The 115,343-nt window shown below is 74.4% G+C and carries 109 protein-coding genes and 2 tRNA genes (1 of these 111 running past the window's edge); 77 read left to right on the top strand and 34 right to left on the bottom strand.

Annotation, left to right across the window (positions count from 1 at the left end):
- Positions 1-1,008 carry the 3' portion of a sulfate adenylyltransferase subunit 1 gene (locus CUD01_RS01315; RefSeq protein ID WP_141318043.1) on the top strand. Its footprint begins 252 nt before the window's first position, so 1,008 of the gene's 1,260 nt are visible here — the last part of the coding sequence; the start codon falls outside the window, past its left edge; it ends in the stop codon at positions 1,006-1,008.
- Positions 1,009-1,033: 25 nt separating this feature from the next.
- On the opposite strand, the gene CUD01_RS01310 is transcribed toward CUD01_RS01315, so the two are convergent.
- Positions 1,034-2,455: an LCP family protein gene (locus CUD01_RS01310; RefSeq protein WP_141318041.1), complete on the bottom strand. Its 1,422-nt coding sequence runs from the start codon at positions 2,453-2,455 to the stop codon at positions 1,034-1,036.
- 2 nt (positions 2,456-2,457) lie between these two features.
- Complete coding sequence (locus tag CUD01_RS01305) at positions 2,458-3,717, bottom strand: LCP family protein (protein ID WP_244937605.1); 1,260 nt, start codon at positions 3,715-3,717, stop codon at positions 2,458-2,460.
- A gap of 225 nt (positions 3,718-3,942) precedes the next feature.
- On the opposite strand from CUD01_RS01305, the gene CUD01_RS01300 reads away from it, so the two are divergent.
- The 4 genes from CUD01_RS01300 to CUD01_RS01280 are packed head-to-tail and all read left to right on the top strand — an operon-like array spanning position 3,943 to position 8,140.
- Positions 3,943-5,109: a glycosyltransferase family 2 protein gene (locus tag CUD01_RS01300; protein WP_141318039.1), complete on the top strand. Its 1,167-nt coding sequence runs from the start codon at positions 3,943-3,945 to the stop codon at positions 5,107-5,109.
- Positions 5,110-5,116: 7 nt separating this feature from the next.
- Entirely contained in the window at positions 5,117-5,986 is an 870-nt protein-coding gene (locus tag CUD01_RS01295) for an ABC transporter permease (RefSeq protein WP_141318037.1), read from the top strand.
- Positions 5,964-7,019 (top strand): ABC transporter ATP-binding protein, encoded by a 1,056-nt coding sequence (locus tag CUD01_RS01285; RefSeq protein WP_244937604.1) that lies wholly within the window; start codon positions 5,964-5,966, stop codon positions 7,017-7,019. Before CUD01_RS01295 ends, CUD01_RS01285 begins: the two co-directional genes overlap by 23 nt.
- 26 nt (positions 7,020-7,045) lie before the next feature.
- Complete coding sequence (locus tag CUD01_RS01280) at positions 7,046-8,140, top strand: glycosyltransferase (protein WP_244937603.1); 1,095 nt, start codon at positions 7,046-7,048, stop codon at positions 8,138-8,140.
- A 3-nt stretch (positions 8,141-8,143) separates the two neighbouring features.
- On the opposite strand, the gene CUD01_RS01275 is transcribed toward CUD01_RS01280, so the two are convergent.
- Both CUD01_RS01275 and CUD01_RS01270 read right to left on the bottom strand, forming a co-directional pair.
- Positions 8,144-8,503, bottom strand: a complete 360-nt coding sequence (locus CUD01_RS01275; RefSeq protein WP_141318033.1) for an NADPH-dependent FMN reductase family protein — start codon at positions 8,501-8,503, stop codon at positions 8,144-8,146.
- Positions 8,500-9,819 carry a glycosyltransferase gene (locus tag CUD01_RS01270; RefSeq protein WP_141318031.1) on the bottom strand — a complete coding sequence of 440 codons (1,320 nt, stop codon included), beginning with the start codon at positions 9,817-9,819 and terminating at the stop codon, positions 8,500-8,502. The genes CUD01_RS01275 and CUD01_RS01270 overlap by 4 nt, the downstream gene beginning before the upstream one ends.
- A gap of 164 nt (positions 9,820-9,983) precedes the next feature.
- On the opposite strand from CUD01_RS01270, the gene CUD01_RS01265 reads away from it, so the two are divergent.
- Complete coding sequence (locus tag CUD01_RS01265) at positions 9,984-11,210, top strand: hypothetical protein (protein ID WP_141318029.1); 1,227 nt, start codon at positions 9,984-9,986, stop codon at positions 11,208-11,210.
- 24 nt (positions 11,211-11,234) lie between these two features.
- Here the strand turns inward: CUD01_RS01265 and CUD01_RS01260 are convergent, their stop codons facing one another.
- The gene (locus CUD01_RS01260; protein ID WP_141318027.1) at positions 11,235-12,995 is read right to left on the bottom strand and encodes a glycosyltransferase; all 1,761 of its coding nucleotides are present in this window, start codon (positions 12,993-12,995) and stop codon (positions 11,235-11,237) included.
- Positions 12,992-14,293, bottom strand: a complete 1,302-nt coding sequence (locus tag CUD01_RS01255) for a nucleotide sugar dehydrogenase (RefSeq protein WP_141318025.1) — start codon at positions 14,291-14,293, stop codon at positions 12,992-12,994. The genes CUD01_RS01260 and CUD01_RS01255 overlap by 4 nt, the downstream gene beginning before the upstream one ends.
- Positions 14,294-14,461: 168 nt before the next feature.
- Between CUD01_RS01255 and CUD01_RS01250 the strand changes: the two genes are divergently transcribed.
- From CUD01_RS01250 to CUD01_RS01225, 6 genes are all read left to right on the top strand, one after another.
- Positions 14,462-15,781, top strand: coding sequence for a glycosyltransferase (locus CUD01_RS01250; protein ID WP_094180507.1), 1,320 nt, complete (start codon positions 14,462-14,464; stop codon positions 15,779-15,781).
- Positions 15,774-17,540, top strand: a complete 1,767-nt coding sequence (locus CUD01_RS01245) for a glycosyltransferase family 4 protein (RefSeq protein WP_141318023.1) — start codon at positions 15,774-15,776, stop codon at positions 17,538-17,540. The genes CUD01_RS01250 and CUD01_RS01245 overlap by 8 nt, the downstream gene beginning before the upstream one ends.
- A gap of 129 nt (positions 17,541-17,669) precedes the next feature.
- Positions 17,670-20,180: a cell wall-binding repeat-containing protein gene (locus tag CUD01_RS01240; protein ID WP_141318021.1), complete on the top strand. Its 2,511-nt coding sequence runs from the start codon at positions 17,670-17,672 to the stop codon at positions 20,178-20,180.
- Positions 20,180-22,405 (top strand): SpoIID/LytB domain-containing protein, encoded by a 2,226-nt coding sequence (locus CUD01_RS01235; RefSeq protein WP_141318019.1) that lies wholly within the window; start codon positions 20,180-20,182, stop codon positions 22,403-22,405. The genes CUD01_RS01240 and CUD01_RS01235 overlap by 1 nt, the downstream gene beginning before the upstream one ends.
- Positions 22,402-23,478 carry a non-hydrolyzing UDP-N-acetylglucosamine 2-epimerase gene (wecB, locus tag CUD01_RS01230; protein ID WP_141318017.1) on the top strand — a complete coding sequence of 359 codons (1,077 nt, stop codon included), beginning with the start codon at positions 22,402-22,404 and terminating at the stop codon, positions 23,476-23,478. Before CUD01_RS01235 ends, wecB begins: the two co-directional genes overlap by 4 nt.
- Positions 23,475-24,833 carry a SpoIID/LytB domain-containing protein gene (locus CUD01_RS01225; RefSeq protein ID WP_141318015.1) on the top strand — a complete coding sequence of 453 codons (1,359 nt, stop codon included), beginning with the start codon at positions 23,475-23,477 and terminating at the stop codon, positions 24,831-24,833. Before wecB ends, CUD01_RS01225 begins: the two co-directional genes overlap by 4 nt.
- 64 nt (positions 24,834-24,897) lie before the next feature.
- Here the strand turns inward: CUD01_RS01225 and CUD01_RS01220 are convergent, their stop codons facing one another.
- The 4 genes from CUD01_RS01220 to CUD01_RS01205 form a co-directional block, all read right to left on the bottom strand.
- Positions 24,898-25,887, bottom strand: coding sequence for a Gfo/Idh/MocA family protein (locus CUD01_RS01220; RefSeq protein ID WP_141318013.1), 990 nt, complete (start codon positions 25,885-25,887; stop codon positions 24,898-24,900).
- Positions 25,887-26,987, bottom strand: coding sequence for a DegT/DnrJ/EryC1/StrS family aminotransferase (locus CUD01_RS01215; RefSeq protein ID WP_094180501.1), 1,101 nt, complete (start codon positions 26,985-26,987; stop codon positions 25,887-25,889). Before CUD01_RS01215 ends, CUD01_RS01220 begins: the two co-directional genes overlap by 1 nt.
- On the bottom strand, positions 26,984-27,601 hold the full coding sequence (locus tag CUD01_RS01210) for an acyltransferase (protein ID WP_232514711.1): 618 nt from the start codon (positions 27,599-27,601) through the stop codon (positions 26,984-26,986). The genes CUD01_RS01215 and CUD01_RS01210 overlap by 4 nt, the downstream gene beginning before the upstream one ends.
- Before the next feature lie 178 nt (positions 27,602-27,779).
- Positions 27,780-28,550, bottom strand: coding sequence for a TIGR03089 family protein (locus CUD01_RS01205; protein ID WP_141318011.1), 771 nt, complete (start codon positions 28,548-28,550; stop codon positions 27,780-27,782).
- A 261-nt stretch (positions 28,551-28,811) separates the two neighbouring features.
- On the opposite strand from CUD01_RS01205, the gene CUD01_RS17215 reads away from it, so the two are divergent.
- The 3 genes from CUD01_RS17215 to CUD01_RS01190 all read left to right on the top strand — a co-directional run bounded on the left by CUD01_RS17215 (position 28,812) and on the right by CUD01_RS01190 (position 34,639).
- Entirely contained in the window at positions 28,812-29,150 is a 339-nt protein-coding gene (locus CUD01_RS17215) for a WhiB family transcriptional regulator (protein WP_094180498.1), read from the top strand.
- 129 nt (positions 29,151-29,279) lie between these two features.
- A complete protein-coding gene (locus tag CUD01_RS01195; protein WP_141318009.1) occupies positions 29,280-33,068 on the top strand; it encodes a glycosyltransferase in 3,789 nt (1,262 codons plus the stop codon).
- Complete coding sequence (locus CUD01_RS01190) at positions 33,068-34,639, top strand: DUF5719 family protein (RefSeq protein ID WP_141318007.1); 1,572 nt, start codon at positions 33,068-33,070, stop codon at positions 34,637-34,639. Before CUD01_RS01195 ends, CUD01_RS01190 begins: the two co-directional genes overlap by 1 nt.
- 4 nt (positions 34,640-34,643) lie before the next feature.
- Here CUD01_RS01190 and CUD01_RS01185 read toward each other — a convergent pair whose 3' ends face one another.
- Positions 34,644-35,129, bottom strand: a complete 486-nt coding sequence (locus CUD01_RS01185; protein WP_232514710.1) for a metallopeptidase family protein — start codon at positions 35,127-35,129, stop codon at positions 34,644-34,646.
- A gap of 165 nt (positions 35,130-35,294) precedes the next feature.
- On the opposite strand from CUD01_RS01185, the gene CUD01_RS01180 reads away from it, so the two are divergent.
- The 5 genes from CUD01_RS01180 (at position 35,295) to CUD01_RS01155 (ending at position 40,604) form a co-directional block, all read left to right on the top strand.
- Positions 35,295-35,687 (top strand): DUF3499 domain-containing protein, encoded by a 393-nt coding sequence (locus CUD01_RS01180; protein ID WP_094180495.1) that lies wholly within the window; start codon positions 35,295-35,297, stop codon positions 35,685-35,687.
- Between the two features lie 354 nt (positions 35,688-36,041).
- The gene (locus CUD01_RS01170; protein ID WP_141318005.1) at positions 36,042-37,520 is read left to right on the top strand and encodes a phosphomannomutase/phosphoglucomutase; all 1,479 of its coding nucleotides are present in this window, start codon (positions 36,042-36,044) and stop codon (positions 37,518-37,520) included.
- Positions 37,517-37,735, top strand: coding sequence for a Trm112 family protein (locus tag CUD01_RS01165; RefSeq protein WP_244937602.1), 219 nt, complete (start codon positions 37,517-37,519; stop codon positions 37,733-37,735). Before CUD01_RS01170 ends, CUD01_RS01165 begins: the two co-directional genes overlap by 4 nt.
- A gap of 77 nt (positions 37,736-37,812) precedes the next feature.
- A complete protein-coding gene (locus tag CUD01_RS01160) occupies positions 37,813-39,252 on the top strand; it encodes an SGNH hydrolase domain-containing protein (protein WP_141318003.1) in 1,440 nt (479 codons plus the stop codon).
- 53 nt (positions 39,253-39,305) lie between these two features.
- Complete coding sequence (locus tag CUD01_RS01155; RefSeq protein ID WP_141318001.1) at positions 39,306-40,604, top strand: SGNH hydrolase domain-containing protein; 1,299 nt, start codon at positions 39,306-39,308, stop codon at positions 40,602-40,604.
- Between the two features lie 32 nt (positions 40,605-40,636).
- On the opposite strand, the gene CUD01_RS01150 is transcribed toward CUD01_RS01155, so the two are convergent.
- On the bottom strand, positions 40,637-41,476 hold the full coding sequence (locus CUD01_RS01150) for an RDD family protein (protein WP_232514708.1): 840 nt from the start codon (positions 41,474-41,476) through the stop codon (positions 40,637-40,639).
- A 79-nt stretch (positions 41,477-41,555) separates the two neighbouring features.
- On the opposite strand from CUD01_RS01150, the gene CUD01_RS01145 reads away from it, so the two are divergent.
- Positions 41,556-42,545, top strand: coding sequence for a stage II sporulation protein M (locus tag CUD01_RS01145; RefSeq protein WP_141317999.1), 990 nt, complete (start codon positions 41,556-41,558; stop codon positions 42,543-42,545).
- Between the two features lie 21 nt (positions 42,546-42,566).
- On the opposite strand, the gene CUD01_RS01140 is transcribed toward CUD01_RS01145, so the two are convergent.
- The 5 genes from CUD01_RS01140 to CUD01_RS01120 are packed head-to-tail and all read right to left on the bottom strand — an operon-like array spanning position 42,567 to position 48,000.
- Positions 42,567-43,907 (bottom strand): DUF58 domain-containing protein, encoded by a 1,341-nt coding sequence (locus CUD01_RS01140; protein ID WP_094180489.1) that lies wholly within the window; start codon positions 43,905-43,907, stop codon positions 42,567-42,569.
- Positions 43,908-43,911: 4 nt separating this feature from the next.
- Positions 43,912-44,973 carry an AAA family ATPase gene (locus CUD01_RS01135; protein ID WP_244937601.1) on the bottom strand — a complete coding sequence of 354 codons (1,062 nt, stop codon included), beginning with the start codon at positions 44,971-44,973 and terminating at the stop codon, positions 43,912-43,914.
- Positions 44,970-46,160, bottom strand: a complete 1,191-nt coding sequence (locus tag CUD01_RS01130; protein ID WP_141317997.1) for a DUF4350 domain-containing protein — start codon at positions 46,158-46,160, stop codon at positions 44,970-44,972. Before CUD01_RS01130 ends, CUD01_RS01135 begins: the two co-directional genes overlap by 4 nt.
- Positions 46,157-46,840: a DUF4129 domain-containing protein gene (locus CUD01_RS01125; protein WP_170209603.1), complete on the bottom strand. Its 684-nt coding sequence runs from the start codon at positions 46,838-46,840 to the stop codon at positions 46,157-46,159. Before CUD01_RS01125 ends, CUD01_RS01130 begins: the two co-directional genes overlap by 4 nt.
- Positions 46,837-48,000, bottom strand: coding sequence for a DUF7847 domain-containing protein (locus CUD01_RS01120; protein WP_166771942.1), 1,164 nt, complete (start codon positions 47,998-48,000; stop codon positions 46,837-46,839). Before CUD01_RS01120 ends, CUD01_RS01125 begins: the two co-directional genes overlap by 4 nt.
- A 272-nt stretch (positions 48,001-48,272) precedes the next feature.
- Between CUD01_RS01120 and mtrA the strand changes: the two genes are divergently transcribed.
- The 3 genes from mtrA to CUD01_RS01105 are packed head-to-tail and all read left to right on the top strand — an operon-like array spanning position 48,273 to position 52,385.
- Positions 48,273-48,956, top strand: coding sequence for an MtrAB system response regulator MtrA (gene mtrA, locus CUD01_RS01115; protein WP_094180486.1), 684 nt, complete (start codon positions 48,273-48,275; stop codon positions 48,954-48,956).
- 28 nt (positions 48,957-48,984) lie between these two features.
- Positions 48,985-50,688, top strand: a complete 1,704-nt coding sequence (gene mtrB, locus CUD01_RS01110; RefSeq protein ID WP_141317995.1) for an MtrAB system histidine kinase MtrB — start codon at positions 48,985-48,987, stop codon at positions 50,686-50,688.
- Positions 50,685-52,385: an LpqB family beta-propeller domain-containing protein gene (locus CUD01_RS01105; RefSeq protein ID WP_141317993.1), complete on the top strand. Its 1,701-nt coding sequence runs from the start codon at positions 50,685-50,687 to the stop codon at positions 52,383-52,385. The genes mtrB and CUD01_RS01105 overlap by 4 nt, the downstream gene beginning before the upstream one ends.
- Positions 52,386-52,433: 48 nt before the next feature.
- Here the strand turns inward: CUD01_RS01105 and CUD01_RS01100 are convergent, their stop codons facing one another.
- Positions 52,434-53,345: a PH domain-containing protein gene (locus CUD01_RS01100; RefSeq protein ID WP_141317991.1), complete on the bottom strand. Its 912-nt coding sequence runs from the start codon at positions 53,343-53,345 to the stop codon at positions 52,434-52,436.
- A gap of 43 nt (positions 53,346-53,388) precedes the next feature.
- Positions 53,389-53,556, bottom strand: a complete 168-nt coding sequence (locus CUD01_RS16360) for a hypothetical protein (RefSeq protein ID WP_166771971.1) — start codon at positions 53,554-53,556, stop codon at positions 53,389-53,391.
- 276 nt (positions 53,557-53,832) lie between these two features.
- Here CUD01_RS16360 and CUD01_RS01095 point away from each other — a divergent pair, with 276 nt between their 5' ends.
- The 5 genes from CUD01_RS01095 to secA all read left to right on the top strand — a co-directional run bounded on the left by CUD01_RS01095 (position 53,833) and on the right by secA (position 60,790).
- Entirely contained in the window at positions 53,833-54,672 is an 840-nt protein-coding gene (locus CUD01_RS01095; protein ID WP_141317989.1) for a ComF family protein, read from the top strand.
- Positions 54,673-54,897: 225 nt separating this feature from the next.
- On the top strand, positions 54,898-55,530 hold the full coding sequence (hpf, locus tag CUD01_RS01090) for a ribosome hibernation-promoting factor, HPF/YfiA family (RefSeq protein ID WP_141317987.1): 633 nt from the start codon (positions 54,898-54,900) through the stop codon (positions 55,528-55,530).
- A 118-nt stretch (positions 55,531-55,648) separates the two neighbouring features.
- Complete coding sequence (locus tag CUD01_RS01085; protein ID WP_307722656.1) at positions 55,649-56,986, top strand: winged helix-turn-helix domain-containing protein; 1,338 nt, start codon at positions 55,649-55,651, stop codon at positions 56,984-56,986.
- A gap of 71 nt (positions 56,987-57,057) precedes the next feature.
- Positions 57,058-58,062, top strand: a complete 1,005-nt coding sequence (locus CUD01_RS01080; RefSeq protein WP_141317985.1) for a DMT family transporter — start codon at positions 57,058-57,060, stop codon at positions 58,060-58,062.
- A complete protein-coding gene (secA, locus tag CUD01_RS01075) occupies positions 58,025-60,790 on the top strand; it encodes a preprotein translocase subunit SecA (RefSeq protein WP_141317983.1) in 2,766 nt (921 codons plus the stop codon). The genes CUD01_RS01080 and secA overlap by 38 nt, the downstream gene beginning before the upstream one ends.
- Before the next feature lie 107 nt (positions 60,791-60,897).
- On the opposite strand, the gene CUD01_RS01070 is transcribed toward secA, so the two are convergent.
- Both CUD01_RS01070 and CUD01_RS16920 read right to left on the bottom strand, forming a co-directional pair.
- On the bottom strand, positions 60,898-61,506 hold the full coding sequence (locus CUD01_RS01070; RefSeq protein WP_141317981.1) for an Rv3235 family protein: 609 nt from the start codon (positions 61,504-61,506) through the stop codon (positions 60,898-60,900).
- Positions 61,503-62,582, bottom strand: coding sequence for a LysM peptidoglycan-binding domain-containing protein (locus CUD01_RS16920; protein WP_166771972.1), 1,080 nt, complete (start codon positions 62,580-62,582; stop codon positions 61,503-61,505). The genes CUD01_RS01070 and CUD01_RS16920 overlap by 4 nt, the downstream gene beginning before the upstream one ends.
- A 171-nt stretch (positions 62,583-62,753) precedes the next feature.
- Here CUD01_RS16920 and CUD01_RS01060 point away from each other — a divergent pair, with 171 nt between their 5' ends.
- Positions 62,754-63,281 (top strand): hypothetical protein, encoded by a 528-nt coding sequence (locus CUD01_RS01060; RefSeq protein WP_141318063.1) that lies wholly within the window; start codon positions 62,754-62,756, stop codon positions 63,279-63,281.
- Between the two features lie 51 nt (positions 63,282-63,332).
- Here the strand turns inward: CUD01_RS01060 and CUD01_RS01055 are convergent, their stop codons facing one another.
- Positions 63,333-63,569, bottom strand: coding sequence for a helix-turn-helix domain-containing protein (locus CUD01_RS01055; RefSeq protein ID WP_094182244.1), 237 nt, complete (start codon positions 63,567-63,569; stop codon positions 63,333-63,335).
- A gap of 119 nt (positions 63,570-63,688) precedes the next feature.
- On the opposite strand from CUD01_RS01055, the gene CUD01_RS01050 reads away from it, so the two are divergent.
- From CUD01_RS01050 to CUD01_RS01030, 5 genes are all read left to right on the top strand, one after another.
- Positions 63,689-64,375, top strand: coding sequence for a hypothetical protein (locus CUD01_RS01050; RefSeq protein WP_141317977.1), 687 nt, complete (start codon positions 63,689-63,691; stop codon positions 64,373-64,375).
- A complete protein-coding gene (locus CUD01_RS01045) occupies positions 64,372-65,679 on the top strand; it encodes a CpaE/TadZ family protein (RefSeq protein WP_141317975.1) in 1,308 nt (435 codons plus the stop codon). The genes CUD01_RS01050 and CUD01_RS01045 overlap by 4 nt, the downstream gene beginning before the upstream one ends.
- Before the next feature lie 62 nt (positions 65,680-65,741).
- On the top strand, positions 65,742-66,209 hold the full coding sequence (locus CUD01_RS01040) for a DUF6912 family protein (protein ID WP_141317973.1): 468 nt from the start codon (positions 65,742-65,744) through the stop codon (positions 66,207-66,209).
- 151 nt (positions 66,210-66,360) lie between these two features.
- A tRNA-Gln gene (locus CUD01_RS01035) sits at positions 66,361-66,432 on the top strand.
- A gap of 94 nt (positions 66,433-66,526) precedes the next feature.
- Positions 66,527-66,599 (top strand) — tRNA-Glu (locus tag CUD01_RS01030).
- Positions 66,600-66,779: 180 nt separating this feature from the next.
- Here the strand turns inward: CUD01_RS01030 and CUD01_RS01025 are convergent.
- Positions 66,780-67,499, bottom strand: coding sequence for an IclR family transcriptional regulator (locus CUD01_RS01025; RefSeq protein WP_094180472.1), 720 nt, complete (start codon positions 67,497-67,499; stop codon positions 66,780-66,782).
- 128 nt (positions 67,500-67,627) lie between these two features.
- Between CUD01_RS01025 and leuC the strand changes: the two genes are divergently transcribed.
- From leuC to CUD01_RS00975, 10 genes are all read left to right on the top strand, one after another.
- Positions 67,628-69,094 (top strand): 3-isopropylmalate dehydratase large subunit, encoded by a 1,467-nt coding sequence (gene leuC / locus CUD01_RS01020; protein ID WP_094180471.1) that lies wholly within the window; start codon positions 67,628-67,630, stop codon positions 69,092-69,094.
- 31 nt (positions 69,095-69,125) lie between these two features.
- A complete protein-coding gene (leuD, locus tag CUD01_RS01015) occupies positions 69,126-69,788 on the top strand; it encodes a 3-isopropylmalate dehydratase small subunit (RefSeq protein ID WP_094180470.1) in 663 nt (220 codons plus the stop codon).
- Positions 69,789-70,172: 384 nt separating this feature from the next.
- Entirely contained in the window at positions 70,173-71,489 is a 1,317-nt protein-coding gene (gene murA / locus CUD01_RS01010) for a UDP-N-acetylglucosamine 1-carboxyvinyltransferase (protein ID WP_094180469.1), read from the top strand.
- Positions 71,490-71,565: 76 nt separating this feature from the next.
- A complete protein-coding gene (locus CUD01_RS01005) occupies positions 71,566-72,321 on the top strand; it encodes a lysophospholipid acyltransferase family protein (protein WP_094180468.1) in 756 nt (251 codons plus the stop codon).
- Positions 72,318-73,352, top strand: coding sequence for an NAD(P)H-dependent glycerol-3-phosphate dehydrogenase (locus CUD01_RS01000; protein WP_141317971.1), 1,035 nt, complete (start codon positions 72,318-72,320; stop codon positions 73,350-73,352). The genes CUD01_RS01005 and CUD01_RS01000 overlap by 4 nt, the downstream gene beginning before the upstream one ends.
- Positions 73,353-73,491: 139 nt before the next feature.
- Positions 73,492-73,905 (top strand): hypothetical protein, encoded by a 414-nt coding sequence (locus CUD01_RS00995; protein WP_166771973.1) that lies wholly within the window; start codon positions 73,492-73,494, stop codon positions 73,903-73,905.
- Between the two features lie 271 nt (positions 73,906-74,176).
- Entirely contained in the window at positions 74,177-74,884 is a 708-nt protein-coding gene (locus CUD01_RS00990; RefSeq protein ID WP_141317967.1) for a hypothetical protein, read from the top strand.
- Positions 74,885-74,931: 47 nt separating this feature from the next.
- A complete protein-coding gene (locus CUD01_RS00985) occupies positions 74,932-75,600 on the top strand; it encodes an ABC transporter ATP-binding protein (protein ID WP_141317965.1) in 669 nt (222 codons plus the stop codon).
- Entirely contained in the window at positions 75,590-77,872 is a 2,283-nt protein-coding gene (locus tag CUD01_RS00980; protein ID WP_141317963.1) for an FtsX-like permease family protein, read from the top strand. Before CUD01_RS00985 ends, CUD01_RS00980 begins: the two co-directional genes overlap by 11 nt.
- 47 nt (positions 77,873-77,919) lie before the next feature.
- Positions 77,920-78,351: a hypothetical protein gene (locus CUD01_RS00975; RefSeq protein ID WP_141317961.1), complete on the top strand. Its 432-nt coding sequence runs from the start codon at positions 77,920-77,922 to the stop codon at positions 78,349-78,351.
- Positions 78,352-78,359: 8 nt separating this feature from the next.
- Here the strand turns inward: CUD01_RS00975 and CUD01_RS00970 are convergent, their stop codons facing one another.
- A complete protein-coding gene (locus tag CUD01_RS00970; RefSeq protein ID WP_141317959.1) occupies positions 78,360-79,517 on the bottom strand; it encodes a trans-sulfuration enzyme family protein in 1,158 nt (385 codons plus the stop codon).
- Positions 79,518-79,574: 57 nt separating this feature from the next.
- Between CUD01_RS00970 and CUD01_RS00965 the strand changes: the two genes are divergently transcribed.
- On the top strand, positions 79,575-80,729 hold the full coding sequence (locus CUD01_RS00965) for a D-alanine--D-alanine ligase family protein (RefSeq protein ID WP_141317957.1): 1,155 nt from the start codon (positions 79,575-79,577) through the stop codon (positions 80,727-80,729).
- A 33-nt stretch (positions 80,730-80,762) separates the two neighbouring features.
- Here CUD01_RS00965 and CUD01_RS00960 read toward each other — a convergent pair whose 3' ends face one another.
- A complete protein-coding gene (locus tag CUD01_RS00960) occupies positions 80,763-81,248 on the bottom strand; it encodes a DUF3515 family protein (protein ID WP_141317955.1) in 486 nt (161 codons plus the stop codon).
- An 87-nt stretch (positions 81,249-81,335) separates the two neighbouring features.
- On the opposite strand from CUD01_RS00960, the gene CUD01_RS00955 reads away from it, so the two are divergent.
- Positions 81,336-82,352, top strand: a complete 1,017-nt coding sequence (locus CUD01_RS00955; protein WP_141317953.1) for a thiamine-phosphate kinase — start codon at positions 81,336-81,338, stop codon at positions 82,350-82,352.
- 12 nt (positions 82,353-82,364) lie between these two features.
- Here CUD01_RS00955 and CUD01_RS00950 read toward each other — a convergent pair whose 3' ends face one another.
- Positions 82,365-82,889 carry a GNAT family N-acetyltransferase gene (locus CUD01_RS00950; protein ID WP_094180462.1) on the bottom strand — a complete coding sequence of 175 codons (525 nt, stop codon included), beginning with the start codon at positions 82,887-82,889 and terminating at the stop codon, positions 82,365-82,367.
- 87 nt (positions 82,890-82,976) lie between these two features.
- Positions 82,977-83,168: a 50S ribosomal protein L28 gene (gene rpmB / locus CUD01_RS00945; RefSeq protein ID WP_019136706.1), complete on the bottom strand. Its 192-nt coding sequence runs from the start codon at positions 83,166-83,168 to the stop codon at positions 82,977-82,979.
- A gap of 347 nt (positions 83,169-83,515) precedes the next feature.
- Between rpmB and CUD01_RS00940 the strand changes: the two genes are divergently transcribed.
- The 10 genes from CUD01_RS00940 (at position 83,516) to mutM (ending at position 92,588) form a co-directional block, all read left to right on the top strand.
- Positions 83,516-85,096 carry a DAK2 domain-containing protein gene (locus CUD01_RS00940; protein ID WP_166771974.1) on the top strand — a complete coding sequence of 527 codons (1,581 nt, stop codon included), beginning with the start codon at positions 83,516-83,518 and terminating at the stop codon, positions 85,094-85,096.
- A gap of 44 nt (positions 85,097-85,140) precedes the next feature.
- Positions 85,141-87,375, top strand: coding sequence for an ATP-dependent DNA helicase RecG (locus CUD01_RS00935; RefSeq protein ID WP_141317949.1), 2,235 nt, complete (start codon positions 85,141-85,143; stop codon positions 87,373-87,375).
- A gap of 153 nt (positions 87,376-87,528) precedes the next feature.
- Complete coding sequence (rsmD, locus tag CUD01_RS00930) at positions 87,529-88,134, top strand: 16S rRNA (guanine(966)-N(2))-methyltransferase RsmD (RefSeq protein ID WP_141317947.1); 606 nt, start codon at positions 87,529-87,531, stop codon at positions 88,132-88,134.
- On the top strand, positions 88,131-88,760 hold the full coding sequence (locus CUD01_RS00925; protein WP_141317945.1) for a GNAT family N-acetyltransferase: 630 nt from the start codon (positions 88,131-88,133) through the stop codon (positions 88,758-88,760). Before rsmD ends, CUD01_RS00925 begins: the two co-directional genes overlap by 4 nt.
- 5 nt (positions 88,761-88,765) lie before the next feature.
- Positions 88,766-89,245 (top strand): pantetheine-phosphate adenylyltransferase, encoded by a 480-nt coding sequence (gene coaD, locus CUD01_RS00920; protein ID WP_141317943.1) that lies wholly within the window; start codon positions 88,766-88,768, stop codon positions 89,243-89,245.
- Positions 89,246-89,340: 95 nt separating this feature from the next.
- Positions 89,341-89,823, top strand: coding sequence for a hypothetical protein (locus tag CUD01_RS00915; RefSeq protein ID WP_094180456.1), 483 nt, complete (start codon positions 89,341-89,343; stop codon positions 89,821-89,823).
- Between the two features lie 251 nt (positions 89,824-90,074).
- A complete protein-coding gene (locus tag CUD01_RS00910) occupies positions 90,075-90,653 on the top strand; it encodes a YceD family protein (protein WP_094180455.1) in 579 nt (192 codons plus the stop codon).
- 2 nt (positions 90,654-90,655) lie between these two features.
- Positions 90,656-90,853 (top strand): 50S ribosomal protein L32, encoded by a 198-nt coding sequence (gene rpmF / locus CUD01_RS00905; RefSeq protein ID WP_094180454.1) that lies wholly within the window; start codon positions 90,656-90,658, stop codon positions 90,851-90,853.
- Positions 90,854-90,911: 58 nt separating this feature from the next.
- Positions 90,912-91,631, top strand: a complete 720-nt coding sequence (gene rnc / locus CUD01_RS00900; protein ID WP_243860736.1) for a ribonuclease III — start codon at positions 90,912-90,914, stop codon at positions 91,629-91,631.
- 3 nt (positions 91,632-91,634) lie between these two features.
- Positions 91,635-92,588: a bifunctional DNA-formamidopyrimidine glycosylase/DNA-(apurinic or apyrimidinic site) lyase gene (gene mutM, locus CUD01_RS00895; protein WP_141317939.1), complete on the top strand. Its 954-nt coding sequence runs from the start codon at positions 91,635-91,637 to the stop codon at positions 92,586-92,588.
- 18 nt (positions 92,589-92,606) lie between these two features.
- On the opposite strand, the gene CUD01_RS00890 is transcribed toward mutM, so the two are convergent.
- The gene (locus CUD01_RS00890; protein WP_141317937.1) at positions 92,607-93,548 is read right to left on the bottom strand and encodes an NAD(P)-dependent oxidoreductase; all 942 of its coding nucleotides are present in this window, start codon (positions 93,546-93,548) and stop codon (positions 92,607-92,609) included.
- A 67-nt stretch (positions 93,549-93,615) separates the two neighbouring features.
- On the opposite strand from CUD01_RS00890, the gene CUD01_RS00885 reads away from it, so the two are divergent.
- Positions 93,616-94,242, top strand: a complete 627-nt coding sequence (locus tag CUD01_RS00885; protein WP_094180452.1) for a response regulator — start codon at positions 93,616-93,618, stop codon at positions 94,240-94,242.
- A gap of 221 nt (positions 94,243-94,463) precedes the next feature.
- Here CUD01_RS00885 and CUD01_RS16710 read toward each other — a convergent pair whose 3' ends face one another.
- Both CUD01_RS16710 and CUD01_RS00875 read right to left on the bottom strand, forming a co-directional pair.
- Complete coding sequence (locus CUD01_RS16710) at positions 94,464-95,201, bottom strand: integrase core domain-containing protein (protein WP_341765922.1); 738 nt, start codon at positions 95,199-95,201, stop codon at positions 94,464-94,466.
- A 206-nt stretch (positions 95,202-95,407) separates the two neighbouring features.
- The gene (locus tag CUD01_RS00875) at positions 95,408-95,725 is read right to left on the bottom strand and encodes a transposase (RefSeq protein WP_141317933.1); all 318 of its coding nucleotides are present in this window, start codon (positions 95,723-95,725) and stop codon (positions 95,408-95,410) included.
- A gap of 289 nt (positions 95,726-96,014) precedes the next feature.
- Here CUD01_RS00875 and CUD01_RS00870 point away from each other — a divergent pair, with 289 nt between their 5' ends.
- Both CUD01_RS00870 and CUD01_RS00865 read left to right on the top strand, forming a co-directional pair.
- The gene (locus tag CUD01_RS00870; protein WP_232514705.1) at positions 96,015-96,239 is read left to right on the top strand and encodes a hypothetical protein; all 225 of its coding nucleotides are present in this window, start codon (positions 96,015-96,017) and stop codon (positions 96,237-96,239) included.
- Positions 96,236-96,481, top strand: a complete 246-nt coding sequence (locus CUD01_RS00865) for a hypothetical protein (protein ID WP_094180449.1) — start codon at positions 96,236-96,238, stop codon at positions 96,479-96,481. The genes CUD01_RS00870 and CUD01_RS00865 overlap by 4 nt, the downstream gene beginning before the upstream one ends.
- A gap of 2 nt (positions 96,482-96,483) precedes the next feature.
- Here CUD01_RS00865 and CUD01_RS00860 read toward each other — a convergent pair whose 3' ends face one another.
- On the bottom strand, positions 96,484-97,593 hold the full coding sequence (locus CUD01_RS00860) for a sensor histidine kinase (RefSeq protein ID WP_094182241.1): 1,110 nt from the start codon (positions 97,591-97,593) through the stop codon (positions 96,484-96,486).
- Positions 97,594-97,598: 5 nt separating this feature from the next.
- Positions 97,599-98,330: a response regulator gene (locus CUD01_RS00855; RefSeq protein WP_244937600.1), complete on the bottom strand. Its 732-nt coding sequence runs from the start codon at positions 98,328-98,330 to the stop codon at positions 97,599-97,601.
- Positions 98,331-98,463: 133 nt separating this feature from the next.
- On the opposite strand from CUD01_RS00855, the gene CUD01_RS00850 reads away from it, so the two are divergent.
- From CUD01_RS00850 to CUD01_RS00800, 10 genes are all read left to right on the top strand, one after another.
- Complete coding sequence (locus CUD01_RS00850) at positions 98,464-98,760, top strand: hypothetical protein (RefSeq protein WP_013115605.1); 297 nt, start codon at positions 98,464-98,466, stop codon at positions 98,758-98,760.
- A gap of 1 nt (position 98,761) precedes the next feature.
- The gene (locus CUD01_RS00845; RefSeq protein ID WP_094180447.1) at positions 98,762-99,745 is read left to right on the top strand and encodes a cytochrome c biogenesis CcdA family protein; all 984 of its coding nucleotides are present in this window, start codon (positions 98,762-98,764) and stop codon (positions 99,743-99,745) included.
- Positions 99,742-100,368 carry a peroxiredoxin family protein gene (locus CUD01_RS00840; RefSeq protein ID WP_013115607.1) on the top strand — a complete coding sequence of 209 codons (627 nt, stop codon included), beginning with the start codon at positions 99,742-99,744 and terminating at the stop codon, positions 100,366-100,368. The genes CUD01_RS00845 and CUD01_RS00840 overlap by 4 nt, the downstream gene beginning before the upstream one ends.
- Before the next feature lie 217 nt (positions 100,369-100,585).
- On the top strand, positions 100,586-101,212 hold the full coding sequence (locus CUD01_RS00835; RefSeq protein ID WP_141317929.1) for a DUF305 domain-containing protein: 627 nt from the start codon (positions 100,586-100,588) through the stop codon (positions 101,210-101,212).
- A 699-nt stretch (positions 101,213-101,911) separates the two neighbouring features.
- Complete coding sequence (locus tag CUD01_RS00825) at positions 101,912-102,313, top strand: four-helix bundle copper-binding protein (RefSeq protein ID WP_094180445.1); 402 nt, start codon at positions 101,912-101,914, stop codon at positions 102,311-102,313.
- A gap of 129 nt (positions 102,314-102,442) precedes the next feature.
- Entirely contained in the window at positions 102,443-103,051 is a 609-nt protein-coding gene (locus CUD01_RS00820; protein ID WP_243860738.1) for a DUF305 domain-containing protein, read from the top strand.
- A gap of 131 nt (positions 103,052-103,182) precedes the next feature.
- Positions 103,183-105,465 carry a heavy metal translocating P-type ATPase gene (locus CUD01_RS00815; protein WP_141317927.1) on the top strand — a complete coding sequence of 761 codons (2,283 nt, stop codon included), beginning with the start codon at positions 103,183-103,185 and terminating at the stop codon, positions 105,463-105,465.
- 84 nt (positions 105,466-105,549) lie between these two features.
- Positions 105,550-106,098 (top strand): CueP family metal-binding protein, encoded by a 549-nt coding sequence (locus CUD01_RS00810; protein ID WP_013115612.1) that lies wholly within the window; start codon positions 105,550-105,552, stop codon positions 106,096-106,098.
- Positions 106,099-106,440: 342 nt separating this feature from the next.
- Positions 106,441-106,800: a Cd(II)/Pb(II)-sensing metalloregulatory transcriptional regulator CmtR gene (cmtR, locus tag CUD01_RS00805; RefSeq protein WP_090034559.1), complete on the top strand. Its 360-nt coding sequence runs from the start codon at positions 106,441-106,443 to the stop codon at positions 106,798-106,800.
- Entirely contained in the window at positions 106,797-107,396 is a 600-nt protein-coding gene (locus CUD01_RS00800) for a cadmium resistance transporter (protein ID WP_013115601.1), read from the top strand. Before cmtR ends, CUD01_RS00800 begins: the two co-directional genes overlap by 4 nt.
- Positions 107,397-107,708: 312 nt before the next feature.
- Here CUD01_RS00800 and merA read toward each other — a convergent pair whose 3' ends face one another.
- On the bottom strand, positions 107,709-109,088 hold the full coding sequence (gene merA / locus CUD01_RS00795) for a mercury(II) reductase (protein ID WP_094180443.1): 1,380 nt from the start codon (positions 109,086-109,088) through the stop codon (positions 107,709-107,711).
- Between the two features lie 55 nt (positions 109,089-109,143).
- On the opposite strand from merA, the gene CUD01_RS00790 reads away from it, so the two are divergent.
- The 5 genes from CUD01_RS00790 to CUD01_RS00770 all read left to right on the top strand — a co-directional run bounded on the left by CUD01_RS00790 (position 109,144) and on the right by CUD01_RS00770 (position 112,441).
- Complete coding sequence (locus CUD01_RS00790; protein ID WP_166771975.1) at positions 109,144-109,542, top strand: heavy metal-responsive transcriptional regulator; 399 nt, start codon at positions 109,144-109,146, stop codon at positions 109,540-109,542.
- A gap of 155 nt (positions 109,543-109,697) precedes the next feature.
- Entirely contained in the window at positions 109,698-110,723 is a 1,026-nt protein-coding gene (locus tag CUD01_RS00785) for an ankyrin repeat domain-containing protein (RefSeq protein ID WP_094180442.1), read from the top strand.
- A gap of 111 nt (positions 110,724-110,834) precedes the next feature.
- Complete coding sequence (locus CUD01_RS00780) at positions 110,835-111,038, top strand: antitoxin VbhA family protein (RefSeq protein WP_243860739.1); 204 nt, start codon at positions 110,835-110,837, stop codon at positions 111,036-111,038.
- Entirely contained in the window at positions 111,039-111,866 is an 828-nt protein-coding gene (locus tag CUD01_RS00775; RefSeq protein WP_244937599.1) for a Fic/DOC family protein, read from the top strand.
- Positions 111,863-112,441, top strand: coding sequence for a recombinase family protein (locus CUD01_RS00770; protein WP_141317925.1), 579 nt, complete (start codon positions 111,863-111,865; stop codon positions 112,439-112,441). Before CUD01_RS00775 ends, CUD01_RS00770 begins: the two co-directional genes overlap by 4 nt.
- A gap of 41 nt (positions 112,442-112,482) precedes the next feature.
- Here the strand turns inward: CUD01_RS00770 and CUD01_RS00765 are convergent, their stop codons facing one another.
- Entirely contained in the window at positions 112,483-112,701 is a 219-nt protein-coding gene (locus CUD01_RS00765) for a hypothetical protein (RefSeq protein ID WP_094180439.1), read from the bottom strand.
- A 496-nt stretch (positions 112,702-113,197) separates the two neighbouring features.
- On the opposite strand from CUD01_RS00765, the gene istA reads away from it, so the two are divergent.
- Together istA and istB are read left to right on the top strand one after the other, a co-directional pair.
- The gene (gene istA, locus CUD01_RS00755; protein WP_141317923.1) at positions 113,198-114,466 is read left to right on the top strand and encodes an IS21 family transposase; all 1,269 of its coding nucleotides are present in this window, start codon (positions 113,198-113,200) and stop codon (positions 114,464-114,466) included.
- Between the two features lie 10 nt (positions 114,467-114,476).
- Positions 114,477-115,271, top strand: coding sequence for an IS21-like element helper ATPase IstB (gene istB, locus CUD01_RS00750; protein WP_141317921.1), 795 nt, complete (start codon positions 114,477-114,479; stop codon positions 115,269-115,271).
- The last annotated feature ends 72 nt before the right edge of the window (positions 115,272-115,343 follow it).

Below are 115,343 nucleotides of genomic sequence, written 5' to 3'. Positions count from 1 at the left end.
ATCATCGCGGACACCCCGGGGCACATCCAGTACACGCGGAACATGGTCACTGGGGCCTCGACCGCGGACGCGGCGCTGATCCTCGTCGACGCGCGCAAGGGCATGACGGAGCAGAGCCGCCGCCACGCGTTCCTCGCGACGCTCCTGGGCGTGCCGCACCTCGTCGTGTGCGTGAACAAGATGGACCTCGTCGACTGGTCGCAGGACGTGTTCGACGAGATCCGCGCCGACTTCGCCGACTTCGCGGCGCGGCTGCGCACGCACGACCTGACGTTCATCCCGGTGTCCGCGCTGCTCGGGGACAACGTCGTGGACCGCAGCGCGCGCACGCCCTGGTACGACGGCGCGACGCTGCTCGGGCATCTCGAGCACCTGCACGTCGCGAGCGACCGCAACCTCATCGACGTGCGCTTCCCGGTGCAGTACGTGATCCGCCCGCAGTCGAGCTCCGCGCGCGACTACCGGGGGTACGCGGGCCGGGTCGCCAGCGGCGTCATGCGGCCGGGCGACCCCGTGGTCGTGCTGCCCAGCGGGTTCACCTCGACGATCGCCTCGATCGACCAGGCCGGCGAGCCCGTCGACGTCGCGTTCCCGCCGATGTCGGTCGTCGTGCGGCTCGCCGACGAGCTCGACATCAGCCGGGGCGACATGCTGTGCCGCCCGGCGAACACGCCGCACGCGACGCAGGACCTCGACGTGCAGGTGTGCTGGATGGACGAGACCGCGCCGCTGCGGCCCGGCGTCGTCTACGGGCTCAAGCACACGACGCGCTCGACGCGCGCGAAGGTCACGGCGGTGGACTACCGGATCGACATCAACACGCTGCACCGCGACCCGGGTGCCGACACCCTCGAGCTCAACGACATCGGCCGCGTGCGGCTGCGCACCGCGACCCCCGTGCTCGTCGACCAGTACGAGCTGAACCGCGAGACCGGGTCGTTCATCCTCGTCGACGAGTCGACGTTGCGGACCGTCGGCGCGGGGATCGTCACGGCGGCGCGCGACTGACCGGTGCGGCCGGGACGCCGGGGAGTCAGTCGCCCCCGACGGTGCCCGGCTCGAGCGTGCCCTCGCGGATCGCCTTCCAGAACGGGGGTGTCCGCTCCGGGTCGAGCTGGACGGTCGAGCCGACGCCGCCGGGACGGTAGTCCATGCTCGCGATGGGCGGTGTCCCCGTGATGCCGCCCTTGCCGTTGGCGGCCTTGAACGCGAGCGCGAGCCGGGCGAGGTCGACGACGTCGCTCGACTCGTCGACCGTGAGCGCGTCCGTCGCGGCGGACACGAGCGAGACCTGCTGCGACGGGTGCAGCGCGAGGGACTTCGGGTCGACCTTGTCGAGCACCGCGCCGACGAGCTGACGCTGACGCTGACCGCGGCCGATGTCGCCCAGCGGGTCGGCCTTGCGCATGCGGGCGAACTGCAGCGCCTTCTGGCCGCCCACGGAGTGGCAGCCCGCCGACCACTTCATGTGCGAGTCACGGTCGTCGACGTCGTGGTCGTAGCACAGGCGCACACCGCCGACCGCGTCGACCACGTCCTTGACACCCGCCATGCCGATCTCGGCGTAGTGGTCGACCGTCAGCCCCGTGAGCTCCTCGACCGTCTCCACGAGCAGCGGTGCCCCGCCGAACGCGAACGCCGCGTTGATCTTGTTCGGGTCGTGCCCCGGGATCTGGACGTACGTGTCGCGCGGCAGGGAGATGAGGGCGGTGGGGCCGCTGTCCGGCACGTGCAGCACCAGGATCGTGTCGGAGCGCTGGCCCTGCGTGCCGTCGTCCTTGACCCCGCCGTCGGCGCGCGAGTCGGACCCGGTGATCAGGTAGGTGGTGCCGGGCGTGCCGTCCGCGCCGGAGAGCGCCTCCGTGCGCTGGATCTTGCCGTTGGCCCACACGAGCAGCCCGATGGGCCACGCGAGCAGCAGGACCAGGACGAGCGCGACGACCGCGAGGGCGATCCGGCCGCGGCGGCGACGCGGGGGAGCCTGGTCCGGGCCCGCGACGGCGGCGCCGCCGGGACCCGTGGGACCGCCGGGACCGCGGCCCGCCGGAGCGCGCCCGGCGGGCGGGACGGGTCGGCCGGCCGTGGCGCCGCCGGTCGTCGGCCTGCCCGGCGCGCGACCCGACGGTGCCGCGGTGCGACCCGACGAGGCCGCGGTGCGACCCGACGGGGCGGCCGTGCGACGCGGCGCGGTCCGCGCGGTCTCGTCGCCCGGCGTGAACGACGGGGGAGTGCCGCCGGTGCCGCGGGGCGCCGTGGGGCGCCGGCTCGTGGCGGCCCGGGGCGCGGCGGTGCGAGGAGGTGCGGCGGTGCGAGGAGGCGCGGGCGGCGGGGGCGGCGTCCCGGCACCACCGGGTGACCTCGACGAGCCGACGACGACCGCGTCCTGCCCCGTGGGCCGGCTCCCGCCGGACCCCGGGGCGAAGCTCGGCGGCGTGCCCCGCTCGTCGCGCGCCATGCTCAGCAGCTGCCCGTGTTGTCGTCGAGCGTGAACGCCTCGCGGCCGGCCTTGCGCGTGGCCTTCGGCGTGGGCGCCTTGGTCGGCTCGGCGGTCTGGCCCTGCGTGGGCGTCGCGGTCGCGGACGGCTTGTCCGTGGCCTTCGCGCCCGGGTCCTGGGACGTGCCGGTGAGCAGCGGCGTGTCCGCAGCGATGTTCGACCAGATGATGTCGGCCTCGTCGGTCCACACCACACGGTTCTTGTCGTCGGGCGCCGCGCCCCACGGGATCGTCATGAACGTGATGTTGCCAGTGCGGATGCTCCGGGCGCTGTAGGCGAGGCCGGCCATGTCGGGCGTGTGCATCGACGTCGTGAGCGACTTGGTCGCGGCGTTGAGCAGGCCCAGCAGGTCCGTCCAGTCCGTCAGGACGTTCTTCGACAGCGTCTGCGAGGCCATCGCGGCGAGCAGCCGCTGCTGGTTGCCGATGCGGCCGATGTCCGAGCCGTCGCTCACCTGGCTGTGCCGCGAGCGCGCGAACGCCAGCGCGGTCTTGCCGTCCAACGTCTTGTTGCCGGCCTCGACGTGCAGCTTCGCCTTCTTGTCGTCCATGTCCTGCGGGATGCAGATGTCCACGCCGCCGATCGCGTCGACCATCGTCTGGAACCCGGCGAAGTCGACCAGCATGAAGTCGTGGATGGTGATGCCCGTGTTCGCCTCGACCGTGCGCCACGTGCACGCGGCCGCCGACTGCAGGTCCAGCCCCAGGTCCCAGCCGCGCGCGAACGCCTCGTTGAACATCGCGTAGCTGCTCGCGCCGGTCGCCCCGTTCGTCGTCTGGCACGAGGGGATCTCGACCATCGAGTCACGCGGGATGGAGACCATCTCGACGCGGTCCCGGTCCGCCGAGATGTGCATGACGATCGTCGTGTCGGAACGCATGCCGCCCGCGACGCGACCGCCGATCTCCCCGTTGGCACCCTCGCGCGAGTCCGAGCCGATCAGGAGGATGTTGACGTCCTTGCCGGCGTTCGGGTCCTCGCCGACCTGCGCGCCGCCCGTCGGCCGCGGGCCGATGAGGCCCGAGACGTCGACGTGGTTGATGTTGCCGTTGAGCCTGGCGTAGACCGCGTACGCCGCGGTGCCGCCGAACGCGAGCAGCGCGACCGTCGCCAGCGCGGTCCCGCGCAGGATGTGGCCGGTGCGGTGGTGACGGGCGTGGCGCACCGTTGACGGACGCGCGGCGGAGGCGTGGCGGGCCGAGGAGGCAGGGGTGCTGGTCACGCGGTCGATCCTAGGGAGCCCCCTCGGCGTGAGAGGGGGAGTGCTCGCAGGTGCCCGGTGGAGAGATTGTGGAGATGCGCGCACACCCGGCGAACGGGTGACGTCGCAGGTCACAGCGGCGGGTCGCGCAGTCGCGCCGGGCGCCGAGGCAACCGTCCCGGATCGCCCTGACGGGCGTCGCGCGCGAGCCTGCGCACGTCGTCGCCTGGGCTAGCCTTGTCGGCGATGTCCCCCGCGAAGAGCCCGTCGGAGCCCGACGGCACCAGCCACCTGCCTCCGGTCTCCGTGTTCCTCACGGTGCGCGACGAGGAGCGGCACCTGACGGCCGCGATCGAGCGGGTCCTGGGCCAGGACTACGCCGGCGAGCTCGAGGTCGTGCTGGCCGTCGGACCGAGCCACGACCGGACGCTGGAGATCGCGCAGGAGCTGGCCGGGCGCGACGCCCGCGTGCGGGTCATCGACAACCCGACCGGACGCACGCCCGACGGGCTCAACCTCGCGGTCGCCGCCGCGCGGCACGACGTGCTCGTGCGCGTCGACGGCCACAGCGAGCTCGAGCCGGACTACGTGCGGCGCGCCGTCGATGCCCTGCTCGAGACCGGCGCCGCCAACGTCGGCGGACGCATGGTGCCCGTGGGGACCACGTCGTTCGAGGACGCCGTCGCGCGGGCGATGAGCAGCCCGCTCGGCATCGGCTCCGCCGCGTTCCACACCGGGGGCGAGCCCGGGCCCGCACCGACCGTGTACCTGGGGGTCTTCCGGCGCGACGCGCTCGAGCGGGTCGGCGGGTACGACGAGCACTTCGTGCGCGCGCAGGACTGGGAGCTCAACCACCGGCTGCGGGAGGCCGGCGAGGTCGTCTGGTTCGTGCCCGACCTCGGCGTGACGTACCGGCCGCGCGGCGACGTGCGCGCGCTCGCCCGGCAGTTCTTCCGCACGGGGCAGTGGCGGCGCCAGGTCATCAAGCACCACCCGCAGACCGCCGGGCTGCGCTACCTCGCGCCCCCCGCCGCGGTCGCCGGGATCGCCCTGGGGACCGCGGTCGCGGCCGTCGGTGCGACCGCCGGCCCGCGCTGGCTCCTCGTCGGGCTCGCCGCGCCCGTGGGGTACGCCGCGGCCGTCGTCGCGGGCTGCGCCGTCGTCGGCCGCGACCTGCCCCCCGCGGCACGCCGCCGCCTGCCCGGCGTCGTCGCCACGATGCACCTCGCGTGGGGCTCCGGCTTCCTGCGCGGACTTCCGCGTGCGGGAGCACCGGCGGTCGCTCCCGGGACGACCGCCGCTGCCTCCCCGGCGGGGGCGACGACGGGCGTCGTCTATCCTGTTGCGGCGAATGCGCCCCGTCCGGCCCCGACCGAAGGCCCGGGGCCTGACCGTCACGTGACGGAGGACTGACCACCACATGTCGACCAAGGACGTCGTGCGCGATGCCGACGCGGACCTGCAGGTCTACTCGCCCCACCGGGCGGGCCTGCCGAGGTTCGGACCGTACTTCCGCGACCTGCGCGCGCGACTGCCGTTCGCGGCGGAGTCGTCGAAGGCCAGCATCCGTGCCGCTCACTCGCAGACGGTGTTCGGCCAGCTCTGGCTGATCCTGAACCCGCTGCTCATGGCGCTCGTGTACTACATCCTCGTCGTGATCCTGCGCGGATCGGGGGGCGCGGACACCCTGGCCCACATCGTCAGCGGCCTCTTCGTCTTCCACCTCGTGTCAGGGTCGATGTCAGCGGGCGCCAGCTCCGTGACGGGCGGCGGGCGGCTCATCATGAACATGGCGTTCCCGCGGCTCCTCATGCCGATGTCCGCGGTCCGCACGGCGTTCTTCCGGTTCCTGCCGACCCTTCCCGTCGTGCTGATCCTCAAGGCGTTCACGGATGAGCCGTGGGGCCCCCAGATGCTGCTTGCGCTGGTGTTCCTCGGTTTCATGACGCTCTTCTCGATCGGTATCGCCGCGGTGTTGGCGACCCTGCAGGTGTACTTCCGCGACACGTCGAGCTTCTTGCCGTTCTTCACGCGCATCTGGCTCTACATGTCTCCGATCCTCTGGTCGATCGACTCGCTCGACACGAGCCCGGTCGCGAAGTACGTCGACCTCATGGTTGTCGTGAACCCCCTGTTCTCGATGGTCGGTGGCTGGACGGAGCTGGTGCTGAACGCACAGATCCCGTCGCCGTCGATGTGGCTCGCCGCGGCCTCGTGGGCAGTCGGCATGACCGTCGTCGGGAGCCTGTTCTTCATGTCGAGGGAGCGTGAGTTCGCTGTCCGCCTCTGAGGTGAGCACGTCGGGCGACTCCCGACGACCGTCCGGCACCGCGACGGGCGCGAACGCGCCCGCGCAGCCCGCCGACCCGCAGCAGCCCGACGCGCCCGCGGCGCCGTCCGCGCCCGACGCGCCCGCCGACCAGACGGCACCCGCGGGCGAGGAGGCGGCCCCGAAGCCGAAGGCCAAGAAGCCGGCGGGCAAGAAGCCCGCGGCCAAGAAGCCCGCCGCCACGGTCGAGCCGCGCATCGAGCGCAAGTACCAGGTCGACACGAGCGTCCCGCCCGCGGTCAGCGTCCAGGACGTGTCGATCACGTACCGCACGACGTTCGAGAAGGTGCCGACCCTGAAGAGCGCGATCGTGCGCTTCGGGCGCGGCGAGCGCGCGGTGCGCGAGGTCGAGGCGATCCAGAACATGTCGTTCGACGTCCCGGTGGGGACGGCGCTGGGCATCCTCGGCGCGAACGGCGCGGGCAAGTCGACGCTCATGCGAGCGCTCGCGGGCGTGCTCCCGCCCACGTCGGGCCGCATCGAGGTGCGCGGGAAGATCAGCTCGCTGCTGTCGCTCGGCGTCGGGTTCAACTCGGCCCTCACGGGGCGGGAGAACGTGGTGCTCGGCGGGCTCGCGCAGGGCCTGACGCGCGAGCAGGTCGCGGAGCGCGCCGACGAGATCGCGGACTTCGCCGAGATCGGCGAGTTCATGGACATGCCGATGCGCACGTACTCGTCGGGCATGTCGCAGCGGCTCGCGTTCGCGGTGTCGGTCCACATGGAACCGGACATCCTGCTGATCGACGAGGCACTGTCCGCGGGTGACGCGAAGTTCAAGAACAAGGCCGCCGCGAAGATGGACGAGCTGATGTCCTCGGCGCGCGCGATGTTCCTCGTCTCGCACTCGCTCGGGTCGATCCGTCAGCTGTGCAACGACGCGATCTGGATCCACAAGGGCAAGCTCATGATGCGCGGCACCCCGGAGGAGTGCGGCGCGGCGTACACCAAGTTCCTCGAGGTCGGCGAGACCGCGTTCACGCTCGAAGACTTCTGAGCGGGGTGCGCGCGATGAGGCCGCAGGTGAGCATCGTGACGTCGGGCCACGACGTCGCGGACGCCCGCCTGCACCGCGAGGTCGCGGCGCTGAGCCGGCGCGGGCTCGAGGTCGAGGTGCTCGGGCTGGGCCAGGCCGCCGCCGGCCCGCCCGAGGCGTCGACCCGCTCGTGGCGACGGGGCGGGGGAGTGCGCCGCTCGTGGCACGCGCTCACGCTGCCCCTGCGTGCCCGCGGTGACGTGCTCGTCGCGCTCGACCCCGACTCGGCGGCGGGCGTGTGGCTCGCGCGCGGCCTGCGCCGGCTCACCGGCCGCCGGATCGCGGTGGTGACCGACGTGCACGAGGACTACGAGCTGCTGCTGCAGGACCGCCCGTGGGCGTCGGGGGTGCGCGGTGCGCTCGCGTCGGTGTGGGCGCGCCTCGGCATCCGTGCCGCGCAGCGTGCGGACCTGCTCGTCGTCGCCGACCAGCACCTCATGACGGACGTCGAGCGACGCCTCGTGGTGCGCAACCTCGCCGACACCTCGATGCTCCCGGGGCCGACCGCGCCGGGGCCGACCCCGCGCGCGCTGTACATCGGTGACCTGCGGCGCAGCCGCGGTCTGTTCGCCATGCTCGACGCGGTCGAGGCGGCTCCCGGGTGGGAGCTCGACCTCGTCGGGCCCATCGCCCCCGCGGACCGCGAGGAGTTCCTCGAGCGCCTCGCGTCGCCCGTGCTCGCGGAGTGCGTGCGGTGGCACGGCCGCCAGCCCCCGCGCGAGGCGTGGACGCTCGCGCGCGGCGCATGGGTCGGGCTGCTGCTGCTCGACCAGACTCCCGCGTTCCGCGACGCGATCCCCAGCAAGCTCTACGAGTACCTCGCGTGCGGCCTCGCGGTGGTGGCCACCGACCTGCCGCGCAGCGCGCGCGTCGTGCGCGAGAGCGCGGCGGGCGTCGTGGTCGACGACGCCGCGGGCGCCGCCGAGGCCCTGCGGGAGTGGCAGCGTGACGAGGTCCGGTTCGCGCGCGTGCGTGACGCGGCCGTCGCCGCGGGCGGCGCGTACGTGGCCGAGGACGACCTGTCGGCGTTCGCCGACGCGGTGGCCGCCCTCGTCAAGACGCCGGTGGCCGCCGGGGTCTGAGCGTCACCGCCGCCCGGCGAGCACGCGCTGCCCCGCGGGGACGCCGTTGACCAGTGCCGCGCTCGGGTTGGTACGCCGCGTGCGCCACACGGCGGGGACGGCCGTGCGGTCGGCGGCGACGACGAGCTCGGCGTCCCGGAGCTGTGCGCGCTGCGCCGCGGTGACGCGGCGGGCCGCGGACCACGAGGCGGTGGTCCCGGACAGGGCTGCGGCGAGCCGGCCGGTCGCGGTGCGGGTGCCGGGCGCGCGCAGGTCGACGACCGTGACGTCGCCGCCCGCGGCGCGCAGCGGGGCGGCCAGGGACTCGACGGCCTGGTCCGAGGTGTCGGGCGAGGCGACCACGAGGACGGTGCGGGTGCTCATGCGTGCTTTCCGTCGAGGGCGGCGCCGAGCGCGGCGACGCGCGGGGCGAGCTGGGCGTCGCGCCGGTACGCGAGGCCCAGGCGGGCGAGGGTGTCGGCGTGCTCGGGTGCGGCCGCGACGAGCGCGGGGACCTCGCCGAGGGCGCGCGCGACCTCGGCGGGCGTCACCTGCTCCACGCGCGCGACGAGCGGGTGCCCCGCGAGGACGTCGGTGGTCGCGTTGCGCGGGTCGTGCACCGCGACGACGGGGCGGCCCGCGGCGACGTACTCGTAGACCTTGCCGCTGCTCACGTAGCGGCCGGACCCGAGCGCGAGGACGAGCGCGTCGGCGTCGGCGTAGAACCGTGAGACGTCGGCCTTCGCGACGGGACCGACGTACCGCACGCCGTCGGCCGCGGCGTCGGCGACGGCCTGCGCCAGCGTCCCCTGGGGGACGGCGAAGTAGCCCAGGTGGCCGCCGAGCGTGAGCGTGGACCCGGCGGGCAGGCGTCCGTCGGCCAGCGCGAGGCGCCAGCCCGCGATCAGCTCGGCCAGCGGGACCTTGGGCGTGACCGTCCCGAGGTACGCGAGCCGCAGGCCCGGGCCGGGGCGCGGCGTGTGCACCAGCGGGACCTCGAGCAGGGACGGGTCCCAGCCGTTCGCGACGACGTGCATCCGGTCCGCGGCGTGCGGGTACTGCTCCCGGTGCCACGCGCGGATCGGCTCGTTGACGAACCACACCTCGTGGGCGTCGGCGACGAGCCGACGCTCCCAGCGACCCACGCGGGAGTGCGCGGAGGCCGTCGTCGCACCCGAGAACACGTCGAGCCGCCACGCGTCGCGGTAGTCCATGACGTACGGGACGCCCGCGGCGCGCCGCAGGTCGTGCGCCGCGGCGAACGTCACGTGCGGGTTCGCGGTCGCGAGGGTCAGGTCGACCGGGTGCTCGGCGTGTACGGCGCGCGCGGCCGCGGCGAGCCGGGCGCGCCACGGGCCGTAGGACGCCTCGGGAAAGGGGACCTCGTCGGCGAGGCGGCGCAGGCGCGCCCACACGGGCGGGAGCGCGACGCGCAGCGCCGAGTAGCCGCGGATGTCGGTGTCCTGCGCGGGCCAGTCGAACGGCACGCGCCGGACCGTGACGCGGGGGTCGACGAGCGCCTCGAGCGACGTGTCCGCACCCGTGTACCGCTCGAACGTCTCGCGGCTCGCGGTGACGACGGTGACGTCCCAGCCCGCAGCGGCGAAGGCGTTGACGGTCGCGAGCGCGCGGTACACGCCACCCGCGCGCGACGGCGGGAAGCCCCACGCGAGGTGGAGCAGGTGCTTCGGTGTGGTCATCGTCCCTCGGGAGAGCGGGTGCGGGCCGCCCCCGAGGGTACGCGGTGCCTGCCCGACGGGGCCGCGCGTGCGTGCTCGGCGAGGCGCGCGGGCCGTCACAATGGGTCGGCGCGACGCGACGCGCACGGCACCGGCGGAGCACCGCCGAGACACGAGGAGGACCCGTGGTTCGACGAGCCCGCGCGCTCGCCGCCGGTGCGGCGTCCGTCCTCACGACACGCCGGCACGCGCTCCCCCCGGCCGTGGACCGCGCGCTGGACGCGGTGAAGTGGGCGCGCGCGCCGTGGACGGCCGACCCGGGCGCGGTGCCGACGCTGGTCTCGCCCCGGTCGGGTCGCCCGGCGCGCGTGCTGCTCGGACCGGCGAACTTCGCGGGCCAGGGGCTCGCGTGGGCGGCCGCGCTCGACCGCTCGGGCGTGCCCGCCGTGGCGTGGGCGTTCACGGCGGACCCGAGGTTCCGGCACGGCGCCGACCACACCGCGCCGCTGGCCGTGGTGCACCGCGCGTCGCGCGCGTACCAGCAGCGCGTGTTCGACGCGGTCGTCGCCGGCGTCGAGGCGGTCGTGATCGAGGCGGGCCGGCCGTTGTTCGGGCGGCTGCACGGCTTCGACCCGGTCGCCGAGGCGCGTGCGCTGCAGGCCCGGGGTGTGCGCGTCGCGCTGCTGTGGCACGGCACGGACGTGCGCGTGCCGAGCCGGCACGCCGCGACCCACCAGGCTTCGCCGTTCCGCGCGGGGCCCGGTGGTGACCCGCGCACGCGCGCGCTCGAGTCGGTCGCGCTGCGCAACCGGCGCCGCGCCTCGGGGTTCGACGGCCCCGTGCTCATCTCCACGCCCGACCTGCTGCCGGGTTGGCCGGGCGCACGGTGGTGCCCGGTGGTCGTCGACGCGGACGCGTGGGCGAGCGACGCGCCCGTGCTGGAGCGCGCGGTGCCGCGGGTGGTGTTCGCGCCGAGCAACGGTGTGCTCAAGGGCGCGGACCTCGTCGGGCGCGCGCTCGCGCCGCTCGTCGCCGAGGGGCTCGTGGAGCGGCGCGTCGTCGCCGGGGTGCCCGCCGAGGAGGTGCGCGCGCTGTACCGGGACGCGGACGTCGTGCTCGACCAGTTCCGGCTCGGCATCTACGGCGTCGCGGCGTGCGAGGCGATGGCCGCGGGACGGCTCGTCGTGAGCCACGTCGACGCGCAGGTCCGGGCCGAGGTCCGCGCCGCGACCGGGCGGGACCTGCCCGTGCTCGAGTCCGCCGGCGACGCGCTGGGCGGCACGCTGCGCACGGTGCTCGCGGACCGCGACACGGCGCGCGCGACGGCCGCCGCGGGTCCCGCGCTCGTGGCGGAGCTGCACGACGGGCGTCGCAGCGCCGCGGTCCTGCGCGAGGTCCTGCTCGACGGCTGACCGGGGCGCCCGGACAGCGGGCGGTCAGACCCCCAGGAGCCGGCGCAGCGTCGCGTCGCTCGGCGGTCGCACGACGCGGGCGTCGGGGTGCCGCTCGCGCAGCACGGCGGCGAGCGCGTTGGCGCTGCGGTCGCCGAGCACGACGAGGTCGGCGCGCTCGTCGGCCCACCCCGGTGCGAGCCGGTCGGCGGCGTCCGGCAGCACGCGGCCCTCGACCCGTGCGAACAGCGCCCGGTCCGCACCGCGGCGCGCGCGGGCCGCGGCGCGGCGCCAGCGGGCGAGCACCGCGCTCGTGGCGCGCTCGCCGCGCGACGCGAGGGCCGAGGTGGGGCCGGGCACGCGCGCGACGAGCGCGCACGCGCGCCGCACCGCCCGCAGCACGAGGTCGGGCGCGAGCTCGAGCCCGCGCCACGCGACACGCCACGGCAGCCGAGCGACCCCGGACGACAGGTCGACGACCTCGACGACCGGCTCGGCCGCGACGGCCTCGGTCGCGAGCTGCGTCACGAGCCGGACATGCGCGCCGGCGCGGACGGCCTCGGCCTGCACGGGCACGAGCGCACCCGCGCCCGCCTCGCTCGTCGCGAGCAGCACGACGCGGGCCGCGGACGCGGCGGTCGGGAGCTGGGCGTCGAACAGGTGGTGGCGCAGCGCGTCGCGGTAGGCGGCGGTGCCGTAGCGCGCGACGAGCACGTCCCGCACCGCCGCACGGTCGCACGTCTCAGCGCGTGCGGCGAGCGCGGTGACCGCCGCGACGACCTCGCGGGGCGCAGGACGCACGGGCACGAACGCGACGAGCCCCTGCTCGGCGGCGTCGGACAGCGTCTCGGGCGGGCCCGCGCTGCGGGTCACGACGACGGGCAGCCCCGCCATCGCCGCCTCGACGACCGTGAGCCCGAACGTCTCGTAGTCGGACAGGTGGACGAGCACGTCGGCCGCGGCGAGCAGCCCGGGCAGCTCGTCGGGGTGTGCGGGGCCGTGCCACGTGACGCGGTCGGCCACGCCGAGGCGGTCGGCCAGCACCGCCAGCTCGTCGCGCTGCGGACCGTCCCCGACGAGTGTGAGCCGCGTGGCGGGGTCCGCGACGGCGAGCGCCTCGAGCACCGTGCGCACGTTCTTGCGCTCGACGAGGTTGCCGACGTAGACCCAGCGCAGCAGCGGCCCGTGCGGCGCGGGGACGGGCACGAACCGCGCGTCGTCGACCGGGTTGCCGATCACGTCGACGCGCGTGCGCAGGTCCGGCACCCGGCGGCGCAGGTCGCGCGCCTGCGCGCGGGACACGGTCAGGTGCACGTGCCCGCGCTCGAGCATCGAGCGGTACGCGGCGAGCCCGTCCGGCGTGCGCAGGACGGTCTCGAGGTAGGTCGCGTGCTCGGTCGTCACGAGCCGCTGCCCCGCGCGCAGCAGCGGCGCGACCGCGAACCCCGACGGCATGCCGACGTGCGCGTGCACGACGTCGGCCGCCGCGAGCTCGGGCAGGTCGCCCGCGGCCTGGGCGGCGACGATCGCCTCGCGGTGCGCGAGCGCGGTCGCGACGCGCGGCGTCATCGGGTCGAGCGGCACACGCAGACGCACGACGGTCCCGTGCGGCGAGTCCTCGCGCGTGAGCGAGGCGGTCTCGTCGGGCGCCACGGAGGTGACCTGCACGATCGTCGTCGCGCTCGCGGGGTGCGCGAGCGCGGCGACCGACTGCTCGACGAACGAGCCGTGGTACGGCGCGTCGGCCGTGGGGTACCACGGCGTCAGCACGACGAGCCGCCGCTCGCCGCCCTCGGGCCGCGTCACGCCGTGGCCGCGCCGAGCACGATGCGCGTGACGCCGTCCCAGCCGGGCTCGCCGGTGACGCGGCGGCCGTCGACCAGCACGCGCACGCCGGGCAGCTGCTGTGCGGACAGCGTGCGGTACTCGTCGTGGTCGGCCTGCACGACGGCGACGTCGACCGGCTCGCCGAGGTGGTAGGCGTCCCAGCCGAGCGAGCCGAGCTCCTCGTCGGAGTACAGCGGGTCGTGCACGAGCACCTGCGCGCCCGCGGCGCGCGCGGCGTCGACGGTCGCGAACACGCCCGAGAACGCGGTCTCCTTGACGCCGCCGCGGTACGCCGCGCCGAGCACGACCACGCGCAGCCCCGACAGCGAGCCGCCCGCGGCGGCGCGCGCCAGGTCGACCGCGTGCGACGGCATCGCGGCGTTGGCCTCGCGGGCCGCGCGCACGATCGTCGCGTCCGGGTCGTTGAACAGGTAGAGCCGCGGGTAGACGGGGATGCAGTGCCCGCCGACCGCGATGCCGGGCCGGTGGATGTGCGAGTACGGCTGCGAGTTCGAGGCCTCGATCACGGCGTGCACGTCGATGCCGTTCTTCTCGGCGAACCGGCCGAACTGGTTGGCCAGGCCGATGTTGACGTCGCGGTACGTCGTCTCCGCGAGCTTGGCGAGCTCGGACGCCTCGGCCGAGCCGAGGTCCCACACGCCGTTCGGGCGGGCCAGGTCGGGCCGCTCGTCGAAGTCGAGCACCTGCTCGTAGAACTCCACCGCGCGCTGCGCGCCGCGCGGCGACAGTCCGCCGACCAGCTTGGGGTAGCGCCGCAGGTCCGCGAACACGCGGCCCGTCAGGACCCGCTCGGGGGAGAACACCAGGTCGAAGTCCACGCCCTCGGTCAGGCCGGAGACCTCCTCGAGCAGCGGCTTCCAACGGGTGCGCGTGGTGCCCACCGGCAGCGTCGTCTCGTAGGACACGAGCGTGCCCGGGGTCAGGTGCGCACCGAGCGAGCGCGTCGCGGCGTCCATCCAGCCGAAGTCCGGCTGCCACGTCTCGTCGTCGACGAACAGCGGCACGACGAGCACGACGGCGTCCGCCCCGGGGATCGCGTCGGCGTAGTCCGTGGTCGCGCGCAGCCGGCCCGCGGGTACCAGCTCGGTGAGCTTGTCCTGCAGGTGCGCCTCGCCGGGGAAGGGCTCCGTCGCCGCGTTCACCAGCTCCACGACCTGCGGGTTCACGTCGACACCGACGACGTCGTGCCCCTTCGACGCGAACTGGACGGCCAGCGGGAGGCCGATCTTGCCAAGGGCGACGACAGCGATCTTCACAGGATCCTCGAGGGTGCGGGGGCGGGGCTGACGGACGTCGACAGGAACCGCGCGAAACGGCCTCCCTATACTAACGACGGCCTTCGCGCTGTCCCCGGGACCCACCGGGACCCACGCGGAGGTCTTCCCTTGTCGACGCGGCGCGCCCGGCGCGCCCGAGGAGGTCGAGTGGTCCACGACGGGCGACGCCCGCACGTCCTGCTGGTCGCGCTGTACTACCCGCCGTCCCGCGCGAGCGGGGTGTTCCGACCGCTGGCGATGGCGAACCACTTCGCCGCGTCGGGCTGGGACGTGACGGTCGTGACGGTGACGGAGGACTTCTTCGACCGGGTCGTCGGCTCGCGCGACGACTCGTTGCTCGCGACCGTCGACCCGCGCGTGCACGTCGTGCGCGTGCCGCTGCCGATGTCGCACCTCGACCCCGACCTGCGCCACCGCGGGCGTCTCGCGACGACGCTGCCGTTCGTGCACCGCGCGCTGACGATCGCGGGACAGAAGTACGTGTTCCCCGAGCAGTACGGCTCGTGGGTCCTGCCCGTCGCGAACGCGATCGGCCGCGTGCACCGGCACCACCCGGTCGACGTCGTCGTCGCGACGGGGAACCCGTGGTCGGACTTCGCCGCGGCGTACGCGGCGCACGTGCGCCACCGCATCCCGTACGTCATGGACTACCGCGACTCGTGGACCCTCGACCTGTTCGAGGAGACCGACGCGTTCCCGCCCGGGCACCTCGCGAGGCGCTGGGAGAGCCGGTTGATCGGCTCGGCCGCGCGCGTGACGTTCGTCAACGAGGCGCTGCGGCACTGGCACGCCGAGCGCTACCCCGCGGCCGCGGACCGGATGCGTGTGCTGCCCAACGGGTACGACGCGGACCTGCTCGGCGAGCCGGGGTTCCGCTCGCCGGAGCCCGGCGCACCGCTGCGCTTCGGGTTCATCGGCACGGTCACCGACCGGCACCCGCACGACGCGATGTGGGAGGGATGGAAGCTCGCCCGCCGCGACCCCGCGATGGCGGGCGCGACCGCGCACGTCTACGGGCACCTCGGGTTCTTCGCCGGCCAGGCGGACCGCATCCGCGCGCTGCTGCCGCTCGACGAGAACGTCGGGGTCACGTACGAGGGCCCGGTCTCGAAGGCCACCATCGGGAAGGTGTACGACGACCTCGACGCGATCCTGCTGATGGCGGCGGACTCGCGCTACGTCACCTCGGGCAAGGTGTTCGAGTGCATGGCGTCGGGCAAGCCGATCACGGGCGTGTTCTCCCCGACGACCGCGATCGCCGAGCCGCTCGCCGGCTACCCGCTCGCGTGGTCGGCGGCCGAGCTCACGCCGCAGGGCGTCGCCGACGCGCTCGTCGCGACCGCCCGCGGCGCGCGCGAGCAGACCGCCGGCCAGCACGTCGACGCGCTGGTGCACGCCCGCACCTACCGGCGCGACGCGTTGCTCGAGCCGTTCGTCGCCGAGGTCGCGGAGGTGGCCGGTGCCTGAGCCCACGCAGGATCGGACCGCGGCCGGCCGGCCGGGCCGGCTCGTCGTCGTCACCCCCTGGTACCCGACGCCGGAGAACCCGTACTGGGGCGCGTTCGTGCGGGCCACGACGCTCGCGCTGGACGAGCAGTTCCCGGACCCGCTCGTCGTGCACGTCGAGGCGCGCGTCCCGGACGCCCCGGCGCTCGCGACGACGCGCGAGGTGGTCGACGGGATCGAGGTGCTGCGCGTGCCGTTCGTCGTGGCGCCCGCCACGTCCCGCGCCCGCGTCGCTGAGCTCACGCGTGACGCGCTCGCGCCGTACGCCGACGAGCTCGCGGCCGCGCAGGTCGTGCACGCGCACGTCGGCATGCCGACCGGCTGGGCGGTCGTCGACCTCGTCGGGGAGCGCACGCGCGTCGTCGTGAGCGAGCACGCCTCCTACCTCAACCGGTTGTGGGCCGACGAGCGCACGTCCGCGATGTACGCCGAGACGGTGCGCGGGGCCGCACGGTTCACGAGCGTCGGCGAGGACACCTCGCGCGCCCTGCGCCGTCGGTACCCGGACGTCGCCGAGTCGGTCCACACCGTGCACAACCCGGTCGACGTCACGCGGTTCGAGCTGCGCGAGGACGTGCCGGGCCGGCTCGACCGGTGGCTGTACGTCGGCAACGTGCTCGAGGCCAAGGGCGTGCTGCGGCTCGTGCGCGCGTTCGCGGCGTGGCGCGCGCGCCGCCCCGACGCGACGCTCACGGTCGCGGGCGGCGGCGCCGACACCGACCGCGCGCTCGCGCTCGCCGACGAGCTCGGCGTGGCGGACGCGGTGCGGTTCCTCGGCCGCGTCGACCCCACCGGGATCGCCGCGGTCTACCGCGACGCGGACGTGCTCGTGCACCTGTCGGTCTCGGAGACGTTCGGGCTGTCCGCCGTGGAGGCGCTCGCGACCGGGCTGCCCGTCGTGGCGACCGCGACGCGCGGCGCGCAGCGCAACCTCGACGTCGCCCAGGACCTGTGGATGGCGTGGCTCGTCGAGGTCGGCGACGAGGTGGACGACGTGCTGGCCGCCGTCGAGGGCCTCGAGGCGCGGCACCGCTCGGCCCGGCCGGGGCTCGTGCGCGAGGACCTCGCGCTGCGGTTCGGCCCGCAGACGGTCGCGGCGACGCTCGGACGCACGCTGCGCGGCGAGCCGGAGCCCGAGCTGCCGGCCGACGCGCCGGTCGTCGTGGCGATCGCGCTGCACCGCGCGGTCGTCGCCGCCGCGACGCGCGTCGTGCGGGACGCGGCGCGGCGCGGGGCGCGGGCGTACCTCGTGACGGACGGCTCGCACGCCGTCGACGTCGACGACCGCGTGACCGTCCTGGACGTCTCGCCCGCGCGTTACCGGGTGATCACGCACCGTCTCGAGCGGTGGACGGTCGACGGCGTGCCGCGTGTCCTGCTCGGCGCGGCGCGCCCGCTGGCGCGCGGCCTGGGCCGCGCGGACGCCCTGGACGCGCTCGCCGCCCGGCAGCAGGAGCTGAGCACGCGGCTCAAGCGCACCGTGGGGGAGAAGGGCGTGCACGCGCACGTCGACCCGCTCGTGCTCGCGCGCTACGTCGAGCGGACGTGGGGTGACCTGCTCGTCGACCTCGTGCTGGTGACGTGGGGCGACCCGCGCGGCATCCCGCTGGCGACGCGGCTCGCACGCGCGAACCCCGACGCGCACGTCGTGCGGACCGCGCACCACGACCTGCTCGTCGACGTGCTGGCGGGCGCGTCGGGCACGCGCGACACCGACTGACGGCCGACCGCGGGCTCCGGCGGGACGTGGCGCGCCACGCCTCGCCGGTCCCCGCGGCATGCGTGCATGTGTGACAGGTGTGAACTACTGTGACCGCGGCTTGGACCGCGAGCAGCGAGGGGCACCACCATGCGACGACGCCGACACCTCGCCCTGGTGTGCGCTCTCGTCGGCGCGCTGACCGTGACGGCGGCCCCCGCGGCCGTGGCGGCCCCGGCGCGCGACGCCCTCCCGGCGGCGGGCGCGGACCCCGGCGGCGTGACGGGCGCGACCAGCGTCCCCGTCGCGCCGGACGCACCGGTCCGCACCGCCACCGTGCCGCTCGCCGGCGGCGTCGACGGCCCGAGCCGGCGCACGCTCGACCTGCCGGTGGACGCGTACCACGACCACGAGGTTCCGGCGACCTCCCGGCTCGCCGTGCTCACCGCGGCGCGCGGCACCGCCGACTTCGACCTCGTCGGCGTGACGTGGGCCGCGGGGGCGCAGGTCACGCGCGTGCTCGTGCGCACGCGGCACGCCGGCGCGTGGTCGACGTGGCAGGAGCTCGAGGTCGACCCCGCGACGCCCGAGGCCGGGACCGCCGAGGCCGAGGGTGCGCGCGGCGGCACCGCGCCGTTCGTCCGCACGGGCTCCGACGGGCTGCAGGTGCGGCTCGAGACCGCGACCGGAGCCGCGCCCGCGCGGCTCTCCGCGACCCTCGTCGACGCGGGCGTCGAGGACCTCGCCGACGCCCAGGTCACGCAGGTCACCGACGCGACGGCGGGCGCCACGCCCGGCACCACCGCGCTCGACACCGCGACCGCCGTGGCCGGCGTGAGCCCCGCCGCGCTGCGGCCCGCGATCGTCACGCGCGCGCAGTGGCGCGCGAACGAGCGGCTGCGCAAGCCCATCGACTGGAGCTCGACCATCCAGGCGGCCGTCGTCCACCACACGGTCAACGCGAACGACTACACGCGCGCGCAGGCACCGGCGCTCGTGCGGGGCATCTACGAGTACCACATCAAGGGACGCGGCTGGAGCGACGTCGGCTACCACTTCCTCGTCGACCGGTTCGGGACGGTGTACGAGGGGCGCAAGGGGTCGCTCGACAAGGTGCCGCTCGGCGTCCACTCGGGCGGCTTCAACACCAACACCATCGGCATCGCGATCATCGGCGAGTTCACGAGCAAGGTCCCGTCGACGACCGTGCTGCGCGCCGTCGCGCAGGTCGCGTCGTGGAAGCTCGCGTCGTACGGGCGTGACCCGCTCGGCACCACCGTCCTGACCGCCCGCAGCGGGAGCACGCACCCCAAGCGCAAGCCGGGCTGGCGCGGTGAGCTGCCCGTCATCATGGGTCACCGCGACGTCGGGTCCACCGCGTGCCCGGGCCAGATGGTCTACAACCGGCTCTCGACGATCCGCTCCTACGCGGCCGACCAGGTGAACCGGGTGACGTCGCGCGTCGCGACGGCCGCGAGCACGCCCGGCCGCAACGTCGTGGCCGAGGCGTACGCGAAGAGGTGGTCGACGTGGTCGGCGTCGGTGCGCTCGGTGTGCACCGGCACGGTCGTCGCGAGCCTGTCGGGCAAGAGCCGCGGGTGGATGCCGGTGCGGTGGGGCCAGAAGCTCGCGGACGGCTCGACGGCACCGCCAGGGCTGTACTCGATCACGACCACGCGGCACGGGCTCGTCGACACGGTGTACGTCGAGGCGCTGCCGAAGGGCGGGTACGGCGACGAGTCGTGCGGCATCTCGCGCTGGGGTGGCGCCGACCGGTACGCGACGGCGGTCGCGCTCGGCCGCGCCGCGACCGGTGGCTCGCAGCAGGTCGACGACATCGTGCTGGTCGCCGGCACGCAGTCCTCGGTCGTCGACGGGCTCGTCGCCGGCCCGTTCGCGGCGTCGCTCGACGCGCCCGTGCTGCTCGGCGCGGTCGACGGGCTGCCGGAGGCCACCCGGACGGAGATCCGGCACCGCGCCCCCGAGCGGGTGTGGCTCGTCGGCGGGACGGGCGTGCTGGGCCGGGCCGTCGAGTCGCAGCTCGAGGCGCTCGGCGTCCGGGACGTGCGCCGGCTGGCGGGGGCGGACCGGTACGGCACGGCGGCGGCGGTCGCGGCGCGGATGCCGGCCGGCCGCTCGGTCGTGCTCGCGTCCGGTGCGCAGGCGAACCTCGTGGACGCCGCGGCGGCCGGCGGGGCGGCGGCCGCGACCGAGCAGCCCGTGCTGCTCACGGCGCCGGGCACGCTGCCCACGGCGACGAAGAACGCCATGCAGGCGCGAGGGGTGCGCACGACGACGGTGGTGGGCGGCACCGGCGCGGTGTCGCTCGCCGTCACGTCGTCCGTGCGCTCCGTGACGAAGGGACAGGTCGTGCGGTTCGGAGGTGACGACCGCTACGCCACCGCGCTCGCGGTCGCGAAGGGGTTCGCGTCGGCGGTCGGGACGTCGCGCGTCGTCGTCGCGGCGGGCTCCGACGACCACCTGATCGACTCGGTCACGGCCGGTGCCCTCGCGCGCCTCGTCGTGCTGGTGCCGGGGAACGCGAGCCACGGCGGCGTGCAGAAGTGGCTCAAGGCCGCCGGCACGGACCGGCTGGACGTCGCGGGCGGCGCCGGTGCGGTGACGCCCGGCACGCTGCGGAGCCTGGTGGCGGCGATCTGATGCGCCGAGCCCTCACGCCGCTGCTCGCGGCGCTCGTCACCAGCACGCTCGTCGTGACCCCGGCGGCCGCGACGGACCCGCCCGTGAGCCCGACGCAGAGCGGTCGCACCGAGCGTGCGGCCGCGTCCGTCGACCTCCCGGCGGCCGCGCCCGCGTCCTTCACGGTGCACGGCAGCGGCTGGGGCCACGGCCTGGGGATGTCGCAGTTCGGCGCGTACGGCATGGCGCTCGACGGTCGCTCGGCGACGAACATCCTCGAGCACTACTACGCGCCCGCGAAGGTCACGACGCGCACCGACGACCCGACGATCCGCGTGCAGGTCCGTGCGGGCGTCACCTCGGTCACCGTCAGCCGGGACTCGGGCGTGACGTGGACGCTCGGCACCGCGCCGGGCACCACCGTGTCGGTCGCCGCGTCCTCGCTCACGTTCACGTACTCCACCGCGAGCGGGACCGCCCGCGTCTCGACGACCGTCGACGGCACCCAGTACCGCACCAACCCGTCGACGTGGCCGGAGCTCACGCTCACCTGGAAGGGCGGTGTGGTCAGCGTGCCCGGCGCCAACGGTGGGTCGGGCACCGTGCGCTACAAGCGCGGGAGCCTCGCGTTCGGCCCGCTGAGCGGCGCGGTGAACACCGTCAGCGTCGTGCGGCTCAACAGCGAGTACCTCTACGGCATCGCGGAGATGCCGTCGTCGTGGCCGGCGTCCGCGCTGCAGGCGCAGGCGATCGCGGCGCGCACGTACGCCTACCGCAAGTACCAGGCGGGCGTGCGCTCGTCGATCAACGCGCACCTCACCGACGAGACGACCGACCAGAAGTACACGGCGTACAACAAGGAGGCCGAGGCGGGGTACGGCAAGTACTGGGTCGCGGCCGTGGACGCGACCCGCGCGTCGGGCAACGCGCGCGTGATCCAGGCGCCGGACGGCCGGCTCGCCGAGACGTACTACTCGTCGTCGACCGGCGGTCGGACGACCAACTCCGAGGACGTGTGGGGGAGCGCGACGATCCCCTACCTGCGCAGCCGCGACGACCACTGGTCCGTCGACCCGCGCGTGCGCAACCCGTACGCGACCTGGACCACGACGATCACGCAGGCGCAGATCCGCGCGAAGTTCCCGCGGCTGTCGGACGTGGCGCGCCTCGAGGTCTCGCAGCGCGCGAGCTCGGGCGCGGCCATGCAGCTCAAGGCGACGTCCACCGCCGGCTCGGTGCAGTACCTCCTGGCCAAGCCGACGACCGACGGTGTGCGCACCGCGCTGGGGTCGCGGCTCGGGATCATGTCCGCCTACCTCAGCCTCGAGGCGCCCCCGGCGCCCGACCCGAGGTCGGACGTCCAGCGGCTCTCGGGCGACGACCGGTTCGCCACGGCGGCGGCCATCGGTCGCGCCGCGTTCCCCACGGGCCGCACGGTCGTGGTCGTCTCCGGCCAGCAGGCCTCGCTCGTCGACGGGCTCGTCGCCGCGCCGTACGCGCGCTCGATCAAGGCGCCGGTGCTCCTCTCGACACGCAGCTCCGTGCCCGAGGCGTCGATGGCCGAGATCACGCGTCGCGGCGCCACGAGCGCCGTGCTCGTCGGCGGCACGGGTGTGCTCACCACGGACGTGTCCGCGCAGCTGCGCGCCGCGGGGCTGTCCGTCACGCGCCTGTCGGGGGCGGACCGGTACGCGACCGCCGCCGCGGTCGCGCGGGCGTTCGGCTCCGCGGGCTCCGTCGTCGTCGCGTCGGGCGTCACGGCCAACCTCGTCGACGCGGCCGCCGCGGGCGGACCCGCTGCGGCGTCCGGCCAGCCCGTGCTGCTGGTGCCGCGCTCGAGCGTCCCGGCCGCGACCCGCGCGACGATCACGGCGCTCGGTGCGCGCAGCGCGACCATCGTCGGCGGCACGGGCGTCGTGACGAGCGGCGTGGCGGACGCCCTGCGCGCGGACGGCCTGCGGCTCACGCGCCTGTCGGGCACCGACCGGTACGCGACCGCCGCGGCGGTCGCCGACGCCTACGAGCCCTCGCTCAAGGCCGGTACGGTGGTCCTCGCGTCCGGTCTGGACGCGAACCTCGTCGACTCCCTCACGGGCGGCGTGCTGGGTCGGCTGACCCTGCTCACCGCGGGTGCGGGGGTCCCCGCCGCGACCGACCGGTGGTTCGCCGCGCGGGAGGTGTCGCTGCTGCAGGTGCTCGGCGGCACGGGCGCGGTCCCGGACTCCGCGGTGGAGGCAGTGCGTTGAAGGTCCTGAGCGTCGTCGGCGCTCGTCCGCAGTTCGTCAAGCTCGCCCCGATCGCCGAGGCCCTGGGCCGCGCGGGCGCCGAGCACGTGATCGTCCACACGGGTCAGCACTACGACCCGGGGATGTCCGACGTGTTCTTCGCCGACCTGCGCATCCCCGCACCGGACGTGCACCTCGCGGTCGGGTCCGGTTCGCACGGTGCGCAGACCGGCGCCATGCTCGGCCCGCTCGAGGCGGTCATGGACGAGCACCGGCCGGACTGGGTGCTGGTCTACGGCGACACCAACTCGACGCTCGCGGCCGCGGTCGCCGCGGTGAAGATCCACCTGCCGCTCGCGCACCTCGAGGCGGGACTGCGCTCGTTCAACCGGCGCATGCCCGAGGAGCACAACCGCGTGCTCACCGACCACGCCGCGGACCTGCTGCTCGCGCCCACGCAGGTCGCGATGGACCACCTCGCGCACGAGGGGCTGGCCGAGCGGTCGGTGCTCGTGGGCGACGTGATGACGGACGTGTGCTTCCGGGTGCGTGACGCGGTCGCCGCGTCGGGGACCCGCCCGGCCGGCGTCCCCGACGGCGAGTACCTCGTCGCGACGATCCACCGCGCGGAGAACACCGACGACCCGGCGCGCCTGCGCGCGATCGTCGCCGCGCTCGCCGCCCTGCCCGTGCCGCTCGTGCTGCTCGCGCACCCGCGCCTGCGCGCCCGCTGCGCCGAGCACGGGATCGACCTCGCGCAGGGGTCGGTCGTGGTCGCCGACCCGCTGCCGTACCCGGAGATGGTCGCGGCCGTGATGGGCTCGGTCGGCGTGGTCACCGACTCCGGCGGCCTGCAGAAGGAGGCCTTCCTCCTGGGGCGCGCGTGCGCCACACTGCGAACCGAGACGGAATGGGTCGAGACGCTCGAGGGGGGATGGAACGTGCTGCTTCCGGACGAGGCCGACCTCGCGCGGCTCGCGCAGGTGGCGCTGCGAGGACCGGGTGCGCTGCCGCAGGCGACGCCGTACGGGTCGGGTGACGCCGCCGACCGGGTGGTGCGAGTGCTGCAGGACGCGCTCGAGGGTCGGCCGTGAGCGCGCGCGTGCGTCGCGGCGCGCTCGCGGCGCTGGTCGCCGCGGTCGTCGTCGGCACGGCCGCTCCCGGGGCCTGGGCGGACGACTCGAGCCTCGAACGGCCGGGTGCGCTGGGCGGGACCGCGGACAGCGCGGTCGCCGCCGCCACCGCGCGGCCGCTCGTGGACGCCCGGCCGGCGGCTGCCGGCGACCTGACGATCGACGGGCGCGGGTTCGGCCACGGCATCGGGTTGTCGCAGTACGGCGCGCAGGGCCAGGCGAAGGCGGGCCGCACCGCGAGCACGATCCTCGCGTTCTACTACCCGGGCACCGGGTCGACCACGCGGTCGGACTCGCGCGCTCTCAAGGTCTGGCTGCGTGACGACACCGACCACCTGCTCACGTTCGTCGCGGAGCCGGGCCTGACGGTCGCGGGCAGCAACCCCGTCGCGGGCACGTCGAACGCCGCGACGCCGCTGCCGGAGACGGTCGTGCAGGGCGGCAAGCGCCTCACGGTGACGTTCTGGCAGGTCCGCCGCTCGGGTTCGTCGTGGGCGCTGCAGGCCAAGGCGAACGGCACCTGGTACCCGTACACCAGCAGCCGCGTGCGCACCGCCCTCGCCGGGTCGACCAAGGTGACCGTGCGCGCCAAGGACAGCACGCTGCGCAACGTCAACGGCTCCAAGGCGCGCGAGTACCGCGGCACCCTCGCCGCGAACCTCACGGGGACGTCCGCGAGCTCGGTGACCGTCACGGCCGGCACGACGTACACCTCGTACCTCGTGTCCGTCGTGCCCTCGGAGATGCCGTCCTACTGGCACCAGCAGGCGCTGCGCGCGCAGGCCGTCGCGGCCCGCACGTACGCCGCGTTCGACGCCGGGTACTCGAGCCGCCCGTGGTGGTACGACACGTGCGACACCGCCGCGTGCCAGGTGTTCAAGGGCCTCGCCGAGTACGACCTCAAGGGCACCCGGCTGCAGACGTTCACGGCCGCGAGCACCACCGAGGCCGTCAAGGCGACTGCGGGACTGGTCCGGACGTACGGCGGCAAGCTCGCGTTCACGCAGTTCAGCGCGTCCAACGGGGGATACACCGTCGCGCGCAGCGGTTATCCGTACCTCAAGGCGCGGGCCGACACGTACGACGCGTACCCCGCGTGGCAGGTGACGGTCAGCCGCGCGACGGCCGAGAGCGTCTTCGGCGTCGGCCGGGTCACCAAGGTCGCCGTGACGCGCGACGGCAAGGGTGCGTACGGCGGCCGTGCCACGTCCGTGACGGTCACGGGGACGGCGGGCTCCAAGACCCTCACGGGCGACGCGTTCCGCATCGCGCTCGGCCTGCGCTCGACGCTGTTCACGGTGTCGGTCGGGTCCTGACGCCCGACGACGACGCGCGCGGCCCCCGTGGTGGGGACCGCGCGCGTCGTCGTCCGGTGCGGGATCAGTCGAGGAGCTGCGTGGTGCCCGTCGCGGCCGAGCGCAGCACCGCCTCGGCGACGCGGACCGTTGCCAGGCCGTCCTGCATCGTGACGATGTCGACCTCCTTGCCGAGCACCGCGTCGCGGAACGCCTCGTGCTCGGTGCGCAGCGGCTCGGGCTTCGGGATCGCGAACCGCACGACGTCGCCCTCGCTCACGCCGCGGAACTTCGCGATCGACTCCCACGTCGTCGGGACCGTGCCGTTGGCGTAGAACGTCAGGTCGGCGGTGAGCGTGTCGGCGACGAACGCCCCCCGCTCGCCGGTCACGACGGTGACGCGCTCCTTGAACGGCGACAGCCAGTTCACGAGGTGGCTGGTGACGGTCCCGTCGGCGAGCTTGCCGACGACCGCGACGAGGTCCTCGTGCTCGCGGCCGCTCTGCAGCGAGGTCTGCGCCGCGACGGACACGAACGACGACTGCGTGACCCACGCGGTGAGGTCGATGTCGTGCGTCGCCAGGTCCTTGACCACGCCGACGTCGGCGATCCGGGCCGGGAACGGGCCCTGCCGACGCGTGACCACCTGGTACACCTCGCCGAGCTCGCCCCCGGCGAGCCGCTCGCGCAGGTGCTGGAGCGCGGGGTTGTAGCGCTCGATGTGCCCGACGGCGCCGACGAGCCCGCGTGAGGCGAACGCGTCAGCGACGCGCTGCGCGGCCGCGGTGTCGGGGGCGAGCGGCTTCTCGACGAGGCAGTGCACGCCCGCCTCGGCGAGCGTGATGGCGACCTGCTCGTGCAGCGTCGTCGGGACCGCGGCGGTGACGTAGTCGACGCCCGCGGCGATGAGGTCCTCGACGGAGCGGCCCACGGGCAGCCCGCCCGCGACGCCGTGCCGGTCGCCGCTCGGGTCCGCGACCGCCACGAGGTCGACGCCGTCCAGCGAGCGCAGGACCCGCGCGTGGTGGCGCCCCATCATCCCCAGGCCGATGAGCCCGGCGCGCAGGTTCGCCATCACGCACCCGCCTTCGCGACCGCGTTGACGCCCGCGACGACGCGCTCGAGGTCCTCGGCGCTCAGCGCCGGGTGCACCGGCAGGGACAGCACCTGCTCGCACGCCTCGCGGGTGACCGGCAGGTCGAACTCGAGGCCGAACGAGGGGAGCTGGTGGTTCGGGATCGGGTAGTACACGCCCGAGCCGACGCCGTGCTCGGCGAGCAGGGCCTTCGCGAACCCGTCGCGGTCGTGCGGGACACGGATCGTGTACTGGTGCCAGACGTGCGTCGCGCCCGGCGCGACGTACGGGACGCCGACACCCTCGAGGTGCTCGGACAGGAACGCGGCGTTCGCCTGGCGCTGCGCGGTCCAGCCGGGCAGCTTGCCGAGCTGCACGCGGCCGATCGCGGCGTGCACGTCGGTCATGCGCGCGTTGAACCCGACGACCTCGTTCTCGTAGCGGCGCTCCATGCCCTGGTTGCGCAGGAGCTGGACCTGGCGCACGACCTCGGGCGTCGCGCACGAGACCATGCCGCCCTCGCCGGACGTCATGTTCTTCGTCGGGTAGAGCGAGAACATCGCGAACGTGCCGAACGAGCCGACCGGCGCGCCCTGCCACGTCGCGCCGTGCGCCTGCGCGGCGTCCTCGAACAGCTGCAGGCCGTGCGCCTGCGCGAGCGCGCCGAGGGCCGTGACGTCCGCGGGATGGCCGTACAGGTGCACCGGCATGATCGCGGCGGTGCGCTCGGTGATCGCGGCCTCGACCGACGCCGGGTCCAGGCAGTAGGTCCGCGGGTCGATGTCGGCGAACACCGGGGTCGCGCCCGTGAGCGCGACCGAGTTCGCGGTCGCGGCGAACGTGAACGACGGGACGATCACCTCGTCGCCCGGGCCGATGCCCGCGGCCAGCAGGCCGAGGTGCAGGCCGGTGGTGCCGGAGCTGACCGCGACGCACGCGCGGCCGCCGACGAGCGCCTCGCCGAACTCCTTCTCGAACGCGGCGACCTCGGGTCCCTGCGCGATCATCCCGGAGCGCAGCACGCGGTCGACCGCGGCGCGCTCCTCGTCACCGATGAGCGGCTTGGCCGCCGGGATCGTGGTGGGCGTCGTTGCGCTCATGCGTCCTGCTCCTCGTCCGCCGACGCACGTCGCGTCAGCACGCCGTCGTGCTCGTCGTAGACCTCGCCCGTGGTGGGGCAGCGGAACACGCCGCCGCCGGCGTCCTCGAGCGGGACCCCCGCGCGTCCCACCCACTTGAGCCGGCGCGCCGGGACACCCGCGACGAGCGCGTAGTCCGGCACGTCCCTCGTCACGACCGCACCGGCGGCGACCGTGGCCCAGCGTCCGACCGTCACGGGCGCGACGCACACGGCGCGCGCGCCGACCGACGCGCCCTCGCGCAGCGTGACGCCCACCGCCGTCCAGTCGTGCGCGCTCTTGGCCGTGCCGTCGGGGTTCACCGCACGCGGGAACTCGTCGTTGGTCAGCACCGCTGCGGGCCCGACGAACACGCCGTCCTCGAGCACCGCGGGCTCGTACACGAGCGCGTAGTTCTGCACCTTGCAGTTCTCGCCGATCCGCACGCCGGAGCCGATGTAGGCGCCGCGTCCGACGACGCAGCCCGCACCGAGCGTCGCCCCGTCACGGACCTGCGCGAGGTGCCAGACGGACGTCCCGTCGCCGATCGTCGCGGTGGGATCGACGTCAGCGGACGCCACGATGCGCACGTTCACCAGGCAGTTCTCCGGTCGGGGCAGCGGGTCGGGACGGTCCCGGCGGGGCGCCGAGACCTCGCACAGCGTACCGACGCGGGGCCGCCCGCCGGGGACGGGAGGTCCCAGGCACGCGGGTGCGGTCATGGTTCCGTGCGGTCACGGTTCCGTGGGGTCACGGTCACGGTCACGGTCACGGTCACGCTTGCGTGCGGGTGACCCGCTCGGTGGCGACGAGCCGCTCGAACGCGGCGGCGTCCTGCGCGAGGCCCGCGGCGCGCGCGGGGGAGAGCAGGACCACGGAGCCGTCGGCCGCGAGCACCCGCAGCACGTCGCGCAGCCAGCCGGCGACGTCCGGGCGCGGCGCGAGCAGCACGCGGGGGCGGTCCGCGTCCTCGCCGGACCACCAGGCCGCGAGCTCGGCGTGCCGCACCGTGGCGGCCGGGTCCTGCGGGTCCGTGGCGAGTGCCGCGCGCGCCGGGTCCGCGGGGGGCACCCAGCCGAGCTGGTCGGCGTACGTCATGACGGCGGCCGCGGCGTCCACGGCGCCGGCGGGCAGCGGTCCGTCGGCGCGCCGCGCGAGCGCGGCGAGGGTCACGACGACGAGCGCGGCGCGCGGGGCGGGCTCCGGCGGGCTCGTCGTGAGCAGGACGTCGACGTCGTCGCCCACGCGCGCGGTCGCGTCGCCGGGGACGACGAGCGTGGCACCCGCACGCCAGGTCGCGAGCGCCCACAGCACGGTGCGCCAGTGCGGTGGCAGGTCGCTGCCGACGCCGGTCCCCGGGCCCGCGTCGAGCTCCTCGACGAGCAGGTTGGTGGTCTTGGCGACCCAGTTCGCGAGCACCGCCCCGGACAGCTCGACGCGCTCGCCGTCGTCGCCGTACCACGTGAGCCGAGGCCGTCCCGGGTCGGCCGTCAGGAGCTGCAGGAGTGCGGCCGGGTCACGCGGCGCGGGGGTGTGCGAGGGCATGCTCGTCACCCTAGAGGGGGCTCGCCGGAGCCGCGGCGCGCCGACCGCGTGGCCAGAATGTGAAAGTTCACCCGACAAACCGGGACAACTACCACGCCCCCGGTTGACGCCTAGGAACGACACGCGTGTAATTCGGATTGTCCGAGAACCAACTGGCGCAGCACCGGTGGACACGGCCGTCGACGGCGGCCCGCCGCAGGGGCCGCACAGGTCGAGCCTCGACCAGTCGATCATCAGATCCAAGCACCACCGGAGGCACGCATGTGGAACCTGCTCGACGATGACGGGGCCACGTCCGAGTTCCCCTCCGACGCGCACCGCCAGGCGCCCGTCGCGGCGTCGAACGTCCTGTCGCTGTTCGGCACGCCGGACGACGACGGCCCGATGGGCTGGCAGGAGCGCGCACTGTGCGCCCAGACCGACCCGGAGGCGTTCTTCCCCGAGAAGGGCGGTTCGACGCGCGAGGCCAAGAAGGTGTGCTCGGGCTGCGACGTGCGAGCGGAGTGCCTCGAGTACGCCCTCGAGAACGACGAGCGCTTCGGCATCTGGGGCGGCCTGTCCGAGCGCGAGCGCCGCAAGCTCAAGCGTCGCGTCGTCTGACCGCCCGAGCGCCTCGGTGCGGGTGCGGGTCCTGTCCCGCGCCGCGCCCCGAGCGTGCGGCGGCCGGTCGGGGGAGCGTGGCGAGTCGGTCCCGGCACCCACGGCCCCGGCGTGCATCATGGCCCGAGCATGAACTCCACCCGCCCGCCGCACGACCCCGCGGCGCACCCCGCGACGACGCCTGACCCGACGACCGGCCCGGGCGCACCCGCCGTCGACCTCGGCGCAGCGGCAAGCGCTGCGACCCCGACGAGCTCGACCCCGACGACGAGCTCGACGACGACGAGCTCGATCCCGACGACGACGTCGGTGACCGCGGTCCTCGTCACCCGCGGGCGCACGCCGTACCTGGCAGCGACGCTCGACGCGCTCGCGGGTCAGTCCCGTCGGCCGTCCCGCGTGCTCGTCGTCGACGTCGCACCGCGCACCGACGACCCGCAGGGCCCGCTGCCCCTCACGGTCGAGCGCGCGTTCGCGGTCGCGGCGTCCGCGCACACCGGCCCGCTCCCGCAGGTGCGGGTCCTGCAGGCCCCGCACGCCCGCACGTTCGGGCAGGCGGTCCGCGACGCGCTCGCGTCCGACGACGGGGCACGCACCACGTGGCTGTGGCTCCTGCACGACGACAGCGCGCCCGAGCCGACCGCGCTCGCCGAGCTCGCGCGCGCGGTCGCCCGCGCGCCGTCGGTCGTGATCGCGGGGGCCAAGCAGCACACGTGGACCGACCCCGTCCGGCTGCTCGAGCTGGGGGTGCGCACCGACCGGTCCGGGCGGCGCATGACGGACGTCGAGCCGGGGGAGCTCGACCAGGGCCAGCACGACGCGCGCGACGACGTCCTCGGCGTCGGCACCGCGGGTGCGCTCGTGCGCCGCGACGCGTGGGACGAGCTCGGTGGACCCGACCCCGCGCTCGGGCCGTTCGGCGACGGGTTCGACCTGTCCCGCCGGGCGCGGCTCGCGGGGCACCGCGTCGTCGTCGTGCCGAGCGCCGTGGTGCGGCACGCGCAGGCGTCCTACCTGGGCCTGCGCGGGACGGGCCCGTCCGGGCGCGACGCGGACGGCGACGGCGAGGACGACAGCGCGGACCCGCGCCGCTCGTTCGCGGCCCGCCGCCGGGCGCTGACCCACCAGAGACTGGTCACCGCGCCGCTGGTGTTCGTCCCGGTCGTCGTCGTGCTCGCGCTCGTCAGTGCGGTGGTGCGATCGCTCGTGCAGGTCGCCGCGAAGCAGCCCGGGCTGGCGGTCGACGAGCTGCGCGGCCCGCTCGAGGCGCTCGCGCGTCCGGCGGCGGTCGCCGCCGCGCGCCGGCGTGCCCGCCGCACGCGCCGGCTGCCGCGTCGCGCGCTGCGGCCCCTGCAGGCGACGTGGCGCGACGTCTGGCGCCAGGCGCGCGACCGCCGGCTCGCCCGGCGCGAGGCGCGGCGCGTGGTGCAGGCGCCCTCGGAGCTCGAGCTGCGCGAGCTCGCGGCGCTCGCGACGCGCCGCCGTGCGGGCCTCGCGACCGTCGCGGTCGCGCTCGTCGCGGTGTCCGCCGTCGCGTTCGGCCCGCTGGTCGCGGCGGTCGGCCGTGGGGCGCGGCTGGTCGGCGGCGGGCTGCTGCCGCTCGCCGACGGTCTGGGTGGCCTGTGGGCCGCCGCGACGTCGAGCTGGGTGTCCGGCGGGCTGGGTGAGCCGGGGCCCGTGGACCCGCTGCTGGGCGCGCTCGTCGTGCCGACGACCCTCGCGGGCGGACGCCCGTCGGTGGGCGTGGCGCTCGTCGTGCTCGGTTCGGTGCTGCTCGCGGGTCTGGGCGCGTGGGCTGCCGCGGGTGCCGCGACGCGCGCGGTGACGTCGCGCGCGTGGGCCGCGGTCGTGTGGGCGGGAGCGCCTGCGCTGCTGCTCGCGGTCGGTGACGGCCGGCTCGGGCCGGTCCTGGCGCACGTGCTGCTGCCGTGGGTCGCGCTCGGGATCGCGCGCGCGGTCGGCGTGCAGCGCGTGGACCTGGTGCTGTCCGGTCTGGCGACCGCGCGCCGCCGGGACGACGAGCGCGCGGGCGGACGGGCAGCGGACGAGGGGTCCGACGGGGAGCAGCGACCCGACGAGCGGTCCGACGAGCGAGCCGACGAGCGAGCCGACGAGCGGTCCGACGACGAGCGGTCCGACGACGAGCGGTCCGATGACACGGCCGAGGACGGGACGGCCGCCGTCCGAGCGCCGGTCACCAACGCGACCCGTCGCTCGCGCCGCGACGAGCGTGCCGAGGCGCGCGCCGACCGCTCGCGGGGGACCCGCCCGCGACCCGTGACGTCCGCCGACCCCGCCGACTGGGTGGGTGCCGCCGCCCGCCCGACGGGATCGGTGACCGCCGCGGCCGCGGCCGCGCTCGCGTTCGCCGGCGTGGTCGCGGGTGCCCCGGCGCTGCTGGTCCCCGGTGTGCTCGCGGTCCTCGTCGCGGCGGCGTGCGCACCGCGGCACCGGCGCCGGGTCGCGTTCGTCGTCGTGCCCGCGCTGGTCGTGTCGGGACCCGTGCTCGTCGAGGCGTTCACGCGCGGCGCCGCCGGCCTGCGGCTGCTCGTCGCGGACCCCGGCCTGAGCGTCGCGACCCGCCCCGAGGGGTCGTTCGAGCGCCTGCTGGGGTTGCCGAGCGCCGCGGGTGCGCTGGTGCCGCAGAGCGTGCCGGACGGAGCGGTCACGCGTGCCTGGCCGCTCGCGCTCGGCGCGGTCGTGCTCGGCCTCGCGGTCCTAGCGCTGCTGCGCGGTCGGGTCGCGCGCGGCGTGCGGCTCGGCTGGGCGGTCGCGGCGGTCGCGCTCGCGGCCGCGACCGCCGTCGCGCTGCTGCCCGTGGGCGTGCAGGACGGCGTGGTCGCCTACGGCTGGACGGGCCCGGCGCTGTCGCTCGCGCTGCTGGGCCTGGTGCTCGCGGCGCTGCTGGGCGCCGACGGGATGCTCGCGCGGCTCTCGCGGTACGCGTTCGGCTGGCGGCAGGCCGGGGTCGGGCTGGTCGCGGTCGTCGCGCTCGCCGTCCCGGTGGTGTGGCTCGCGGGGTGGGGTGTGCAGGCGCGCGACGGCTCGGCGCTCGCCGTGACGGCCACCGAGCGCACGGTCGTGCCCGCGGTCGGGCGGCAGGCGCAGGGCTCGGCGAACGCGTCCCGCGTGCTGGCGATCGCGCGGGCGGCCGACGGCGCGGTCACGTGGCAGCTCCTGCGCGCGGACGGCCCGCAGCTCGTGGACGTCGCGGCCGCGGTCGAGACGCGCGCGGTCGCGGGCCCGGCGGACGCGCCGCACGGCGCCGGGACGGACGCGGCGACCGACGAGGTCGACGCGCTCGTCGCGCGCCTCGCGGCGGGTGCGAGCGGCGACGTCGCCGGGCCCCTCGCGGCGCTCGCGGTCGGCGACGTGCTCGTGCCGGTGCTGCCCGACGGCCTGTCCGAGGAGGGCGAGGCCGCCGCGGAGCGCGAGCGGGACGCGCTCGTCGCGGAGCTCGACTCGACCGCCGGTCTCGAGCGCGTCACCCAGAACGCCTCCGGGATCCTGTGGCGCGTGCAGCCGGCGGCACCCGCCGGTGGCGGCGAGGCCGTCGACGTGGTCACCGCGTGGGCGCGCACCGTCCCGGGAGGCGACGTGCGGGACCCGGCGACGGACGCGGTCGCGGTGCCCGCGCGCGGACGCTCGGTCGACACGCGCGTCGCCGACGGTGACCCCGGCCGCCTCCTCGTCCTGGCCGAGCGTGCCGACCCCCACTGGCACGCGACCCTCGACGGCGTCCCGCTGCGCTCGGTCGACAACGGCTGGCGCCAGACGTTCGAGCTCGGTCCGCAGGGTGGTCACCTCGAGGTCGGGCACGACGCCCCGCAGCGCACCACGTGGCTCGTCGTCCAGGTGGTCGTCCTGGCCCTGACGGTGCTGCTCGCGATGCCGGTACGACGACGGAGGGCGGGCTGATGGGCGCGCGGGTGACGGCGGTGACCGCGGTGCGGCTCGTGTCCGGGGCGGCGGTGGCGGCGCTGGTCGCCGGGGTCGCCGTCCTCGGCTCCGGGCTGCCGTCCCCGGCGACCGACGAGGTGACGGTCCCGGGCGCGCTCGTCGACGTGCCGTTCTCCCCGACGCGCCTGGTGTGCGCGGGACCGCTCGTGCTGCCGCAGGAGCGGGACGCGGGAGACGCGTTCGACCCGGTCCCGGTGACACCGCTGACCTCGCTCGTCGCGGTCGCGACGTCGAGCGGCGGCGGTGCGGTGACCGACCTCGGGGGCGGCGTCGTGGCCGAGCGGTTCGGCGCGGGCGCGAGCTCGACGACGTCGCGCTGGGTGACCGAGCCCCTCGTCGTGCAGGCGGAGCCGACCGACGACCCCGCGTCCGTCGCCGCCGCGACGTCGGCCTACGTGACCGCGGGCGACCTGCGCGGCCTCGCCGCCGCGTCGTGCCAGGCGCCGACGACCGACGCGTGGCTCCTCGGCGGCTCGACCGAGCTGGGCGCGACGGCGCTGCTCGTCCTGCAGAACGCCGGGTCGACCGCGGCGGTCGTGCACATCGACGTGTACGGCGCCACGGGTCCGGTCGACCTCGACACCGAGCAGTACCTGGTCGCGCCCGGGGCCGAGCGCGTCGTCGTGCTCGGCGGTCTCGCGCCGCAGGAGCGGCGGGTCGCGGTCCACGTCACCGCGACGGGCGGGCGGGTCACGGCGCACGTGCAGGACTCCACGCTCGACGGCTTCACCCCGACGGGCACGGACCTCGTGGTCGCGAGCGCGCCGCCGTCGCGGCGCCAGGTCGTGCCCGGCGTGGCGGTCCTGGCCACCGAGGTCGACGACCCCGACGCGGGGGCGGTGCGGCTGCTCGCGCCGGGCGGTGGGACGACGACGGCGCGCGTGCGACTGCTGGGCCCCGACGGGGTCGAGGACCTGCCGGGCGCGGGCGAGCTCGTGCTCGAGCCGGGCGTGGTGACCGACGTGCCGCTCGGCGGACTGCCCGCCGGCGCGTACACGCTCGTCGTCGAGGCGGACCGTGCGGTCGTCGCGAGCGCGATGCTTGCTCGGCCGGGTGCCCCGACGCAGCAGGACCCGGACGTCGCGACGCGCGAGCGGGCGTGGGTCCCCTCGGTGCCGGCGCCCGACGCCGCGGCGGCCACCGACGCGCAGGTGGTGGCCGTGCCGGACCGCGCCACGGGCACGCTCGTGCTGGGCGCGGTGGCACGCTCGGGTGCGCTCGACGCCGACGGCACCGCGACCGCCGAGGTGCGCGTGCTCGGCCCGGACGGGGAGCCCGTCGTGCGCGAGCGGGTCGAGCTGGCGCTCGGCCGGACCGCCGCGTGGGACCTGACGCAGCTCGTCCCCGCAGGCACGCGCGTGCGCGGTGTGCAGGTCGTGCCGGACGGCGGTGCGTGGCTCGCCGGTGGGCTCGTCGCCCAGGTCGACCGGCCGGACGGCACGCTGCTCTCGGTGCTCGTCCCGGTCCCGGCGGACCTCGTGTCCGGCGCGACCGAGGTGCGCGAGGACCCGCGCCTCGGGACCCGCTGACGCGTCAGCGCGCGTCGTCGCCGTACGTCGGGTCCACGTCCTCGGGCGCGCGGCCCAGCATGTGCGCGACCTGCTCGACGACGACGTCGCGCACCAGGTCCGCGAGGTCGAGCGGGTCGTGCGCCCGCCCCTCGACCGGCCGGCGGTACACGACGACCCGCGCGGGCAGCCCCGCGTCGGCGGGGAAGTAGCGACCGAGCGGGACACCGCCGTGCTCCCATGGCGCCGGGTTGGACGGCGGGACGTCCTCGACCGCGAACTCGGTGCCCTCGAGCTGGCGTGCCCAGCGCCGCTCGAGGTGCTCGACGGCGTCGAGCACGAGGTCGTCGAACCGCTGCGCACGCGTGCGGTACGCGGGCATCGTGGTCGGCATCAGGGGTCCGCGCAGCCCGCGGCCGCGCCGGTCACGGCGCCGTACGGGCTGGACCGCCGGCGCCTCGCGCGGGCCGAGCGCGCGGCGTCCGGCACGGTCGGGCGAAGACGTGCTCACGCTCCGCACGATAGTCGCTGGACGAGCACGGGACCGCCGCGGCGGGCGGGGGAGGCGGGCCAGGCGCGACAGGACGGCGGCCGGTCGTGGTCGTGGCGGGGCGCTGCGCGGCGACGAGCGGCGTGGACGCGCGACGCCCCGCGCGCGGCGGGGTAGGTTCAGCCCGTGAGATCCGTCCGGCAGTGCTCGCGCACCGCGTGCGGCCGCCCGGCCGTCGCGACGCTGACCTACGTGTACGCGGACTCGACAGCCGTGCTCGGCCCGCTCGCCCAGCACGCCGAGCCGCACTCCTACGACCTGTGCGTCCCGCACGCCGAGCGCCTCACCGCGCCCCGCGGGTGGGAGGTCGTCCGGCTGCTCCCGGAGTTCGAGCCGCTCGCGCCGAGCCGCGACGACCTGCTCGCGCTCGCGGACGCCGTGCGCGAGGCAGGGCGCGCGCCCGAGCCGGTGGTGGCACCGGGCGTGCCCGAGCCGGCGGCGCTCGCCGACGCCCCGCGCCGTGGGCACCTGCGGGTGCTGCGAGGGGCAGGCGCGGACGTGGGCGAGGGGACGGTCTAGCAGTGGCACGTCGCAGGGGGACGCCGCACGCGCGCGCGGCCGCGGCACCGGAGCCGCTGGGCTCCATCAGCCAGCCGCGGGGCGCGCTACCGCCCGGGACGCAGGAGTGCCTCGGGTGCGGCGAGACCCGCTTGACCCGCATCCGCATGGCGCTGCCGGACACGCGTCAGGCGACGTTCGTCTCCTGCCCGTCGTGCGAGGTGACCAACTGGTTCGCCCTGGAGGGTGACGGGACGCCGCTGTCCCGCGACGAGGTGACGGGCGGCGCGCGACGTCCCGCCCCGTGTGCGCGGGGCGTGCGCCGCAGCGCGTCCGACGTCCGGCGGTTCGACCGTTCCCCGATACGATGCCCCGGTGAGTGCCGAACGAGTCGACCTGTCCGCGTTCATCAAGGCGTACGACGTGCGAGGGGTCGTCCCCGACGAGCTCGACGCGCGCGTCACGCGAGCGATCGGCGCGGCGTTCGCCGACGTCGTCGTGATCCCCGAGACGCCGGCGGGATCCCGGCCGACCGTGGTCGTGGGCAACGACATGCGCCCCTCGGGCCCCGAGCTCGTGGCCGGTTTCGCCGACGGCCTCGCAGGTCGCGGCGTCGACGTCGTGACGATCGGGCTGTGCTCGACCGACGGCCTGTACTTCGCGTCGGGCAGCCTCGGCGTCCCGGGGGCGATGTTCACCGCGAGCCACAACCCGGCCCGGTACAACGGCATCAAGCTGTGCCGCGCGGGTGCGCGCCCGGTGGGCCAGGACACGGGACTCGCCGCGGTCCGGGACCTCGCGGGCGACTACCTCGGGGGCGAGGTGCCGCAGGTCGCCGACGACGAGCGCGGCACGGTCACCGGGCGGGAGATGCTCGCGGACTACGCGGCGTTCCTGCGGTCGCTCGTCGACCTGTCGGGCATCCGGCCCCTGAAGGTCGTGGTTGACGCGGGCAACGGCATGGGCGGGTACACGGCCCCCGCGGTCCTGGGCACGGCCGCGGGCCTGCCCGAGCTGCCGCTCGACGTCGTCCCGCTGTACTTCGAGCTCGACGGCACGTTCCCGAACCACGAGGCGAACCCCCTCGAGCCCGCGAACCTCGTGGACCTGCAGAAGGCCGTCGTCGAGCACGGGGCGGACATCGGCCTCGCGTTCGACGGCGACGCCGACCGCTGCTTCGTCGTCGACGAGCAGGGCGAACCGGTCTCCCCGTCGGCGATCACCGCGCTCGTCGGGCTGCGCGAGGTCGCGCGGGAGCAGGCGGCGGGCCGCGAGTCGACCGTGATCCACAACCTCATCACGTCGCAGGTCGTCCCCGACCTGCTGCAGGCCGCGGGAGCGCGCACCGTGCGCACCCGCGTCGGCCACTCGTTCATCAAGGCGCAGATGGCCGAGCACGAGGCGGTGTTCGGCGGCGAGCACAGCGCGCACTACTACTTCCGCGACTTCTTCTTCGCCGACACCGGCATGCTCGCCGCGCTGCACGTGCTCGCGGCGCTCGGTGGCCAGCCGCACCCGCTGTCCGCGCTCGCGGACTCCTACCAGCCGTACGTCGCGTCGGGCGAGATCAACTCGCGCGTCGTGTCCGTGCCCGACGCGCGTGCGCGCGTCGTCGACGCGTACGTGACGCGTCAGGGCGCCGGCCCGGTGACGGTCGACGAGCTCGACGGCCTGACGGTCTCGCACTGGGACTCCCACCCGCGCTGGTGGTTCAACCTGCGCGCGTCCAACACCGAGCCGCTCCTGCGGCTCAACGTCGAGGCCGCGGACGCCGACATCATGGAGAAGGTGCGCGACGACGTGCTCGCGCTCGTGCGGCAGGGCGAGCCCGCGTACGCCGGTGGTGCGGCGTGAGCCCCGACCTGACCGCCGCGAGCGGCGGGATCGAGGCGTGGGCTCGCGACCTGCTGCGCTGCCCCGTGACGGGCGCGACTCTGGTGGACGCGACGGACGAGGAGGGCGCACCGTGCCTGGACTCCACGGACCCGCAGCGTCCGCTGCGGTACCCCGTGCGCGACGGCATCCCCGTCCTGCTGGAGTCCGCCGCGACGCCGCTGCCGGCGCGCTGACGACGACGCCCGGCGCCCGGACGCCGACGCTCACGCAGCTCGCCGCGGTCCTGCTCGCGGCGGTCGTGATCGGTGCGGTGCTGATCGGTGCTGTGCTGATCGGTGCGATGCCGGTCGGTGCGATGCCGGTCGGTGCGGTGCCGGTCGGTGCGGTGCCGGCGGTGGCCGGCGCGACGGGCTCGCGCGCGGGCGGCGACCGCACGGACGCCCGCGACCAGGCCGCCGCGCACGCACCGTCCCTGCCCGTCGCCGCACGCGCCCTCGCGCCCGCGGCCGGCGCCCCGGTCGTGGCGACCGGGGCCGCGCGGACGGTGACGGGGCCGTGGGCGGTCGGTCAGCCGTTCGTGCCGCTCGCCGCGGGCGCCGGTCGGGCGGTCGCGGACGTCGTCGTGACGGGCACGGGCGGGCCGGGGAGCGCGCGTGACGTCGCCGGGCACGTGCGGCCCGCCGCCGCCGGGGCGCCCGTCGCGCTGCAGCGGTGGACCCCCGCCGGGTGGCGCACGGTCGACCGCGGACGGGCAGGCGTCGACGGTGCGTTCACGCTGCGGCTCGTGACGGGCGGGCTCGGCAACGCGCAGTACCGGGTCGTCGCGCCGCACTGGCTCGGGCAGCCCCGGGTCGCGAGCGACGCGATCGACGTGGGCGCCTACGGCGACCTGCGTGCGGTCCTGCCGCCCGACGAGCCGTGCCAGGGCGCGGTCGCGTTCGCCGAGCCCGGGTGCGAGAACCCCGACCTCGCGGGCCGGCTGATGCCCGACCCGCGCCGCGGCGTGGGCTGGCACCGGGACACCAACGGCGCGTTCACGTGCTTCCACGGCGAGACCGACGTCCCCGTGGAGCGGTGCGACTACGGGTCCACGCGTCCCGACGCGCTGCGGGTCGCTCTCGTCGGCGACTCGCACGCGGCGATGGTGCTGCCCGGGCTGCGGGACCAGGCCGAGCGGCTCAACTGGCGGCTGCACAGCTACGCGGCGGCGCGCTGCCTGCTCGCCGACCCCGGGCCGGTCGACGACGAGTGCCACTTCCGCCGCGGCGACCTGCTGCGCCGGTTGCTGGGCGGGCGGTACGACGTCGTCATCCTCACCGGATACCGGCAGACCGCGGCGGCGCCGGACGCGATCGCGCTGGCGCTGCGGCGGCTGCTCGGCACCGGCGCGGTGGTCACGGTGATCGGTGACGGCCCGAAGCTCGACGACGCCACGCTCGCGTGCGCCACGAACCCGGCCGCCACGGTCGCGCAGGTGGTCGCGTGCGCGATGCCGCGCGCGGCGGCGCTCCAGCCGCCCGACCCGCTGCTCGCCGCGCACGCGCAGGCGCCCGGCACGGTGCTCGTCGACACCGTCGACCTCATGTGCGGCGCCGCCGACTGCCGGCCCGTCGTCGGGCACGTCATGGCGTACCGGGACCTGCACCACCTGTCGGCGACGTTCGGCCGCTCGATCCTCGCGTACCGTCTGGGGCCGGTGGTGGCGGCGCTCGACGCGCGCGCCGCGGGGGAGCGCGGCATCGTCGGATGAGGCCTCCCCAGCCGCCGGACCCGACGCGACCCCGTACCGCCCAGGAGGACCTCATGAGCGCCCTGCGCCGCACGCGCCTGCCCGGTGCCCTCGCCGCGCTCGTCGCGCTCGTCGCGCTGCTCGCGGTCGGGGTGCCGGCTCCGGCGGCCCGAGCGGACGGCCCTGCCGGAGGCTCGTCCACGCGTGCGACGACGGGCGGTGCCGCGCGAGCAGGCACCGAGGCGGCCGCCACGACGTCGCGGCGCGTCACCGGCTTCGCGGCCCGCGGGACCGGCGGGCCGGGGACGCTGCGCGTGTTCTCGGGCCGCGTGCTGCCCGCGGCCGACCAGGCACCGGTCGTGCTGCAGCGCTGGACCGCGGGCTCGTGGGTCACCGTGGCGCGCGCCCGCACGGGCTCGGGCGGCGGGTTCGACCTGCGCGTCCGGCCCGACGCGCTCGGGAACCGCCAGTACCGGGTGGTCGCCCCGGCCTGGTACGGGCGGCCGTGGGTCGCGAGCGGCGCGCTGGACGTGGGCGCGTACGGGGACCTCACGCGCGTCCTGGGCACGGGGGTCCCGTGCCTCGGCGCGGCCGCGATGGACCCCCGCGACCGTCCGTGCACCAACCCCGACCTGTCGGGCAGCATCCGCCCCGACCCGCGCCGCGACGGGTGGCAGGACGACACCGGGGGCGCGTTCTCCTGCTACGTCGCCGCCGTGACGGAGCGCGTGCGCTCGTGCACGTACGGGTCCCGGTCGCGGGATGCGCTGCGCGTCGCGGTCACGGGCGACTCGCACGGGGCCATGACGCTCCCCGGGCTGCGGGACTCCGCGGCGCGGCTGAACTGGCGGCTCGACACGTACGTCGCGCAGGGCTGCCTGCTCGCCGACCCGGGGCCGGCCGAGCACGCGTGCCACCTGCGCCGCGCCGACCTGCTGCGCCGGCTCGTCGCCGGGCGGTACGACGTCGTCGTCGTGACGGGCTACCGCGAGACGGGCGCGACGCCCGACGCGATGGCCGTCGCGTGGCGCCGCCTGCAGGAGGCGGGCACGCTCGTCGTCGCGATCGTCGACAACCCCATCATGAGCCGGTCGGCCCTCACGTGCGCCACGGGCGCCACGACCGTGCGCGTCGCGCTCGCCTGCCGCACGCCGCGCGACGTCGCGCTCGCGACGCCCGACCCGCTGCGCAAGGCCCACGCGCTGGTGCCCGGAAGCGTGCTCGTCGACACCACGTCGCTCCTGTGCACGTCGTCGGTGTGCCGGCCCGTGGTCGGGCACGTGATGGCGTACCGGGATCGGCACCACCTGTCGGCGACGATGAGCCGCACGCTCGCGCCGTACCGGCTCGACCGCATCGCCGCGGCGCTCTGAGCGCCGCGCCGCACCCCGCACCCGGCGGGGCGTCAGGACCGCGGGTCCGGGACGCCGTGCGGCAGACGGTGCAGGAGCGCCGCCTCACGGTCGCGACGCTCGGCGGCCCGGTGCTCCGCGACCAGCTCGCGGTCCCGTCGCTCGGCCAGGACCGCGGCGAGGAAGGCCTCAGGATGCGTCCCGGCAGGCGGCAGCGGGTGCACGTAGCGCTGCACCTCCTGCGTGAGCCGCGTGCCGAGCTCGACGCGCGAGCCCAGGTGCAGACGCGGCGCGCGCCCGAGGAACTGCCGCGTCGACAGCGCGAGACCGTCGGGCAGGCGCGCGACGTCCGCGGAGCGCGCCCACGCGGCCAGGTGCGGGGGCATGACGAGCGGCGCCCGCGAGGGTGAGCCACCCCGCACCCGCACCGCGTACGTCCCGGCCAGCACGTCACCGACCCGCTTGCCGCGCGGGTGGACCATCGACGTGATCAGCGCGACCGACCCGAACGTGAGCCACAGCTCGACGACACCGGTGAGCGCGCGCACGAGCGCCTGACGGAACACGATCGGACCACCGTCGTCGCGCACGATGCGGATGCCGACCGCGAGCTTGCCGAGCGAGCGCCCGCGCGTGAGCGTGTCGACGAGCGTCGGCAGCCCGATCAGCAGGAACGCGACCATCACCGTCCCGCCGACGCTCGCGACGGCCTCGGACGCCGTGATCCGCACGACGTTCGCGAGCAGCATCGCGGCGGCGATCAGCACGACGACCAGCACGGCCAGGTCGATGAGCGCGCCGAGCAGGCGCGAGAGCACCGACGCCGACCGCGCGTCGAGCTCGACGGCCTCACCGATGACGATCGTGTCCGCCCCGACGTCCAGCCCGCTCACCTCCGGCCCCCTCGTCTCCCGACCCGCTCACCCCGCGTCCGCACCCTAGCGGGTCGGGCGGGATGGCAGGCTGTGCCGCATGGACCTCGACGCCTACCAGGCGGTGCACGCCGCGTCCTGGCAGCGGCTGGACGACCTCACGCGCATCCGGCGGCGTACAGGAGCGGAGGCCGACGAGCTCGTGCGGCTCTACCAGGCCGCCGCGACCGACCTGTCGACGATCCGCTCGGCCGCGCCCGACCCGGAGACCGTCGCCCAGCTCTCGCAGCTCGTCGCCCGGGCCCGGGCGGCGGTCGCGGGCACGCACGAGCCGTCCTGGCGCGAGGTCGTGCGGTTCGTCGTCGTGACCGTGCCCGCGGCGTTCTACCGCCTGCGCTGGTGGACCGTGGCCGTGATGGTCGCGTTCGTCGCGGTCGCGCTGGTCGCGGGCGTGTGGGTCGCGACGGACCCGGGCGCGCTCGCGGCGATGGGCACGCCCGCGGCGCGGCAGGAGTACGTCGACGACGCGTTCGCCTCCTACTACGACCCGGGCGTGGGCTTCGCGGCCACGGTGTGGACCCACAACGCGCTGCTCGCGGCGATCTGCGTGGGCACGGGCGTCACCGGCGTCGGGCCGGTGTACTTCCTGTGGTCCAACGCGGTCGCGATCGGCAACATCGGCGGCATGATGTCCGCGCACGGCGCGCTGGACGTGTTCCTGACGCTCATCGCCCCCCACGGGCTGCTCGAGCTCACGGCCGTGTTCGTCGCCGGCGCCGCGGGGCTCAAGGTCTTCTGGGCGTGGGTCGCGCCCGGGCCACGCACGCGCGGGCGCGCCCTGTCGCAGGAGGCCCGTGCGCTGTTCACCGCGGCGATCGGGCTGGTCGGTGTCCTCGGGCTGTCGGGGCTCGTCGAGGGCTTCGTGACCGGCTCGGGCCTGTGGTGGTGGCTGAAGATCGTCATCGGCGCGCTCGCGCTCGCGGCGTTCTGGACGTACACGATCGTCCTGGGTGGACGCGCCGTGCGGGCGGGGGAGACGGGCGACCTCACCGACGACCGCGCCGGGTACGCCCTGGCGACCGCGGGCTGAGACGGGCCGCCGGGCCGCGGCTCAGAGCCGGCCGGCGGCCTTGAGCGCCAGGTACGTGTCCGCGAGCCGCGGCGCGAGGTCGTCGGGCAGCCCCTCGACCACCTCGGCGCCGCGCTGACGCAGGCGCACCGCGACCGCCGCACGCTCGAGGCCGGCGCGCTCGGCGGCGGCCGCGTCGAACACGGCCGTCGCGTCCGCGCGTCCGCGCGCCAGCTCCGCGACCTCCGGGTCGGCGACCGACGCGACGACCACCTGGTGCCGGTCGGCCAGCCCGGCGACGACGTCGAGCAGCCCGTGCTCGACGACCACGGGCTCCAGCGTCGTCAGGAGCACGACGAGTGCGCGCTGCGACATCCGGGCACGCACCTGCGCCACGACCCCGGGCCAGTCCGTCTCCACGAGCGCGGGCGTCACGCCCGCGAGCTGGTCCGCCAGGGCGGGCATGAGCCGCGGCCCGGACGTCCCGGCGACCCGGGCGCGCACGCGCCGGTCGTAGGCCAGCAGCTCGACGCGGTCGCCCGCGTGCTGCGCGAGCGCGGACAGCAGCAGCGCGGCCTCGATGCCCGCGTCGAGCCGCGGCTCGTCCTGCACGCGCACGGCCGACGTCCGGCCGGTGTCCAGCACGATCATCACGCGCCGGTCCCGCTCGGGCCGCCACGTGCGCACGACGACGTCGGCACGACGCGCCGACGCGCGCCAGTCGATCGAGCGCACGTCGTCGCCCATGACGTACTCGCGGAGCGAGTCGAACTCGGTCCCCGCACCGCGGATCTGCACCGCGGCGCGCCCGTCGAGCTCGCGCAGCCGGGCGAGGCGCGAGGCGAGATGGCGCCGGGAGCGGAACGCGGGCAGCACGCGCAGCCGCGTGGGCACGTCCACGGACGCCTGGCGCGCGGCGAGTCCCAGCGGCCCCCACGCGCGGATCGTCACGCGGTCGCCCCGCAGGTCGCCGCGGCGCGTCGGGACGAGCAGCGTGCGGACGCGGCGCGCGTCGCCCGGGGCCAGGTCCACCGCGTGCCGGTCGGGGTGCGTCTGCGCGCCACGCCCCCCGGTGCCGGGGTCGCCGCCCGGGGTCGCACCGGCCGACGGCGGCCAGGCGTCCCGCACGTGCGCACGCAGCCGCCGACGGCCGCCGACGTGCGTGAGCGTGACCGTCGAGCGGACCGGCTCGCCGAGCCGCACGGACGCCGGCACCTCGCGACGCACCGCGACCTCGCGCGGTGACGCCGCGAGCCACGCGTCCACGCCGCACGCGAGCACGACGAGCACGGCCCACACGATCACCGTCCCGGACATCGGGACGAGCAGGACCACGGGGATCCCGAGCGCGGCGAGCAGCACGGCCCGCCAGGTCACCGCCACGTCGTCAGCGCGGGACGGGGACCGAGGCGAGGACCGTGTCGAGCACGGTCTCCGCCGTCACGCCCTCGAGCTCGGCCTCCGCCCGCAGCTGCACGCGGTGCCGCAGCGTCGGGTGCGCGAGCGCCTTGACGTCGTCCGGCGTCACGTACGCCCGCCCCGAGAGCCACGCCCACGCGCGGGCCGTCGCGAGCAGCGCCGTGGCGCCACGCGGCGAGACGCCGAGCGACAGCGAGGGGGACCGCCGCGTCCCGCGGCACACGTCGACGGCGTACCCGAGCACCTCGCGCGCCACCTGCACGCGCGCCACCTCGGCCCGCGCGCGGTCGAGCACCGCCTGGTCCGCGACGGGCCGCACGCCCGCGGCCGCCAGGTCGCGCGGGTCGAAGCCCGCGGCGTGCCGCGCGAGCACCTCGACCTCGTCCTCGCGCTCCGGGAGCGGCAGCGTGAGCTTGAGCAGGAAGCGGTCGAGCTGGGCCTCCGGCAGCGGGTACGTGCCCTCGTACTCCACGGGGTTCTGCGTCGCGATCACGAGGAACGGGTCGGGCAGGCGGCGCGGCTCGCCGTCGACCGAGACCTGCCGCTCCTCCATCGCCTCGAGCAGCGAGGACTGCGTCTTGGGGGGCGTGCGGTTGATCTCGTCCGCGAGCAGGAGGTTGGTGAACACCGGCCCGGCCCGGAACGAGAACTGCGCGGTCCGGGCGTCGTACACGAGCGACCCGGTGACGTCGCCCGGCATGAGGTCCGGCGTGAACTGCACGCGCTTGGTCTCGAGCTGGAGGCTCGCCGCGAGCGTGCGCACCAGCAGCGTCTTGGCGACGCCGGGGACGCCCTCGAGCAGCACGTGCCCGCGGCACAGCAGTGCGATCACCAGACCGGACACCGCGGCGTCCTGGCCCACGACGGCCTTCGCGACCTGGGCGCGCACGTCGGCGAGCGCCTGGCGCAGCTCGACGCTGGGCGCGAACCCCGCGGGTGCGGCGGGCTGCCCTCCGGCCGGGGGGCTCGGGGGGCTGCTCGGGGGGCTGCTCGGGGGGCTGCTCGGGGGGACGGTCACGTCGTCGGTCACGATCGGTGAACCTCGCTCTCCAGGGTGTCGAGCCGGCCGGCCAGCTGGGCCAGCGCGGAGTCGGTGGTCGGTGGCGGGCCGTACAGCAGTTCCTCGACGCCGGCCGCGTCGCGTCCCGTGGCGCGCGCGACCGCGTCGATCACGTCGGGTGCGGCGGCCGAGCGCGGCAGGCCGAGCCGCGCGGCGCACCGGCTCGCGGTCGCGGCGCGCAGGGCGGCCGCCGCGTGACCGTGCGCGCGGCCCCGGCGGTACAGCCGTCCGCGGCCACGCGTCGTCTCGCCGGCCCGCACGACGACGGGCAGCGGCTCGACGACGAGCCGCCCGAACCGTCGTCCGCGCCACACGCCCGCGACCACGACGACGAGCGCGAGCATCCACAGCAGCGGTCCGGTCCACGGGGGCATCGTGCTCGCGAGCGTCTCGTCGGACGCGGTGCCGTCCCACGGGTCGTCCCAGGATGGCAGGTACCAGACGAGGCGTTCGCCGCGACCCAGCACCCGCAGCGCGAGCGCGGCGTTGCCGGCGGTCTGAAGGTGGTCGTTCGTCAGGAGGTCCGCGCTGCCGAGCGCCGCGACACGGCGGCCGTCGACCTGCGCCACGACGTACGCGACCGACGCCCCGGCCGAGGGGAAGCAACCGACCTGGCCGGGTGCGGCGACCAGCGCACCGGTCGAGACGACCGTGCCCGCGGCGCGCGCGTCGGGGTCGTCGCAGCGGGCCGGCCGCGGGGCGTCGCTCGTGGCGCCGAAGCCGCCGCGGATCCCGGCGACTTGCTCGGCCGTCCACGGTGTGCCGACGAGCACGAGGTCCGCCCCGAGGCCGCGCAGCGCGTCGACCTGCGCGTCACCGAGCGCGGACTCGCCGAGCACCGCGACGGTCACGCCCGGCGCGTCGGCCGCGACGACGTCGGCGAACCGGCGCGTGTACTGCACGTCCACGCCGTGCCGCCCGAGGATCTGCGCGACGGCCCGCGCACCCGTCGGTCCCGGGTTGTCCGGTGCGAGCGGCGTGGTCGAGGTGCGCGGCTCGGGCAGCGCGGCGAGCAGACCGATCACCAGGAGCGCCGCGACGAGCGCGAGCGGGACCCGCAGGCGCCGCCAGCGGCCGGCGGCGCGCGAGCGCGTCGTCGTCCCGTCGCCGACCACACCGGCCGGGTGGCTGCCGGCGTGCACGTCCGTGGTGCTCATCGCGGCACCGCCACCGAGCCGTGGTGCGCGGTGCCCGCGGGCGCGGTCGGCCGCGCGGCGCCGACCGCGACGACGAGCGCGCGGAGCCGGTCGTCGTCGACGCGTGTCGCGGTCCGGCCGCCGTACGCCACGTCGTCGAACAGCGTGCCACCCGCGACGAGCTCCGCGGCGACGTCGGGCAGCCGGGCGCCCGCGTCGAGCGTGGCCTCGTGCGCGGTGCGCCCGGGACGCTCGTCGAGCACCGCGCGCTCCTCGAGGTCGCGCACGACGGCGCGGAACCGCTCGAGCACCGCGGTGGTCCAGTCACCCGCACGCGCGGCCGCGTCCGCCGCGGCGCGCAGCTGCGCGGCGGTGCGCGTGTCGTCGTGGTCGAGCACCGTGCGGGTCGCGGACGCGCGCCCGCTGCGCACCGGACCGGCGACCCACCACGCCACCAGCAGCGCCAGCGCCACCGCGCCCACCAGCACGAGCGCGACCACGGGCCCGTCGAGCGAGACGCCCTGCATGTCCGAGAACTGCCGCTGCAGCCACTCCAGCAGCCGCTCGAGGACCGAGCGCCGGTCCTGGTACTCCGGGCTCGCGAGCTCCTCGACGGCCCAGCGGCGTGCGGTCTCGGCGTCGGGCGTCACGGGCGGCTCCACCGCGCCGAGGACCCGCGCGAGCAGCGCGCCTGGCGTCACGCGGCCTGCTCCGCCGCGCGCGCGAGCTCGATGTCGAGGCCCTCGCGGCGCATGCGCGTGTCGATGTACAGCAGTGCGACGACGGTCGCCGTGAAGACGGTCGTGAGCGTCAGCGCGAGCACGTTGCCGACCGACGTCACCGCGATCGCCCCGCCGCTCAGCGCGTCGGTCGAGCCGACGACGAACGTGAGCACGAGCGTGACGGGGAACTGCACCACCCACGCGACGACGCTCGCGATGAGGTAGGTGAGGATCTGGATGCCGAGCAGGCGCCAGAAGCTGCCGCGCGTGAGGCGCCAGGCGCGCGCCACGGTCGGCCAGAACTTGCGCTGCTCGAGCATGAGCGCCGCCGGCACGAGCAACGTGCGCACGCCGAACCACAGCGCCGCGACGACGAACGCGAGCCCCGCGAGGAGCGCGTACGCGAGCACCCAGCCCCACGAGGTCTGCGTCGCGATCAGCACGCCGATCCCGATGGCGACCGCGGCGACCAGGGTGACCGCGACGCCCTGCAGCAGCGAGAAGCCGACGACGTGCCACACGCGTCCCGAGCGCAGCACCTGCGACATGGTCGCCTTGCGTGCGATGACCGAGCGGCTGACGCTCACGATGAGCAGGCCGACGAGGATCGTGGTGGCGAGCGCGGTGACCGGCTGCGTCAGCAGCATCGCGCTGGAGGCGCCGAGCGAGCTCGCGCCGTCGTCGGCCAGGCCCGAGTCGACGAGGACCGGGTCGTCGAGGACCGAGGACCACTCCTGCGCGAGCAGGCCGCCGACGTACCACGTGAGGACGCCCTGCAGCAGCACGGCGACCGCGACGACCGCGAACGACAGCCCGAACATGACCGCCGGGTTGGCGCGCACCGCCCGGAACGCGCCGTCGAGGATCTCGCCGAGGTTCAGCGGGCGCAGCGGGATGATCCCCGGGCGCGCGGCGGGCGGCTGCCAGCCCGCGGGGCCGTAGCCGGGAGCGGTGGTGCCGTACCCGGGCGGAGGCCCGTACCCGGGCGGGGGACCGTAGCCCGGCGGGGGACCGTAGCCCGGCGGCGTGCCGTAGCCGGGCGCCGGCTGGCCGGCGGGAGGGTAGGGCGCGGGCGGCTGCGCACCGGGCGCCGGTCCCCAGCCGTCCGCCGCGGGGGCCGCAGGGGGCACGGCTGGCACGGAGGGCACGGTCGGCGCGGGGGGCGTCGGCGGTGTCGACGGCGCCGATCCGGGCGCGGCCCACGTGGGCGTCTGGTCGGCGTCCTGCGGGCCCGTCATCGAGCGTCGCTCCCTCGCGTCGGTGGCCGGGTCGGTCGCCCGGTCGTGGCAGCGCGCGGTCGGGGCCGAGCGCGCCCTCATCGTGCCACGTCGGGCGTCCCGCGAGGCAGATCCACCCGGTCGGCGGCACGGCATCACCCGGAGCTGCCGGGTCGCGGTGCGACAATGCCGCCATGAAGGGACGCGTGCTGGTGGTCGACGACGACACCGCCCTGGCCGAGATGATCGGGATCGTGCTGCGGTCGGAGGGTTTCGACCCGGTGTTCTGCGAGGACGGCGACGAGGCGCTGGGCGTGTTCCGCCAGACCCAGCCGGACCTCGTCCTGCTCGACCTCATGCTGCCCGGCAAGGACGGCAACGAGGTGTGCCGGCAGATCCGCGCCGAGTCGGGCGTGCCCATCGTCATGCTCACCGCCAAGAGCGACACGGTCGACGTCGTCCTGGGCCTCGAGTCGGGCGCGGACGACTACATCTCCAAGCCGTTCAAGCCCAAGGAGCTCGTCGCGCGCGTGCGCGCCCGCCTGCGCCGGTCCGACGAGCCCGCGCCCGAGCACCTGACCATCGGCGACGTGACGATCGACGTGCCCGGCCACCGGGTCGAGCGCGGCGGCCGCCCGGTGTCGCTCACGCCGCTCGAGTTCGACCTCCTCGTCGCGCTCGCGCGCAAGCCGTGGCAGGTGTTCACCCGCGAGGTGCTGCTCGAGAAGGTCTGGGGGTACCGGCACGCCGCGGACACGCGTCTCGTCAACGTCCACGTCCAGCGCCTGCGCAGCAAGATCGAGAACGACCCCGAGCAGCCGGAGATCGTCGTGACCGTCCGGGGCGTCGGGTACAAGGCAGGTGTGACGCCCACGTGACGGCCGGGACCGCCGGGGGGCACGCGCGATGCCGCGGCTGAGGGGGACCGGGCGGCTGCTGCGGGCGCGCGCGGGCCGTCGGCTGCGGCGCTGGGGGCACGCGTGGCGCTCGTCGCTGCAGGTCCGCGTCATCACGACGACGCTCGCGCTCGGCCTCGCGGCGCTCGGCGCGATCGGGCTGTACGTCGGCGAGCGCATGAAGGACGGGCTGTACACGGGCCGCGTCGAGCAGCTCCTCACCGAGAGCGCGCGCAGCACCGCGCAGGCGCAGACGACGTTCGACTCGTCGAACGCGCAGACGGCGGTCGACGTGCAGCGGCTCCTGCGCGAGGTGGCCGCCGCGCAGGCGTCCGGCGGCACGGGCGAGCGTGAGGTGTTCCTCCTGCGCGCGCCGGGGGAGGAGTCTGCGCTGTCGGTCTGCGTCGCGGGCTCCAAGCTGGCGCTCGCGGACCTGGTGAGCGAACGGCTGCAGGACGCGACGGCCGAGGGCGGCCAGCACTGGCAGTCGGTCGCCTGGGAGGTCGGCGGACGCGTCGAGCCGGCGGTCGTCGTCGGGCAGGACGTCACCGTGCCGCAGGCCGGCGAGTACGGCCTGTTCTTCCTCTACAGCCTGCAGGCCGAGCAGGAGCGGCTGGACTTCCTGCTGCGGACCCTGGCGGCCGCCGCGGCCGCGCTCGTCGTCCTCCTGGGCGGCATGACGTGGCTCGTGACCCGGCAGGCGGTGCGTCCCGTGCGCCGCGCGGCCGAGGTCGCCGAGCGGCTCGCGGACGGCCACCTCGCGGAGCGCATGCCGGTGCGCGGCGAGGACGAGATGGCGACGCTGGCGTCCTCGTTCAACGAGATGGCCGCGAGCCTGCAGGACCAGATCCGCCGCATGGAGGAGCTGTCGGCCGTGCAGCGCCGGTTCGTGTCCGACGTGTCGCACGAGCTGCGCACCCCGCTCACGACGATCCGGATGGCGGGCGAGGTCATCCACGCCTCGCGCGACGACTTCGACCCCGCGGTCAAGCGGTCCGCCGAGCTGCTGCAGACCCAGCTCGACCGCTTCGAGGACCTGCTCGCGGACCTGCTCGAGATCAGCCGCTTCGACGCCGGCGCCGCCGTGCTCGACGCGGACTCGCGCGACGTGCGGGACGTGGTCCTCGCGGCGGTCGAGCACACGTTCCCGCTCGCGGGACGACGCGGCTCGTGGCTGCGCGTCGACCTGTCCGCGTCGGAGTGCGTCGCGGACATCGACCCGCGCCGGGTCGAGCGCGTCCTGCGCAACCTGCTCGTCAACGCGGTCGAGCACGCCGAGGCCAGCACGGTCGAGGTCGTCGTCGCCGCGGACCGCAACGCGGTCGCCGTGACCGTGCGGGACCACGGCGTCGGGATGACCGCCGACGAGGCCCAGCACGTGTTCGACCGCTTCTGGCGCGCCGACCCCGCTCGCGCGCGCACCACGGGCGGCACGGGCCTCGGGCTCGCGATCTCGCTCGAGGACGCGCACCTGCACGGCGGCTGGCTCGAGGCGTGGGGGCGCCCCGGCCGCGGGGCGAGCTTCCGGCTCACGCTGCCGCGTCGTGCCGGCATCCGGCTGACCGACTCGCCGCTGCCGCTCGTCCCGGAGGACACGGTGCCGCCCGACCCCGTGACGCGGACCGTCAGCCGCCCGCGGACCGACCCGGCGGCGCTGCCGGACCTCGGGGACGAGCCGTCGACCGACCCGCGCGAACGTCAGGAGGTGCGATGAGCACGGCCCGTCGCCGGTCCGCCGGCGCTCCCGCCGGCCGCGGGGGAGCACGCGTGGTGCGCCTGCTCGGTGCGCTCGTCGCGACGGCCGCGCTGGGCGCGTGCGCGGCGATCCCGACGTCGGGCGCGGTGCGCGAGGGCGACGGCGTCGTCTCGGAGAGCCGGGACGTCGACGTGCTCGCCGAGGGGCCCCGCGCCGGCGCCACGCCGCAGCAGATCGTCGAGGGTTTCCAGCTCGCGGGCGCCGCGGGCTTCGTCGGCGAGTTCTCCACGGCGCGCGAGTACCTCACGGGGGCGGCGCTCCAGTCGTGGGAGCCGCTCGCCGAGGTCCTCGTGTACGACGACCCCGTGATCCCCGCCTCGACACAGGCCGGGACCGTGATCGCCACGATCCCGCTCACCGCTCGCGTCGACGCGGACGGGCGGTTCACCGAGGCGCCCCGGGACGCGCAGCGGGCGCTGACGTACGAGCTCGTGCGCAACCGCTCGGGGGAGTGGCGGATCGCGGACGCGCCCGACGGCCTGGTGCTGTCGGAGTCGGTCTTCGACAAGCAGTTCCGCGCGACCTCGCTGTACTTCCTGTCCGCCGACGGCACGTTCCTCGTGCCCGAGACGCGCTGGTTCCCCTCGCAGTCCCACAACCTGCAGACCTGGGTCGCGCGCGCGCTGCTCGCCGGCCCGTCCCCGTGGCTGCGGGACGCCGTGACCACGGCCGTCCCCGAGGGCGTGCAGCTGCAGGCCGACACCGTCGTCGTCGACGACTCGGGCATCGCGACCGTGCCGCTCGACATGGGCACGACCGTGCTCAAGGGCGACACCGCGAGCCTGTACGCCCAGCTCGACGCGACGCTGCGGCAGGTGCCCGGGGTGCGCGAGGTGAAGGTCACCGCGGGCTCCGTGCCGATCGTCGACACGCGGTCGGTGCAGCGCGGCGGCCTGCCGGACGGACCGGTCGAGATGATCCAGGACGACCGGCTCGTGACGCTCGGCGAGGACGGGCTGGGCCCGGTCGAGGGCGTCGCGCCGCTGCCGGTGGGCGCCCGCTCGCCCGCGCGCGACGAGGACGGCACCGTCCGCGTGATGCTCGACCCGGCCGGCACGCTCGTGACGGTGCCGCTCGAGGACAGCCCCTCGCAGGTGCTGCTCGACGGGCCGCGGCTCGTCGCACCGTCGGTCGACCGGCTCGGCTGGGTGTGGACCGCACGGCCCGGCGAGGGTGTCATCGCGGTCAAGCAGGGGCTCGACCCGGTCGTGGTCCCCGCCGAGTGGCTCGACGGGCGCACGGTGGTCGCGTTGCGCATGGCGCGCGACGCGACCCGCCTCGCGGTGGTCTCGCGCGGCTCGGACGGGGTGTCCGTCGACGTCGCGGCGGTGGTGCGCGACGCGCAGGGCACGCCGCAGAACATCGGCGAGCCCGTGCGCGCGGGTGCGGTGCTCCAGGACGCGAGCGACGTCGTGTGGCTCGACGAGTCCGTGCTCGGCGTCGTGGGGTCGAGCGACTCGTCGGTGCTCGTGCACAAGGTGCCCGTCGCGGGGCGCACGACCACCGAGGCCGAGGTCCCCGACCTCGCGGGCCTCGCGGGCGGGCGCGTCGTGTACGTCGCGACGACCGACGGCACGCTGCACCGGCTGGTCGGCTCGACGTGGGCGGCCGTCACGCACGTCGAGGGGGTGCGGGACCCGGCGTACCCGGGCTGACGGTAGGCACGCCCGCCGGGTGGCCGCGGATCCGACGCGCCCTGACGGTTACCGGCCGCGGCCCTCGTCGCGGCCCGGACGCGGTGGCCACGGCGGGGCGTCGGGCTCGTCGTCCTCGTGGCGCCGCCCGCGGCCGGTCAGGTCGACGAAGCGTGTGGTCGGCTCGGAGACGTCCCACGACCGCTCGACGACGGTCTCGACGACGGGCTGGGGGCCGACGCGCGGTCGCACGCGCAGCGGCTGCGTGTCGTGCGGCTCGTAGCGCCCGTCGTCCTCGTCGGGCTCGTCGTCGGGGAAGTCGGCGTACGCGTCGTCGAGCTCGTCGTCGGACGTCTCGTCGGGGTCCTGCGCCGCCGCCGAGTGCCGGCCGTGGCCGGTCGGGCGCGCGGGCAGGACTGCGGGTGGCAGGGGACCCGCGTCGTCCTTGCCGTCCGGGGGCGGCGCCTCGCCCGGCGTGAAGATCAGCGCACACAGGTCCCGGTACGTCGCGTCGGGGCGGGCGACCCAGTTGATCTGCCGCAGCGCCTGGTCCTGGCCGGCGGACTCGAGCAGGAACTGCCCGTAGCCGAGCAGCTGGCCGAGCACGGACCGCGAGTACCGCATGTCCGTGACCTTCATGAGCGGCATCATCCCGATCTGGTGGGTGACGAGCCCGGTCAGCAGGAGCATCCGCTTGTCGGTCGCGACGAACCACTCGACCCGCCACACGAGCGCCAGCCAGGCGAACCGAGCCACGGCCGCGGCCCACAGCCACCAGACCCACAGCGCACCGTCCCCCAGCGTCGGGGTCAGCGCGACCGTGAGCCAGCCGCACAGGACGAACACGCCCGTCGCCGTGAGCGCCGGCTCGACGAGCTGCGCCCAGTGCCGCCGCGCCGCGAGCACCACGCGCTCGCCCGGCAGGATGTAACGGCGCAGCAGCCGGTGGGACATGACGATCCGGGTCGCGTCGTCGTCCACACCCGTCACCTCCTCACCGGCGCAGCGGCCCCCGGCGAGCCCGTCAGGCCGCCAGGTTGCTGAAGAACTGCGCGAACCCCGCGAACGCGCCGTAGATGAAGTCCCACACGGACCGCACGACGTCGGCGGCCTTGTCCGGGTTGCGCACCACGGCGTAGATGACGAAGACCACGACGATCCAGATCAGGATGCTCTTCGCTCTCGGCGGCATGGTCGGACCCTCCGGCTCGTTCGTCGTCGCGTGGTCAGGGCTGCTGGGCACCGCAGACGTCGTCGTCCGGCCGGTCATCCGCGACCACGGCGTGCGGTCCCGGACGGCGCACACAGTACAGAACGGGAGCAACTGTGCGAAAAGGGCGCGCGGTGCGTCGGTGGGACCGGCGCGATCCGCCCCGCCACCCGACCCCAGCCCCGCGGCCCGGCGCTCCCGTCCCCAGCCGGACGCCGTGCCGGTCCCGCGCGGCGCCTTCGGCGTCACCCTGGGGGAGTGCGGGACGACGGGACGCGGCGCGGCGCGGCGGTGGCCGCGCTCGTCCGCGCCTGGTGGGCGCAGGTCGTGCACCTGGTCCTGCCCGTGCGGTGCGCGGGGTGCGACCTCGCCGACGTCGCGTGGTGCGCGTCCTGCCGCTCGGCGTTCGACGAGGACCCGTGGCGCTGCGAGGACCGTGCCGGTCGCCTCGACCCCGTGGGGGCGCGGGGTCTGCCCGTGCTCACGCTGGCGGACTGTGCCGGCCCGGTGCGCGCGGCCGTGATCGCGTGGAAGGACCGCGGGCGGCGGGACCTGACGCGTCCGCTCGTCGGGCACGCCCGACGGCTCGGGGTCGCCTGCGTGGCGGTGCTCGACGAGTCCCTCGCGGCGGAGCCCTGCCCCCGCTCGCGGCCGACCGCGCCCGTGCTCGTCGTCCCCGCGCCGTCGACACCCGTGGCGCGGCGGCGCCGTGGCTTCGCGCACGTCGACGAGCTCGCACGCGGCGTGGTCGAGGGCCTGCGCGCCGCCGGACGCCCGGCTCGTGTGGCGCGGGTCCTGCGCCGCCGGCGCGGTGACCGTGCCGACCAGGTCGGGCGGGGCGTGCGCGACCGCGCCCGGGTCGACGTGCGCGTCGCGGCGCGGCATCGCGACGCGCTGCACGGCCGTGTCGTCGTGCTCGTCGACGACGTGCTGACGAGCGGTGCGACGCTCGCGGCCGCGCAGCGCGCGCTCGTCGTCGCAGGCGCGTCGCCGCGCGCGGCCGTCACTCTCGCGTCCACGCCCGGCCCGGCCGACCGCGGGGCGGGCCGCGGCCCGACGCACCTGGTCGCCGCAGGTGGGGTTGCTCCGACAGGGTGAATCCGGGACCTTCCGCCCGCGGGAGCGACGTTCCCGGCGCGCACAGTGGTCACGTGCCCCCTGCGGCGTTAGCGTGGCAGTCCGAGCCGACGGCGCCGCACGGACGGGTTCCTCGCGAACCCTCGGGCGCGTGGAGGAGGTGATGCCCGCAGCGGCCCTCTCGAGGGCCACGACCGCAGACATCGGGCGGCGGCCCCGCCGCCCCTCACCTCCCAGGAGGCTCTCATGGAGATCGTGGTTGCAGGCCGGCACACCGAGGTGTCCCCGAAGTTCCGGGCACACCTGACGGACAAGCTCGCGAAGGTCGAGCAGCTGGCCCCCCGCGCCCAGCGGATCGACGTCCTCGTCTCGCACGAGGTCAACCCCCGTCAGGCGGACAGCTCGGAACGCGTCGAGCTCACCGTCGTCGACAAGGGGCCCGTGATCCGCGCCGAGGCGTGCGCCGACGACCGGTACGCCGCGCTCGACCTCGCGCTCGCGAAGCTGCTCGAGCGGCTGCGCCGGATGCGCGACCGACGCAAGGACCACCGCAACCACACTCCGCTGACCCCCGTGGACGTCCGGCCGCCCCAGGAGGAACCCGTCGCGGCCGACACCCCGGTCGCGGTCGACGGCGCGGTGGAGGTCACCCTCGGCGACTCGCCGGTGGTCATCCGTGAGAAGACCCACCAGGCGCAGCCCATGACGATCGACGACGCGCTGTACGAGATGGAGCTCGTCGGGCACGACTTCTTCCTGTTCGTCGACGCCGAGACCGCCCAGCCCGCGGTCGCGTACCGGCGCCGCGGCTGGAGCTACGGCGTGATCAAGCTCGACTCGCCCGTCGTGGGCACCGAGCGCGCGCAGGCGGTCGGCTGACCGCCGGGCGGCTCCCGAGACCGACGCGCCCGGCCGGCGGCACGCCCCCGGCCGGGCGCTGTCGCGTCGTCCCGCCTCGCCGGTGAGGCGTGTCGGTGGCCGGCGGCAGGATGACCGCGTGGTCACGAGCACCGGAACAGAGCCGACCGCGGCGCGAGCCGCCGGCGCCCGCGCGGCGTCTGCCGCCCCCGAGCGCTACACGCTCGCGCAGGCGCGGCGGATCGCGCTGGCCGCCCAGGGGCTGCACCGCCCCCGCGCGGGGCGCACGGTCACGATGCGCCAGGTCCAGCAGGTCGTCGACCGCATCGGGCTGCTCCAGATCGACTCGGTCAACGTGCTCGCGCGCGCCCACCAGGTCCCGTTGTTCTCCCGGCTCGGGCCTTACGACACCGCGTTGCTCGACCGTGCGGCGGGCCGTGCGCCGCGCCGCCTCGTCGAGTCGTGGGCGCACGTGGCGTCGTACGTGCCCCCGGAGACGTACCGCCTGCTCGAGTGGCGCCGCCGGGAGGACCGCGAGCGGTTCGGCGGGCACCTGGTCGAGGGTGTCCCGCTGCGCGACTCGCCCGTGCTCGAGGAGGTGCGCACGGTCGTCGCGGAGCGGGGTCCCGTGACCTCGCAGCAGGTGCACGCGCTGTTCGCCGAGCGGTTCCCGCGCCCCACCGGCGCGTGGGGGTGGAACTGGACGGTCGCGAAGAGCGCCCTGGAGTACCTGTTCTTCGCCGGCGACGTGGCCGTCAGCGGCCGGAACGCGGCGTTCGAGCGGCTGTACGACGTCCCCGCGCGGGTGCTGCCGCGCCCGGTCGCGGACCTGCCGGCGCCGGACGGCGAGGAGGCGGTGCGCGCGCTCGTCGAGATCTCGGCCCGCGCGCACGGCATCGGCACGCTCGGCTGCCTGGCGGACTACTTCCGGCTGCGCACCGCACCGACCCGGCGGGCGGTGGCGGAGCTCGTGGACGCCGGCGTCCTCGTGCCCGTGCGGGTCGACGGCTGGCGCGAGGCGTACCGCCACGTCGAGGCGACGACGCCGCGGCGGGCGACCGGGCGCGCGCTGCTCAGCCCGTTCGACCCGCTGGTGTTCGAGCGTCGACGGCTCGAGGAGCTGTTCGGGCTGCGGTACCGGATCGAGATCTACGTACCCGCGGCGCAGCGCCGGTGGGGCTACTACGTCCTGCCGTTCCTCATGGACGAGGCGGTCGAGGCGCTCGTCGACCTCAAGGCTGACCGGGCCTCGGGCCGGCTCGTCGTGCAGGCCGCGCACCGCACACCCGGCGCCCGGGACCGGGCGGCGGGGCGGGGGACGCGCGTGCCGGACGACGACGAGGTCGCGGCAGCGCTCGTGGACGAGCTCGTGCTCGTCGGCCGCTGGGCGGGCGTGCCCGAGGTCGTCCTCGGGACGGACGGCATCGGGGGTGACCTCGCCGTCGCGCTGGCCCGTAGGCTGGCGCACGGTCGCTGAGCCGCCGCGATCGGGCGAGGGTGCCGCGCCGCAGGTCAGGCGCGTGTCGAGCGGTGTCGGAGGGAGCTCGGGTGGGCCGTCGCGGGGACTTCTGGCTCGTCGCGCTCGCCGGCGTGCTGTGGGGGACCGGCGGTCTGGCGGGAGCCGAGCTCGGCGACGCGGCCGGACTGACGAGCGCCGCGGTCGCGGCCTACCGCCTGCTCGGCGGCGGCGGCCTGCTGCTCGTCGCGCTCGCGGTCACCGGGCGTCTGCGCGGCGTGCCGCGCTCGCGGGCCGCGGCGGTGCGCGTCCTGGCGACCGCCGGCCTGATCGCGGTCTTCGAGGCCGCCTACTTCGAGGCGGTCGCGCGGGCCGGGGTCGCCGTGGCGACGCTCGTGACGCTCGGAGCGGCGCCGCTGCTGGTCGCGTCCGCGACGGCGCTGCGGGCGAGGGCGTGGCCGGGACGCAGCACGGCCCTCGCGCTCGCCCTCGCGCTGGCAGGTCTCACGGCGCTGGTGCTGGGCCGCGACGCGGGGCACGCGGTCGACGCGGGAGGTGTCGCGCTCGCGCTGGTCGCCGCGGTGGCGTTCGCGTCGCTGACCGCGGTGAACACCCGTCCGGTGCCCGGGCTCGACGGGCTCGCCGTGACCGCGCTGGCGTTCACGCTCGGCGGGGTCCTGCTCGTGCCGTACGCGGCCGCGGTCGGGCTGGGTGTGCCGCAGGACGCCGCGGGCTGGGCGTGGCTCGTGTTCCTGGCGGTGGTGCCCACCGCGGCGGCCTACAGCGCGTACTTCACGGGCCTGCGCACCGTGCCGGCGACGACGGCGACCCTGCTGTCGCTGCTCGAGCCGGTGACCGCGGCGGCGCTCGCGGTCGTGGTCCGGGACGAGCGGCTCGGCGCCTGGGGCGTGGTGGGCGCGATCCTGCTCGTGACTGCTGTGGTCGTCCTGCGCCCACGGAGCGCTGCCTCGCCTACCATGGTCGGGCTCGGCGACGCCGCCGGGCGCCCGCGCCACCCCGCGCCGACCACGCACGGGGCGTCTACACCAGGAGTCATGCGTGTCAGCGATTCTCGAGAAGGTCCTGCGACTCGGTGAGGGTCGGATCCTCAAGAAGCTGTCGGGCGTCGCCCAGCAGGTCAACGCCCTGGAGGACGCGTTCGAGTCGCTGAGCGACGCGGAGCTGCGGGAGGAGACCGACCGCTTCAAGCAGCGCCTCGCGGACGGTGAGACGCTCGACGACATCCTCGCGGAGGCGTTCGCGACGGTGCGTGAGGCGGCCCGCCGCACGCTCGGGCAGCGGCACTTCGACGTCCAGCTGATGGGCGGCGCGGCCCTTCACCTCGGCAACATCGCCGAGATGAAGACCGGTGAGGGCAAGACGCTGGTCGCCACGGCGCCGGCGTACCTCAACGCGCTGACCGGCAAGGGCGTGCACGTCGTCACGGTCAACGACTACCTGGCGAGCTACCAGAGCGAGCTGATGGGCCGCGTGTTCCGGTTCCTGGGTCTGACGACGGGCTGCATCCTGTCGTCGATGACGCCCGCGGAGCGCCGTGAGCAGTACGCCGCCGACATCACGTACGGCACGAACAACGAGTTCGGCTTCGACTACCTGCGCGACAACATGGCGTGGAGCACGGACGAGCTCGTGCAGCGCGGCCACAACTTCGCGATCGTCGACGAGGTGGACTCGATCCTCATCGACGAGGCGCGTACGCCGCTGATCATCTCGGGCCCGTCGTCGGGCGACGCGAACCGCTGGTACGCGGAGTTCGCGAAGGTCGTGCGCCGCCTGCAGCCCGAGCGCGACTACGAGGTCGACGAGAAGAAGCGCACCGTCGGCGTCCTCGAGCCGGGCATCGAGCGCGTCGAGGACTACCTCGGCATCGACAACCTGTACGAGTCGCTGAACACGCCGCTGATCGGTTTCCTCAACAACGCCATCAAGGCGAAGGAGCTGTTCAAGCGCGACAAGGACTACGTCGTGATGAACGGCGAGGTGCTGATCGTCGACGAGCACACGGGCCGCATCCTGCCCGGGCGTCGCTACAACGAGGGCATGCACCAGGCCATCGAGGCCAAGGAGGGCGTGGCCATCAAGGCCGAGAACCAGACGCTCGCCACCATCACGCTGCAGAACTACTTCCGGCTGTACGCCAAGCTCTCGGGCATGACCGGTACCGCCGAGACCGAGGCGGCGGAGTTCCAGGGCACGTACAAGCTCGGCGTCGTGCCGATCCCCACGAACCGCGAGATGCAGCGCATCGACCAGCGCGACCTCGTCTACAAGAGCGAGGCCGGCAAGTTCGACGCGGTCGTCGAGGACATCGTGGAGCGGCACGCCAAGGGCCAGCCCGTGCTCGTCGGCACGACGAGCGTCGAGAAGTCCGAGCTGCTGTCCGCCAAGCTGCGCAAGCTCGGTGTCCCGCACGAGGTGCTGAACGCCAAGCAGCACGCGCGTGAGGCCGCGATCGTCGCGCAGGCGGGCCGTAAGGGCGCCGTCACGGTCGCCACGAACATGGCCGGCCGCGGTACCGACATCATGCTCGGCGGCAACGCGGAGTTCATGGCCGTCGCGGACCTCGCGGCACGTGGCCTGGACCCCGCCGAGAACGCCGACGAGTACGAGGCCGCGTGGCCCGGTGCGCTCGAGAAGGCCCGGCAGGCCGTCGCGGCGGAGCACGACGAGGTCGTGGAGCTCGGCGGGCTGTACGTGCTCGGCACCGAGCGTCACGAGTCGCGCCGCATCGACAACCAGCTGCGCGGCCGGTCGGGCCGTCAGGGCGACCCGGGCGAGTCCCGGTTCTACCTGTCGCTGCAGGACGACCTCATGCGCCTGTTCAACTCGGGTCTCGCCGAGTCGATGATGACGCGCGCGGGCTTCCCGGAGGACCTGCCGCTCGAGTCGAAGATCGTCACGCGCGGTATCCAGTCGGCGCAGTCGCAGGTCGAGTCGCGCAACTTCGAGATCCGCAAGAACGTCCTGAAGTACGACGACGTGATGTCCCGCCAGCGCGAGGTCATCTACGACCAGCGTCGGCGCGTGCTCGAGGGCGAGGACCTGCAGGAGCAGGTCGGGCACTTCCGGTCCGACGTCATCTCCGCGTACGTCGAGGGCGCCACGGCCGAGGGGCGTCCGGAGGACTGGGACCTCGAGGCGCTGTGGACGGCGCTGCGTGCGGTGTTCCCCGTCTCCATCACGCCCGAGGACGTCGTCGAGGAGGCGGGTGGACCCACGCGGCTCACGGCCGAGCTGCTCACGCGTGAGCTCGCGTCCGACGCCGAGGTCGCCTACGCCGACCGCGAGCAGCAGATCGGCTCGGACAACATGCGTCAGCTCGAGCGTCGCGTGACGCTGTCCGTGCTCGACCGCAAGTGGCGTGAGCACCTCTACGAGATGGACTACCTCAAGGAGGGCATCGGGCTGCGGGCGATGGCGCAGCGCGACCCGCTCGTCGAGTACCAGCGCGAGGGGTTCCAGCTGTTCAACGCGATGACCGACGCCATCAAGGAGGAGACGGTCGCCTACCTGTACAACCTGCAGGTCCAGGTGCAGACCGACGAGGACACCTCGGTGCAGGACGGTCCCGTGGTGACCGCCGACTCCGCGGCGGCCGCTGCGGGCGGTGGTCCGCGCCTGGTCGCGAAGGGGATCGACGGGCCGGAGCGACGCGTCCCGCTGCAGTACTCGGCGCCGTCCGTGGACGGCGACGCGACCGGTGTCGCGCAGGCGGCGGCCCCGGAGGACGAGCCGGCGCCGTCCGGCGACGCGGGCAACCGCGAGGCCCGTCGTCGCGCGGCGAAGCAGCAGCGCAAGCGCTGACGTGACGGGCCTGCGGGCCGACACGAGCACGACGAGACGCCGCCGGCGGGGATCCCGCCGGCGGCGTCGTCGTGCGTCGTGCGTTGGTGCCGTGATGCGTGGGCCGGTCAGCCGATCTCGAGCGCCGTCACGCGCCACGACCGGCGGTGCGCCTCGAGCCGCATCGCGACCGCCCGCACGCGCGTCCCGTCGTCCACGACCGCGCTCGCCTCGAGGACACGCTCCTGCGTCCGGCAGCCCCGCACGCTGCGGACCACGACCGACCGTCCGCCGCCGCGGGCGGCGAGCACCCGCGCCGAGGCGGTGGCGCGCGCGTGCAGCGCGTCGTAGACCCCGGGCGTGAGCCAGCGGGCGAGCTGTGCGACCGAGCGTCGGCCGACGAGCGACTCCACGCTCGCGAGGGCGAGCGACCCGACGAGCGCGCGCGGGTCCACGGGCGCCGCGGGTGCCGCCTCGTCGGCGTCCTCACCGAGGTCCGTGCGGTCCGTGCTGCGCAGCACGGCGATGCGTGTGCGCAGCGAGTGGACCGGACGCACGTCGTGCTCGACCTCGGGCAGGGGGGCGGGGGAGGGCGCCAGGTCGGGCAGCGGACGCACACGCGGTGCGCCCGCGACGCGCAGGTGGGTCCCCGCCCGGGGCCGGCGCGGTGCGGCGATCCCGGCGGCGAGCGCGTCCTCGAGCGGCGAGACGACCTCCGCGACGGTGAGCGCGCTCATCGGGCCGCCTCCGTCGCGGGAGCCGTGAGCTGCTGGCCGGGCTGGAGGACGTCGGGGTCGTCCCCGACGACGTCGCGGTTCGCCTCGTACCAGCGCGGCCAGGCCGCGGCGACCTGCGCGTCGCTCGCGCCACGCGGCAGGTGGGCGGCGGCGATCGACCAGAGCGAGTCGCCGGCCTCGACCACGACCACGTCGGCTCCGTCCGCGCCGCCGTCGGGCGCCGTGGCCGGTCCCCGGTCACCCGACCGACCCGCGGTCTGACCAGCGCTCTGGGCTGCGGCGCTCGCGCCGCGCGCGCGGTCTCCCGTGGCGCCGTCCGTCCGGCCGCCCGCGCCGTCCGCGGCCGCACCGCTCGTCGGGACCCAGCCCGCGGCGACCGGTGCGGGTGCCGGGCCGTCCGGGGGCAGAGCGCCGTCCGCGGGGGCAGTGCCCTGCGTGGGGGACGTGCCGTCCGTCGGTGCGGTGACCGGCCAGCCGAGCGCGGGAGACGCCGGGTCCGGAGCCCCGACCGGGGCCTGCGGCGCGGTCCCGGTGTCGCGGACCGAGTCGACCGCCACGGAACCCACGGGGACGACGCCCGAGCCCCGCGAGGGGCCCTCGAGCGTGCCTTCCGCCACGCCGTCCGCACCCGTGCGGGGTGCAGGAGGGTCGGACGGAGCCTCGTCGGCGACGCTCACCGCCACCGGTGCCGGGTCGACGGGCGCCGCCTGCGCCCCGGTCGCGACGAGCCCGAGCCCGAGGCTCGCACCGACGGCACCTGCGACGGCCCGTCGCACGACGACGGGCGCGCAGCGCCGCAGGAGCGCCTCGCCGGAGCGCCAGCCGGCCCCGACCAGCCGCCCGGCGACGCACGCCGACCCCAGGGCGCAGGACACCGCGAGCCACGCGGCGACCGCCGCGCCCAGCGCGGCGACCGCGACGTTGACGACGTCCTGCACCGCCAGGGGCCGGTCCGGCTGTGCGGCCGCCAGTGCGGCCAGCACGAGCGCGACCGCGACCACGGCGGCGGTCAGTGCGGCGACGGCGAGCGTCGCGGCCGTCGTCGCCATGGGCCGGCGACGTGCCCTGCTGGTCATGTTTCCCCCCGCATGCTTCATGATGATGTCGTTTGAGCACGTTTGATGTGCGTAGGTCTAGCGGAGGACTGTCCGATCTGTCCAGTCGTGTCCGTCTCCTGGCCGCCGACGGGCTCCTTCGCGGTCGGCGGCAGCGCCCCGCCGACGATCGGTCACCGCTACCGTGGGCGCGTGCGGTGGGAGGCGCTGTTCGCGGACCTGGAGAGCGGTCTCGATGCCGCTCGGGCCCAGGACCTGCGTGACGAGGTCGCCGAGCTGACGCGTGCCGAGCGGGCGCAGGTGCACCTGGCGGACCGGCTGCGGGCCGCGCGCGCGACGACGCTGCGACTCGTGCTGCGCGACGGTCAGACGGTCGACGGCGTCGTCGTCGACGCGGCGCCGCAGTGGGTGCTCCTCGCGCCCGACGGCGTCCGACGTGCTCTCGTGCCGACGGCGGCCGTGACCGCGGTCGTCGGCCTCGGCGCATGGGCGGCACCGGCCGCGGGCGAGGTCGAGCGCCGGCTCGCGCTGGGCCACGCGCTGCGCGCCGTGGCGCGGGACCGCACGCTCGTGCGGGTCGACGCGCAGGGCGTGAGCGTCTCCGGGCGCATCGACCGGGTCGGTGCCGACCACGTCGACGTCATGCCCGCGGACGCCGCGCGCGGAGCCGCGGGCTGGACGTTCGCGTTCGAGACGCTGCTCGTCGTGCGGTCCGGCTGAGGTGACCGCGGGTGCGGTCCCGGGGGCCGGGGTGCGACCGCCGGACGGGCGTCAGGACTCGTCGCGGCCCTCGTCGTCGAACCCCGCGCCGCTCGTGATGCGCTCGCGCGTCCGCGCCTTCGCGCGCTGGACGTAGGCCTCGAGGTCGGCGACGTCGACGCGCCAGATCTTGCGCCCGCCCATCTGGAAGCCCTCGAGCTCGCCCGTCGTCACCATGGTGCGCACCTGGCCGACCGAGACCCCGAGGGTCTCGGCGACGTCGGCGAGGGAGAGGTACCGCTGCGGCATGACCGCAGTGTGGCACGCGGTGGCGGGCACATCCGGTTATCCACAATCCTTCCGTTTCGCCCGCTTCGCCCCCGCCGTCTGGGGCAGGATGCGGAGCGCCGACGACCGAAGGAGCCCGCGTGGACACCGCCCTGCTCGACCTCCCTGCGCCGACCGCGGCGCGGCTGCGCCGTCCCGGGTGGCGCGACCCGCGGCTGCTCGCGGGGATCGTGCTCGTCGCCGCCGCCGTCGCGCTCGGCGCGTGGGCCGTGCGGTCCGCGCAGGAGACCGTGCCGGTCTACGCGACGCGTGGCGTGCTCGTCCCGGGGTCCGCGGTGGGCCCGGACGACCTCGTCGTCGTCGAGGTGCGCCTGCCCGAGCTCGCGGGCGCGGAGTACGTCTCGGCGTCCCGCGCCCTGCCGCAGGACGCGGTCGCGCTGCGCACGGTCGGCGCGGGTGAGCTGGTCCCGGCCGACGCGCTGGGATCCGCAGCGGACGTCGCGCTGCGGCCGGTCGCGGTCCCGGTGCGGTCGGCGCCGTCCGACGACGTCGTGGCGGGCGCGGTCGTCGACGTGTGGTTCACGCCCAAGCCGCCTGCGTCCTCCTCCGAGCAGGGCAAGGACGGCAAGGACGCGCCGGGGCCGCGGACGCTCGCGACGGGGGTGACGGTCGCCGAGGTGAACCGGCCCGAGGGGACGTTCGCCACGAGCGGGGCGGCCGTGGTGCACGTGCTGGTCCCGCAGGACGCGCTCGCCTCGCTGCTCGCCGCGCTCTCGGCCGAGGGCGCGATCGACGTCCTGCCCGTCCCCGGGCCGGCCGGGCGATGAGCGAGCAGTCGCCGGGCGTCGTCGGCGTGCTGTGCGCCGTGCGCGGGACGGCCGAGGTCGCGGTGGTCCGCGCGCTCGACGACGACCCCGCGCTGCGGGTCACCCGTCGGTGCGCCGACCTCGCGGAGCTGCAGGCGGCGGCGGACGCCGGTCTGGGGCGTGTCGCGGTGGTCTCGTCCGACGTCGAGCAGCTCGACCTGACCGCGGTCGCGGTCCTGCGCGCCGCCGGCGCCGCCGTCGTCGTCCTGCTGGACCCCGAGCGCACGTCCGCGGCGGACCGGGCGCGCGTCGCCGCTGCCGACCTCGTCCTCGACGCACCCGTGGACGCCGGGGGAGCGGCCGCGCTCGCGGACCGCGTCGTGACGCTCGTGCAGGGGATGCACCGAGCGCCCGCACCCGACGTCCCCGACGGCCGGCACTGGTCGGGAGCCGCGCCGTGGGACGAGGCGCCGGTCCCGCCCGCCGAGCGTGGCCGCCTCGTGGCGGTCTGGGGCCCGACGGGTGCGCCCGGCCGGTCCACGGTCGCGCTGAACCTCGCCGCGGAGGCGGCGGCGGCCGGCCGGTCGACGCTGCTCGCGGACGCCGACACGTACGGCGGCTGCCTCGCGCAGCTGCTCGGCCTGCTCGACGAGTCGCCCGGTCTGGCGGCCGCGGCCCGCGCGGCGGGGCAGGGCTCGCTCGACCTCGTGACGCTCGCGCGCCTCGCGCCGTACGTGAGCGCGGACCTGAGGCTGCTGTCGGGCATCACGCGCGCCGACCGGTGGCCCGAGCTGCCGGGCTCGGCGCTCGACGCGGTCTGGGTGGTCGCGCGGCGGCTCGCGGCGCTCGTCGTCGTCGACTGCGGGTTCTCGGTCGAGCAGGACGAGGTGCTGAGCTACGACACGCGCGCGCCGCGGCGCAACGCCGCGACGCTCGGGGCGCTCGCGGCGGCCGACGAGGTCGTCGTGGTCGGGTCCGCGGACCCGGTCGGCATCCAGCGCCTCGTGCGCGCGCTGTCCGACCTCGGGGAGCTCGGGATCACCCCGCAGCACGTCGTCGTCAACCGTGTGCGCGCGTCGGTCGCGGGGCCCCAGGCCGCTCGCGCGGTCGCGGGAGCCCTCGAGCGGTACGCGGGCGTGCGTGACGCGGTGCTGGTGCCGGACGACCGGCCGAGCCTCGACGCGGCGGTGCTCGAGGCGCGCACGCTGCGGGAGATCGCACCGGGATCGCCGGCCCGCCGCGCGATCGTCGGCCTCGCCGCACGGGTGGGGCAGGGGGTCGGCGGCGGCGTACCTGCGGTCGCGTCTGTCGCGCCGTTCGCGTGACGTGGAGCGGGAGCGCGCGGTCCGGTGCGACGCGCGCCCCGCACTCGCGGCACACTGACGTCGTGCGCCTCTACCTGCCCGCCACGCTCGACGAGCTCGACCCGGCCGCCGACGGCTCGGTCACGCTCGGCCCCCGGACCGCTCACGCGGTCACCGCCGCGCTGCGCGCCGCGCTGCCCGACGAGGACGACGAGGGGCTCGGGTTCTCCGCGCACCTCATGGCCGCGGACGACAGCCTCGCGATGCTCGCCGCGCGCGGTGACGCACCGCGTCTGCGGCTCGTCGTGACGGTCGACGTCCCCGACGGCGCCGTCCGGCTCGACGCCGCACCCGACGACGCGGGCCCGAGCGCGGTCGCGCTCGTCGACGCCGTGGGTGGCGACGCGATCGCGTGCGTGCACGTCGACGAGCCCGAGGTCGCGGCGGACGTCGCCCGGGCGCTCGAGGGCGACGCGGCGGCGGCGGAGCGCGTCGACGACGCGGACCTGCTCTGGTACGACGCGGCGGAGATCGCCCAGATCCCTCGCTGAGCGGCGTGGCGCGGCTCTCACGGCAGCGGTTTGGTCGTCGGGCCTGCGACCGGGTAACGTTCACGGGCGGTACGACGTCCGGATCAGTCCGAACCGAGTGGCCCTCACGCCCCGTCGTGAGGCTGCCGGGAGGCCCGGAAGTTATACCCCATGGGGTATGGTGTAATTGGCAGCACGACTGATTCTGGTTCAGTTAGTCTAGGTTCGAGTCCTGGTACCCCAGCGCGAGCACCGCTGATCGGACGGTTCGGAGCACGAGCGGACGTCGGGTAAAGTGTTCACACGCAAGCGAGGCCCACGGGTCACGCAGGCGATAGGCCCCCGTTGTGTAGCGGCCTAGCACGCCGCCCTCTCACGGCGGTAGCGCCGGTTCGAATCCGGTCGGGGGTACGTCAGAAGGCCCGGTCACCACGGTGACCGGGCCTTCGTCGTCGTGAGCTGATCCTCGTGGGTGACGTCGTGAGTGCGGTGTGCTCGGCGCCCCTCACGCACGACGATGGCCCCGGCGCAGGGCCGGGGCCATCGCGTGAGGTCTCGGACCTCTGGGGGGACGTGGGGAGGTGGCGGGTGTCACTCCGCGGTGCGGCGCAGCACCTCGGTCAGCCGGTTGGCGGCGGAGACGACCGCGGCGGCGTGCAGGCGGCCCGGCTGGCGGGTCAGACGCTCGAGCGGTCCGGATACCGAGACGGCCGCGACGACGCGTCCCGACGGCCCGCGCACGGGTGCGGAGACCGACGCGACGCCGACCTCGCGCTCCGACACGGACTGGGCCCAACCGCGGCGGCGCACGCCGGACAGGATCGTCGCGGTGAACTTGGCGCCCTGCAGCCCGCGGTGCAGCCGGTCGGGCTCCTCCCACGCGAGCAGCACCTGCGCGGCCGAGCCGGCCTGCATGGTGAGCGTCGCGCCGACGGGGATGGAGTCGCGCAGGCCGATGGGTCGCTCGGCGGCGGCGACACAGATGCGCTGGTCACCCTGCCGGCGGTAGAGCTGCGCGCTCTCACCCGTGTGGTCGCGCACGGCGGCGAGCACCGGTCCGGCCGCGGCGAGCAGCCGGTCCTCGCCCGCCGCGGTGGCGAGCTCGGACAGGCGCGGGCCGAGCACGAACCGGCCCTGCATGTCGCGGGCGACCAGACGATGGTGCTCGAGCGCGACGGCGAGCCGGTGGGCGGTCGGTCGAGCAAGATGGGTGGCGGTCACGAGCTGCGCGAGGGTCGCCGGACCGGCCTCGAGCGCGCTCAGGACGGCTGCGGCCTTGTCCAGGACGCCGACTCCGCTAGAGTTGTCCATAGGCCGATATTGGCGTCTCGCAGGCTGAGATGCAAGTGCAGAGGCACGACGCGTTCGAGAAGTCACCCCGATCGGCCCCGAGAACCGGGAACACCCCCACCCGGACGAGCAGAACAGGACCGCAGCACATGTCCGGTACGTTGGCGGAGAAGGTCTGGGACGCGCACGTCGTGCGACGAGGCACGGACGGAGCCCCTGACCTCCTCTACATCGACCTCCACCTCGTCCACGAGGTCACCAGCCCGCAGGCGTTCGAGGGCCTGCGGCTCGCCGGCCGTCCGGTCCGTCGCCCGGACCTGACGCTCGCCACCGAGGACCACAACACGCCGACGCTCGACATCGACCGCCCGATCGCGGACGCGACGAGCCGCACGCAGATCGAGACGCTGCGCACCAACGCCGCGGAGTTCGGCGTGCGCATCCACTCGCTCGGCGACGCGGACCAGGGCATCGTCCACCAGGTCGGCCCGCAGCTCGGCCTCACGCAGCCCGGCCTGACGGTCGTCTGCGGCGACTCGCACACGTCCACGCACGGCGCGTTCGGCGCGCTCGCGTTCGGCATCGGCACGTCCGAGGTCGAGCACGTGCTCGCGACCCAGACGCTCCCGCTCGCGCCGTTCAAGACCATGGCGATCACCGTCGACGGCCGTCTGCCCGAGGGTGCGACCAGCAAGGACATCATCCTCGCGGTCATCGCCAAGATCGGCACCGGTGGCGGCCAGGGGTACGTGCTGGAGTACCGCGGCGAGGCCATCCGCGCGCTGTCGATGGAGGCGCGCATGACGATCTGCAACATGTCGATCGAGGCCGGTGCGCGCGCCGGGATGATCGCGCCCGACGAGACCACGTTCGAGTACCTCAAGGGCCGCCCGCACGCGCCCGAGGGCGCCGACTGGGACGCGGCGGTCGAGTACTGGCGCACGCTGCACTCGGACGACGACGCGGTCTTCGACGCCGAGGTGGTCCTGGACGCCGCGGACCTCGAGCCGTTCGTCACGTGGGGCACCAACCCGGGCCAGGGCCTGCCGCTGTCGGCCGACGTGCCCGTGCCCGAGCAGATCGCGGACGCGAACGAGCGCGTCGCCGCCGAGCGCGCGATCGAGTACATGGGCCTGACGCCGGGCCAGCCGCTGCGCTCGATCAAGGTCGACACGGTCTTCATCGGCTCGTGCACCAACGGCCGCATCGAGGACCTGCGCTCGGTCGCGAAGGTCGTGCAGGGCCGCAAGAAGGCCGACGACGTGCGCGTCCTCGTGGTCCCGTCGTCGGCGCGCGTGCGTCTGCAGGCGGAGGCCGAGGGGCTCGACAAGATCTTCCTCGACTTCGGTGCGGAGTGGCGCAACGCGGGCTGCTCGATGTGCCTGGGCATGAACCCCGACCAGCTCGCTCCGGGGGAGCGTTCGGCGTCGACGTCGAACCGCAACTTCGAGGGCCGCCAGGGCAAGGGCGGGCGCACCCACCTCGTCTCGCCGCTCGTCGCGGCCGCGACCGCCATCCGCGGCACGCTCTCGTCCTACGCGGACCTGGGCACGGGCCGGCCCGCGCCGGACGGCTCGCCGCTGACCGGCCCCGCCGCCGACCTCCAGACGGTCTGACGACCCGACGACGAACGAGAGAGACAGACCCATGGAGAAGTTCACCCAGCACACCGGCGTCGGGGTCCCGCTGCGTCGCAGCAACGTCGACACCGACCAGATCATCCCCGCCGTCTACCTCAAGCGCGTGACGCGCACGGGGTTCGAGGACGCGCTGTTCGCGGCGTGGCGCGGCGACCCGGAGTTCGTCCTCAACCAGGACGCCTACCGCTCCGGCTCGGTCCTCGTCGCGGGCCCCGACTTCGGGACGGGCTCGTCGCGTGAGCACGCGGTGTGGGCGCTCAAGGACTACGGCTTCAAGGTCGTGGTCTCGGCGCGGTTCGCGGACATCTTCCGCGGGAACTCGGGCAAGCAGGGCCTGCTGGCCGCTCAGGTCGCCCAGGAGGACATCGAGCTGATCTGGAAGATCCTCGAGACGCGCCCGGGCACCGAGGTCACGGTCGACCTGGTCGCGCGCACCGTGCAGTGCGACGACGTCGTCGTCCCGTTCCACGTGGACGACTACACGCGCTGGCGGCTCATGGAGGGTCTGGACGACATCGGCCTGACGCTGCAGCACGTCGACGAGATCTCCGCGTTCGAGGAGCGTCGTGAGTCGTGGCGTCCCGCGACGCTGCCCGCCAAGCACCTCCCGCCGGTGGAGATCAAGGCAGCGCGGCCGGTCGAGGTCGCGATCGGGCGCCGCCCCGCCTGACCCGCCTGCACGACGACGGCCCCGGTGCGCCCCGGACGGGTGCGCCGGGGCCGTCGCGTGCGGGCACCGCGTTCGCGCTAGCGTGGGCAGCGGTCCGTCGCGCCGGAGACGCCGGTGCGGGAAGAACTCCGCGACGGTCCTGGTTGGCTGTGCTCGGGCGGACGGCCCCTCGTCGGCGCGCGGTACATGGCGCCGGTGGGAGGTCGAGGCCAAGAACGGACCGGGTGCGCGCAAGCGGCTCGGCAAGAGGTCGTCACGGCGTCGTCGTGCGGGGCGACACCCGCGCGCGCGGGTGTCGCCGGCCTGTGAAGGTGTCGTGCGGAGCAAGGTGTCGGGCCCCCGTGTGGTCGGGGGCCGGTGCCGTGGGTAGGCGAGGATGGGCGCGTGAACGATCTGCTGTACGTCAACGGTGGCAACCCGCTGCGGGGAGAGATCACCGTGCGTGGCGCCAAGAACTTCGTGTCGAAGGCCATGGTGGCCGCGCTCCTGGGGGAGACCCCCAGCGTGCTGCGCAACGTGCCGCAGATCCGGGACGTCGCGGTGGTCAAGGGGCTGCTCGAGCTGCACGGGGTGCGCGTCGAGGCCGACGACGCCGCCGGCACCCTGCGCCTGGACCCGAGCGACGTCGAGATCGCGCACGTCGCGGACATCGACGCGCACGCCGGCTCGAGCCGCATCCCGATCCTGTTCTGCGGCCCGCTGCTGCACCGCCTGGGCGAGGCGTTCATCCCCGACCTGGGTGGCTGCCGGATCGGCGACCGGCCGATCAACTACCACCTCGACATCCTGCGCCAGTTCGGCGCGGTCGTGGAGAAGCGCCCCCAGGGCATCTACCTCAGCGCCCCGCGGCGCCTGCAGGGCACGAAGATCGCGCTGCCGTACCCGAGCGTGGGCGCCACCGAGCAGCTCCTGCTCACGGCGGTCCGCGCCGACGGCATCACCGAGCTGGCGGGCGCGGCGATCGAGCCCGAGATCATGGACCTGATCAACGTCCTGCAGAAGATGGGCGCGATCATCTCGGTCGACACCGACCGCGTGATCCGCATCGAGGGCGTCGAGCGGCTCGAGGGGTACCAGCACACCTCGCTGTCCGACCGCATCGAGGCGGCGTCGTGGGCGTCCGCGGCGCTCGCGACGGGCGGTGACATCTACGTGCGCGGAGCGACGCAGCCGGAGATGACGACGTTCCTCAACACGTTCCGCAAGGTGGGCGGCGAGTTCGCGGTCGACGACGAGGGCATCCGCTTCTACCACCCGGGCGGCGACCTGCGCTCGATCCAGCTCGAGACGGACGTGCACCCCGGCTTCATGACGGACTGGCAGCAGCCGCTCGTCGTCGCGCTCACGCAGGCCAAGGGCCTGTCGATCGTGCACGAGACGGTGTACGAGAACAGGTTCGGGTTCGTCGACGCGCTCGTCGGCATGGGCGCGACGATCCAGGTCTACAAGGAGTGCCTGGGCGGGCGGCCGTGCCGGTTCGGCCAGCGCAACTTCTACCACTCGGCGGTCATCAGCGGCCCGACGCCCCTGTCGGCGGCGGACATCGAGGTGCCGGACCTGCGCGGGGGCTTCAGCCATCTCATCGCGGCGCTGACCGCGAAGGGCACGTCCCAGGTGCGGGGGATCAGCCTGATCGACCGCGGGTACGAGCACTTCATGGACAAGCTCTCGGCCCTCGGCGCGGAGTTCAGCCGCGACTGACCCCGCACCTCGGGCACCCCCGTCCCCTGGTGGCGCCTCAGGTCCCGTCCCGCCGCCAGAAGGTAGCCTGCTCGTCGTGCGTCCGCCTGCCCGTTCCAACCGCGCCTACCGCAACGTCGCGCGGATCGTCCGACCCTTGCTCAAGGCGATGACCAAGCCCGACTGGCACGGTGTCGAGCACCTCCCGACCGACCGCGGGTTCATCGTCGCGGCGAACCACATGACGAACGTCGACCCGCTGACGTTCGCGCACTTCCTGTGGGACAACGGCGTGGCGCCCAAGGTGCTCGCGAAGGACCCGCTGTTCAAGGTCCCGCTGGTGGGCCGCGTCCTGCGCGCGACCGGTCAGATCCCCGTCTACCGCAACACGAGCGCGGCGGGGGAGTCGCTCGGCGCGGCGGTCACGGCGCTCCAGCAGGGTGACGCCGTCGCGGTGTTCCCGGAGGGCACCCTGACGCGCGACCCGGACCTGTGGCCCATGGTCGGGAAGACGGGCGTCGCGCGGCTCGCGCTGACGACGCGCGTACCCGTGATCCCCGTCGCGCAGTGGGGCCCGCAGAACCTGCTGGGGCGCTACGCGAAGCTGCTCAGGCCGATCCCGCGCAAGACCGTCACGATCGTCGTCGGGCCGCCGGTGGTGCTCGACGACCTGTACGAGCGCCCGCAGGACGCCGCGACGCTGCGCGAGGCGACGGAGCGCGTCATGGACGCCATCACGCGGCTGCTCGAGGGCATCCGCGGCGAGCAGGCACCCGCCGTGCGGTACGACATGCGCAAGCCCGACGCGCAGCGGTCCGGCGGCGAGCGCGCGGCCCGGCCGGAGCAGCCGTGACGGCGTCCGACGAGAACGGCGAGACGCTGCGCACGGCCGTCCTCGGCACCGGCAGCTGGGGCACGACGTTCGCGGCGGTGCTCGCCGACGCGGGGTGCGACGTGACCGTGTGGGGCCGCTCGGCCGCCGTGGTGCGGCAGATCGCGGACCAGCACCGCAACGAGGCCTACCTGCCCGGCATCGACCTGCCCGCGTCCGTGACCGCGACGACCGACGCCCGCGCGGCCGTCGCGCACGCACGCATCGTCGCGGTCGCCGTGCCGTCGCAGGTCGCGCGCGACACCCTCGCGCCGCTGCGCGGTGCGCTGCGCGACGACGCGGTCGTCGTGTCCCTGATGAAGGGTGTCGAGCTCGGCACCGACAAGCGCATGAGCGAGGTCGTCGCCCAGACGCTGGATATCCCCGACGAGCGCGTGGCCGTCGTCTCCGGCCCGAACCTCGCACGCGAGATCGCGCGCCACCAGCCGACCGCCACGGTGGTCGCCTCGACGTCGCCCGAGACCGCCGCGCTCGTCGCGCGCGCCGTGGCCTCGTCGTACTTCCGCCCGTACACGAACCCGGACGTCGTGGGCGTCGAGCTGTGCGGTGCGGTGAAGAACGTCATCGCGCTCGCGGTCGGCATCTCGCAGGGCCGCGGCCTGGGCTACAACACGATGGCGACCGTCATCACGCGCGGTCTCGTCGAGATCACGCGGCTCGGCCTGGCGCTCGGTGCGACCCCGGAGACGTTCCCCGGGCTCGCGGGCATGGGCGACCTCATGGCGACGTGCGCGTCGCCGGACTCTCGCAACCACACCCTGGGTGGGCACATCGGCCGCGGCATGGGTCTCGACGAGGCGATCGCCGCCACGGGCGGGACGGCCGAGGCCGTCAAGACCTGCCGGCCCGTGCTCGAGCTCGCACGGCGCCTCGGCATCGAGATGCCCATCACCGAGGCGGTCGTGAAGGTCCTCTACGAGGGCCTGCCGGTCGACCAGCTCGCGCCCATGCTGCTGTCGCGCCCGCGCCGCGCGGAGGTCGTCGGCCGCTGATCACATTGCCCTCTTCTTTCGCCAGTCTCGCCGGACATTACCTGCTAACGTCAGGTCGTCCGCGTGGAGCGCGGGCGGCGCAGGGGGCTGTGTCTGGCTGTGCCTCCCTGTGTGCGTTTTTCGAGCCAGGGAGGATCACTTGCGCGTACTCTTCAGGCGTTCTGGAGCGGCAATCGCGGTGGCGATAGCCGCCGCTATTTCGATGCCCGCCCTAGCGCTCGCGGATTCGGGCGACGGAAAGACCGCATGCAACGTTGGCGAGATTTGCTTCGCTCGTGACGACGCGACGGTCAGGTACCAGAAGCACTTCTGGTATGGCGCGTCGCATGACAACTACTACTTCTGGGACACGGTCGAGAACGACCCGGACGGTTCCGAGCTGAAGAACAACGCAGATCAGGTCCGAAACCGCGATCGGACGTGTGACGTCAAGGTGATCGACGACCGGGGGCTCCTCCCGGACGATGTCCAGACGATCCCGAACAATGGTGTCTGGACCCCGCTCAAGGACAGCGTCGACAACGAGAATGACCGCCACGAGCGTGTTTGCTAGCAGGTCCGTCGCTGGGGGCCGCCCAAGCGGCCCCCAGCTCGCCGTCGTTCTGGTGATTGTACTGTCCCTCACCAGTTGCGTTGCATCTGCAGATGGGATGGCAGCAGCATCCGGACAGTCGTCGAACGCGAGCCAGTCGCGAAGCGAGGTCGAACCGCTGGGGAGCAGTTTCGCGGCGCTGCAAAGTGCAGTCTCCATCGTCGTAGATCGCCGTTCTGATGTCGTAGCAGCGTGCATGGACACGGCCGGTTGGCCTCAGTACCGGGATGCGATGGAAGACGTTTCGCCGAGTGCGGGAGACCAGAAGTACGACCCCCTGACCGTCCATCACCTCGAGATCGGGCCGTTGTCGGCCGACGAGGCTGAGCGATATGGCTTCGGGGGTCTCAGGTGGGCCTTTCAGAGCAGGCGTCACGGCGCGGTGCTCTCTGATAGTCCCGACTACGACCATGCGCTTTCGGCCTGTGGGGCATATATGGGCGCCGGGCCCGACCGCCTTACGGCGGCCTTCGACGCTCTCGTTGACTTGATGCGTGCTGAGCTCGCCGACCGGATCACGGCCGATCTCACGGCTCTCCTGGAAGATCAGCTTCTTTGCATCGAGGATCTGAACGGCCTCGTCGGAGATCTGCATGACTGGACGAGCGGGCGGGACGTGGGTGAGCTCCTGAAGGAGCGTGGCATAAGTACTGGGCGTCCAGTCGAACCGCCTGCCGACTCCGCGCCTCCTGGGCCTGGTGAGGTCCGTGTCGTGAGGGCTCCCGGCCCGGTGACGTACGAGCCTTCCGAAGGCGAGGTTGCTTTCGCACATGACTGGGTGGCGTGTGCCCTGTCGATCGACTTTTCAGCGCGCCTTGAGGCGCTTCAGGTCGGCCCACGGTCAGAAGTTGCGGCGGCGAACCAGCCAGAGATCGACCGTCTCGCCGAGCAAGCCACGGACGAGATTGCCCACCTCACGGATCTGTTGCCTGATAAGTGAAGGGGCGTGCCGGTACGGTTCTGGAGAATGGTCCAGAGGAGGAAGAATTGGCACCGACGGTGCTTGCCGCGCGGGGAGTGGGCGTGAGCTACGGCGCGCAGTGGGCGCTGCGAGATGCGTCGCTGGACGTGGCCGAGGGCGAGTTCGTGGCCGTCGTCGGGCAGAGCGGGTCCGGCAAGTCGACGTTCTTGCACGCGCTTGCCGGGCTGGTCGTGCCCGACAAGGGAAGCGTCACGCTCGGGGGCGTCGACGTCGTCGCCGCGTCCGACGCGGAGCGCACCCGGCTGCGGCGGGAGCGCCTGGGCTTCGTGATGCAGCACGGCCAGCTCGTCCCCGAGCTCACGCTCGGTCAGAACGCGGCGATGCCGCTACGCCTGCTCGGCGCCACGCGTCGCCAGGCGCTCGCGAACGTCATGCCGTTGCTCGAGTCGCTGGGGGTGGCCCACCTCGCGTCGCGGTTACCAGGCGAGGTATCGGGTGGGGAGCAGCAGCGCGTCGCGGTCGCACGCGCGCTGTGCGCACGTCCCGCCGTGGTATTTGCCGACGAGCCCACGGGTGCGCTCGACTCGGCGAACGGTGCTGTGGTCGCCGCCGCGCTGCGGAGCAGCGCACGGGAGGCCGGGGCGGCGGTCGTGCTCGTGACGCATGACTCGGGGCTCGCCGCGATGGCCGACCGCGTGGTGACGATGGCGGACGGGCGCACACGTGAGCCGTGACGGGACGCCACGGGCGTGGAGAGCACGAGCGGGTCTCCTTCTCGACATCGCCTGGACGGGACTGCGCCGGGCGCCGACGATCGCGCTCGTGCCGTTCCTCGCCGCGCTCGGCGGCACGCTCGTGGTGCTCGGTGCGGCCGCGACGATCGATGTCGCGCTCGACCGGGCCGAGGTGACCGCGGCCCGGATGCCGATCGTGGGGGATGAGGACGGCCTGAGGGTCCAGGTGTCCGAAGGTCGGTTCGCCGGCCGGTCCATACACGTCGTGGACGTCTGGGCGTCCGACCCGACGAGCCACGCGGCTCCAGGCGTCACCCGGATGCCACGTGCGGGTGAGCTCGTGGTGTCGCCGGCGTTCGGCGAGCTCAGGCGGCGTGAGGGGAGCACCCTGGCGAACAGGTACCCGGGCGACGTCGTCGCGACCGTGGGTCCGTCGGGCTTGCTCGGGCCGCACGAGCTCGTCGTCTGGGTCGGGCGCGACGACTCGGAGCTCTCACCTGACCTGCGGGTGTCGGGCTTCGGGACCGATGCGGCCGATGTCCTGCGCGTGCCGTCGGACCTGCGCGTGGCCGTCCCGGTGCTGGTCGTCGTCTTCCTGCTGCCCGTCGTGATCCTGTTCGCGACTGCCGCCGCGATCGGGGCCGAGCGGCGCGAGCGTCGGCTCGCGGCGTTGCGACTGCTCGGTCTGTCGAGGACGTCGGCCCGAGGAGTCGTCGTGCTGGAGTCGGTGATCCCGGTGCTGCCCGGCGTGCTGGCTGCCGCTCTGGTCCTGCGACCGGCGGCGCGATGGGCGGCCCCGTCGCTGCCGTTCGACGGTGGTGTGTGGCCCGGGATGGTCGACGTCTCGCTGCCCGCGCTGCTCGCTGCGACCGCGACCGTCCTCGGGGTTGCCACGGTCGTGGTGGTCGGCGCTCTCCGTCGGCTCGACGTCGGTCCTCTCGCCGTCCTGCGGCGAGCAAGCATGGCCGGGGTCTCGCGTGCGCGGGGGTGGCCGTTGGCGGTGGGCCTCGCACTGCTGGCGGGCTCGGTGGTTGCGATGGGGGCTCAGGACGACGTCGAGGTGGCCGCATGGCTCTTCATCGCCGCGCTCGCAGGAGTCCTTGTCGGTGTCCCGGTCGCGACGCCGCTCGTCGTCCGCTGGTGCGCGTCGGTCACGGGACGGCTCACGGGATCGTGGGTCGCGGAGCTCGCGTCGGCCAGGGTCGCTCAACGGCCCGAGCGGTACGCGCGCGTGGTCGCCGGCTCAGCCGTCGTCGTGCTGGTCAGCGGGCTGCTCCTGTCGCTCCTGCCGCTCCTCGCGGGGGCGGAGAGCGCCGACCTGCGGGCTGCTCGAGCGTCGACTGTCGACGACCTCGTCCTCGCCGACGTGCAGGACCGCGACGGCGAGGTCGACGGCCACGAGGTCGCCGCCGTCGTCCGGGTCGACGTCATCCAGGTGGCGGTGGGCCCGGACGTCCGGGCGGTCGCGGTGGTGGACTGCGCGGCGCTCGGCGAGCTGCTCGTCGTCGATCCGCCCTGCGTGCCCGGTGGCGCCGCGCTCGTCTGGGACGCAGCCCTGCCGCCCGGCTCGCAGGTCGTCCGCGAGCGGGTCGAGCCCGACGGCACGATCACGTACGACGAGCTCGGCGCGGTCGGGCGCCTGCCGGTCCAGCCGACGTCCGAGACCTTCGAGCAGATCCGCGAGCTGCTGCCGGCGAACGGTGGGGTGATCGACCGCTCGGCGCTCGACCCGATCACGGTGGCTGACGCCGCCGTGCACGCGACAGTCCTTGTCCTTCCCGGTGCGCACGGAACGGAGGCGGCACGGACCGCGGTCGCACCCGTTCGGCCCGACTCCGCGTTGACGCTCGAGGAGCGCATCCAGGACGCAGAGCGCACGAGCATCACCTACCGGCGGATCACGATCGCCGTCGTGGCCGCGGCGGGCGCCATGGCGGCCATGCTGCTGTGCGCGGCGCTGCTGGCGGAGATCGCCGCACAGCGTCGGGAGCGCGCGCTGCTCCGTGTCGTCGGCGTGCGCGAGGCCGAGCTCGCGAGGTCCACCGTGGCGCAGGCAGCGCTCGCGGCCGTGCCGGGCGTCGCGCTCTCGTGGCTGCTGGCGGTCGCGCTGTGTGCGGTCTTCCTCGCGCTCGACGGCAGCGGCCCCGCGCGGATCCCGTGGGGCGGCATGGGGGCGATCGCCGCGGGTGCGCTGCTGCTCCCGCTCGTCGCGTCGACGGCCGTGCTCCCGGCCATGCGCACCACGCACCACCGCGATCTTTCTCGCGACTGATGAAGCCACGCGCGGTCGATCGACCGCGACGACGAAGGGGGAACGACATGGGGATCCGCGCGGTGTGGTGCGCGACGGGCGTGCTCGCAGTGGTGCTGTGCGGGGGGTGTGCGGACGGTGAGCCGCTCGATCCTGGGCTCGAGCCCGGCGAGAAGGGGGCGCGCCTGACGGTCGAGGCGTTCTTGGGCGGCCTCGCCGGCGGTGAGCCGGAACGTGTCTGCTCCCTTCTGACGGTCGAGGCTCAACGCTCGCTCGAGGTCGCCACTGCGGCCTCGTCGTGCCTGACCGGCGTCGAACGGCTCGGCGAGCTCGACGAGGAGATCGAGGGCAGCGTCGGTGAGGTCGTGCTCGACGGCGATGCCGCTGCGGACGTCGCGACCGGACTTCGTGGCTCCGTCGCGGAGGCCTTCGGCGCTGTCGAGGGCACGCTCCATCTCACCCGGGCCGACGGCCGCTGGATGGTCACCACACCGAGCTGAGGCGCGGGTCAGGCCGTCCGGTCGAGGGCGTCCTCGAGGTCGCGCCACAGGTCCTCGACGTCCTCGATGCCCACGCTCAGGCGCAGGAGGTCCTCGGGCACGGTGACGGACTCGGTGGTGAACCGGCGGCGGCGCTCGAGCGTCGACTCGACCCCGCCGAGGCTCGTCGCGGGCACCCACAGCCGCAGCGCGTCGACGAGCGCGTCGGCCGCGTCGGGCCCGCCCACGGGGCGCATGCCGATGATCGAGCCGTAGCCGTCCATGAGCTTCGTCGCGCGCGCGTGGCCGGGGTCGTCGGGCAGGCCGGGGTGCCGCACGGCGAGCACGCGTGGGTGGGCCGCGAGCCGGCGCGCGAGCTCGAGCGCGTTGGCCTGGGCGCGTTCGACCCGCAGCGCGAGGGTGCGCAGGCCGCGCAGTGCGAGCCACACCTCGAACGGGCCGGCGATCGCACCGTGCACGGTGCGGTACTCGTGCAGGCGGGCGCGCACCGCCGGGTCGGCCGCGAGCACCGCGCCCAGGACGACGTCGCTGTGCCCCGCGAGGTACTTGGTGACGGAGTGCACGACGACGTCCGCGCCGTGCTCGAACGGCCGCTGCACGAGCGGCGTGGCGAACGTGTTGTCGACCGCGACGAGCGCGCCGGCCTCGTGCGCGCCGACGACGAGCGCGGGCAGGTCCGCGACCTCGAGCATCGGGTTGGTCGGGGACTCGACCCAGAGCAGGTCCGCGGGCCGGGTGCCGTCGCCGTCGCGGACCGCGGACAGCACCTCGTCGGTGTCCGCGACGTCCACGAGCTCGACCTGCACGCCGCTGCGCCGCGCGAGGTCGGCCGCGTAGCCGAGCGTGACCTGGTAGCTGTGCCGGGGGAGGACGAGCCGGCCGCCCGGGGGTACGAGGGAGAGCGCGGCCGCGATCGCGCCCATGCCCGAGCCGAGCACGAGCGCGGGCGACGGGCACGCCTCGAGCGCTGCGAGGGCACCCTCGAACGCGTGCCACGCGGGGGTGTCCGCGCGCCCGTACATCGGCTCGTCGCCCGGCACGCCCTGCGAGACGAAGGTCGAGGACAGCACCAGCGGCGGGTTGAGCGGCGCGCCCTGCCCGCGGTCGGGGCGTCCGGCGGTCACGACGAGCGTCGAAGGGGCCCGGTGCGCGTGCGGCGAGGTCACCGCGCCAGCGTACGCGCGCGGTCGGCACCCGGTCGGCGGCAGGTAGGGTCGTCCCCGATGAACGCCCAGCCGCAGCCCGCCGACACGGGCGCCCCCGCTTCCTCCGCCCGTCCCCGCGTCATGGTCCTGTTCGGCGGCCGCTCCGGGGAGCACGCGATCAGCTGCGCGACCGCCGGCGGCGTGCTGCGCGCGCTCGACCGTGACCGGTACGACGTCCTCGCGGTCGGGATCACGCCCGAGGGGCGCTGGGTGCTGGCGGACGACGACCCGGACCGCTGGGCGATCACCGAGGGGCGGCTGCCGCAGGTCGAGGACGCGCGTGCGCACGTGCAGCTGCCGCAGTCGTCGTCGGACCGTGAGGTGCACCTCGTCTCGAACGGTGACGCGCCGCTCCCGCTCGGTGAGGTCGACGTGGTGTTCCCGCTGCTGCACGGTCCGTTCGGCGAGGACGGCACGCTCCAGGGCATGCTCGAGCTCGCCGACGTGCGGTACGTCGGCGACGGTGTGCTCGCCTCGGCCGTCGGCATGGACAAGCACATGATGAAGCTCGTCTTCGCGGGCCAGGGGCTGCCCGTCGGGCCGTTCGTCGTGCTCCTGCCCGGCGCGTTCGACCGCGACCCGGAGGGCCAGACGGAGCGGGTCCGCGCGCTCGGGCTGCCGCTGTTCGTCAAGCCCGCGCGCGCCGGCTCGAGCCTCGGCATCACGCGCGTCGACGACCTCGCCGACCTGCCCGCGGCAGTCGCCGAGGCGCAGCGCCACGACCCGAAGGTCGTCGTCGAGGCCGCGATCGTGGGCCGCGAGATCGAGTGCGGCGTGCTCGGCGGGCACCACGGCGAGCGGGCGCGCGCGTCGCTGCCGGGCGAGATCGTCGTCGACGCGGGCAAGCACGCGTTCTACGACTTCGAGGCCAAGTATCTCGACGAGGCGGCCGTGCGGCTGGCGTGCCCCGCCGACCTGCCCGAGCACGTCACGGACCGCGTGCGCGAGGTCGCCGTGCAGGCGTTCGAGGCGCTCGGGTGCGAGGGCCTCGCGCGCGTGGACGTGTTCGTCACGCCCGACGACGAGGTGATCGTCAACGAGATCAACACCATGCCCGGGTTCACGCCGTTCTCGATGTACCCGCGCATGTGGGAGGCCACGGGCCTGACCTACCCCGAGCTGGTCGACGAGCTCGTGCGCCTCGCGCTCGAGCGGCCCACCGGTCTGCGCTGACGCGTCACGGCAGGCGCGTCGGCGTCGGGCGCGTCACAGGCAGCCGCGTTCGCGGGTGGTGTGCTGGACGGCGGGCCCGAGCGCGTCGAGGAACGACGTGGGGTGCGTGCGCGCGATCGCGGCCGGCACGAGCAGCTGGACCGCGGGGACGCGACCGTACGTGGTGAACGTCCAGTCGCTGCCCGCCTCGTCGTCCGGGTCGGACGCGACGACGACCCAGTCGACGGACGTGCCGTCGGGGGACTCCACGCTCTCGCAGCGGTCCGTGGTCGGCCCGAGCGGCTCGACGCCGCAGCGCAGCACGACCGCGCCCGAGCCGTCGCCCCACGCGGTCGTCGCCTGCGCGTCGGTGTCGCGCCGCTCCAGGTCGCTGAGCTCGTCGGGTGTCGCGAGGACCACCTGCGCGCACACCGGGTCGGTCGCGTACGGTCCCGCGGTGGTCGCCACGGCCGGCGCGCACCCGGCGAGGGCGGCCGGGACGAGGGCGAGGGCGAGGGCACGACGAGCAGCGCGGGGCACGTCACCACCGTAACGACTCGCGGGGCGTGCTCCGCACGAGCGCGTGCGCGGGCTGGCTCGCCGTCGCGCGGGCGCTAGCGTGGCCGGGTGCGAGTCGCGGACCTGACCGAGGAGCAGCTGCTGGCCCGGATCGTCCCGGAGCTGCCGGCGGGCGCGGCGACCCTCCTGGGCCCGGGCGACGACGCAGCGGTCGTCGCGGCAGCGGACGGGCGGTTTGTCGTCACGACGGACGTGCTGGTCGAGGACCGGCACTTCCGTCGCGCGTGGTCCTCGGGCGAGGACGTCGGGCGACGTGCGGCGGTGCAGAACCTGGCCGACGTCGCGGCGATGGGCGCGGTGCCTACGAGCCTGGTCGTGACGCTCGTCGTACCCGCGGAGCTGGACGTCGACTGGGTCGTCGGGCTCGCGCGCGGTCTCGCCGCCGAGTGCGGCCCGCTGGGTGCGGGCGTGGTCGGCGGGGACCTGTCGGGCGGGCCGCTCGTCGTCGTCGGCGTGGCCGCGCACGGCGACCTGCAGGGGCGTGCCCCCGTGCTGCGCTCCGGCGCGCGGACCGGTGACGTGGTCGCGCACGCGGGGGTCCTGGGGTGGTCGGCCGCGGGTCTGGCGTCGCTGTCCGCGCGCGCCGCGCACGTGCCCGCCCGGTTCGTCGAGGCCTATCTGCGGCCGCGCTCACCCCTCGCCGCGGGGCCGGACGCCGCGCGCGCGGGCGCGACCGCAATGATGGACGTGTCCGACGGGCTGCTCAAGGACGCGGGGCGGCTCGCGCGTGCGAGCGGGGTCCGCGTGGACCTGGACCGCGGTGCCCTCGCCCCGGCCGCGGACGCGCTCGCGGACGTGGCCCGCGGGCTCGACGCCGACCCGTGGGCATGGGTCCTCGGCGGAGGAGAGGACCACGGCCTGCTCGCGACGTTCCCCGCGGGGACCGAGCTCCCGGCACCGTTTCGCGTGATCGGCCGGGTGATCGGCCGGGTGGTCGACGGGGCGGTCGGTGGGGTGGTCGGCCGAGGGGAGCCGGCCGGGGACGACGAGCCCGCCGTCACCCTCGACGGGGAGGCTCCCGGTGTCGCGACGGGCTGGGACCACTTCGCCGGCCGGCCGGGCTGAGCGTCCTGGCGGTCAGCGGCGGCGGTAGCGGACCTCGAGCAGCTCCTCGCCGCCCACGTCCTCGAACCGCTCGACACCGTCGGGCTGGAAGCCGTGGCGCCGGTAGAAGTGGCGCGCGCGCTCGTTCGCCGCGAGCACCCACAGCGACAGCGGCGTGTGGTCGCCCGCCTCGGCGATGAGGGTGCGCATGAGCTCGCGCGCGACCCCGTGCCCCCACGTCCCGGGGTCGAGGTAGATCGAGTAGATCTCCAGGTCGCCGCGGCCGGCGTCCTCGTCGCGGCTCGGACCCATCGACGCGAAGCCCAAGGGCCGGCCGCCGTCCTGCGCGAGCCACGTCCGCACGCCGTCGTCCGGTCCGCGCTCGAGGTGGTGCCGCCACCGCTCGGCCGCCGACTGCGGGTCGAGCGAGTCGAGGTAGGTCGCGGAGACAATCCCGACGTACGCCTCCTGCCACGAGCGCACGTGCACGGACGCGATCGCGGCGGCGTCCGCCGGCCCTGCCGCGCGGATGGTCAGCTCCTCGATCTGCTCGGCCATGGGGTCACCATGCCACACGGGCGCGACGACGCAAGGCCCGCGAGGAGAATTCCTCGCGGGCCTTGCGGTCGATGCTGGAGGTGCGACTCAGACGGCGCGCTGGACCTTGCCGGCCTTGAGGCACGAGGTGCACACGTTGAGACGCTTGGGCGTCCCGGCGACGACCGCGCGGACGCGCTGGATGTTCGGGTTCCAGCGACGCTTCGTGCGGACGTGCGAGTGCGAGATGCTGTGCCCGAAGCTCGGGCCCTTGGCGCAGACGTCGCAGGTGGCGGCCACGGTCTTCTCCTGTTGCTCTGGTCGAACTTGAACAGCCGCGAGGTCCGCGGCGAAGTCGGTGTTTCCCGGTGGGCGGCGGTCGCGGACCGTCGGACGAGATCGTCGGACGAACCTGCCACCGCACCCGTCAGGGCGCGCCCGAACCCGTCGGGCAACCGGTCAAGACTAGCCCATGGCGTGCAGGGCCCCCAAATGTGGGTGCGGTGGTGCAGGGTGAGATGCGCCGCACCGACGTCCGCCGTGTCGGGCAGGCTGGTGCGCGGTCTCGTCGCCGACAGGACGGACGGCACGACGACCGGACCACCACGACCACCGGACCACGGCGGGACGACGAGAGGGGAGCGCGCGTGCTGCTCGGGACCGACCAGGCCCTCGCCTGGGTGTCCGCCGCACGCGCGGGCCTCGTGGGTGCGCGCGGCCGCATCGACGCCGTCAACGTGTTCCCCGTGGCCGACGCGGACACCGGCACGAACGCGTGGCTCACCGTCGAGGGCGGCGCCCGTGCGGTCGACGAGCTGCTCGCGTCCCCGGGTGGGCCGCCCGACGCCGAGGCGGCCCTCGCGGCGTTCGCGCGCGGCGCCATGCTCGCGGCGCGCGGCAACTCCGGGGTGATCCTCAGCCAGTGGCTCGCGGGCTTCGTGCGGCGCGCACGGCGCGACGACGACGGCCCGGCACGGGTCCTCGCGGACGCGCTGCGGGACGCGGCGCGCGCGGCGCGGCTCGCGCTCGCGGACCCGCAGGAGGGCACCGTGCTCACGCTGGCCGACGAGGTCGCGGAGGCGGCCGAGCTCGCCGCGGACGCCGGTGCGCCGACCGGGCAGGCCGTGGCCCATGCGGCCGCCGCGGGGCACCAGGCGCTCGCCCGGATCTCCGCCACGCACCCGGTGCTGCGCCGCGCGCACGTCCCGGATGCCGGGGCGTGCGCGCTCCTCGTCGTCGTGGACGCCTTGGTCGCGGCGGTGACGCGCGAGCCGGCACGCGACCCCGCGCTGTGGCTTCCGGAGCGCTCCGTGCCGCGGGCGCGGGACGCGGACGGCGACCTGCCGGACGCGGGGCACGGCGGCGGCGGGGCGTTCGAGGTCATGCTCGTCGTCCAGGCGCCGCGCGCGGACCTGGGCGACCATCTGCGCGAGGGGCTCGCGGCCGTCGGGGACTCGGTCGCCGTCGTGGGGGCCGACGGCTGGTGGCACGCGCACGTGCACACCGACGAGCCGGTCGCCGCGATCGACGCGTGCGCCGCGGGCGCGCGCGAGCAGGTGGTGGTGCGGCGGCTCGACGTGGTCGACGCCGCGGTCGGCCCGCGCCCGGACGGGTGGGGCCTGGTCGTCGTGACGGCGTCGCCGGGGCTCGCCGCCTGGTACGCGACCGCGGGGGCCGTCGTCGTCGTGCGCTGTCCTGAGCTGCCCGTCCGGGCCGAGCACGTGCGGCGTGCCGTGGAGGACGCACGCGACGAGTCCGGCCGGGCCGTGCTCGTCGTGCCCGGTGGTGCGGTCGCGGGGGACGAGCTGGACCTGCTGCTCGGGATCGACGGGGTCGAGGTGCTCGGCGCGGACGACGAGGCGCGCGCGGCGGTCGCCACGCTCGCGTTCGTGACCGCGGGGACCTCGGCAGCGGCCGCGGCGGCGCTCGCGACGGCCCGCGCGCGGGTGGCCGCGCTCGAGCCCGACGCGTCGGTCGCGGAGCTCGGCCGGACGGTCGACGGCCTCGTCCGCGCGGTGCCCGACCGCCTGGCAGACCTCCCCGACCGCCTGGCCGGCGCCCTGACGGACGGCGCCCTGCCGGTCCCGGAGAGCCTGACGGTCGTCGTGCCGGGGCCGCTGGACGAGCTGCTGGCCGCGCAGGTCGAGCGCGTCGCGGCGCAGCACGGGCTCGAGCCGACCGTGCTCGCGGACGCGAGCGCGACGCGCGTGCTCGTCGCGGTGGACTGACTCGGGGTGCGGGCGACGATGATGCGGACGACGAAGGAGGACGCGTGCGGTACGCGGACGGAGTGACGCGCGCGGCGGGGCTCGACCGCCCGGTGGGCTCGCTCGTGCCGCGCACGGGGCCGAAGTTCGAGGCCCTGGGCGTGCGGACGGCGGGCGACCTGCTGCGCTACTACCCGCGCCGGTACGCCGACCCGAGCAGGCTGACGGACATCGCGGGTCTCGTGATCGACGAGAAGGTGTCGGTGGTCGCCGAGGTGCGTTCGTGCTCCGGCGTGCTGCGCGCGCGGTCGTCGGGCAAGCTCCGCGTCGAGGCGCAGGTCACCGACGGACGGTCGGTGCTGCACCTCGCGTTCTTCGCGCAGCGCGAGCACATGGCCAAGCGGTTCGTGCAGGAGCTGCGGCCCGGGCGGCGGGGGCTGTTCACGGGGAAGGTCGGCTGGTTCAACGGCCGCGCACAGCTCGCGAACCCCGAGGCGGTGTGGTTCGACGCCGACGACGAGGGCGCGGCGCTCGAGCACGCCGCGCGACCGCTGCCCGTCTACCCGGCGAGCGCGGGTCTCGACAGCGCGCGGATCGCGACCGCCGTGCAGCTCGTCCTCGACCCGCTCCGGGACGGTGACGTCCCCGACCCGGTGCCCGCGCAGGTGCGCGACGCGCGCGGCCTGGGCGACCTGCTGCCCGCGCTGCGCGCCATCCACCGCCCCGAGACCGAGGAGGACTGGCGCGCGGCCCGCCGCCGGCAGCGCTACGAGGAGGCGTTCGTGCTGCAGGCCGAGCTCGCGCGCCGCCGGGCGCGCGCGGCGGCGCAACCCGCGGTGGCCCGGCCCCACGTGCCGGGCGGGCTGCTCGACGCGTTCGACGAGCGGCTGCCGTTCACGCTCACCGCGGGTCAGCGCACGGTGGGCGAGCAGGTCGCCGCCGAGCTCGCGCAGCCCGTCCCCATGCAGCGGCTCCTGCAGGGTGAGGTCGGGTCCGGCAAGACGGTGGTCGCGCTGCGCGCGATGCTGCAGGTGGTCGACTCGGGTGGGCAGGCGGCTCTGCTCGCGCCGACGGAGGTGCTCGCCGCCCAGCACGCGCGGTCGCTGCGGGCCATGCTCGGCGACCTCGCCGGGGGCGGGATGCTCGGGGGTGCCGACCAGGGCACGCGCGTCGCGCTCCTGACGGGCTCCGTCACCGGTGCTGCGCGCAAGCAGGCGCTGCTCGACGCCGCATCGGGTGCCGCGGGCATCGTCGTCGGGACGCACGCGCTGCTCGAGAAGACCGTGCAGTTCGCGGAGCTCGGGCTCGTGGTGGTCGACGAGCAGCACCGGTTCGGTGTCGAGCAGCGCGACGCGCTGCGCGCCAAGGCGTCGGCACAGCCGCACCTGCTGGCCATGACCGCCACGCCGATCCCGCGCACGGTCGCGATGACCGTGTTCGGGGACCTCGAGACGTCCGTGCTCGACGAGCTGCCCGCGGGCCGGTCCCCGATCACGACGTTCGTCGTGCCCGCGCACCTGCCCACCTGGATGTCCCGGACGTGGGCACGCGTCCGGGAGGAGGTCGCCCGGGGTGGCCGCGCGTACGTCGTCTGCCCCCGCATCACGGGCGACGACGCGGACGGGGCGGACCTCGTGGCCGACGAGCCCGCGACGCTCGGCGACCAGGGCGCGACGCCGCGCCGCCCGCCGCGTGCGGTCCTCGAGGTGGTCGAGGAGCTCAGGTCGCTGCCCGAGCTCGCCGGGGTCGGCGTCGGGATGCTGCACGGGCGGCTCGCCCCCGAGGAGAAGGACCGCGCGCTCGCGGACTTCGCGTCGGGCGCGGTGCCGGTGCTGGTCTCGACGACGGTCGTCGAGGTCGGCGTCGACGTGCCCGAGGCGACCGCGATGGTGATCCTGGACGCCGACCTGTTCGGCGTCTCGCAGCTGCACCAGCTGCGTGGCCGTGTGGGCCGCGGCAGCGCGCCGGGCGTGTGCCTGCTCGTCTCGGGCGCGCAGGAGGGCGGTCCCGGGCACGAGCGGCTGCGCACGGTCGCGGCGACGCTCGACGGGTTCGCGCTCGCGGCGTTCGACCTGGAGCAGCGACGCGAGGGTGACGTGCTGGGCGCGTCGCAGTCCGGCGGGTCGACGTCGTTGCGCCTGCTGCGCGTCACGCGCGACGGTGACCTCATCGAGCAGGCGCGGGCGGACGCGCGCGCGGTGGTCGAGCAGGACCCCGAGCTCGAGTCGTACCCCGCGCTGCGCGACGCGATCGAGGCGCTGCTGGCGGGCGAGCGCGAGGAGTTCCTCGACCGTGCGTGACGGGTCGCGGCTCGGCCGGCACCGGGCGAGGTGACGGCCGGGCCGGTGGTGGGCGAGGCTGTGCGCACGGCACACCCTCCCTGGTGCGGCTCCGGTCGCCGGGCCGCGGGTCGGGTTGTCGCAGGTCGGGTTGTCGCGGGACGGGAGGACGGCGTGACGAGGATCGTCGCGGGCAGCGTCGGCGGACGGGCGCTGCAGGTGCCGCGGGCCGGGACGCGGCCGACGAGCGAGCGCGTGCGCGAGGCGCTGTTCTCGCGCCTCGAGCACCTCGACGTCGTCGCCGGCGCGCGCGTGCTCGACCTGTACGCCGGCTCGGGTGCGCTCGGGCTCGAGGCCGCGAGCCGCGGCGCCGCGGCCGTGACCCTCGTCGAGCTCGCGCGGCAGGCCGCCGAGGTCTGCCGGCGCAACGTGGTCACGCTCGGCGTCGGGGACCGCGTGGTGGTCGTGGCCGAGAAGGCTGAGCGCTTCGTCGAGCGGGCCCCGCTGTCGCCGTGGGACCTCGTGCTCGTCGACCCCCCGTACGACCTGCCCGAGGCCGACCTGGAGGCCGTGCTGCGCGCCCTGGCCGGGCACCTCGCCCCGGGCGCGGTGGTCGTCGTCGAGCGCTCGGGCCGGGCGCCCGAGCCCGCCTGGCCGGACGGGGTGCGCCGGTTCGACGCGCGTTCGTACGGCGAGACGGCGGTGTGGTTCGCCGAGCCGGACGAGCCGGCGGTCGCCGACGAGGGTCCCGACGACGTCGAGGAGGGCGGTCCACGATGACCGACGAGCGGCTGGTGCGCGCGGCGCGTTGGGACGACGTCCCCGCGATCCGGACGGTCCTCGCGCTGGCGTTCCACGACGACTCGCTCGTGCGGTGGGCGCTGCCCGACGAGGCGACGCGCGACGACGTGTGCGCGGCGTGGTTCGGTGCGCTCGTCGACCGGTACGTCGCGGTCGGGCGGGTGGACGTCGTGGAGGTCGACGGGGAGGTCGTGGCGGTGGCCGCGTGGCGTCCGCCCGACGTGCCGGCCGACCACCCGGTGATGACGAGCCTGCCGTCCGTCCCCGGCGTCGTCGCCGCGGTCGTCGGCCCCGAGCGCGCCGCGCACCTGTTCGCGACGCTCGGGCGCTCGTCGGCCCTCGCGCCCGCGGGCGCGCCGACCTACCTGCACCTGCTGGCCGTCCGGCCGGACCTGCAGGGCCGCGGCCTGGGCACGCTGCTCGCCACGCGGGGCCTCGCGTCGTGCGACGAGCGCGGCGCGACGACCTGGCTGTGCACGGCGGAGGCGCGCGACGTGGTGCTCTACGAGCGGCTCGGGTTCACGGTCGTGGGTCACGTGCCGCTCGACGACGTGGGGACGCTGCGCGTGATGCACCGTGCCCCGCGGGACGCTGGCCTACGCTGACGCACGTGAGCCTCGCCGTCTGCCCCGGGTCGTTCGACCCCCTGACGCTCGGTCACGTCGACGTCGTGCGGCGCGCGCGGTCGATGTTCGACGAGGTCGTCGTCGGGATCGCGCGCAACTCCTCGAAGTCCCCGCTGCTCGACGTCGACCGTCGGGTCGCGCTCGCCCGGGCGGCGTTCGCGCAGGACGCGGGCGTGCGGGTCGAGGTGGTGCCCGGGCTGCTCGCGGACTTCGTGCGCGAGGTCGGCGCGGCCGCGGTGGTCAAGGGCCTGCGCGGGGGAGCGGACTTCGACGGCGAGCTGCCGATGGCGCTGATGAACCGGCACCTCACGGGCGTGGAGACCGTGTTCGTGGTGGGCGACCCCGCGCTCGCGCACGTCGCGTCGTCGCTGGTGAAGGACGTCGCGCGGTTCGGCGGGTCGGTCGCGGACCTGGTCCCGGCGGGCGTCGCGGACGCCGTGCGCGACGCGCTGGCCCGCGCCTGAGCCGTGCCTGAGCCGCGCGGGGCGGCTTGCGGTGCGAGGCTGGACCCGCGCACCGCGCCGGACCGGGCCGTGCGTGCGAGAGGAGGAGGATCGTCGTGAGCGAGGCGCAGGAGCGCACCGAGGGCCTGACGGGGGTGCTCGACGCGATCGAGCAGGCCGTCGCGTCCGCCCGGAACATGCCCATGTCGTCGTCGGTGCTGGTGAGCCGTGCCGAGCTGCTGGACCTCGTCGCGCAGGCACGCGAGGTGCTGCCCGACCAGCTGACCCGCGCCGACCAGGTGCTCGCCGACGCGGACGCCGCGCGCACCGCCGCGCAGGAGGACGCCGAGCGGATCCTGGAGCGCGCCCGGGCCAGGGCGGCCGAGCTCGTCGCGCAGGAGGCGGTCGTGACGGCCGCGCAGGAGCACGCGGCGGCGCTGGTCGCCGACGCGCAGAGCACCGCCGAGGAGCTGCGACGCGACGCGGACGACTACTGCGACCGTCGGCTCGCGGACTTCGAGATCGACCTGGGCAAGGTGCTCGCGCAGGTCCAGGCGGGCCGCGCGAAGCTCGCGGGCAGGCTCTCGACCGACGTCTGACCCCACCACCCCGCTCGCGCCGACCCCGCACCTGCTCCGGCTCGGCGTGCCGATACCCGGACCAACCGCGGCCTCGTCGTGGCGTTCGGTGTGGCCCTCGGCGTGACCCTCGTCGCGACCCTCGCCGTGGTGGCGGCGCTCACGGCCCGAGGATTTGGGGGCGTCCCGCGGGACCTGTAGCATCGTCCGTTGGTCCTGCCGGTCTGGCGGTACCGAGAATCCAAGGAACAGCACCTGACGAGGGGACGGCCGTGCAGCGCCCAGTTCACCTCGATCCCCGCTCGCCGTTCGTGCTCGACACCCACGAGCTCGGCCGACGTCCGGGATCGACGCGGACCGTGCAGCGGACGGTCGCCGCTCCCGCGGATCTCGGCACCGACGTGATCGGTTTCCCCGAGGGGGCGGACCTCGAGCTCGATCTGAGGCTCGAGGCCGTCATGGAGGGGGTCCTGGTCACCGGATCCGTCCGTGGTCGGGCGGTCGGGGAGTGCGTGCGCTGCCTGGGCGAGGTCGTCGACGACGTCGACGTCTTCCTCACGGAGCTCTACGCGTACCCCGAGCGCGCGAAGGCCGCGGCCGAGGAGGGCGACGAGGGTGAGGACGTGCGTGAGCTCGAGGGCGACCTGATCGACCTGGAGCCCGCGCTGCGGGACGCGGTGGTGCCGGCTCTGCCGTTCCAGCCGTTGTGCCGGCCCGACTGCCCGGGTCTGTGCTCCGAGTGCGGAGCGCGCCTGGCGGACGACCCTGACCATTCGCATGAGACGCTTGACCCTCGCTGGTCCGCCCTGAGCGGTCTGGTGAGCCAGGACGACGAGACGAAAGAGAGCTAGCCGTGGCGGTTCCGAAGCGCAAGATGTCGCGCAGCAACACCCGTGCGCGTCGGTCGCAGTGGAAGACCACTGCCACGACGATCACGCAGTGCCCCAACTGCAAGGCCGACAAGAAGCCCCACACGGCCTGCCCGTCGTGCGGTGCCTACAACGGCCGTCAGTACGCCGAGGCGCTGCGCAGCGAGCACGACGCCCGCTGACGCGGGTGCGCGCAGTCGTGACGTCCCGGGCCCTGGAATGAGTGCCGGCGGGGGCGACATGGCCACCGAACTCCTCGAGAAGCTCGGGGTCCACCTGGACCCCGAGCTTCTCGTGCTCGCCCTGACCCACCGGTCGTTCGCGCACGAGGCCGGCGGCATCCCGACGAACGAGCGCCTGGAGTTCCTGGGCGACACGGTCCTGGGCCTCGTGGTGACGGAGTCGCTGTACCGCACGCGTCCCGACGAGCCCGAGGGCGCGCTCGCGAAGATGCGTGCCGCGACCGTGTCGCAGCGCGGGCTCGCGGGCGTCGCGCGGGACCTTGACCTGGGCCGCTACGTGCTGCTCGGCAAGGGCGAGCTCGCCACGGGCGGCCGCGACAAGGACTCGATCCTGTCCGACACGCTCGAGGCGCTGTTCGGGGCGATCTACCTGACGCACGGGCTCGAGACCGCGCGTGTCGTCGTCGAGCGCCTCGTCGGCCCGACGCTCGCGCAGGCGGCCGACCTGGGCGCAGGTCTCGACTGGAAGACGTCGCTGCAGGAGCTTTCCGCGTCCCTCGGGCTCGGTGCGCCGCACTACGACGTCGTGGGCGAGGGCCCGGACCACGCGCGGTCGTTCACCGCGCACGCCGTCGTGGGCGACGAGGTGCGCGGCACGGGCGTCGGCCCGGCGAAGAAGGTCGCCGAGCAGCAGGCCGCAGAGGCCGCGTACCGACGGCTGCAGTCCGAGAGCGCGGTGGACGACGACGCTGCGGCTCCCGGGGCTGCCGCCGGCTGACGCGTGCCCGAGCTGCCCGAGGTCGAGACCGTCCGCGACGGGCTCGCACGTCACGTCGTCGGCCGCCGCGTGCTCGACGCGCAGGTACTGCGCGACTACAGCGTCCGTCGGCATCTGGGCGGTCCCGCCGACCTCGTCGGCCGCGTGCAGGGACGCACGCTCGCCGCGGCGGTGCGGCGCGGGAAGTTCCTGTGGGTGCCGCTCACCGGGGACCGGAATGCCGCCGACGAGGCGTTGCTCGTCCACCTCGGGATGAGCGGCCAGCTCCTGGTGCGCTCGTCGGACGAGCTCGCGGCCGAGACCGCGGGAGACCGTGCGGCCCATCCGCACCTGCGCGTGCGGTTCGTGCTCGACGACGGGGGCGCGCTCGACTTCGTCGACCAGCGCACGTTCGGCCACGTGAGCGTGCAGGACCTCGTCCCGACCCCGGACGGTGCGCCCGGTGGGCGCGGGTCGTCGGACGCGACCGTCCCGGAGCCCGTCGCACACATCGCGCGTGACCTGCTGGACCCGGCGCTCGACCTGCCGGCGCTCGTGCGCGCCGTGCGCGCACGCAGGACCGGCATCAAGCGCGCCCTGCTGGACCAGACGCTCGTCTCGGGCGTGGGGAACATCTACGCCGACGAGGCGCTGTGGCGCGCGCAGGTGCACTTCACGCGCCCGACCTCGGCGCTGCGGCCGGTCGACGTGCGGCGCGTCCTCGACTCGGCCGCGCAGGTCATGTCGGAGGCGCTCGCGCAGGGCGGGACGAGCTTCGATGCGCTGTACGTCAACGTCAACGGCGCGTCCGGGTACTTCGACCGCAGCCTGGCCGTCTACGGGCAGGAGGGCCGCCCGTGCCCGCGCTGCGGCACGCCGATCCGGCGCGTCGAGTTCATGAACCGCAGCTCGGCGTTCTGCCCCCGCTGCCAGCCCGCGCCCCGGACGCCACGGGCGGCGCGGTCGCCTCGCACCTGACCCGCGGCCGAGCCGGCGTCAGCGCGGGACGACGTTCGGCAGCGGACGGTCCTCGTCGAACGCGCGCAGCGCCTCGGTGAGGAACGCGCCCGCGTGCTGCGGCCGTCCGCCGGCCGCGTGCGGGCTGATGAGGATGCGCGGCTCGCCCCACAGCGGGCTCGACGGAGGCAGCGGCTCGCGCTCGAACACGTCGAGCGCGGCGCCCGCGATCTGCCGCGTGCGCACGGCGTCGACGAGCGCGCCCTCGTCGAGCGTCGCGCCGCGCCCGACGTTCACGACGAACGCGCGCGGCGGGAGCATCGCGAGCACCCGCGCGTCGATCGCGTGCCGGGTCTGCGCGGTGGCGGGCAGGATCCCGACGAGCGCGTCGGCCGTCGGCAGCACGCGCGGCAGCTCGTCGGGCGTGACCACACCGAACCCCTCGCGCTCGCCCGCGGTCCGCGCGACCCCCGTGACGTTCGCCCCGAGCGCCACCAGCAGCGGGGCGAGCCTGGTAGCGATGGACCCGAACCCCCAGACCACGACGTGCGCCCCCGCCAGGGTGCGGAACTTCGTGTCGTGCACCCGCTGCACGCCGCCGAGCTCCCCGGCCCACCGGCGCTCGTCCTGCGCGCGCACCAGGTCGGGCAGCCGCCGCGCGCACGCGAGCAGGAGCGCGAGCGCGTGCTCGGTGACGGGCCCGTCGTGCAGCCCGCGACCGGACGTCACGACGACCGACGGATCGAAGCCCGCGTCGTCGACCGCGTCCGTGCCCGCCGCGAGGCACGCGACCCAGCGCAGCCCCGCCAGGCGTCGCGCGGCGTCCGCCAGCGCGGGACGACGGTTCCCCCACACCACCAGCACCTCGGCGTCGAGCCCCGCGGTCGGCAGCGGCAGCGCGGGGTCGTAGTCGAGCGAACGCCACCCTTGTGGCAGCGCGACGCGCTCTTCGAGCGTGGTGGGCAGCAGGATCGTCCTCATGCCTGGCTACGATGCCACTGTGCCGAACCTTGACGCCGCCCCAGGGAAGCAGGGACCGATCACGGTCATGATCGTCGACGACCACGAGGTGGTCCGTCGCGGCATCGCCGAGGTGGTCGAGCGCACCGAGGGGATGACCGTTGTCGCAGAGGCGGGGTCCGTCGCCGACGGCGTGCGCCGTGCGACGCTCGTCCACCCGCAGGTCATGCTCGTCGACCTCCAGCTGCCTGACGGCACGGGGATCGACCTGCTGCACCAGGTGCACGAGAAGCAGCCGGGGGCGCGCGCCATCGTCCTGACGTCGTTCGACGACGACGACGCGGTCGCCGCCGCGCTCGAGGCGGGCGCCGCGGCCTACCTGCTCAAGTCCGTGCGCGGTGCCGAGATCACCGACGTCATCCGCGCCGTGGCCGCGGGCCGCACGCTGCTCGACGAGCGCACGGTCACCCGCCGTCGCGCGGGCCAGGACGACCCGACCGAGAACCTCACGCCCAGCGAGCTGCGCGTGCTCGACCTCATCGGCGAGGGCTTGTCGAACCGCGAGATCGCGGAGCGGCTCGGCGTCGCCGAGAAGACCGTGAAGAACCACATCACGTCGCTGCTCGCGAAGATGGGCCTGCAGCGACGCACCCAGGTCGCCGCGTGGGTCGCGTCCCGCAAGCACTCGAGCTGGCGCGCCGAGCCCGGCCACTGACCTCTTCTCGGGTCCACGATCCGGGAGGCGTAGTGGCATCTGCCGTCGAGGTGCGCCCTGGCGAGCGCCAGTAGTCGCTTGGCTCGCGGTGAGCGTGCGACTACGCCCGACTCCGATCCTCCGTTGCTCGAGGTCACATGCCGCTCGATTCAACGACCGCCGCAGGCCCGATGACCCCTCATACGGTTCGGGATTGATCGCCTAGGTAGAAGTGTCCCGCGTCAAGCAGCTGGCAGGTTCTCGGGTTCGGGAAAGTTGGGGATCAGGGGGTCGGCGAGGCCGTGGTAGACGTCGTGGGGTCGGTTCCAGGCGATGGCCTCGTGCGGGCGGACGGTGTTGTACTCGGTGCGGTAGTCCTCGGCGTGGGCGACGAGGTCCAGGACGTCGTCGATCTCTTCGAGGAACAGCCGTTCGTACTTCAGGGACCCGAAGCCGCGTTCGCGTGAGCCGTTCTGCCCGGGGGTGCGGACCCGGGTGCGCACGTGTCGCAGCTCGGGGTGGGCGGTGATGAACGCCTCGAACCGGAAGGACCGGAACGGGCCGCCGTTGTCGGTCACGATCGTGACCGCCGCGACCACGTTGCCGTCCTGGTCGCGGGCGCACGCCTCGATCAGCGGCTGGCCGAACATGTTCTCGTAGTCGGCCAGGGCGAGCTCGATCGCTTCGATCGCGTCGTGCTGGTTCGCCGTCGGGGACACGTGCCAGCGATGCTCGTACTTGCTCCAGTAGTCCCGGCACCCGGCGATGCGCCAGGTCCCGCCGGTCGTGGTCTCGAACTCGGAGAAGTCCAGCTGCCAGACCTGGTTCGGGCCCGTCGGGTCGGTCGCGAACGCGGCCTTGCGGCGCGCAGCGAGCTGACGGCGTTCACGCTGGTAGGACGCGGGCAAGATCAGTGCCTCGTCGCGCAGCAGCCGCAGGACCGTGGCCTGGGAGACCTGGTGGCCGTCGTGGCGGCACATCGCCCAGACCTTGCGGTGACCCCACGCCGGATGCGCGAGCGCGTGCCGGCGGGCGGCTTCGCGCACGCTCTCGCGGGCCGGACGCGGCCACGGTCTGTTGGGCTGTGCCCCGGCACGGGCGCGGGACTGGTGGCGGCGCCAGGTCCGCTCGGGCACACCGATCACAGCGCAGAACCTCGCGGTCGGCATGCCCGCCTCGGAGCGGATCACCTCGAGGTCCTCGAAGGGCCCAGGCGGCCCTCGGCGGACTTCTTCCACACCCGCAGTTCGACCGCGGCCTCACCCAGCGCCTGGGTCAGATCCGCGACCTCGGCCTCGAGCTGGGCCTCACGCGTCGAGGGACCCGACTTCCCAGCGGCCAGGCCGGTCTTGCCGGCCTCCAGGAACTGGCGCTTCCAGTTCCCGACCGACTGCTCGGACACCTTCGCCCGCCGCGCGGCCTCCGCCACGGTCACCTCACCGGCCAGGACCGACAACACGATCCGGACCTTCTCCTCCGCCTGCATCACCGGGGGTCTCGCCATGATCGATCAGATTCCTTCACAGGTCAGGCCCGCTAACAACGGGCCCTGCCACTAAGTCTGACGCGCGACACGGGCACCTCGCCGGAAGGTTAGGAGACACGCCCTAGTCGCGGCGCCCTGGACTGAGCAGCCTGGCATCGATTGCCCAACGGGTTTGCGTTCCCGACGAGCTCTCTTTCATCGAGCCTTCATCGGACCTCGACCGCATCTTGGGGGTACCCGGGGCAGCCTCAGGCCGTGGGCGCCGTCGGCGCCCGGCGCGAGAGGGAGCGGACCGATGCCGTGGTGCGTGGATCTGGGAGTCGGCGGCTGGCTGGTCCTCGCGTCGAGCCTGGCGGTGCTCGGCATGGCCGTGTGGGCGGTGACGCGACTGTTTCCCGCTGCACCAGAGCCGGACGCGGTGACGCTGCTCGACGCCCGGCTGGCCGCCGGGCAGATCGATGTGGACACTTACCGCAGGCTTCACGCCGAGCTCGCCGGACCTGTGCCGGCGCGATCGGAAGGACTGCGATGAAGAGCCACCTCAAGGGAATGGTCGTCGCTGCTGCGGCGGTGCTGGTCGTGGCGCTGGCAGCGGGTGTGCGTCCTGGCGCGGCGTTGGCGGCTGCGCTGGCGTGCCCGCTGATGATGATCGCCATGATGGTGTGGATGCACCGCCGCGGCCACACCGGGCAGCCCCACCATGGCGCGCACGACGTCACGGCGGACGCGCCCGTGACGTCGCCGCCGCACAGCGCGGCGCCGGGAGCCCGCTGAGCTCAGCCGGGCGGCACCGGAAGCGTGACGGTGAACGATGCGCCGGCTCCCGGGCCGTCGCTCGTTGCGGTGATGGTGCCGCCGTGGGCCTCGGTGAGCGCTTTGCAGATCGCCAGGCCGATGCCCGATCCGCCGTGGGTACGGTCACGCGCGGTATCGGCCCGGTAGAAGCGCTCGAACAGGTGCGGCAGGTGCTCGGGCGCGATGCCGGCACCGGTGTCGGACACGTGCAGCGCCACGCGCTGGTAACCGCCGGTCGCACGGAGCGTGATCGTGCCTCCGGCCGGGGTGTGACGCAGTGCGTTGGCGACCAGGTTGTCCAGGACCTGGCCCATACGCTGGCGGTCGACACGGACGTGTCCCAGCTCGGGGTCGACCTGGACCCGCACGTCGACCCCGGCGGCGGTCGCGCGCTCCCGCCAGGTGCCGGTGGTCGCTGCAAGCAGTTCGTCTGGCGCGAGCGGTTCGAGCGTGAGTACGAGGTCACCGGCCTCGGCGCGGGTCACCGCGGCGAGGTCGCGTGCCAGCCGGGTCAGGCGCGCGGACTGGTCGCGCAGCACGGCCATTGTGGGCTCGTCCATCGGTTGCAGGCCGTCTTCCACGGCCTCGAGGTACCCGGCGATGGTGGCGACGGGGGTGCGGACCTCGTGGGCGACGTCGGCCAGGAGCCGGGCCCGCAGCCGCTCGGCCTCTTGCAGCCGCGCGGCCATGGCGTTGAACGACTCGGCGAGGTCGTCGAACTCCGCGCCCAGTCCTGCAGCCGGGACGCGGGACTCGTACCGACCGGCGCCCAGGCGCGCCGCAGCGGTGGCCACGGCCGCCAGAGACCGGCCGATGCGCCGCGCGAGCACGAGACTCACGGCAGTTGAGGCCACAGCGGCGGCGCCCAGGGCCAGGGCCAGGGAGACGGCGCTCGCGTCGCGAAAGGCCCGCTCGGCGTGCATGACGGCGTCGTCGTGGTCCTCCAGGCCGGCGCGCACCATGTGCTCGTGGAACAGGCCTGGGCCCACGGCGGAGGCCACCAGCCACGCTGTCAGGGCTGCGGTCGCGAGCACGATGACGAGCGCGATGAGCAGGCGACCTGCAAGGCCCCACCGCGCTGCCGGCGGGATCGGCTTCACTCCCCGGTCCCGATCCGGTACCCGACACCTCGCACCGTGCGCACGAACCGTTGCTGTTCAGCACTGTCACCGAGCTTCTGGCGCACGTGCAGCACATGCACGTCGACGAGGTGCTCGTCACCGACCCAGTTGGCGCCCCAGACCTCCTCGATCAGGGCCTGGCGGCTGAACACCCGTCCGGGGCCTGAAGCGAGTGCGGCGAGGACGTCGAACTCGGTGCGCGTCAACGGCACGAGGCGGCCCTCGAGGTGCACCTCGCGGGCGTCCGTGTCGAGCCGTAGCGCCCCGATCTCCACAGCAGGGCGCGCCGCCGCTGCGACGGCGGGAGCGGGTCGGCGGGGTCGACGCAGCAGGACTGCGATCCGGGCCATGAGCTCACGCGGGCTGAAGGGCTTAGTCATGTAGTCGTCCGCACCGACCGACAGGCCGATGAGGGTGTCGACCTCCTCGGCGCGGGCGGTCAGCATGATCACGTAGCAGTCGGAGAACGTGCGCAGCTGACGGCACACCTCGACCCCGTCCAGTCCGGGAAGGCCCAGGTCCAGCACGACGACGTCCGGATCGACCTCGCGCAGCACCCCGACGGCCTGCGAACCGTCATGGGTCACGCTGACCTCGAACCCGTCCCGCTCGAGGTATCCGGCCACCAGCCGGGCCAAGGCTTGCTCGTCGTCGACGACGACCGCGCGCCGCGCTGTGGTCGTCGTGGTGTCTGGGGTGGGGGTCACCTGGCCATTGTCGGCTGCGGACGGACGCCGGTCGGGGACCTTCATCGAACCTTGATCCAAGGGCGACCGGTCCTTCGGTGCGGCACGTCGACGCTCCACATGTACCGATCCGCGACCGCCTGCAGGAGAACCCGTGTCGACCATCGAGCCCGCCGACCCACCGGTCCTCGTCACCGTCGTCCATGCCCCGGCGTGCCATTTCTGCCACGACGCCGAGGAGGCCCTAGCCGCCCTGGCCGGTGATTTCCCGCTGGTGGTCCGCAGTGTCGGCATCGATACGGACGAGGGCCGGGCCCTGGTCGCCGAGCACCGCCCGCCGATGAACCCGCTGGTGCTGGTAGACGGGGAGTTCTTCTCCGCCGGGCGACTGCCGCGGAAGAAGCTCACCAAGGTCCTGCACAGCCGGCGCACGGCAGCGGTCGGGGCCTGAGATGGGCAGCGAGTTGCTGACGACCGGGAGCATCCTGGCGGCGTTCTTCGCCGGCGGGGTGGCCCTGTTCGCCCCGTGTTGCATCGTCTTCCTGGCGCCGTCCTACCTGGCCGGTGCGGTCAAGAACGCCCGGTGGCGGCTGCTGCCGCTGACCTTCGTCTTCGCGGCGGGCTTGGCCGTGGTGCTGGTGCCGATCACGCTGGGGATGAGCCTGCTCGCCGGCGCGATCGCCCGGTACCACGCTCCGCTGTACTGGGCCGGCGGCCTGCTGATGATCGCCCTGGCGGGCCTGGCCCTCTCGGGTCGGATGTGGTCGCTGCCGTCGTTCCTGCGTACTCCGGATACCACCGGTGGTGACACCGCGAGCTTCTTCTCCCTCGGGGTGTTCTCCGGGATCGCGTCCTCGTGCTGCGCCCCAGTCCTGGCCGGGGTGATGACCCTGTCGATTCTGTCCGGGTCTCCCATCGGGGGGCTGGCCCTGGGGTTGGCGTACGTGTTCGGCATGGTCTTCCCGCTGTTCGTGATCGCCCTGGTCTGGGACAAGGCGCGCCTCGGTGAGCGCAAGCTGTTCCAGGCCAGAACCGTCCGGCTGCGCGTCGCGGGCCGCACCCTGGTCACCAACACCCTCAACATCGCCGTCGCGGTCGGGTTCACGGTGATGGGCGTGTTCGTCATCGCCCTGGCCGGCAGCAAGGACATGACCGGCGGCTCGGCGTTCCAGGACGCCGCCAGCCGCACCCTGACCGACGTGTTCGCCGCCGTCCAGGACTTCCTGTCTCCGGTGCCCGAGCCCCTGCAGGGGTTGGCGCTGCTCGCGGTCGCCGCCGCGTTCATCTGGGCGACGCTCGTCGACCGGCGCCGGCCCGCTCGGTCGAAAAGCGCCGCCCCGGCCACGACCACGGCTGCTGCAGGGCCGAGCGACGGCCCAGCCGTGCCCGTCCCGTCCTGCCACGCCACCCCGACCACGGAAGAAGTGACCCGATGACCTCCGGAACCGCCACCCGTCGCCTCGCCGAACGCCAGCAGGCTCTGCAGGAGGTTCAGGCCGCGCAGGCGGGACAGGCGCGCCGCCGCCAGCGCATCAGCTGGGCCGCGTGGGGCGCCGGTCTGCTGATCGTGGCCACGCTGATCGCCGCCGCGTTGATCACCTCCCAGCCGACCACGTCCAGCGACGTGCGCGTCGCACCGGACTTCACGCTGCCCGCCTCGGACGGCTCGACCGTCTCGCTGGCGGACTTCCGCGGTGGACCGGTCGTCCTGTACTTCAACGAGGGCGCCGGCTGCGACTCATGCCTGCTGCAGATGGCCGAGATCGAGAAGGATCCAGCGTTCGCCGAGACCGGCATCACCGTGCTGCCGATCGTGATGAACACCGCCGAGCAGATCAACACCGATCGCCAACGCCTCGGCGTCCAGGCACCGTTCCTGCTTGACGACGGCACCGTCTCCGCCGCCTACGACACCCTCGGCAAGGGCATGCACGAAGGCCTCCCGGGGCACGGGTTCGTCCTGGTCGACGCCGACGGCAACCAGCTGTGGCACGGCAACTACCCGTCCATGTGGCTTGCCCCCGCCGACCTGCTCAAGGAGGTCACCAGCCGACTCTGACCATCACCGTTTGACCTGACGCGCGCGTCACCGACCTATGAAGGAGAGCCCGATGGGCTGCTGCCAGGACACCCCTACCTCGACGACCACGACCCAGAGCACGGCCACCACGACGAGCAACAGCTGCTGCGGCGGCGGCGCTCAGGGCGCGGACACCTGCTGCACGACCAGCACCTCGGCCTGATCCCCAACACCGATCCTGGGAAGGAACCACCCCTTGACGAGCACCACGCGCCGGCGCCTCGCCGCGACGACAGCAGCACTCGCCCTGGCGGCCACCCTGACCGCCTGCTCCACCGCCGACGAACCGACGCCCGAACCCCCCGCGGCGCAGGAGTCCTCGAGCAGCGAGGACGCCGAGGCGGCGACTGAGCACAACGCCGCCGACGTGGAGTTCGCGCAGATGATGATCGTCCACCACCAGGGAGCGCTTGAGATGGCTGAGCTCGCGGTCGAGCGGGCCTCCACCGACGAGGTGCGCGCACTGGCCGAGCGAATCGCCGCAGCGCAGGGCCCGGAGATCGAGCTCATGTCCGGCTGGCTGGAGACCTGGGACGAGGAGCTCCCCGCTGAGGCTGAGCACGGCGGCATGGACCACGGCGGGATGGAGATGGACGGCATGGACCAGGAGGAGGCGATGTCCACCCTGGCCGAGTTTGAAGGGGTCGCGTTCGACCGGAGGTTCCTCGAGCTCATGGTCGCCCACCACCGCGGCGCCGTCGAGATGGCCCAGGCCCAGATCGGCGAGGGCGCAGACCCCGACGCCCTGGCACTCGCCCGGACGATCAGGGACGACCAGAACATAGAGATCACCGAGATGGAGAACCTGCTGCGGTCCCTCTGAGCAGCCCGCAGCACGACCGGCAGGAGGCCACCCCGCACGAAAAGGTGGCCTCCTGTCGCGTGCGTCTGCCACCGGCGCTGCGGCGAAGCGCTAGGTGCGGACGTACCGTCGCCCGGTGCCGAACTCCCCGTTTGACAAGGAAGAACCTGCCCGGCCTCACCGCGTGCAGTCTGTGTGCCGGAGAGACCCTGGGCGAAGCTGACACCGCCCCGGGTGGCCAGCTGCAGCGCCTGAGGCACCTGGCCGACTCCGGCGTGGCTCGCCTGACGACCGTCGACTGCCTCGACGCGTGCGATCGCGGCGACGTCGTGGTCGCTCGTCCGTCCGGTGCATGCCGCCGCACCGGCGCACGACCGGTGTGGTTCGAACGCCTCGCCGGGGATGAAGTCACCGGCGAGCTCGCGCGCTGGCTCCGGTGCGGCGGTCCGGGCGTCGCGCGACTGCCCGACCGACTCGTCGGCAACGTCATCCAGCGCTCTGACCCCGTGCCCGCCGGCCCTGCGGCGTAGCCGTCGGATTCACGGCCTGACGCGCGTTCGCCCTTGCGCGGCCGTCCGCCGGAGAGACCCTCATCGAACCTTCATGGCGGCGCCGTCCCTCTCACCGCGCGAACACGCGGCCCTGTGCATAGCGTCGAAAGGGTCCCCGCGGCGCACGAGCGATCGATGTGCCGCACGATCCGCAAATCAGGAGGCCGTCGTGAAGACCACGCAGATGCTCGACACCTACCCCGCGACCATCAACCTCGACCGCCAGCTGCTGGCTCGCGTCATCGAGTCCCTGGTCGCCTGCTCGCAGGCGTGTACCGCGTGCGCGGACGCGTGTCTGAGTGAGGAGATGGTCGCCGACCTGCGCAAGTGCATCCGGTCCAACCTCGACTGCGCCGACAGCTGCGCGGCCACGGCGCGGATCCTGTCCCGCCACACCGGCTATGACGCCAATATCACCCGGGCTCACCTCGAGGCCTGCATCGCCGCGTGCCGGGCCTGCGGCGACGAGTGCGAGCAGCACGCGGGCATGCACGAGCACTGCCGCATCTGCGCCGAGGCGTGCCGGGACTGCGAGGCCGCCTGCGCCGAGCTCCTCGCGGCCATCCGCTGAGCCCGTCCACGCGGTGCCGGCGGGCATCCCGCCCGCAGCACCCCGTGAGTCCGTCCGACACCCAGGCAGGTAGGAGCGAGACGAGGAGACGCAGCGATGTCCGTGCAGCGTGAGCACGATGGCGAGTCGATGAACGACGAGCACGACGGTGACGGCGCCCATCACGGGGGTGAGCGGCACGGCGGTGGGCAGGGCCATCAGATGAAGGGCATGTACCTGCGGTTCGCCGCCATGATCCTCACGGCCATGGTGGTCATGTACTGGGTGATGTTCGTCGGCTCGTGGGAGCTGGATCACGTCCGATTCAGCCAGAGCCGGATCTTCATGGCGGTCACCATGGGCGGCACGATGGGGCTGATCATGCTCGCCTGGATGCTGAACATGTACAAGAACGCGAAGGCGAACATCGCCGTGGTCGCCGTCAGCGTGCTGCTCCTTGCCGGCGGCGTCGCCCTCGACCGCAGCCAGGTCACGGTCGGCGACACCGCATTCATGCGCGCGATGATCCCGCACCACTCCCTGGCTATCACCCGCTCCGAGCGGGCCCAGATCGACGACGTCCGGGTGTGCGAGCTCGCCGTCGAGATCATCGAGGCTCAGCAGCGGGAGATCGCCGAGATGGACTGGCTCATCGAGGACATCGAGCGCAAGGGCATCGCAGCAACGGCGGCCGAGGCCGACGCGCGCCCCGTACCGGACTTCGAGGGCACCGCGCTGCGCTCGTGCCCGACCCCCTGACCTGACCCGCTCGGCGTCGAGGTGCCCCCGAGCCGGGAATACCGGCCATGAGCACGCCGTTGGCCGCTCTCATACCCCCTGGGGGTATTTTTACGCAGATGACGGTGGAGCACGGGTCGAGGAGAAGAGCCATGAGCAACGCGCACCAGGGCCACGACGTGCACGGCGAACGACGCAGCAGCGCGAGCCAGCGGCACGAGCTGTCCGTCGAGGACACTGATCCGCTGGCTCACGACCGCCACGGTGGGCACGACGCCGGCCAGATGGAGCACGAGGGCCACCACATGCCCGCGCATGTGGATGGGCACGACGCCGAGCACCGGCCCTCCGCGAGCCACCATGGCGAGCACATGGGCGCCGAGGGTGGCCACGGCGGGCACGGGGCACACGGCGGTGGTCACGGTGACCACGTCGCCCTGTTCCGGCGCCTGTTCTGGATCAACCTCGCGCTCGCCGTGCCGACGGTCCTGCTCAGCGGGATGTTCGCCGACCTGCTCGGCTATGCCCTCCCCGACGTCCCGGGGCTCACCTGGGTCGCGCCGGCCCTCGGCACCGTGATCTACCTGTGGGGCGGACGGCCGTTCCTCACCGGAGCGGTCGCTGAGTTCCGGGCCCGCAAGCCGGGGATGATGCTGCTCATCGGGATGGCGATCACCGTGGCGTTCGTCGCCTCCTGGGGCGCGACCCTCGGGGTGCTCTCGCACGAGCTGGACTTCTGGTGGGAGCTGGCCCTGCTGGTCGTGATCATGCTGCTCGGCCACTGGCTGGAGATGCGGTCCCTGGCGCAGACCTCCTCCGCTCTGGACTCCCTGGCGGCGCTGCTGCCGGACGAGGCGGAGAAGGTCGACGGCGACTCCGTCGTCACGGTCGCTCCGTCCTCGCTCGCCCTGGGGGACGTCGTCATCGTCCGCCCGGGCGGCCGGGTGCCGGCCGACGGGCAGGTCGTCGAGGGCGCTGCCGACGTCGACGAGTCGATGATCACGGGCGAGTCGCGGCCGGTGTTCCGGACCGTCGGCGACCAGGTCGTCGCGGGAACCGTCTCGACCGACAGCGCCCTGCGCGTGAGGGTCGACGCCGTCGGTGACTCGACCGTGCTGGCCGGGATCCGACGACTGGTCGCCCAGGCGCAGTCGTCCACGACGCGTGCGCAGCTGCTGGCCGACCGCGCCGCCGGGTGGCTGTTCTGGTTCGCCCTGATCGCCGCCGTCATCACGGTCGCGATCTGGAGCGCCGTCGGGACACCGGACTTCGCGATCATCCGCGCCATCACGGTGCTCGTCATCGCCTGCCCGCACGCCCTCGGGCTCGCCATCCCGCTGGTGGTGTCGATCTCCACCGAACGCGCTGCCCGGGGTGGCGTGCTGGTCAAGGACCGTGCCGCACTCGAGCGGATGCGCGTGGTCGACACCGTCCTGTTCGACAAGACCGGGACGCTCACCAAGGGCGAGCCCGCCGTGCACGATGTCGCGACGACCGGGATCGGTGACGACGAGCTCCTCGCGCTGGCCGCCGCCGCGGAAGCCGACAGCGAGCACCCGCTGGCACGTGCGATCACCGCCGCAGCACACCATCGAGGGCTCACGGTGCCGCGCGCCGAGGACTTCCAGGCCTCGACGGCTGTCGGAGTCTCCGTCACCGTGGACGGACGCTGGGTCGCCGTCGGCGGCCCGAACCTCCTGGCCGAGCAGGGGCTCGATCCTCTGCCGGTGACCCAGCCCTGGTCCGACCGCGGACAGATCGTCCTGCACGTCGTGGTCGACGGCCGCGTGGCCGGAGCGCTAGGGCTCGCCGACGAGGTACGTCAGGAGTCCCGCGAGGCGGTCGACGCCCTTCACGCCCTCGGCATCCGCGTAGTGATGATCACCGGTGACGCCGAGCCGGTGGCCAAGGCCGTGGGGACGGAACTCGGCATCGATCAGGTCTTCGCGGGCGTCCGCCCGGAGGACAAGAGCAGCACGGTGGCCTCCCTGCAGGGTGAGGGGCGGACCGTGGCGATGGTGGGTGACGGCGTCAACGACGCGCCCGCCCTCGCGCAGGCCGACGTCGGCGTCGCCATCGGTGCCGGCACGGACGTGGCCATCGCCTCGGCCGGGGTCATCCTCGCCTCCGACGACCCCCGGTCTGTCCTGTCCGTCATCCAGCTCTCCCGTGAGGGCTACCGGAAGATGAAGCAGAACCTGTGGTGGGCCGCCGGCTACAACATCGCCGCCGTGCCCCTCGCCGCCGGAGTCCTCGCGCCGGTGGGGTTCGTCCTGCCGATGGAGATCGGCGCGATCCTCATGTCCCTGTCCACGGTCGTCGTGGCCGCGAACGCCCAGCTCCTGCGGCGTCTTGACCTGAGCCCACAGGCCTCGACAGCCGCAGCACACGGGGCCCAGCGCGTCGGACCGCGGACAGCGGTGCCAGCTGCCTGAGCAGACGACCCCTTCATCGAATCTTCATCGCCGACGGGCCTTCGGTCGGCGGAGCCGCGCACGACGGTGAGCGAGGATCTTCACATGCGTTCTCGACTCCGCCTCGCCGCCGTCGTCGTTGCTGCCACCGCTGTGCTCGCCGGCTGCTCCGCCACCTCGGATGACGACGTCCTCGCCGACCTCGGGCTCGACGGCCTGACCGGTCAGGAGATCGTCACGCGACTCGACACCTCGACGGACAGCCGGCCGCTGAACTTCACGGCCTCCGTGCGCGAGGACGAGGTCCTCGTCGGCGACGGGACCGCCGAGGTCGCCGTGCCCCTCGACGAGGGCGAGTTCTACGTCTCGATCGCGCCGTACATCGAGACGACGCACGAGTGCTACTTCCACAGCCTCGCGACCTGCCAGGGCGAGTTGGTCGACGAACCGGTGGAGGTCACGATCACCGACGCCGACGGTGTTGTCCTCGTCGAGGAGAGCGCCACGACCTACTCCAACGGGTTCGTCGGCTACTGGCTCCCTGAAGACGTCGAGGGAACGATCGAGATCACTCAGGGCGACCTGAGCGGCAACGTTCCGTTCAGCACGACCGAGGGCAGCCCGACCTGTGTGACCACCCTCCAACTCACCTGATCGACACGGCCGCTCCGAGCGGGCTCGGCCTCCGGTCGCCGTCGACGCACAGAAGCGGGGGTGTTGCTCAGCTCCGCGGCATTGGGCCGAGGTTGGCCGCAGCAACCACAGGTCCGAGTCGCGGGCGACAGTGCACCGCTGCGGTGCGGTCATGACCCCGCGCTGTCGAAGAATCACCCCAGCTCCCGGACGGAACTCCCGGCCGGGCACCGCCACTTAGCCTCGGCAGAAGCCCGCCATCTTCCGCTGGAAGTCACACCGCCCGGCCCTCCGGCGCGTGTAGCGGAATCGTTCGTTTGCGGCACAGGCTGCCGGTTCAGTCAGTGCTGTATAGTTCAGCACATGCTGAGCATTGCTACTCGCCTGGACGTGATGAACCGGTTGGGCCGGGCAATGGCCGACCCAACACGGTCACGGCTCCTGATGGCGTTGTTGGAGCGGCCCGCCTATCCGGCAGAGCTGGCACGCGACCTCGGGCTGACGCGCTCGAACGTGTCGAACCATCTGGCTTGCCTGCGCGACTGCGGCATCGTGGTCGCCGAGCCCGAGGGCCGCCAGACACGTTACGAGATCGCCGACCCGCACCTGGCACGGGCGCTCAACGCACTGGTCGAGGTCACCCTCGCCGTGAATGAGAACGCTCCCTGCATCGATCCTGCCTGCCCTGTTCCCGGGTGCGCCAACGCGGAGCCTGACGCGTGATCGTTTCCTCGGTCCTGCAGGCGATCGGCCTGTTCGTTGCCACCAACATCGACGACATCATCGTGCTCTCGCTGTTCTTCGCCCGGGGCGCAGGGCAACGCGGGACGACGGCCCGGATCACCGCAGGCCAGTACCTCGGGTTCGCCGGCATCCTGGGCACCGCCGTGCTCGTGTCACTGGGCGCGGGAGCATTCCTTCCTGAAGAAGCCATCCCCTACTTCGGGCTCATCCCCCTGGCCCTAGGCCTGTGGGCCGCATGGCGGGCCTGGCGCGGGAGCGACGACGATGACGATGACGCCAAGGTTGAGGGCAAGAACGTCGGCGTCTTGACCGTCGCCGCGGTCACCTTCGCCAACGGAGGAGACAACATCGGCGTCTACGTCCCGGTCTTCCTCAACGTGGGACCTGTAGCCGTGGTCGCCTACTGTGTCGTCTTCCTCCTGCTCGTCGCGATCCTCGTCATGCTGGCCAAGTTCATCGCCACGCGCCGACCGATCGCCGAAGTCCTCGAACGCTGGGAACACGTGCTGTTCCCGATCGTTCTGATCGGCCTGGGCATCGTCATCCTCGTCAGCGGCGGAGCCTTCGGCCTCTGACGCCCTGCCCCGGCCCATGACGCATCTCGGTTGAGAGACTGCACGCACGGAGCGAAGAGCTCCGAGGAGAGGCATGGCGGATAGCCGCGCCGGTGTTGCCATCGCGTGGCCGCGCTGGCAGATCTCGCGGTAGACCCGCGATCACCCCCTGGTTGTCGGCGCCAGCTGACCCGACCGCCACAGAACACCGACAAGGCCCCGCCACCTGAACGCCAAGACCACACGGTCTCCGCACGAACTGCGGGCTCCCCGCCTGTTCCACTTCCAAGGAAGTGGGACACGGGCCGCGCGGAACCGGTCAGCCGCTGCCGTTCACGCGCAGCAGCTCGTTGGCATGTCGCTGCGGAAGAGGCCGGCGCAGATGCGCAACGCCTCGCTCATGGTCAGGTAGGGCGCCCAGGTGTCGGCGAGGTCGTCGACGGTGAGCCCGAACTTGATCGCGTAGGTCGCGGCGAGCATCACGTCGCCGGCGCCGTCGAGGGCGGCGTGGACCCCGAGGATCTTGCGGGTGTGGGCGTCGACGACGACCTTGAGCGTGCCGCGGGTGTCGCGGTTGGCGAGCGATCGGGGGATGTCCTGGGCATCCAAGACCCGGGAGTCGCACTCGTGCCCGGCGGCCAGTGCCTGCTGCTCGGTCAGGCCCGCGGAGGCGAGCTGGGGGGTCGTGAACGTCACCGACGGCAGGCCGCGGTAGTCGACGGTGGTGGGCCGGCCAAGGGCTCCGGCAGCTGCAGCGTGACCGGTCTGTGCAGCGACGTAGACGTACTGCGGGGCGCCGGAGACGTCACCGGCGGCGAAGATCCGCGGGTTGCTCGTGCGCTGGTGCGCATCCACCGTGATGAACCGTCGGTCGTCGGTGTGCACCCCGGCGTCGTCCAGCCCGAGGTCGTCGGTGTTCGCGTGCCTCCCGGTGGCCACCAGCAGACGCTGACCGGTCAGCTGCGCGCCGCGCTCGGTCCGGACCAGCACGGCGCCGTCGGCGGTGCGCTCGAGCGCCACCGCGCGTTCCTCCACGACGGTGATGCCGTCGTCGGCGAACACGGTCCGCAGCACGTCCGCGACCTCTGGCTCGGCGTGAGGCGCGAGCCGGCCGACGAGCGTGACCGCGACACCGAGCTGGGACCAGAGCTGGGCCTGCTCGAGCCCGACGTACCCACCGCCGAGCACCACCATCGAGGAGGGGATGTCCTGCAGCTCCATCGCGGTGGTGCTCGTCAGCGGGTCGATCGTGTCCATGCCTGGCAGGGCCGGGATGTGAGCGGCCGAGCCTGTCGCGACGATGTATGCCGCGCCGGCGACTCGCTCACCGTCGACCTCGAGCGTCTGCTCGTCGACGAATCGCGCGTGGCCGTACATGACCGGGAAGCCGTGCGCCTCGGCCACGTCGGTGTACTTCGCCTGACGGAGCCGGTCGATCAGCTCCTGCTTCTGCGCCATCAGAGCCGCCAGGTCGACGCCCCCCGCGCCGGTCGGGAGGCCGGGGAACGGGTTGACGAGCGCCCGGTGACGGCGCCCCGCGGCCGCGAGCAGGTTCTTGCTCGGGATGCACCCCACGTTCAAGCACGTTCCACCCAGCACCCCGTGCTCGACCAGCAAGACCGACTTCCCGCGCGACCGGGCCTCAATCCCCGCGGCCATCGCCGCCCCTCCGCTACCGATGACGACCAGGTCCCACGTCTCTTCCATGCCCATCGACGGACCGTAAACGTTCCACCGCACGGCAAGGTCAAGACGTAGCCTTGAGACCATGAGGATCGGGGAGCTGGCCGAGCAGGCGGGTATGACGACGAAGACCTTGAGGTTCTACGAGCAGGCGCAGGTGCTGCCGCAGCCGGCCCGGACCGCGTCGGGCTACCGCGACTACGACGAGACATCGCTCGCGCGGCTCCGCTTCGTCCGAGCCGCCCAGGGTGCCGGCTTGAGCCTCGCCGAGATCCGCACCATCATCACGGTCCGCGAAGACCAAGGGCCGCCCTGCGGACACGTCACCGCGCTGCTCGACCGACACGCCGCTGCCCTGGACGAGCGCATCGCAGAGCTCGAGGCGACGCGCGAGGAGGTCCGCCGGCTCCGGGACCGCGCAGCCACCCTGAACCCCGCGGCCTGCTCCGAGGACGGCGTCTGCCACGTCATCCCCACCCACTGACAGGCGGCCGCGGGCTTAGAGTCGGTGCTGGCGCGGAGGGCGCCACCGGGCCCGCGGACAGGACTGAGTCCACCTCCACAGCACCACGACGAACCACTCCCGTCGACGATCTCCTCTGCCTGGCAGCGCGGGCCGCCAGCTCCTAAGGAGACGTCATGCCCCTTCTACCAGCGCGCGCCGACCTCGAGCAGCTCCGGCGCCAGGCCAAGGACCTTCTACGGACGGCCGAACGCGGTGACCCAGCTGCCGTCGCCCGGATCCGCTCCGTATCCGAGCAGCTCGCCCTGAGCTCAGCGCAACTCTCCGTGGCCCGCGAGTACGGGTTCCCCCACTGGGCCAAGCTCAAGCTCGAGGTCCAGCGACGCGCCATCCTGGACAGCGGCGACGCCGCCCGGCTGGTCGACCTGCTCGCCGCGCACCCCGAGCTGGCCGTCCAGAGGATGTCCGGGTGGTGTGACCACCTGCACGGAGCCAGCCCCCTGGGCTACGTGGCGATGATGCGCTTCGACACCACGCGCGACACCTGGCGAGACGTCCCCGGCACCGCTGCTCTCGCCCGCGCGCTCCTCGACGCCGGCGCTCCGGTCGAAGGCGATCCCCTGGACGCCGAGACGCCCTTGATGACCGCCGCCAGCTACGGCGACGCGGAGGTCGCGCGGGTCCTCGTCGAGGCTGGAGCGGACCTGGACGCGACCGCGTCGCCCACCGCCGGTGGCGTCCCAGGAGGGACCGCCCTCCGACACGCTGTCGTCTTCGGCATGACCGACGTCGTGGACGTCCTACTCGCCGCCGGAGCGCAGGACCTGGTTCAGGCTGCGGCTGCTGGTGACGTCACCGGCGCCCTGAGCTCCGAGACCTGTGAAGAGGATCGCGTCGCGGCCCTGCGGACTGCCGCGGCACACGGCCGGCTGAACGTGATCGATCAGCTCATCGCAGCGTCCACGCCCGTAGATGGGGTCGACCGGGACGGATCCACCGCCCTGCACGAGGCCGCCTTCTCCGGCCGAGCCGACAGCGTTACCCGCCTGCTCCATCACGGCGCAGACCCCACGCGCCGCGACACGAGATTTGGCAGCACGCCCCTGGAGTGGTGCCAGCACCAGCGCGCCGAGATCGGGCCCGGGAAGGGACACGACGAGGTCGAGGATGTCCTGCGACCCATCACTCCCGGCGCCACCTGACTGTCCCGCCACGCTGCGGCGGCAGAACCCCGCCATTTAGCGCCGAAAGTCACAGGAGAGGGGACCCGCGCCGTGGCTACAAAGTTCGACGTTGAGGAGCGCTGGCCTGAGTTGTTTGCGCAGCTCGACAGCGCGCAGCGCCGCGCGGTCGTGCAGTCGCTCGCCAGTGCGTGGCACGAGGGCTGGGAGCCCAACCGTGAGGACGTCGCGGACCTGATCGACGAGGCGCGCGGTGCGATCACGTTCGAGGAGTACCAGCGGCGGTCGGTCGCGAAGGCCGAGCGTGCCATCTCGCGCGAGCGTGCTGCTCTGTAGGTGGCTACCCGGTTCGACTCCTGGGAGTTCTACTTCTACCCCGAGACCTATGACCCGCGGACCGGCCAGGGTGTCATGCGCAACCTGCGTGAGTGGCGCAGCGCGGAGGCGCTGAGCAGTTACGAGTACCGCATGACGGGTGCGCGTCAGCGGCAGCTCCTTGCCCGGCCGGACCTCGTGTCGCACACGTTCGACGCCGACCACGTGCGAGCGATTCACCAGCACCTGTTCCAGGACGTCTACGAGTGGGCCGGACAGTTCCGCGGCGTGAACATGGCCAAGGGCTCCGGACGTGGATTCGGAGACGTCAAGACCGGCGAGATCGACCGGTACCTCAGCGACGTGCACCGGCTGGTCGAGAGCACCGCATGGGAGCGGCTGGACCGCGAGCAGTTCGGGGAGCGGACAGCGACCGTGTTCGCCTATCTGAACCAGGCTCACCCGTTCCGGGAGGGCAACGGGCGCACGTCGAAGGTGTTAATGGAGCACGTCGCTGCGCGATCGAGGTTCGCCCTCGACTTCGACCGCGTGTCACCTCTCGAGTGGAACCAGGCCTCGGAGTTCACCCGCCCGGACCTGCTCGCCTACGACCCGGTGCCGGACTCGCTCGTACCGGTGTTCCGACACATCGCGGTCGAGCGCCCGGCAGCGCCAGCACCCGCCGTCGACGCCGCCGCACAAGTGCGCTCGCTGCTCAGCGCGAGCTACCCGCGACCGGCTACCCCGGGACCCAGCACGGCCGCGCAGAGCACCACGGAGCGGCCCCGTCGCACCAGTCTGGGTCTGCCGGGGCAGGGCTACACCACGGGACGAGGGGAGGGCCGATGAGCAACGTCGTCGGCTACGCGCGCGTGTCACGTCACGACCAGGACCCGGCCGCGCAGGAGGCCGAGCTGCGCGCCGCCGGCGCGGTGCGGGTGTTCGTCGACCAGGGCGAGTCCAGCCGGGTGAGGGACCGGCCGCAGTGGCTCGCGTGCCTGGACTACCTGCGCGCCGGGGACACCTTGCTCGTGCGCCGGCTCGATCGGATCGCCGGCAGCGAGAAGATGGCCATCGAGACCATCAACGAGTTGCACGAGCGCGGCGTCAACATCAAGTCGTTGACGGAGCCGGACATCGACACCACGACCCCGATGGGCCGCGCCCTGTTCGGGATCGTGGCGGTGTTCGCGCAGCTGCGCGTCGACACCATCCGCGACAGCACCCGCCGCGGCCTGGCGCACGCCCGCGCGCAGGGCCGGGTCGGCGGCCGGCCGTCGGTGATGACCCCCGAGCGCACCGCGGCCGCGGCGCGGATGCACGAGCAGGGTCAGAGCATCGCGCACATCGCCCGCGTGCTCGGCGTGGGCGCGTCCAGCGTCTCGCGCGCACTGGCGAAGGCCGAGGAGACGACGACCGTCTGACCGGACAGCGCCGGATCAACACGGTCGCCCGGATGATCCCCTCAGAGGTACTGGCGCAGCCAGTCGGGCATGCTCGAATCGTCGAGGTCCCACGACTCCACGACTTCCTCATCGTGATGCCAGGTGCTCTCGTCGCCATCGAAGAACTTCTGTCGGTGGCACTTGTACTTGACGACGCTGTTGCCTTCCAGCCGGTACTCGTTCCAGTAGTAGTTCTGCTTGCCGTGCCCCTGCCACTCGTTGGTCGTGTAGATCGTCACGCCGGAGGCCTCCTCTGGTCCTTGTCCACCGGCAGAGCATCGCGCACATCGCACGGGTGCTCGGCGTCGGTGCGTCCAGCGTGTCGCGGGCGCTGGCCAAGGCCGACGAGGCGACGTCGGTCTGAGGCCGGCCCCCGGCAGTTTCCCCGTCCCCCGATAGCGGCCAGCCAACGCACGAGAGCCCCCCGTCAAGGGTGCGGCGTAGACGCATCACGGAGTGACGCGCAGCGCTCTTGACGGGGGGCTCTCGTGCGTGAGGATCAAGGCTGCGGGGGAGCGGGGTGCCTCGCACCCACCCAGGCCGTGCACGGGCCGCACGCGCTCGTCGCGAGCCGGTCTACGGACGGTGACGGTGCGGCCGGTGTGCGGGCGGTCAGCCGGGGTCCCGCTGTCCACCTGTGGGCGGCCGGAGCCGCGGAGCGGTGTTCTCGACGACGCGCTGAGACTGACCCCCTGACGACGGATCGGGACTGGCCCCCTCCGGGACTCTGGAGGGGTGATTGCACTGGAAGGTTGGGCTGAGATCCGTCGGCTGCATCGGGCCGAAGGGGTCCCGATCAAGGAGATCGCGCGTCGGCTCGGGCTGGCGCGCAACACGGTCCGAGCAGCGTTACGGGCCGAGGCGCCGCCCTCGCGCGAGCGCGGTCCGCGGGGTTCGGCCGTCGACGCGGTCGAGCCGCAGATCCGGGCGTTGCTGGCGGAGTTCCCGCGGATGCCTGCGACGGTGATCGCGGAGCGGATCGGGTGGACGCGGTCGCTGACGGTCCTGAAGGACCGGGTCCGTGAGCTGCGGCCGTTGTTCGTGCCGCCCGACCCGGCCGACCGGGTCGAGTACGACCCCGGCGAGGTCGCCCAGTGCGACCTGTGGTTCCCGCCGCAGCCGATCCCCGTGGGCGGCGGGCAGGAGCGGGTGCTGCCGGTGCTGGCGATGACGTGCGGGTACTCACGCGTCACGGGCGCGGTGATGATCGCCTCGCGCAAGGCCGGGGACATCCTGGCCGGGATGTGGCAGATCGTCGCGGGGTGGGACGCCTGTCCTCGGACGCTGGTCTGGGACCGGGAGGCCGCGATCGGCGGGACCGGGCGGCCCACGATCGAGGCGACCAGCTTCGCGGGGACGATCGGGGTCCGGCTCAAGCTCGCTCCGCCGCGAGATCCGGAGTTCAAGGGCCTGGTCGAGCGTCGCAACGGGTTCTTCGAGACCTCGTTCCTGCCCGGGCGCACGTTCACCTCGCCGGTGGACTTCACCGAGCAGATCAGCGGCTGGCTGGCGACGCGCGCGAACACGCGGGTGCTGCGCTCGATCGGGTCGGTGACGCCCACGGACCGCTGGGCGGCCGACCGGGCGGCGATGGTCGCCCTGCCGCCGGTCGCACCGTCGATCGGGCTCACGCACCGGGTCCGGCTCGGGCGGGACTACTACGTGCGCATCGACGCCAACGACTACTCGATCGACCCGCGGGCCATCGGCCGGTTCGTCGAGGTCCTGGCCACCCCGGCCCGGGTCGTGGCGACCTGCGCGGGGCAGGTCGTGGCCGACCACGCCCGTGACTGGGGCCACGCCCGCACGATCACCGACCCCACCCACCAGGCGACGGCCAGGGCGCTGCGCCGAGACCTCGCGATCCGCCGCCAGCAGCAGGCGCGCTCGACCCGTGTTCACGGCGATGGGCACGTCGTGACGATTCGGGCGCTGCCGGACTACGACGCCCTGTTCGGCGTCGACTTCGACCCCCCGCCCCGCCCCGGGAGCGGCAACCGCTGAAGGGAAGTAGATGACCACCACGACGAAGACCAGACCGGCCCCCGACGGGCTGGGATCCAAGCTCGCCTACCTGACCAGGGTCCTGAAGACCCCGACGATCGGGCGGACCTGGGAGAGCCTGGCCGAGCAGGCGCGGGAGGCGAACTGGTCGCACGAGGAGTACCTGGCCGCGGTCCTGGAACGCCAGGTCGCCGACCGGGAGTCGGCCGGCACGACGATGCGGATCCGCACCGCGCACTTCCCGGCGATCAAGACGTTGGAGAACTTCAACCTCGAGCACCTGCCCTCGCTGCGCAAGGACGTGCTCGCGCACCTGGCCACCGCGACGTTCGTGCCCAAGGCGGAGAACGTGATCCTGCTCGGCCCGCCCGGACTCGGCAAGACCCACCTCGCGATCGGGCTGGGCATCAAGGCCGCGCAGTCCGGCAACAGCGTGCTGTTCGACACCGCGACGAACTGGATCGACCGCCTCGCCCGCGCCCACCACGCCGGCGCGCTGGAGGCCGAGCTGAAGAAGATCCGCCGCTACAAGCTGATCATCATCGACGAGGTCGGCTACATCCCGTTCGACACCGACGCCGCGAACCTGTTCTTCCAGCTCGTCGCGTCCCGCTACGAGACCGGCTCCATCCTCGTCACCAGCAACCTGCCCTTCGGGCGCTGGGGCGAGGTCTTCGGCGACGAGGTCGTCGCCGCCGCGATGATCGACCGACTCGTCCACCACGCCGAGGTCCTCACCCTCGCGGGCGAGTCCTACCGCACCCGGGCCCGCCGCGAACTGCTCGCCAAGGACCGCGACAAGTAGCACGAACCGACCCCCCGGGGGGTCAATCCCAATCCGTCGCTACGGGGTCAGTTCCAGTCCGTCGTTGACACC

The organism is Cellulomonas uda (genome assembly GCF_006538705.1).
Classification (GTDB): domain Bacteria; phylum Actinomycetota; class Actinomycetes; order Actinomycetales; family Cellulomonadaceae; genus Cellulomonas; species Cellulomonas uda.
The sequence above is the reverse complement of the archived record's forward strand: the minus strand, read 5'-3'. Positions and strand labels throughout refer to the sequence as shown.

Coding starts and splice junctions, on each gene's coding strand:
- CUD01_RS01310 (WP_141318041.1), bottom strand. CDS start 2,455: ATGGCGCGCGACGAGCGGGGCACGCCGCCGAGCTTCGCCCCGGGGTCC.
- CUD01_RS01300 (WP_141318039.1), top strand. CDS start 3,943: ATGTCCCCCGCGAAGAGCCCGTCGGAGCCCGACGGCACCAGCCACCTG.
- CUD01_RS01295 (WP_141318037.1), top strand. CDS start 5,117: ATGTCGACCAAGGACGTCGTGCGCGATGCCGACGCGGACCTGCAGGTC.
- CUD01_RS01275 (WP_141318033.1), bottom strand. CDS start 8,503: ATGAGCACCCGCACCGTCCTCGTGGTCGCCTCGCCCGACACCTCGGAC.
- CUD01_RS01270 (WP_141318031.1), bottom strand. CDS start 9,819: ATGACCACACCGAAGCACCTGCTCCACCTCGCGTGGGGCTTCCCGCCG.
- CUD01_RS01240 (WP_141318021.1), top strand. CDS start 17,670: ATGCGACGACGCCGACACCTCGCCCTGGTGTGCGCTCTCGTCGGCGCG.
- CUD01_RS01235 (WP_141318019.1), top strand. CDS start 20,180: ATGCGCCGAGCCCTCACGCCGCTGCTCGCGGCGCTCGTCACCAGCACG.
- CUD01_RS01220 (WP_141318013.1), bottom strand. CDS start 25,887: ATGGCGAACCTGCGCGCCGGGCTCATCGGCCTGGGGATGATGGGGCGC.
- CUD01_RS01215 (WP_094180501.1), bottom strand. CDS start 26,987: ATGAGCGCAACGACGCCCACCACGATCCCGGCGGCCAAGCCGCTCATC.
- CUD01_RS01205 (WP_141318011.1), bottom strand. CDS start 28,550: ATGCCCTCGCACACCCCCGCGCCGCGTGACCCGGCCGCACTCCTGCAG.
- CUD01_RS17215 (WP_094180498.1), top strand. CDS start 28,812: ATGTGGAACCTGCTCGACGATGACGGGGCCACGTCCGAGTTCCCCTCC.
- CUD01_RS01195 (WP_141318009.1), top strand. CDS start 29,280: ATGAACTCCACCCGCCCGCCGCACGACCCCGCGGCGCACCCCGCGACG.
- CUD01_RS01190 (WP_141318007.1), top strand. CDS start 33,068: ATGGGCGCGCGGGTGACGGCGGTGACCGCGGTGCGGCTCGTGTCCGGG.
- CUD01_RS01155 (WP_141318001.1), top strand. CDS start 39,306: ATGAGCGCCCTGCGCCGCACGCGCCTGCCCGGTGCCCTCGCCGCGCTC.
- CUD01_RS01145 (WP_141317999.1), top strand. CDS start 41,556: ATGGACCTCGACGCCTACCAGGCGGTGCACGCCGCGTCCTGGCAGCGG.
- CUD01_RS01130 (WP_141317997.1), bottom strand. CDS start 46,160: ATGAGCACCACGGACGTGCACGCCGGCAGCCACCCGGCCGGTGTGGTC.
- mtrA (WP_094180486.1), top strand. CDS start 48,273: ATGAAGGGACGCGTGCTGGTGGTCGACGACGACACCGCCCTGGCCGAG.
- mtrB (WP_141317995.1), top strand. CDS start 48,985: ATGCCGCGGCTGAGGGGGACCGGGCGGCTGCTGCGGGCGCGCGCGGGC.
- CUD01_RS01105 (WP_141317993.1), top strand. CDS start 50,685: ATGAGCACGGCCCGTCGCCGGTCCGCCGGCGCTCCCGCCGGCCGCGGG.
- CUD01_RS16360 (WP_166771971.1), bottom strand. CDS start 53,556: ATGCCGCCGAGAGCGAAGAGCATCCTGATCTGGATCGTCGTGGTCTTC.
- hpf (WP_141317987.1), top strand. CDS start 54,898: ATGGAGATCGTGGTTGCAGGCCGGCACACCGAGGTGTCCCCGAAGTTC.
- CUD01_RS01070 (WP_141317981.1), bottom strand. CDS start 61,506: ATGAGCGCGCTCACCGTCGCGGAGGTCGTCTCGCCGCTCGAGGACGCG.
- CUD01_RS16920 (WP_166771972.1), bottom strand. CDS start 62,582: ATGACCAGCAGGGCACGTCGCCGGCCCATGGCGACGACGGCCGCGACG.
- CUD01_RS01055 (WP_094182244.1), bottom strand. CDS start 63,569: ATGCCGCAGCGGTACCTCTCCCTCGCCGACGTCGCCGAGACCCTCGGG.
- CUD01_RS01045 (WP_141317975.1), top strand. CDS start 64,372: ATGAGCGAGCAGTCGCCGGGCGTCGTCGGCGTGCTGTGCGCCGTGCGC.
- CUD01_RS01025 (WP_094180472.1), bottom strand. CDS start 67,499: ATGGACAACTCTAGCGGAGTCGGCGTCCTGGACAAGGCCGCAGCCGTC.
- leuC (WP_094180471.1), top strand. CDS start 67,628: ATGTCCGGTACGTTGGCGGAGAAGGTCTGGGACGCGCACGTCGTGCGA.
- leuD (WP_094180470.1), top strand. CDS start 69,126: ATGGAGAAGTTCACCCAGCACACCGGCGTCGGGGTCCCGCTGCGTCGC.
- CUD01_RS00990 (WP_141317967.1), top strand. CDS start 74,177: ATGGAAGACGTTTCGCCGAGTGCGGGAGACCAGAAGTACGACCCCCTG.
- CUD01_RS00975 (WP_141317961.1), top strand. CDS start 77,920: ATGGGGATCCGCGCGGTGTGGTGCGCGACGGGCGTGCTCGCAGTGGTG.
- CUD01_RS00965 (WP_141317957.1), top strand. CDS start 79,575: ATGAACGCCCAGCCGCAGCCCGCCGACACGGGCGCCCCCGCTTCCTCC.
- CUD01_RS00950 (WP_094180462.1), bottom strand. CDS start 82,889: ATGGCCGAGCAGATCGAGGAGCTGACCATCCGCGCGGCAGGGCCGGCG.
- CUD01_RS00925 (WP_141317945.1), top strand. CDS start 88,131: ATGACCGACGAGCGGCTGGTGCGCGCGGCGCGTTGGGACGACGTCCCC.
- rnc (WP_243860736.1), top strand. CDS start 90,912: ATGGCCACCGAACTCCTCGAGAAGCTCGGGGTCCACCTGGACCCCGAG.
- CUD01_RS00890 (WP_141317937.1), bottom strand. CDS start 93,548: ATGAGGACGATCCTGCTGCCCACCACGCTCGAAGAGCGCGTCGCGCTG.
- CUD01_RS00885 (WP_094180452.1), top strand. CDS start 93,616: ATGATCGTCGACGACCACGAGGTGGTCCGTCGCGGCATCGCCGAGGTG.
- CUD01_RS16710 (WP_341765922.1), bottom strand. CDS start 95,201: ATGTGCCGCCACGACGGCCACCAGGTCTCCCAGGCCACGGTCCTGCGG.
- CUD01_RS00875 (WP_141317933.1), bottom strand. CDS start 95,725: ATGGCGAGACCCCCGGTGATGCAGGCGGAGGAGAAGGTCCGGATCGTG.
- CUD01_RS00865 (WP_094180449.1), top strand. CDS start 96,236: ATGAAGAGCCACCTCAAGGGAATGGTCGTCGCTGCTGCGGCGGTGCTG.
- CUD01_RS00845 (WP_094180447.1), top strand. CDS start 98,762: ATGGGCAGCGAGTTGCTGACGACCGGGAGCATCCTGGCGGCGTTCTTC.
- CUD01_RS00840 (WP_013115607.1), top strand. CDS start 99,742: ATGACCTCCGGAACCGCCACCCGTCGCCTCGCCGAACGCCAGCAGGCT.
- CUD01_RS00820 (WP_243860738.1), top strand. CDS start 102,443: ATGAACGACGAGCACGACGGTGACGGCGCCCATCACGGGGGTGAGCGG.
- CUD01_RS00815 (WP_141317927.1), top strand. CDS start 103,183: ATGAGCAACGCGCACCAGGGCCACGACGTGCACGGCGAACGACGCAGC.
- CUD01_RS00810 (WP_013115612.1), top strand. CDS start 105,550: ATGCGTTCTCGACTCCGCCTCGCCGCCGTCGTCGTTGCTGCCACCGCT.
- cmtR (WP_090034559.1), top strand. CDS start 106,441: ATGCTGAGCATTGCTACTCGCCTGGACGTGATGAACCGGTTGGGCCGG.
- merA (WP_094180443.1), bottom strand. CDS start 109,088: ATGGGCATGGAAGAGACGTGGGACCTGGTCGTCATCGGTAGCGGAGGG.
- CUD01_RS00790 (WP_166771975.1), top strand. CDS start 109,144: ATGAGGATCGGGGAGCTGGCCGAGCAGGCGGGTATGACGACGAAGACC.
- CUD01_RS00785 (WP_094180442.1), top strand. CDS start 109,698: ATGCCCCTTCTACCAGCGCGCGCCGACCTCGAGCAGCTCCGGCGCCAG.
- CUD01_RS00770 (WP_141317925.1), top strand. CDS start 111,863: ATGAGCAACGTCGTCGGCTACGCGCGCGTGTCACGTCACGACCAGGAC.
- istB (WP_141317921.1), top strand. CDS start 114,477: ATGACCACCACGACGAAGACCAGACCGGCCCCCGACGGGCTGGGATCC.